The organism is Helicobacter sp. MIT 03-1616 (assembly GCF_000765685.2).
GTDB classification, from domain to species: Bacteria; Campylobacterota; Campylobacteria; order Campylobacterales; family Helicobacteraceae; genus Helicobacter_C; species Helicobacter_C typhlonius.
Genome location: NZ_JROY02000001.1, coordinates 1 through 115343 on the forward strand (window position 1 = coordinate 1; position 115343 = coordinate 115343).

Sequence of the window (115343 nt, forward strand, 5' to 3'; positions counted from 1 at the left end):
TTCAGTAGATTCACTTGATTTATCATCTTCTGCTGTGGCTTCATCTGTAATAGAATCCTCTGCCACATCTGCGCCTAATTCCTCATCGCCTAATATATCATCGTTTGTTTTGTCCTCTATGCTTATATCTGTCTTTGTCGGCTCATCAAGTGAATCTTCCTCGGCAAGGAGCGAATCAATCTTGTCTAGGCTATCATCAAGATTATCAAGGCTTATATCCTCTCCAGCAAGCAGATCACTCTCCTCGTCTGCGATATGCGCATTTTTCTTTAATTGCTCGGTAAAAATATCTAAAATACTCGTTGGTAAAAATGGCTTTTGTATATAGTCGTCAAAGCCCTCAATGCGCTTAGTTCCCTTATTGTAGATAAGACATTTATGCTTGTCTTTAAGGCTATCAATGTAAGTTTGCTCATCTAACAACAAACAATCATCATCAATAATCACATAATCATATTGTGTCAAATCCCCCATTTTGCTTGATTCGGTAATGCTTGTAATCTTTGCTCCCGCCTTTTTGGCTGTGATTTCAACGAGCTTTTGGACAATTTGATTAGTATTAATCAGCAAAAATTTCATTAGGAACTCCCGCGCTTTATTGCTTTTTTATAATAGAATCCTAAAATTATAGCCAAATCGATACTATAAAAGGAATAAAATGAGGCAAAAATTAACAAAATTGCTTACCTCTTGCGTTTTTGTGTGGATTTGTGGGCTTAGTGCCTTTGGAGCAGATAGTTTTTATATGCTACCCTACGAGCAGGACAAGGCACTTAACACGCTCAAAAATGCTTTGCAAAACGCGCAAAGTGAGATAAAAATCAGCATTTATAGCTTCACGCATAATGACATTGCTAAAATTTTGCGGGATAGTGCCAAAAGGGGTGTGCAAGTCCATATCATCTACGATAAGGAAAGTAATGCCAACAACAAATCTTCTACAATCGGCTACCTTGCCAAATACAACAACATCTCGGTGTGCCTCCTTAGCGGTGTGCGCGCAAAGGGTAAAAAGCATTTTGGCATTATGCACCAAAAAATGGCAATTATCGATAGAGATACGCTTATCATCGGCTCGGCAAATTGGAGCAAAAATGCTTTCGAAAATAATTTTGAAACGCTACTCATAAGTCACGACAAGGCATTTATCACAAAAGCCTTGCAGGGTTATGACAAAATGATGAATGCTTGTGTGGGATTCTAAAATATTAGTTGTAGAATCGTGCCAAATATAAGCAGGGGCTACTTTCTAATCCTGCACACCAAACCCACATAAATGAGATATTTTCACTTGAGTAAAAGCTTATCGCTAAAGCTTTTTATGCCCTTTTCAAACACATTTATGCCACTATCAAAGGGCGAGGAAGAAAGCTGCAAATGGCATTGCATACACGCATTAAGCATAGTATGGTCTTTGGCTATTTTGGGAGCTTGGATTTTTTTCATATCGTGGCAGGCAAAGCAGTCCGCGCCACACGCACCCATATCAATTTGCGCCATTTTCTCATCAGTGTGGCAAGTCTTGCAAACCGCCATAGGGCTATGTCGGCTGTCTTTTGTATAATCAAGCTTTTGATGACAAGCTTTGCAATCCCCTGTGCAGGCAAAAACCCCTATACATAAAACGCACACAACCGCCAAAAAACGCATCAACCGCCACCTACAAAATCTAAAATCTCAACCTCATCACCATTTTGCAATACATAGCTTTCCCACAATGGCTTTTTTATCACCTGCGTATTAATTGCTATCGCCATTGCCTTATGCGCTATACCCAAATGCTCAATGAGTGCTAAAAGTGTGCAATTTGCGACTAACTCATAATCCTTGCCATTCAGCAAAATCTTACTCATTTAAGAATCCTTTTTACCAAAAAATTTAAAAAATCCATTGGGTATGTGCTTTTGTGGGACGCGTGAAAGCACCAAATCGCCCTCATTGACATCTTTTGTAATCGTGCTTCCCGCACCAATAAGCACATTGGAGGCGATTTTCACAGGCGCGACAAGCTGCACATCGCTACCTACAAAGACATTTTTACCAATAATACTCTTATGTTTGCCCTTGCCATCATAGTTGCAAGTAATAAATCCTGCGCCAATATTGCTTCCAGATTCTACTTCACAATCCCCCAAATAGCTCAAATGCCCGGCTTTCACACCATTAAGCACGCTTGCCTTTGTTTCAACAAAATTACCAATATGCGTATCCTTAATACGACTTTTTGGGCGGATATGCGCCAAAGGTCCTACATCACTTGATTCTATAATGCTTGATTCTATAATGCTATGGGCTTTAATATGTGAATCTTTAATCTCGCATTCCCCACTTATTTGCACACCTTGTTCGATAATACACTCGCCCAAAAAACGCACAGCAGATTCTATATAAATCGTATGTGGCAGGTGCATAATCACACCCTGCTCCATTGCCGCCTCTCTCAAGCGATGAAGCATTACCTCTTGCGCGGCGGCGAGTTGAGACTTGGAATTTACCCCCATAAATTCCTCTTCATTCACTTGCAAAGCCTTTATCTCCACATTATCCTGCGTGGCAAAAGAAATCACATCGGTGAGGTAAAACTCCTTTTGCGCGTTTGTGTTCTCTAGTCGTTGAAGGTAATCCTGCAAAATGTTCTTTTTGATTTTATACACACCAGCATTGACATCTTGTATAAGTAATTCCTGCGCACTTGCGTCCTTTTGCTCGATAATTTTTTGCATTTTGCCCTCTTTTATAAGCACCCGCCCATAGCCATTTGGGCAAGATAAATGCAATATACTCATTACAATAGGTGCATTTGGCTCACATAGATTCTTAAGCGTTTGAGCGCGCACAAGGGGCATATCGCCATTAAGGATAAGAATCTCATCGTATTTACAGGTAAAAAGCTGCTTTGGGCTAGATTTGCGCGAAGATTCTAAATCTCTGCCCTTTACAAGATTTGCACCCTGCATAAGCGCACCACCCGTGCCGGGAAAATTTTCACAATCTTGGATATGAAAATGCAATACACCATTTTTGTGCGAATCTCCATAATGTTTAAGCACCCTATCCTTGATTAAATCCTTTTGGTGAAAAAGCACGATATGTACATCATCACTTAACTCCAACGCCTCATCAATGCTATAAAAAAGCATCTCCTTACCACAGATTCTATGAAGCACTTTTGGTGTTTGCGACTTCATACGCGTTCCAGCTCCGGCTGCGAGAATCACCACTGATACACTCATTATCTTTCCTTAGAAATAAATTTGCCTTATTTTATGTAATTTTAACACACAAAAATTTATAATCCCTCTCTTTAAATACTCATAATGAATGTGGAGCGAATGTGAAGAGACTTTTATGGATTTTTGTATGCCTTGCGTGTGTGTGCGCTCAAGCCGATACACCAGCTTCCCCGGTGCTTCCCGAGCTATCACAAATCGCACCCGCGCAGCTCCCACCAAGTAACCCTGTTTTGCCCTCTGTGGATTTATCTCTCACCGCACCTCAAGAGCCTACCGAGCTTGTAGCTACTCTCAACATTGTCCTTATCATCACATTGCTTGTGATTGCGCCCTCGCTCATACTCGTGATGACAAGCTTCACGCGCATTATCATTGTCTTTGCTTTCTTACGCACCGCGCTTGGCACACAGCAGTCCCCACCCACGCAGATTCTCGTAAGCCTTGCACTCATTCTTACATTTTTTATTATGGAACCGGTGGTAAGTAAAAGCTATGAGGTTGGCATTAAACCTTATAGTGAGAAGCAAATCTCCTATGATGAAGCATTTGAACGAGCTATCGTGCCCTTTAAGGACTTTATGATTAAAAACACGCGTGAGAAAGATTTAGCCCTATTCTTTAGAATCCGCCACCTTGAAAATCCTAAAAGCGTAGATGATGTGCCACTGAGTGTGCTTATACCCGCTTTTATGATTAGTGAGCTTAAAACCGCGTTTTGGATTGGATTCTTGCTATATCTGCCATTTTTAGTAATTGATATGGTGATTAGCTCCGTGCTTATGGCAATGGGTATGATGATGCTCCCACCGGTAATGATTTCACTCCCATTTAAAGTGCTTGTCTTTGTGCTTATAGACGGGTGGAATCTCCTCGTTGGCAATCTCGTGCAGGGCTTTAAGTAGCTTAGATTCTAAAGTTTGTGTATGGAGTGTCGCTATTTTGGAATCTGCGGGGGTTGTGATAATTTTACTCAAAGCTACACAGAGCATCTTCAAGGCAAATATAAGCGCACCTTAGAAGAATTTGAACCATTTTTAGAATCTGCCAACACCAATGGCAATATTGAAGTATTTTTATCACCAGAGAGTGGCTTTAGGGCGCGGAGCGAAATGCGCTTTTTTTATGAGGGCAGCAACCTAAGCTTTGCTATGATGAACGCCTCGCAAGCCCCACATAAAGTGCCAATCAATACCTGCACAATTTTACGCCCCATCTTACAGAATCTTATGCCACTTTTATGTGAATTTATCAATACAAAAGAAATGCTCAAGTCAAAAATTTATGCGTGTAATTTGCTGTGTGGTTTTTCAAATGCAACCCAGATAGGGCAGATTATCAATGCACACAACATAAATGGCACAAGCGAGGAAGTCATTATCACATTGATTTATCACAAACATTTAGATGCAGTGTGGGAAAAAAATGCACGCGAGCTACAAAGCGCGCTTACAAACGCGCTCAATACGCCCATACACATTATTGGACGCAGTAAAAATCAAGCCTTGATTCTAGGGGAAAGCGCAATTTGTGAATCTATAAGCCTCTGCAACAATACACATAATCTTTTGTATTTAAAGCAGGAGGGGGCTTTTAGCCAACCAAATCCCTTTATAAATATTAAAATGCTCGAATTTGTCGCAACCTCTTTGCAAAGCCTCTATCCTCACACGCGTTACGATGCTTTGGAGCTGTATTGCGGGAGCGGAAATTTCACGCTTATCCTTGCTGCATACTTTCACAAAGTCCTTGCCACCGAAGTGGTAAAGTCGGCTATTAAGCAGCTTCAAGTCAATATGGCACAAAATCATATTTCAAACATTTATCCCTCTAGGCTTAATGCGCACGAGACTTTACAGGCTCTGCGCAGGGAGAGGGCATTTTTTCGTTTAAAAGATATTGATTTGGATAGTTTTTGCTTTGATTGTGTGCTTATCGACCCACCTCGTAGCGGTGTGAATGATGTGGAGATTTTGACATTTTTGCGAGACTTTAGCACGATTATTTATATTTCGTGCAATCCCACCACACTTTTAAGTGATATGCAGATTCTATGCAAGACACATAGAATCTTCCGCTTTGGGCTTTTCGACCAATTCCCTTACACATCTCATAGGGAGTGCATAGTAATTTTGAGAAAAAATTAGAATATTTCTATTTTGATACGCAATGTGTGAATCTAAGCTTTTGTAGCGAGATTTTAAATCTCATTCAAAACCTCACGCAACAACATCTTGCCTTGAAAATCCTAAGCATTATCGGCTAAAAACTGCCCGCACTCCGCCTTTTTGCAAAATAAGTTCATTATGACTTGCGCTCATTTGACTTGTGCCATCGTTCAATACCTTGATGAGGCTATCCTCCACTGCCATACTCTCATTAGCGCACATCATACGCGTCATTCCAGCTTTAGAGAATTGTATCGCATTCCCACTTGATGTATAACTCGCAAAAAATTGATTACACCCAGCATTACCACTTACTTTACCATTTTCAAAACTCACAAACGCACCGCTTTCACTCGCACTCACATTGATTTGTCTGCCATTATTACTAAGCGTTTGCAAATACCAAGTGCCTGAAATATCCACATTCTGCGCATTTCCACAGCCTATCATAAATAAACCTAAAAGCCAAAAATATTTTTTCATTACAACTCCTTTTTTCTATTCGCACCATTCAAGCTCATTCAATGTATGTTTAATACTCGAATGCACCTTAAGATTGCTCACAAAAGTATAACCAAAATTATCGCTCTTAATTCTTAAATGCAGCTCACGCTCACCCCTAACATTTTGCGAATGTTCCTTGATTCTATCCAAAATGCCACTTGCCACACAGCTTGAATCCAGCACAAGGCATAAAGGCGTGCAGGTATCAATTTCAGTAGGCTTCATATCAATGGGGACAATCTCTTCCTCTTCTATATTCGAAGCTTTAAATTCTACGCGCATCTTTTCTTTTGCTGCTTCTTCGAGTGTAAAAATTTTTAAGATTCTAAAACTTGAGCTTTCTTCCCTTTCCTCTATTTTACATTTTAATGCTAAAGGTTCTTGCAAATCAAGATTTTCAAGTGTTTCAAGGTGTTTTTCAAATACCGTTATTTCAACTTTCCCACCATAATCTAAGAAGTCGATTGTGCCAAAAGGTTTGCCACTTTTTTTGCTAATCCTACGCTTAATATTCAATATTTTTCCCACAAGCATACAAGTAGAATCTACCTTTAATTCTTCCAAATCCATACTCTTAGCCATACCCTTAATCTTTTGTATCTGTTCCTTAAAGTCATCAAGAGGATGTCCCGATATATAGATTCCCATACATTCATACTCATAATCAAGCAAAGTGCGTATATCATATTCACCTTTATGAGTGATAGGCAAATATATATTAATCTCTACTTCACCCTCACCAAAGAGTGAGTTATGCACCATCTCTTGCGCTTTAGTTTTTTCTCGCCCTTTATCACAGAGTATATCTATATATTCAAGCATACTTTTACGCGAGTAGCCTAGATTATCCAATCCTCCGGATTTAATAAGTGGCTCTAAAGAACGTTTTGTGAGCTTAGAAAAATCTACTCTCGCGATGAAATCTTCCAAACTCTTGTATGCACCATTTTTTTCACGCTCTTGTATGATATTTTCAATAGGTGCATCGCCTAGCCCTTTAATGGCGCTTAGTCCAAAAATGATTTTTTTCACTCCATCAAATTCACCCACACCAAAATTGTTTTCAGAGATATTTACATGTGGAGGCACAATCTCAATACCAAGTGATTTTACTTCATCAATATACTTTGCCACAGATTCTATTTTGTTTGTTTCACTTGTGAGCATAGCTGCCATAAATTCGTGCTCATAATATGTTTTTAAAAATGCGGTTTGATAGGTGATCATTCCATAGGCTGCAGCGTGAGATTTATTGAATCCATAGCCGGCAAACTTCACAATAAGTTCCCATAAATCCTCTGCTTTAGCGCGATTATAGCCTTGTTTTTGCGCGCCATCAGCAAATTCCTTTTTTAATCTCAACATTTCATCAAGCTTCTTTTTTCCCATAGCACGGCGCACTAAATCTGCTCCTCCAAGAGAAAATCCACCAATAGTTTGCACAATCTGCATTACTTGCTCTTGATAGACAATCACGCCATAAGTGGGCTTTAAAATCGGCTCTAGCGCGTCTATGAGATATTCAATTTTTACTAATCCGTGCTTACGAGCGATAAAATCATCAATAAGATCCATAGGTCCGGGACGATAGAGGGAAATCATTGCCACCACATCTTCAAAATTGCTTGGTTTGAGCCTTTTTGCTATTGCCTGCATACCTTCAGATTCTATTTGGAATAATCCGAGCGTATTGCCACTTTGGATTGTTTCATAGACTTTGTAATCGTCCATTTCCATTGTGCTAAAGTCAATTTCTTTTTCGTATCGCTTTTTAATAAGATTAATTGCATCATCAATTACAGTGAGCGTTTTAAGTCCTAAAAAGTCAAATTTAATTAAATCCACAGGCTCAAGCCAATTCATAGAATACTGCGTAGCGACACCATTCATTTTATCATTTGTATAAAGAGGGACTTTATGCCATAGTTCTTCTTTTGAATCTATCACAATAGCAGCAGCGTGTGTGCCGGCATTGCGTTTTAATCCCTCAAGCAACAAAGCATAATCCCATACTTGTTTTGCTAAAGGACTTTTCTCTACAAGTTCTTTAATCCTCGACTCTTTTTCCCACGCACCATCTTTTTCTTTACCATCTTTACCTATGTGTTTTGTAAGGGTGATACCAAGCTCTGCTGGGATAAGTTTTGCAAAAGCATCAGCATCATTATAGGGCATATTAAGCACACGTGCGACATCTCGTATCACACCTTTTGCAAGGAGCGAACCAAAGGTAATAACTTGTGCGACATTAAACTTGCCATAAGTATTTGCTACATATTCTATCATCTCGCCGCGTCTGCGTTGGCAAAAATCCATATCAATATCGGGCATACTTACCCGCTCGGGATTCAAAAATCGCTCAAAAAGTAAATCATATTTAAGCGGGTCAATATTTGTAATCTTAAGTGAATACGCTACAAGGCTTCCTGCTGCTGAACCACGTCCGGGTCCAACAGGGATATGATTTTGTTTTGCAAAATTGACAAAATCCCACACGATGAGCATATAGCCGGGAAATTTCATTGAACTAATCACTTCTATCTCGTGTTCTAGACGTTTTTTATACATAGGGTGAGATTCTGTGGGGATATGTTTAAGTCGCTCCTCTAGCCCTTGACGACATTTAAAGGCGAAATACACTGCATCATCAATAGATTCTAAAGAGCAATTAAGAATCTGTGGCAAATTTTCTTTGAGTGCATAATTTGTGGTATGTTTAAAAGTAGGAGGGGTTGCTGGAGTATTTTTTAATAGTATCTCACCTGTATGTTTGTTTTTAATCTCAATATTTTTCAAATCTAAATGAAGTCGGCATTTTTGCGCAATTTCTTGCGTATTTTCTAGCACTTCAGGCACATCACAAAAGAGCTTTTGCATCTCCTGCGGGGATTTAACATAAAATTCTTTAACTGAATGTTTTAGTCTATCTTTGTCGTTAAATGTTTTACCCATTGCCACACACATTGCTACTTCTTGCGCACTTGCATCTTCTTGTAAAGAATAATGCGTATCATTTGTCGCAATCACTTTAATATCAAGCTCTCTGCCAAGCTTTAGAATCTGCTCATCAATGAAAAGTTGGTCGTTAATGCCGTGTCGCATAAGCTCAAGGTAAAAATCTTCACCAAAAATATCTTTGTATTCTAATGCTACTTCTTTGGCTACTTCATAACCTTTTGCTCCAAATCGCACATTGCGTTGATTGCTGATATTAAGCTGCCAATTTATCTCGCCTTGTAGGCAGGCTGAAGAGCAAACAAGCCCTTCGCTCCTCTCTCTTAGTAAAGCTTTGTTAATACGAGGATAGTAATAAAATCCCTCAATAAAAGATTGTGAGGAGAGATACATTAGATTCTTATAACCTATTTCATTTTTGGCAAAGAGGCAGAGATGGAATCGCTGTTTGATTGTTTTATCACCGAGTGTATCGCCATTATGCAGATAGGCTTCCATACCGATAATGGGATTAAGCCCCTCTTCTTTCATACTTACATAAAAATCAAGCGCACCAAACATATTGCCGTGGTCAGTAATCGCAACAGATTCCATACCTAATTCACGAATGCGTTTAGCTAGGAATTTAATTTTATTTGCGCCATCAAGTAAGGAGTATTCGGTATGAAGATGAAGATGTGTAAAGCTCATAAGTATGCCCTTTGAATGTAATATTCATTTTATTAAAAGTAAGTGAAATTATAAAATAAACTCCATTAGAAACACTTAAAATGGGAAAGATTCTTTATTTTAACATTAAATTTCATAGTTTATAATCTTGCTATATTTTATGGAGGAGATAGATTAATGAGGGTTTGGTATATTTTTGTCTTTGTGTGGATTTTGCCTTTGGGGGTAAATGCAAAAGATGAGCTTAGAAAGCACCCGTTGGCAGTTTTTGCAAATTGTGATGAAGTGTGCTTTGATAATGCACTCAATGATGACTTAACGCTTAAAGATGATATAGAGCCGATAAAAGCACCAAGTTTTGATTGCACAAAAGCTCACAATGCCATAGAACAAATGATTTGCAAAGACAAAGAGATTGCTATGCTTGATGCGCTTATGGCACAACGTTATAAATATGTCAAAGATTATATCCCCACACTTGTTGAAAGTAACCCACAACTTCAAGCAATAGGGCAAAAAGAGCTTAAAAATATGCTTTTATCAATGCAACGCGATTGGCTTAAAACTTTACAAAGTTGTCAGAATCTCCCTTCTAATAAGGCTCGCCTTTGTGTGAGAGAACTCCTTGCTCTCAGAGTGCTTTCTCTCGCTATATTTCCTTATGATAGATTTTACCCAGACACTCTAGGAGAACTTGATGATTTTAATAATATGGGTATATCATATTTTAATAATGCGTGGGATTTTATGACATATCTAAGCTTAAACTATGGTTGTCATAATGCTTTGTCAGTGCTCATTACAAATCAAACAGAGGCAAATAAGCCACTTGTTTATTATACATGGGAAAGATTTGAGCCAATGGATGATGAGGGCATGAAAAGTTATTTTTATGAGGATGTTTCCCAAGAGCAAAGTTCTTTAAGAATGACATTTTCTAATGAATTGAGTTTGCAATATCTCCTTGATAAAGGGGCAAAGGTAGCATTTGAAGATGTGCAAGAATTTTTGAGTTACTTTTTAAAGGCTTTTCCAAATAAGGCACAAAATCAAAGAATCTTTATGCGTTTATACAAACCAATCCGAGAGGATATTACTTCAGAGCAGTTTTATACACTTGTGCGAAAAATTGCACTAGATAATACTGCTGATAAAGGATTTGAAAGAGTATCCTATGAATTATTGCCTATCATCTTAAAGGATAAGGGGGAAGATATTGATTTAAATGCTAAAGATGAAAATGGTAATACACTAATGCACCATATTGCATATAATGCAACCTACGGAAGCAATATGAGTGTATTTCATATTCTTAAAGATTTTGGTGTAGATGTGAATGCGAAAAATAAAAATGGTGATACGCCCTTGCATATATTGACACAAAAAGGCAACCCTTATCTCATCGCTCAACTTTTGGCACTCGGAGGGGATTCTTCAGTGCGCAATAATGAAGGATTAATACCATTGCAGGTAGAAATATTTTCTAGAAATTATTATCGTGAAGTGCTTAAGCTTTTATGTGAGCAACAGGCAAAAGAGGAGACAAAAATACAAGAGTGTATCGCGCAACATCTAAATTAAGACTTAAAGAGGGAGCTAAGCGCGTCTATACCTGTTTTTTCAGCTGGGGTATTTTCATTTTCAAGTGGCTTAGATTCTGTAATTTCTTGGAGTTCAATATCGCATTCACATAACATACTTGCAAGACGTATATTTACACCATTTTTACCAATATCTTATTGTAAAAGAGTTTCTAAGATTGCATATTATACAATCGCGCTTTTACATAATAAAAGAATTGAATACAATTTGGGGAGCAAGATATGGCAAAAGATTTACTACAAAAAGCCTTAGAGCGCGATGAGCCAAGCGCAGAGGAGCTAAGCAGGCTTTATGATTATGATATTTTTACTCTAGCAGAGGCGGCACAAAGCATACGCACAAATCTCTATGGAAAAAAGGTATTTTTTAACAACAATCGTCATATTAATCCAAGCAATATTTGCGCCGATGTCTGCAAGTTCTGCGCCTTTTCAGCCTCACGCAAAAATCCAAATCCCTATTCTATGAGCATTGATGAGATTCTCACCCACGCGCAAACTGCCTACAACAATGGCGCAAAGGAGATTCATATCGTCTCCAGTCATAATCCAGATTATACTTATGATTGGTATTTTACGCTTTTTAGAGAGATTAAAAAGGCTCTTCCGCAAGTGCATTTAAAGGCACTTACTGCCGCGGAGGTAGATTATATTGATAGAATCTCACATAAGGGCTACCAAAAAGTACTTGAAGATATGGTGCAAGTGGGCGTAGATTCTATGCCCGGAGGCGGTGCTGAAATTTTTGATGAAGAGGTGCGCGCTTTTATCTGCAAGGGCAAGGTAAGTTCCAAAAGATGGCTTGAGATTCACACATATTGGCACAGCCTCGGCAAAATGAGTAATGCCACAATGCTTTTTGGGCATACCGAGCAAAGAAAACATAGAATCGACCATATGCTGCGTTTGCGCGAAGCTCAAAGCCCAGATGATAAGGTAGCAAACAAGCAGGGGGGATTCAATGCCTTTATTCCGCTTTTGTATCAAAAGGAGAATAACTTTTTAAACATTACAGATTTTCCTACCGGGCAGGAGATTCTAAAAACTATAAGCATAGCGAGAATCTTGCTCCATAATATCCCACATATCAAAGCATATTGGGCGACTTTGGGACTTAATCTCGCCATTGTAGCGCAGGATTTTGGCGCAGATGATATGGACGGGACAATCCAAATAGAATCAATCCAATCTGCTGCTGGAGCAAAAAGCAAAGGCGGTTTAAGCAAAGAAGAGCTTGTGAGCCAGATTAAAGACGCGGGATTTATTGCCATAGAGCGAGATTCTTTATACAATGAACTAGCAGAGTGCTAAATGCGTTGCTCCCATTGTCAGCTTGAATACGATGCGGGTGCACTTTATACGCGCTGTGATAAAAATGGCAAGGAATTGCATTTTTGTTGTAATGGCTGCGAAAGCGTGTATTTTTTACTCCAAGATTCTCAACTTGATAGCTTTTATGACAAACTCACTAAGCCCCTCTCTCCGCCCACACAAAAGGTGCAAAAAAACGATTTAATGCGCTTTGATAGTGAGGCTTTTACGCAAAAATATGTTAAGAGCGTGAAAAAAGATGATATGGAGCTTAGCGAAGTGCATTTCATTATCAGCGGGATTCACTGCGCAGCGTGTATTTGGCTCAATGAAAAAATGCTTCTTAATGCAGAGGGTGTAGAAAGTGTAGCAATTAATTACACCAACAACAAAGCTACAATTATATGGGATAAAAGCAAACTTGCCCTAAGCGAGATTATCGCGCTCATTCGCTCAATTGGCTATGACGCATATGTGTATGATAGCAGGATTCAAGAAAGTGCGGATAAAGCACAGATGAAAGAATATTATATCCGCGTCATTGTCGCGCTTTTTTGCACGATGAATATTATGTGGGTGGCAATCGCACAATATAGCGGATATTTTCTAGGCATACAAGAAGACGCAAAAGATATACTCAATCTTGCCTCCTTTGTCCTCTGCACTCCTGCACTCTTTTATTCTGGCTGGGTATTTTATCGCTCAAGCTATTATGGACTTAAAAATGGCTTTATTGGTATGGATTTGCTCGTAGCAGTTGGCTCTACGCTTACTTATGGCTATTCTATTTATGCTGCACTTACGCGCAGTGGCGAGACTTATTTTGAATCTGTGAGTATGATTATTACCTTCGTGCTTATTGGCAAATTCCTTGAAGTGCGTGCGCGAAAAAATGCTGGAGACAGCCTTGATAAGCTTAATCATCTTTTGCCTACAAGCGTAATGATAGTTGAAGATTCTGGAGCAACGCGTGAGGTTACACCCGAAGAAGTGCAAGTAGGAGATAAAATCTTAGTTCGCGCTGGAGAAAAAATCGCTGTTGATGGTGTGCTTTACTCTCAAAATGCACTTTTTGATACCAAAGCCATAAGTGGAGAATCTTTGCCTTTAGAAATAAGCAAAGGTGGTGAAGTGCTTTCTGGCTATGTGAATCTTAATCATCAAATTTTTTATACTGCAAGCAAAGCGTTTTCACAAAGCCTAATGAGCCATATTATCACCCTTGTAAGCTCCTCGCTCAATCATCGCCCACAGATTCAAAATCTTGCCAATAGTCTTTCGCAATATTTTTCACGTGTTATTTTAAGCATTGCCCTACTCTGCTTTTTAGGGTGGTATTTTATAGGTGATGTAGGAAGCGAAAAGGCATTGATGATAGCCATATCTGTGATTATTATCGCTTGTCCTTGTGCATTAGCTCTTGCTACTCCAATCGCCTCTGTGGTGGGGATTGGAGAATCTTATAAGCATAATGTGCTTTTTAGAGAGGCGAGATTCCTAGAAAGTCTTGCAAAGGCAAAACTTGTGGTATTTGATAAAACAGGCACTTTAACGCTTGGAGAACCAAAAGTGCAAAAATGCCATTTGAATGGGGTGTATGACAAAATGCTGCTTTTGGAATTTGTGCGCTTAAGTAAGCACCCTGTGGCAGAAGGTATCGCGCAGTTTTTAGAATCAAATAAAGATTTGGCATCTCAAACACAGCACTTTACTTTAGAGCATTTTACGCAATATGATGCCAAAGGCATTAGCGCGGTAGATTCCCAATCTCGACTTTTTGGTGGGAATCTCGCCTTTCTCGCGCAAAATGGATTTGATATTCCCATTTTGAATCTTGGCGGAGGTATGATTTTTGGCTATGGGATTCAAAAAGGGGATAAATGCGTGTTATGCGAGGTTTTTGAACTCTATGATGAGCCAAAACCATTTGCGAGGGAACTCATAGAATCTCTGCGCAAAAAGGGTGTGGAGAGCGTCTTGCTTAGTGGCGATAGGGAACAAAGTGTGAAAGAAATAAGCGCAAAGTGTGGCATTACACAGGCTTTTTACACTCTATCTCCCTTACAAAAGGCAGAGTGGATAGAATCCTATAAACAAAATCACCCAAAAGATGTGCTCGTAATGGTGGGTGATGGGATTAATGACGCCCCGGCATTAAGTAAAAGTGATGTGGCTATTTCTATGGGCGCAGGGAGTGATATTGCGATTTTGAGTAGCGATGTAGTGATTCTTGATGATAAATTAAGCACATTGTGTAATGCCTTTGGCATAGCACATAGCACTTTTGGCACGATTAAACAAAATATTATGCTTAGCATTGGCTATAACGCCCTTAGTGTGCCATTGGCTGTGGCAGGACTTGTAATACCGCTTTTTGCGGCATTGTCGATGAGTCTTAGCTCGCTCATTGTGGTGCTCAACTCTATGCGACTAAAGAGATTTAAGGGTGTAGATTCACATTAAAATCCTATCGCATAAAAATGGGTAGATTCTAACTAAGCAATGTAAAAATTATATAAGAATTAAAAAATTGAGCGAATCTTATGAAAGTTTAAAGTAATATGTTGTGTTTTTAAATTTTCACAAGGAGGACTTATGAAAAAACATGTTGTGTTTTTTGAGGCAGTAGGCGGTAGCGACAAAGGCAGAGATGGACACAGAAAAGACACTGTGCCAATGATGGATTATCTCAAAAAGCTTGGCTGGAATGCAGAAGTCGTGTTTTTCACAGATGAGATTCTAAAAGATGAGGCAAAAAAGAATGAAATCTATGAATATGTGAAAAAGTCCGCTGATGCGTATGTTTCACGCGTAAATCCGGGGAATCTCAAAGAGGAGAAACTCTATTTTGATGTGTTGCGCGAACTTTGTGCTAATGGCGTGATTGGTATGCCTCACCCTGATGCGATGATTGGCTATGGTGCGAAAGATGCTTTGACAAAACTCCGCAATACAGAGCTTGTGCCAACAGACACTTTGGCGTATTATGACCCAAGTGAAGCGGCAAGAATTGGCGTGAAATGGGAAGCAGGTGGCGAGCACGACTTCAAAAAGAATTTCCCTAAAACACTTGCAAAAGGTGAGCGCGTTTTGAAACAAAATCGTGGTTCAACAGGTGAGGGGATTTGGCGTGTGCAGATTAAAGATGGTAGCTATGGTAAAGTGAGCGAATTGCCACTTGATACGATTATCCGCTGCACAGAAGCGGTGGATAATCACGTAGAAGAGCATAAGCTTGGCGAGTTTATGGATTTTTGTGAGAAATACCTCAAGGGCGATAATGGTATGCTCGTAGATATGACATTCTTGCCTCGTATTAAAGAAGGTGAGATTAGAATCCTTATGCTTTACAAAGACCCTATTTATGTCGTGCATAAAAAACCAGCTGAAGGCGCGGACGCGTTCTCTGCGACACTCTTTAGCGGTGCGAAATATCGCTATGACAAACCAGAGCAATGGAGCACCTTAGTGGATTACTTCCTTTCAAATCTCCCAGAGATTAAAACTAAACTTGGCAACTATGACTTGCCTTTGATTTGGACAGCAGACTTTATCCTTGATACTGATGCAAATGGTAAGGATAAGTATGTTTTGGGTGAGATTAACTGCTCTTGCGTGGGCTTTACTTCTCCTGCAGAATTTTTGGATAAAACCGCGCGCCGCGTGGCAAATACGATTATCAACATCGTAGAAGATGCGAAGTCATAATCGCCTCTTTTTTCTACTTTCTCATTTCTTGGGCGAGATTCTATAAATGGAATCTCACTTGGGAAGCACTTTTAAGGTAGCAGATTCTATTAAGAATCTGCTCCAATTACTCCACATAAATATACAAAAAACAAGCAATTTTGTGCCATTTTTCCTACACTCTATCATTTCAAAATCTATCCCACAAATAAATATGCTATCATTGCGCCGTTCATATGAGCGCGTATCTCACTCTAAAGGTATCCTATGCTACTCTCCACCGCCATTTCTCACGCTTTTAAAGACTATATCGCCCTGCAAAATGCCATTACACACGACTTCGAGCTAAGCGGTATCGCCCCTTTAGAATCCGCCACCCCCACGCAAGTAAGCTATATAGACCAAGACAAATACATTGTGTCTCTTGCAGATTCTAAAGCCGGAGCAGTGCTTATCCGCGCAAGTCTAGCCGACAAAGTCCCTTCTCACATACAACCCCTTATTGTTGAGAATCCTCATCTTGCTTTTGCCCTACTCTCACAGCTTTTTAGCCAAGATGGCTTCTCGCTCACTCACCGCGAGCCACGCGCTACAAACGCACAAATAGGCGAGAATGTCGTTATAGGCGAGAATGTCAGCATTGGGGAGAATTGCATCATCTATCCAAATGTTGTTATAGGCGAGAATGTCAGCATTGGGGAGAATTGTATCATCTATCCAAATGTCGTTATCTATCGCGATACACTCATTGGCAATCGTGTGCGAATCCACGCCGGAAGTGTGATAGGCTGCGATGGCTTTGGCTACGCACATACAAATGATGGCAAACATATCAAAATCGAACATAACGGGCGCGTTGTGATAGAAGATGATGTGGAAATTGGGGCAAACAACACGATTGATAGGGCGGTTTTTGGCGAGACACTTATCAAAAAAGGTGCAAAAATCGATAATCTCGTGCAAATCGGGCATAACTGCATAGTTGGCGAACATAGCATTCTTGTATCGCAAGTAGGATTGGCTGGTTCTACAACCACAGGTAGAAATGTCGTTATGGGTGGGCAGGCAGGCACAGGAGGGCATATACATATCGGCGACTTCGTGCAGGTGGCTGGTAGAGGCGCAGTAGGTAAGAATCTTCCTCCCAAAACCAAATGGGGCGGACATCCGCTTATGGAGCTTGATGAGTGGATGAAGTTTTTTGTCTCTCTGCGCAGAATGGTAAAAAACAAAAATCAAAAGACAGATTCAAAACAAAAAGAATAACGCACCCTTATCTTTTGAATCTTGTATTTTGTAGTAAGAATTTTTACGCTTTATAACATCACAAATATATAAATCTTTGTTACAAGGTTTAGATATGACTTACACAAAATATTATAACATTCCACTAGGCACAATGATAGGGGCGAGTGATAGAAAATCTCTCTTTGGCTTGTGGTTTGAAGGACAAAAATACATTGCCCCCATTCAAGAAGCACAACAAAAAGAATTGCCTGTTTTCAAGCAACAAAGCAATGGCTAGAAATGTATTTTGCTGCGAAGAATCCGCCCTTTACCCCGCCTTTATTACTGCAAGGCAGCGATTTCCGCAAAAATGTGTGGAAAATTTTGCTTAAGATTCCCTTTGGAGAGACAAAGACTTACAAAGAGATTACAGAGCAAATCGCACGCCAAAGGGGCATTTCTAAGATGTCGGCACAAGCTGTTGGCAATGCAGGGCATAATCCTATCTCCCTCATTATTCCTTGCCACCCAAGTGATAGGAAGCGATAAAAGTCTCACAGGCTATGCTGGGAGGGGCTAAATCGCAAGATGTGGTTATTAGAGCTAGAAAAAGCAATGTGTTGAAACTACAAAATGAAGAATATTTCACAGATAAGCCTAAGCGATTTGCAGGGGTGAGATAGTTTATATCCCACTTATATTTCACTAGCACTAGGGCTTGAATCTTGTGCGAAGATTCTGTAATACCTTATGCGAAATACTCCCAACAAATCAAGCCACAAAGCCCCAAAAGCAAAAGGGGCAAAGTGATGAGAAATGCCGCCACCATATAGCGCAAGAAACCTAGTTGGATTCCATACGCTTTTAATCGAGAGAGCCATAAAAGTGTGGCAAGTGAGCCAATGGGCGTGAGCTTTGCGCCGATATTGCAACCGAGCAAATGTGCAAAAATAAGGGCGTTAAAAGTTTCTAATTGCATCCTCAAATCAGCAAGGGCAAGATTGCCGAGCATTACCATAGGCAAATTATTCATCACACTACTACCTATGCTACTTGCAAACCCCAAACATAGAATCTGCACCTGCTTAGAAAAAGAGGCAAAAAGAGGGAGGGCTTCTGTGAGAAAGCTTAAGATTCCGCCATTTTTGAGCCCATACACAACGATAAAAAGCCCAAGCGAGAAAAACACGATGCCAAATGGAGCGTCTTTGAGACTTGCAAAAAACTGCATTTTTCTTAAGATTTTTCCATAAACAATAGCTAAAAAAGCACAAATAAATGTAAAGAAATAAAGGGGCAAATGAAGTTTATGTGCGTAAAAAATACCAAACAAAAGCACCAATAAGAGACTAAAACAAAAAAGTATGCTGCCGCACGAAAATGTGCTTTTGGTGGGCGCAAAATGAAGCATTTTAGGCAAGAATCTTTTAAGCACAAACCAAAACGACAAAGCCCCCATTATCACAAATATTTGGGGTAAAAGCATAAGCCAAGTAAAGTGCGTAGATTCTAAGCCAAAAAATTGCGCTGTGATGATGTTTGTGAGATTGGAGATAACAAAAATATTAGAGGCAAAATCGCTCACAAAACTCACAAGGAGCAAAAAGAAAATAAGCGGTGTAAAAAATGAGGCACAATTCAAAGAATGCTCGCCTTGATACAAATGCGAGGCAGAAAAAAGCGCGAGAACTAAGGGTGTTAAAATAAGAATTGCGCCATCGTTGGCAAAAAATGCACTTAAAAATGTGCTAAAAAGAATGAGAAAAATATAGAATTTTGCAGTAGAGACTTTGAGAATCTTTGGTGTATTTGTGGTGTGTGAATGAATGTGCGGATTTAGATTCTGCAAAATTTGTGCTTTGTTTTGCGAGGTGAGATTTTGCGTGTTTATATGTGAGGCATTAAGAATCTGCGCACTTTCATTTTGTATTTGTGTATTGAGATGATTGAGCGCATTTTGCATTTGCTCTTTTTTAGGTTCTTTTTGTGCCAAGATTCCTATAATGAGCGAGGAAAGATAGGTGAAAAAGCCAATTTTTTCAAGCGCAAGAGTGAGTAAAATAAGCCCCACGAGTGTGAGTGTGCTCTCCTCTACCATTGCCCACACACGCAACATATCTTCTACACTCACAAGCCCTAGCACAAAAGCAGCCAATGCCCCAAGTGTGCTAAAGACCCACAAGGGCAAATTAAAAGGACGCCAATAGATAAAAAACATAGTGAGGGCAAAGAGGAAAAATATCATCATTTAACCACCTTGAGATTCTATAAATTTTTGAGAATCTAGCCGAGTGTGCGAGTTGCATAAAATGCTAAATCTTGTCTCCATTACAGCAAAAATGTAAGAAAATGCGATACAAATTGTGTTGATAGAATCTTGATACATTCCTTGATAAATCATCTCCGCTCCTCACGCTAAAATAAAATGTATTATTCAATATTTCTGTAAAAACACGCTTAAAAGTTGCTTATTTAGGATTTTAAAAGCCAACTTCCTACCACAACTTTTCATAATTTTTTTAATTTTTCTATCCACAATACAGCCTTAAAGATTCCCCATTAATTTACTTCATATATTTGACACATTTTTTATTTTTATATATATTTGATGTGAAAGTTCAACCCTTAAGTTACAAGGAATCTTAATGCTCTTTAGCTCCTTTATCTTTATATTTGCTTTCTTGCCTCTTGCTCTTTTGGGATTTTATACACTCCAAGCAATGAAGCAATACACTCTGGCTAAAGTCTTTCTCATCGGCGCAAGTTTGTTTTTCTATGGATATTTTAAGGTTGAATATGTATTTATTCTTATTGCTTCTGTGCTTGTGAATTTCTACCTCGCTCGTTTGATTCTTGCTAACGGGGGGGGGGGATATACAAAGGAAAGATGTATATAAGAGCGAAAGTGAATGTAAAAGGAGAGAAAATCAATATAATGAAATAAATCAAGCAAATGTTTATAACAATATCAATCCTCATATTGCATACGATAAATGCAAATCTCATATGCAATATAGGCAATATCATGAATCTCCTCTAAACATTCAATCTCATAGCCAAAATTTGCCTTACACATATAAATGCACTCAATCTCAATCCAACAATGCTAAACCTTTCCTCCTCCTTGGCATTATCTTTAATCTCTCTGTATTAGGATTTTTTAAATACACTGACTTTTTCTTAGAAAATTTTAATCTCCTTTCCAATCTCTTAAATTTTGATTTAAATATTCCCTTACCTCATATTCTTTTACCTCTTGCACTCTCTTTTGTAACCTTTCAACAAATTGCTTTTTTGATAGATTGTTATAAGAGAATAGATATAAGTGATATGCAAAAGCAAGGAGAACAAGACTCTAACATCAAACAAGATTCATATACTCAAGCACATAAGAATAACTCACATACTATTCACTTTATTGATTATGCTCTCTTTATCTCTTTCTTTCCTCAACTCATTGCTGGTCCTATTGTGCATCATAAAGAGATGATGCCTCAATTTGCTGCTTTAAAAAATACGCGCGCTCTTATTCATTGGGAGCATATGGCTAAGGGAATCTTTATATTCTCCATTGGATTATTTAAAAAAGTCTTTATTGCAGATTCTTTTGCTAAATGGGCAAATTGCTGGATTTAGTGTTGTAGAGAGTGGAGGAGGACTAAATATCTTTGAATCTTGGGCTACTTCACTCTCTTATACCTTTCAACTCTACTTTGATTTTAGTGGATATTGTGATATGGCAATAGGATTAGGATTACTCTTTGGGATAATGCTACCTATAAATTTTAACTCTCCTTATAAGTCTTTAAACATTAGTGCATTTTGGAGAAGATGGCATATGACTTTAGGGAGATTCCTAAAAGAATATGTCTATATTCCTTTAGGAGGGAATAAAAATACAAAGTATCACTCCTCTAAACATTATGATTTTATAAACAAGCTTCTTACGCTTAGAAATCTTTTTATTGTAGCCTTTTTAAGTGGTATATGGCACGGAGCAGGGTGGGGATTTGTCATATGGGGAGTATTACACGGAAGTGCAATGTGTGTGCATAGAATCTATGGGCTTATACTAGAGAGATTCCAACTTCAAAAGAAAAGCTTTTGCGGAGTAAAATCTATAAAATCCTTTGTTGGATTCTTACCTTTAATTTCTTAAATATCACTTGGATATTTTTTAGAAGTGAGAATGTAAGTGGAGCAATCAATCTACTTAAAGGAATGTTTGGGATTACTTGGGTCGAATTGCCTCTAAAGGCACATCGTATGCCTGCACTCTTAGAGCATATAGGAGGGAGGAATGATACTTTAATTTATATCATATTAGCGTTTGTGGTGTGTTTGGGGGTGGGGAATGCCATAAAATATATGCAAAATTATGACAAAAATGCAAATTTAAAATGCCTGTTTGCTATATTTTTATTTACTATGAGCCTTCTTACGATGACCTTTGCTGAACGCGCAAATGAATTTTTGTATTTTAATTTTTAGGATTAAAACAATGAAGCATTATAAAATTCAATCTTTCTTAATGATAATTTTACCTTTAATCATCTGCCCAATACTTTATATCTTTCTACATTTTGGCAAAATGACTTATATGAATATCAAGTATCCAACCTACAAAGATGTGCAAAATAAGACTTTGTCATCACATAATGCCGATATTCTCATAATTGGGGATTCTCGTGCAAAAGCTGGTTTTATACCACAAGATAATACTCAAATTAATCTCGCTATTGGTGGGACAACACCTATTGTGGGATACTATACCCTCAAACGCTATCTATCACACAACAAAGCCCCAAAGATTATTATCTTATCATATGTATCGCTACATTATAGCCATATAGGCACTTTTTGGGAAAGGGCTATTAAGTTTGATTTTTTAGATATTGATGATTTTAAAGAAGTTGCTAGAAATGCTAAAACATTAAATGAATGCAAAACTTTAGAAAAATGTGAAATACTTGATTTTTTCGCATATAAAATAAATATTAATAATTTTAATGCTGAAATATTTAATGCTTTTAATGAACTCATTAAAGGGCGCAGTCGCTATAAAGTCAATCTAAAAACTATGCAAAATTTAGAGCAAAATGGAGGACATTTTTTCTATGGGAAAAATTTAGGCACAAGTAGCCATAATTGGGAAGTAAGCCATAAAGACTTTATGCCAAATCCTCTTATAAGCTTGTATCTATATAAAATTGCCGAATTAGCCAAAGCTAACAATATACAAATTTTTCACTACCAAATGCCCTTTAACCAAAGCTCTTTTAATCATCTTAACGAAAAATTTATGAATGATTACAATGCCTTTTTAAACACTATGCAAGATACATATCATATCATATCATATCACTCAATAAAATATGGGCTTTACCCGATAGCGATTTTGGCGATGCTGATCATTTATATCAAGGCTCACCAAAGACAACAAAAGATATTTTAGATAAAATTAAAATCTATAATGAAACACTTTGAAGCAAGTTTTACTCGTAGTTTTTATTTAATATGACTTCTCAACACAGCAAATATAAACACACTTATCTACCCATCAAAAACTCATATCGCATACCCTCTAGCTCGTGTTTGAGACGTTTATTTTCATCGAGCAATATATCATATTGGGTTTGCAAATTGATAATATCCTTACTTAAGTAATAAATATTGTTTGTCAGGTAGATTTTTGGCACACAAAAAAACAGCACAAAAAGCACGATTAAAAGCCCGTTTCTAAGCTCTTTAAACCCTAAACTTGGCTTTTTTACCTCTTGTTCTTCTAAAGATTCTAAAAGTGCGTCCTTTTCCCACTCATTCACACGCTCGTGTTCTTTTGCAAGGCTCATTCTCTCATTTGCCTTTGTGTGCCACTCACCCCATTGATTAGTGCGCAATTTAGGTAAAATAATGTCTTGCAAAGGGTATTCTTCACTCATTTTCTCTCCTAAAATTCTTGCCCTATTTTATCGCAAAAATGCGTAATTTCGCGCTACGCGAACGCCTATTTTGCGCGATTTCTTGCTGTGAGGGGATTATTGGCTTTTTGGTAAGAATCTCCCCTAACGCGTGATTATTCCCACATTCGCATTTATAATTTTCGCTCGGGCAGATACAGGATTTGCCCCATTGCTTAAAATATTGTTTAATGATTCTATCTTCTAGCGAATGAAAGGAGATAATGCCTACCTTGCAGTTTTGAATCTCCCCTGCTCGCGCAGCAGATTCTATACTTGAAAGCAAGGAATGTAGCTCATTTAGCTCATCATTAACTTCAATACGCAATGCCTGAAAGGCTAAGGTCGCCGGGTGCAGCCCACCTATGCGTGGAAAATACCCCTCAATGAGCGCACTTAGCTCCGCACAAGAGCTAAAGGGCTTTTTACCCCTCGCTTCTACGATAAGATGTGTAAGCTTTTTGCTCTGGCGCACTTCACCATAGATTCTAAAAATCTCCTCTAAATGCGTTGGGGAGTAGGAATTTAGAACCTTTTGCGCGCTAAGCTCACTCTCCATATCCATACGCATATCTAAAGACTGCGCGTTGAAGCTAAAGCCTCGATGCTCATCATCAAGCTGCATAGAACTTACGCCAATATCCGCAATAATCCCCCTACACAGAGGCAAAACTGCCCTATTTACAGAATCTAGCGCGGAAGAAAAAGTGCAGTGATGGAAATGTATGCTTGAAGCATATATCTGCAATCTCTCTTGTGCTAGGGCAATAGCAGAGCTATCTCTATCAAAAGCATATACTTCTGTTTGCTGGGAAGATTCTAAAAAAGCAAGACTATGTCCGCCATAGCCCAAAGTGCAGTCAAATAGCACACCGCCTTGCCACTGCAGCCCACTTACTAATTCATCTTTTAAGACTGAAAAATGCTTAAACATATAAAATCTTAGGGCTTAAAGTCATCAAAGCGCAATTTATTATCAGTGATAATTGGGTGCTCCGCGTAATCAGAATATTTGAGACTCAAAACCATCACAAAATAAAGATGTTTGCTTTTCTCGTCAAATTCCATCTTAATAGGAAGCTCCACTTTTACAAAATATGGCATAGAATTTGCCCATTCTATAAAATCCTCTATACTTTGTGAATCTACTGCGTATCCAACAATCTGATAGCGTGTATCGATAATTTCCTGTTCTTTGGTGCTACTTAGCTTTTTTAACTCGACTGCGCTAAATTGTGTTTGAAGAAGTTCAAGTAGCTTTGCCTCATCATTTTTGTTCTTAAGACTTGCCAAAAGCTTATGATTTTGGATAGAAAATGTCCTTAACTGCGCCTCTATGGCAAGATAATCCTTGTTGATTTGATTAAAGGTTATACGCGCTCTCCTGCTCTCTAGGGCTTGTTTTTTGTATTCTGTGATTTGCGGCATAAGAAAACTCATAATACAAAATGTGCAGATCGCACTAAATACCAAAAACCATACGAAATTCTTAAGGGCGTAGTCTATACGAAAATCACTACCCATCGTTAGACTCCTTTTGTTCTAGCTTCAATGGCTTGAGTGTAGGATTTGTCTTGCTTACAGATACAAAGTTAAACCACCCACTCATTAATGGGAAAAATTCTACTTTTGTTTGTGTGAAAACCGCGCGCAAAGGTGCTTCTAAAAGGAATTTATATACCTCTTTTGAAGGCGTCAAGCCACGCATAGCAAGTGTATTATAATCAAGCTCTATGCTTTTTACGACTATTTGGTCTGGTATGAGCCCGAGCAGATTTGACAAGCCATCTTTAAGGAGTTGATTTTGCATTTGGATCTCCTTACCAAGATTCACTTCATAATCAAGTCGCTCAATATAATCTTTTACCACAATCGCCTTAAGCTTCGTGTGCTGTATATCCTCTTGTATTTTTGTTTGTTCGTTGATTTTAGCCACACCTTGCAACTCTAGCACTTTTGCAAAAGCAAGAATGCTCAAAACTGCTAATATGGTATAAAAACACCAAATCTTTGTGTAACGTTTGAAAATACTCTTTGGTTTTGGTCGTATAAAACTATAACTCATCGCTAATCCCTTTTTAATTCTGCTTTTGCAAGTTCAATGAGTGCATCTGGGATATTTATCTCACGCACTTCTAAGTCAATCATCAATGCGTTGCGTATATGCGTTTGGGCTTGTTCTGTCATACCATAACTATCAAGTATCACTATAGATTCGATAAACTGCGCATTGTAAATTGGATTGCTATAAAATTCATTAATAGAATTTTTAAGAATCTCCACTGCATTTGAGGCACGAGCCAAGTCTTTCAAACCCTCTAAGCGCGATATTTCAGCCTGTTGTTGCTCTTGCGAATCTACCTCATCAGGTGCAAATTCCTTGCGGATAAGATCCTCGTCCAAATCCTCTAATTCGCCAATTTCATTGAGTTCATCAAGTGAGCCGAGTATAGAATCTAAATCGCTCAACTCCTGCAATGAATGCACTTCTTTCATTGAGCTTTTGTCATCATCACTCTGCTCTAGCTCTCCTCCCACCATAAAAAAACCACCAAAATACACGTTCTTTTGATTCGCCACAAGAAGCGTCATACTACCACGCTCCTGTAATACATAAAGCTTTATTTGAGAATCTAGCTTTTTTTTGATATTTTCATACACAATCACAAATGGAGAAAAGAGATAATCTAAGCCCAAAGCACGGATAAACTTCACACGATTTTCATCTATGGCGAGATTTTGGATATAAAAAAGCCACTGATTTGGCATTTCTATGATATGTGAAGTTTTTGTATTAATACCAAATTTAATCAAATCGCCCTTTTTCGAGCAATTTGCCAAACCCTGATTATAGGTCTTACTCATCGCACTTAAATAGGTAAAGGGGTATTTGCGCTTATAGTCTTTAATGAGTTTTGCTGCCTCCATTGGTAGCTCTTTATCCACAATTTTAAATTCTTTTGTAATGCTATTTTTTACGTGATTACTTTTTATCACCACGATTTTTAGTGAGCACACTTTGGCGTCAAGATTCACACCAATTAGAATCGTAGAAAAAAATGGACGAAGCAAAAATTTTAGCAACTCCTAGCCCTCACTTTATGTTAAATCATTATGAGCAAAAACATATTTGTGAATCTATAAGCACTTAGAGTTCCTTTTCTAAAGCTTTGCGCACTAGCTCTTTTGCTTCATCAAGATTCATATCTTTGTTAATGACAAATTCATCAAGCATATAATAATCTATGCGCGAAAATGGCTTAGGAATGCGGAATTTATCCCAGCTTTTAAATTCCCAATATCGGCTATATACGACGCGCAGAGGTATGATGGGCTTCCCTGTTTTTTGACTCATCGCCACCACGCCATTACTTATAGAGTGATAAGGTCCTTTTGGACCATCGGGGGAAAGCGAGACATCATAGCCCTCCCTTAAAAGCTTAAAAGATTCTATTAATGCCTTCAAACCGTCCTTAGAGGTGGAGCCACGCAGATTCTTTAGCCCAAACATCGTACATACATCAACCATTAATTGAGCGTCAAAATGATCGGATTGGAGTATATAAAAACCCTTATCGCGCTCCTTGCTTACTTGTGTTTGAAAATGATTATACAAAAAGGGCAGCATTAGGAGTTCGCCGTGCCAAAATGCACCGATGAAATTATGCGTTTTGCTGTATTCGTTGAGGTGAAATCTATGGCGAGTAAAGAAATACAAAAAACGCAAAAAGCCGTAAATAAGCGGAGGAGCTACCACCCCCATAATGCGCCGTTTTTGCTCTCTAGTTAGCATTGCTACCCTCTTCTTTTGCGCTTTTTTGCGTAAGATTTGAATCCTCATATAATGTATGAGATTGTGTGCTTGTTATGGGGGCTTTTATGTATGCTTTAAAATTGTGCGCGTTAAGCATTGTTGCGCTATTTAGATGCAATGCTTCTTGCAAGGATAGCTCTTTTATAAATTCTCCCATAAGCGCACCACCCTCACTTTGTGTAACTTTCACTTGCACAATAGAGCCAATCTCACATTTCCTGCCTAGAATCTTAATGAGTTTATTATTGCTACTTCGCCCTTCGCTCCATATTTGTCCCTCATTATCGCGGTGATTTTCAACAAGCACCTCGTGGAGTGCGCCAATCTCTTTTATCGCCTTTTTGCCTAGAATCTCCTTATGCAGATTCTGCAATCTCGCTAAACGCTCTTTAGCGACTTCTTGCGGCACAAGCAAACTTTTATCATATTCATATGCGCTCGTGTGCGGACGCGGCGAATACACAAAGCTATACAACGTGTCAAACTCCACAATACGAAGCACATCAAGCGTATCTTCAAAATCCTGCTCGGATTCAGTAGGAAATCCCACGATAATATCCGTGCCAATGCCTACATTAGGCAGCAGGGATTTAAGCTTAGCAATCCTATTAAGATACCACTGCTTATCATAGCCGCGTTTCATCATTTTGAGAATCTCGCTCGAGCCACTTTGTAGCGGGATATGTATGCCTTTGGCGATTTTTGGATTAGAGGCAAATTCCTCTAAAAATTCATCGTCCATATGCAGCGGGTGCGGGGAAGTAAAGCGGATTCTATATAATCCTTCAATCTCGCCCAAATTACGCAAAAGCTGCGTGAAGTTTGTCTTAGGGTGCGGGGTAGAAAATCTCACGCCATAGTGATTGACATTCTGCCCCAAAAGGAGCAATTCTTTCGTGCCATTTTGCACGAGCTTTTGCGCCTCCTGCATAAGCAAATGCGTGGGTATAGAAACCTCCTTGCCACGCGTGAAAGGCACGATACAATAGCTACACTTTTTATCACAGCCAATAGAGATGTTAAGCTGGGCTTTGATACCCATATTTTGCGGCGAGGCAAAGACATAGGCTGAATCATCGTAATCAATATCCACCTCAACAGCTTTTGGCGTATCAAGCACCTGCGTAATTTTAGACACATTACGCGCCCCAAGCACAAAATCCACACTCGGTGCTTTTTTAATAATCTCCTCTCCCAAATGACTCGCCGTGCAGCCACATATACCGATTTTTGCACCTTTCTTTTTTGTCTTTGCAAACGCGCCAATCTCCGAAAATAGCTTTTTTTCCGGCTTTTCGCGCACCGAGCAGGTATTGATGAGGATTAAATCCGCTTCTTTAGAATCTTGTGTGAGTGTGTAATCCAGCTTTTGTTCTAGCTCCGCAATCATATGTGCACTATCGCGCTCATTCATCGCACAGCCTAGAGTTTGGATAAAAAGCTTCATAAAATATTCTTGGATTGTGCTTTAGATAAATTTAGATAATATGAAGCTCATAAATATAGCTCTCCTCATCAATCCCATAGCGCACTTCGTGTAGATGTGTGCTATGCCCAGCTTTTTGGAAGAATGCGCAGGCTTTCTGCATATCTTTGTGTGAATTTTCTTTATCAAAGTAAAAAATATTGATCCCTTGAGTGCATTTTTTTAACACATCTTCGCAAGTAGTTTTTGTGGTTACCTTGCTTTTGTGCGCGTTTTTTGCGAGTTTAAGCTCCATTTACTATCCTTTTTAATTGTGATAAAGTTGCCCATTATAGCTAAAAATAGGCATATTTGTAAAACTTTAAGCAAAATTTTATTATAATCCCTGCTCCTCTAAAATAAAGCCCTGCAGATACAAAAGGGCTTAATCTACCTCAAATAAGAGAATCCTTAAAAGTTTAGGAGTGTTGTTTTGGAAAAGATTTTGGATATTATTGATTTAATTGCCTACGAAAAGGGCTTAGAACATAAGGTCGTGCTCGATATCGTAAAGGACGGACTAATAAAAATCGCACAAGATGAGATTAACCCCCTGTATGATTATTTTGTCGAGGAGGATAGCAAAGAGCGCACTTTAAAGCTTTTCTATCGTATGAAAGTATGTGCCGATAATGAAGTACTCAATGAGGAACAAAAGGCGCGTATGATGCCGCTCTCGGTGGCGAAAAAAGAATTAGGCGATGTGAGCGTGAATGATGAAATAGACTGCGAACTACAGCTTGATTCTATGAGTCGTGGGGCGATTAATAAGCTTTTTTTGAATCTTGAATACAATTTGCAACGTTCCATTGAAGACCAAATCTTACAAAATTTTCGCGCCCAGCTTGGCAAAATCGTGAGCGGACAAGTCGTAGGCGTAGATAGCCTAGGCAATACCTTTGTAGAGATTGATTCTATTCGCGCAGTTTTGCCGCAAAAAAACCGCATAAAAGGCGAGAGTTTCAAGGTGGGCGATACGATTCGCGCGATTTTGAAATTTGTAGGTATTAATCGTAATGGACTGCAAGTGGAGCTTTCCCGCACTACGCCTAAATTTTTGGAAGAGCTTTTAGCATTAGAAGTGCCAGAGGTGAAGGATAATGAGGTAATGATACACAAGAGTGCTAGAATCCCGGGTGAGCGCGCAAAGGTAGCAGTGTATTCGCATAATCCTAGGATTGATCCTATTGGCTGTTGCGTGGGCGTGAAAGGCGTACGCATTAATGCAGTGAGCAAAGAACTTGCAAACGAAAATATTGACTGCGTGGAATATCACAACAGCTTAGAAATATTTGTCGCCAAAGCCCTCACTCCAGCACAGATTCTAAGCGTAAAGATACAGGAACCACAAAAAGATGATAAAAATATAGAATCCACGCAAGATTCTAAAGAAAATCAAAACAACGAAAAAGCACCCGAAACAAAGCGCAAAAAAGCGATTGCACAGATTAAAACCGACCAAAAGAGCAAGGCTATTGGCAAAAATGGCGTGAATATTCGCCTAGCGAGTATGCTGTGCGAATGCGATATTGAGCTGCAAGAAATTACAGAATCTAAACCGACAGAGAGTGAAAAAGTAGGTATTGACGCGCTAAGCTCATTGTTTAAATCTTAGAATCTCAACTCAAAGTATATTGAATCTGTCAAGATTCAATATTTTGTTAATTCCAAGAAGTCAAATCACAACCAAAGCAAAAGGAGTGGGAATGAAAAAATGGCTTATATTGCTATGTATGATAAGTATATTTGTAGGGTGTGGTAATGAAGAAAATGAGATAAAGCAAAACCTGCAAGAGAAAAATCAAGAAGTGCAACAAGAAAATGTGAGCCAAACCAAAGAATCACAAAATCAATCCAAAGAAACTTTTATCAATGAAGAAAGAAGTTTGCGCTCACAAAGTCCTCAAAAGTGGTTAGAAAAATATGATGTTAATGCTAAAGATTCTAATGGAGAGACTTTGCTTATGTTTTTTGCAGCCTATGGGAGTGATGATGAGGTGAAATATCTTCTTGCACAAGGTGCAGATGTGAATGCTACAGATAAGCAAGGACAGAGTGCATTATTTTACGCGCTTTTTTGTGGAGCAGAGGGTTGTATATTTGATAAGGTTAAAACTCTTGTAGAAGCTGGGGCTAATGTAAATGCGAAAAATGTAAAAGGCGATAGTGTGTTGCGCGTGGCACTTGGTTCAAGTGAGGAGATAGAGGAATACTTAAAAAGCAAGGGCGCACTAGATTCTAAAAGCTTTGATGAGAGTATAAATAATTTGAGTGAGCAGGAGATAAGCCGTATTGCTAATCCTCGTTTGGTAGAGGTAGTGCGCACATATAATGGCAAAGTGGGTATAAAGTGTATAGCAGAGCTTTTGCAGAGTGATAACATTGATGAAGTTTTAAAAGAGGAACAAGAAGTTTCTAAAGATATATATGCGTATGAAGGACAGAGTGCATTGCTTCTTGCTGCAAAATTTGGCTATGATGAGTTAGTAGCTATACTATTAGAGCTTGGAGCAAATTCAAATGTTATAGGATATTATACAACGCCACTCCTTGAGGCGGCTACAAACAATTATTATCATATCTCAAAATTGTTGCTTGAACACGGAGCAGATGTAAATTTACGCGCACAAGATAATGGAACTACACCGATTATTGCACTTGTAGAGGGTGAAAGCAAAGGACTTTTATCTATTAAAGATGAAAAAGAGCGCACAAAAGAGGAAGATAAAGCCCGCATACCGCTTTTAGAATTGCTTATAAAATCTGGGGGTGATGTCAATGCACAAGATTTTGTACGTGAGGGGGATAACATAAATGCACTCTCTTCAGCATTAGAGTTAGAGAGGGAGAATCTCGCAGTGCTTTTAATACAATCAGGCGCAGATATCAAAGATGAAAGGTATCCACCTCTAAATGACGCGGTCAAATATGGGCTAGTCAATGCAGTAGAGGCATTACTCAAAGCAGGTGCAAATCCTATGCAAAAAGATTTATTTTATCAAACAAGTGCATTAGATATTATTGGTGAGAATAAGCTTGAACGAATGAGTAGTGAATATGCAAGAACACTTTTTCATTCTTTGGAGCCAGAGAAGCAATCGCGTATCAAAGAGCTTATCAATCAAGCGATAGAGACTATAAATCCCTAAAATACGAGAAGGAAGAGATATTGTGCGAACATAAGGCACGTAAAGCAAAGGTAAAGCCACGAACCCACACTTGCATATTTTTGTCTCCCCTTTTGTGTGAAGCAAGATTTTTATGCAACAAAAAAACCTAAAGCTTAAACCAAAGCCTATATCTATTTCTTTAGCGCTAAAATAAATGCAGGAAGTGCAAAAAGCGAAGCAAAAAGAGGATTAAACCCCACGCCTAAAAATGGTGCAACAACGACTAAGCCACCAATTTGATTTGCCAATGCGATACCTACATTAAAGGCTGCTTCATTCACACTCACCGAGCTATCCATAGAATCAGGTGTGTATTTGCGCGCCATATTCATCGCATTGACTTTGAGCGCTGGGATTGAGGCAAAAGATAAAAAACCCATAATCGCTAAATTAATCACAACAAACACTTGTGAATGGGCGCTCACACTCACAAGAGCGTAAAAAATAATTTGTAAAAAGAGCACGATTTGTAAAGCGCGTCTTGAGCCTTTATTGTCTGCAAGCCTACCGCCAAAAAGATTCCCTAAAATTGCAAATATGCCATAGAGCAACAAAATATAAACAATGCTACTCTCTTCAAAATGGCTTTTTTGTGTGAGTAAATCTGTTACATAAGTATAAAGTACAAATGCCCCACCACAAGTGCATATCGTAATTGCATAGGCTTTAAGTAATGGAATATGTAAAAAAGCCTTAAAAAGTGCGTTTATATGCGTTTTGCAGCCTTGCAAATGGCTTGGCATAAAAGCAATTGCGCTGATAAAAGCAATAAGTGTGCAAAGGCAAATAAGCAAGAAAATAGATTTAAAGCCAAAAATCTGCCCAATAAATGTCCCCAAAGGAACGCCACTTACAAGTGCAATCGTCAAGCCTGATACCATTAATGCAAGATTACGAGATTCTTTTTCCTTAGAAGAAACTTGAATAGCCGTAAGTGTAGCAATAACAAAAAACACTCCGTGTTGTGTGCCTGCAACAAATCGTGCAATCACACTGAGTATAAAATTATCGCTCACATAAATCACAAAATTTGCCAAAGCAAACACGCCAAGATTGAGTAAAAGTTGCAATTTACGATTAAATCCGCTTAAAGGAATACTTAAAAGCGGCGCACCAACAACTACGCCTACCGCATACAAAGTCGTCAGCAATCCCGCCTGATTAGAATCTACGCCAAAATATGCCTTTACATCTTGTAAAACACCTGCGATAATAAACTCTGTAACGCCCATACAAAAAGAGCTAAGAGCTAAAACTAAAATTGTTTTACTTGCTGTATTAGTTGTTTTCATATTTTATACCTTTTGTCTCATAGAATCTTTTATATGCTCCTGTTATAGTTTTGTGTGAATGATACCTACCATTTCTACAATTTCAAAGCCAAAGAGTTTTTCATCATAATGACGCATTTGTTTTATAAAATGTTCTCCAAAAATTGTAATTGTAGTCTTTTTACCCTTACTTTCAAAATCAAATATGCCCACCATACCAAAGGCAGCTTGCTTACTCCTTGTATCATATTTGAAAAAAGCATAGTGGTCGCCATCTGGATAGAATGTAGGAAAGTAATAATTCACATCTTCATTTGCCTCATAGTATGGGTTACCTACATAATACTCTTCTGCCTCATCATAATATGGAAAACACTCTCCGCTAGGCTTTTTAGGATAATAAGCATAGCAAGAGTGTTGCCAATCAAGCACAATAACCTCATCTGCTGCTTTTTGCTCCTCTTTTTGAGCATAGGATTTTAAATTTGTAAGAGCATATTTATCTAAAACTTTCGCAAAAATTTGTGGCATTTTTTCTTGAAAGGCTTTATGATTGACTTTATCAAAATCCGCAATATAAATAATATGGGGCAATTTACGCACAATCTTTAAAATGTTCCAATGTGGCATCACACAAAATCCAATTCTTCCATACATAAAATCTGTTTCCTCTTCCCCTAACACTTCATAATTCTCATTTGGCACAATAAGCCTATTTTTATAAAATCTCTCTTGCTGAAGTTGCGCCCTTTTGCTCAATATACTCTTAATCAATATCGCCTCCAAATATTACTTTATCATTTCCACAATAATTGCAAAAGCGATATTATATTATAATTGAATGAGAGATTACAGATTTATAGAATCCTCTTTGTTGCTTATTGCTTTACATATGATAAAATATGCTTTTGCAAAGGATACAAATGAAAGCTATCGTTTATGTATTATTAATATGCGCGGGGGTTGGCTTGTATGCAGAGGTGGTAGCTGGGGTTGCACTGCGCGTTAATGGATATGCTATCACACTCTATGAGATAGAAAAAACGCAAAAAGAACTTAGAATCTCAAAACAAGAGGCAATTGATATACTTATCAACGAGCGACTACGAGATGATGAAATTGAACGATTTAAGATTAGTGTCGATGATTTTAAGGTTGATGAGGAGATTGCGCATATTGCTGCAAATATGAATCTTAGCAAAGAGCAGCTTCTGGCAAAAGTAACAAAAGATATGAGTTTGCAAGAATACCGCGCACAAATAAAAAAGCAGATTCAGACAAGGGATCTTATGCAAAGAATTCTAGCCTCAAACGTTAATATTTCAAGCGAAGAGGAACTGCTCAGCTACTACACACGCAATAAAAAGGAGTTTATGGTTCCATCTTCTGTGCGTGTGGTGCGCTATCTCGCACAAAGTGATGATGAGCTGCAAAAAGCCATAGCTGCACCTAATAAAAATATCAAAGGTGTGCAAAAATTTAATGAAACAATCACGCTTTCCTCGCTTAGCCCGCAAATTGCACAGGTTTTTCTTAGCACGCCAAATAATGAATTCACACCTGTGCTTGCCACCGGTGGAAATGGATTTGTGTGCTTTTTAATTAAGGAGCGTTTAGGCGAAAGTCTGCTTGATTTTGAGGAGGCTAAACCAATTATCAATCAAAAAATTATGGCACACAAAGAGCAGAGTATCATTGCCGAGCATTTTAACAAAATCCGCTCAAGTGCAAATATCGTTACCTTAAGAGAATAGCAATGTTTTCTTACAAAGACCCACTTGTTGGCATTATTATCATTGTAGGAATCATTGCACTTGTAGCATTAATTGACTATTTTCGTAATCGCTACAAAGAGAGGCAAAAAGACATTTCCCTACGCAACCTTACAAAATCATATGATTTTATGGGGCTTAAAGATGGCGTAGAGGAATTTCTCGCCCTCTCGCAAAATCCCATTCCCACTCTGCAATTTATTGCAAATGCCTATATGCAAAGCGGCAATACACAAGAGGCAATTAAGATATATCTGGGTATTTTAGAGAATCTAGGGCATTCCGCCGATAACACGAAAGCAAGGATAAAGATTGAGATTTTACAAAATCTTGGTAGCGCATATTATCGTGCGGGATTTTTACAAAGGGCAAAAGATGTATTTTTGGAGATTCTCAAAAATTATCCCCGAAATCCACAAGTACTCATTTTTTTACTCAAAATCTACGAACATCTGCACGAATACACAAATGCCATTGACACACTGATGTGTATCGAGGAAATTTATGAAAATATGCCACCAAATCAAAACGAACGATTTATATATGGTTTGGAGCTTAACAAGGCGTATTTACAGACGCTACTCATCATCAATAGTATTGAGCTACCAATTGCGGATAAAATCGCCAAACTTAACGAAATAAAGAACAAAGAGCCAAGGCTTGAAAAAATCATTTTTGCATTTTTTAAAGATACAAATCCCAAGCTGTTTTGGGAAGAGATAACAAAGTGTGCACATAAAGAACATATGATTGATATGTTATGGCTTTTTGATGATAAAAATGTGCCACTGCAACAAATAAAAGATAAAGCTATCCTTGATATATATCGTGCAAAGGGATTGGTAATGGACGATCAAAGCTGTGATATTTTTGAGCTAGAAAATATGAGAATCTTAAAGCAACACTCACATATACAAGTAGATTTGGACTTTGAATATCGTTGCCATAGTTGTAAGCAGATTTTCCCTTTTGAAAACGCTCGATGCTCTCACTGTGGGGAATTACTCAATAATGATGTGCTACTGAAAATACGGAAGGTTGATAATGAAGCAAGTTACCCTTTATTGTGATGGTAGCTCGCTTGGGAATCCCGGTGCTGGCGGCTGGTGTGGCATCTTGCGCTTTAGGGAGAAGCAGAAGATTCTAAGAGGTGGCGAACCTCACACGACAAACAATCGTATGGAACTTTTAGCCGTGGTAGAATCCTTAAAAGCACTCAAAGAACCTTGCATAGTAAATCTTTACAGCGACTCCTCCTATGTATGCAATGGTATCAATGAATGGCTCAAAAAATGGCAAGCAAATGCGTTTAAAGATGTCAAAAATCCCGACTTGTGGCAGAGCTATTTGCAAGTATCCGCCCCGCACAAGGTCATAGCCCACTGGGTAAAAGGACACGCAGGAATAGCTGACAATGAGCTATGTGATAGCTTGGCAAGAGAATCTGCAAGAGAGTTTTTATCCAAAGGAGAGAATAATGCTTAATATTTTGCCAAAATCTCCACATTTACTGGAGGAAAAAATTGGCTATTCCTTTCGCAATCCTAAGCTTTTACTTGAAGCCCTTACACACAAGAGTTGTAAAAAACCCTATAACAACGAGCGTTTAGAGTTTTTGGGCGATGCGGTGCTTGACTTACTTGTGGGGGAATATTTGTTTAAAAAATTTCCAAATGCTAAAGAAGGGGAATTAAGCAAACTTCGTGCGTGTATCGTCAATGAAAAAGGCTTTATGAAACTCGCTAATTCACTCAATCTTGGGGATTTTCTGCATATTTCAGGGAGTGAGGAGAGCAACAAAGGGCGCGAGAAAGCCTCTATCCTCTCAAATGCCTTTGAAGCCCTTATTGGCGCAATTTATATGGAGACGCGCCTCACATACTTAAGTGAGATTGTGAATGATTTGCTCGAACGCAATTATGCAAAAATCGATTTGGCATCTTTATTTATGGACTATAAAACTGCCTTGCAGGAGCTTACACAGGCAATTTATGAGGAGATTCCAACCTATGAGTTAGTGAGTGAGAGCGGACCTAGCCATAATAAAATATTTGAAATCGCCCTCATCGTGCAGGGCGTGGAATATGCACGAGCCAAGGCACATTCTAAAAAAGAAGCACAACAACAAAGTGCGCAGATAGCATACGAGAAACTAAAGCACAAAGACAAAGATTCTAAATCTATAAAAGGCGCAGAAACACAAAACAAGTCGGCGCAAAAGGTGGCTTCCAAAAATCCTAAAAAAGCGCAAAACCTCACAAATCTACCCCAAAACCAACATTTTAAAGCAAGGAGTAGAGAATGAATACCTTTGGCGTGGCATTTCGTGTAAGCACTTTTGGAGAATCTCACGGCAAAGGCATAGGCTGTGTGATTGATGGAGTTCCTGCTGGGTTAGCCATTGATGAAGCATTTTTAGAATCTGCTATGCGTGAGCGTGCACCCGGAAAAAATATCTATGCCACAGCGCGTAAGGAACCTGACAAAGTAGAGATTCTAAGTGGTGTATTTGAGGGAGCAAGCACTGGCACACCTATTGGACTATGGGTGGCAAACACAGCGACAAAAAGTAGTGATTATGAGAATATCAAAGATATTTTTCGTCCCGGACACGCAGACTTTACCTATTTTAAAAAATATGGTGTGAGGGATTATCGCGGTGGAGGGCGCAGCTCGGCGCGAGAGAGTGTAGCAAGAGTAGCAGCAGGTGCAATCGCGCAAATGCTTTTAAGAGAATGTGGGATAAGCGTTGAAAGTGGTATCTGCGCCATTGGCGATATTGTGGCAAAAGAGTATGATTTTTCACACGCGAGACAGAGTGAGATTTTCGCGCTTGACAAAGAATGCGAGGAAGCGCAAAAGACACTTATTGCAAGTGCAAAAAACGCTCACAATAGTATAGGTGGTGTGACACTTATCCGCGCGTGCAGACTTCCTGCTGGATTAGGAGAGCCACTCTATCATCGCCTTGATGGTGCATTAGCAGATGCGCTTATGGGATTGAATGCAGTCAAGGCTGTTGAAATTGGTGATGGTGTGCGTTCAAGCACACAATATGGCAATGAACATAATGATGAGATGAGCGCACAAGGATTCACAACCAATCATAGCGGGGGCATTTTGGGTGGTATAAGCAATGGCAATACACTCGTGATAAAAGTCCATTTCAAGCCAACGCCAAGCATTTTTATCCCACAACACACGCTTAACACACAAAATGAGGAGCAAATATGTCATATCAAAGGACGGCACGACCCTTGCGTGGCGGTGCGTGGAAGTGTGGTCGCTAAGGCTATGGTCTCGCTCGTGTTAGCAGATATGCTCCTTTTGCATACAACTTCACAACTCACATTTATCAAAAAAGTATATGAATGTTTATAGCTATTTTAAAGCAAGAAGATTCTATAATGCAAGGCTTTAAGGAGATAAAATGATAACACTCAAAAATGCGCTTACTAAAAGCGAGGGCGAACTCAAAGAAATCAAACAAGACCTTATCAAAAAAATAAAGGATAATATCGAGCTAAATGCCTATATCGGTAATGTGCAAGAGAGCGGAAGTGGTGTGCCAATCCTTATCAAAGATAATATCAATGTCAAGGGCTGGGAAATTACTTGCGCAAGTAGGATTCTAAAGGGCTATATCTCTCCTTATGATGCGCAAGTAATTACAAAGATTCATCAAAATAAGATGTGTGCCTTTGGACGCGCAAATATGGACGAATTTGCAATGGGTAGCACAAGCGAATCAAGCTGTTATGGTAGAGTGAAAAATCCCTTTGATACTTCGCGTGTGCCCGGTGGGAGCAGCGGAGGTAGTGCGGCGGCGGTGGCTGCTGGAATAGCTATTGCCTCGCTAGGGAGTGATACAGGTGGCTCAATACGGCAACCTGCAGGATTTTGTGGCTGTGTGGGACTAAAACCTAGCTATGGTAGGGTAAGTCGCTATGGTTTGGTGGCATATAGCTCAAGCCTTGACCAAATAGGACCGATTACGCAAAATGTCGAGGACGCCGCACTTTTGATAGACGCGATAAGCGGATATGATGAACGAGATTCTACAAGTGTGAAACTCCCTACCCTTAGCACTTTTATGAATCTTGATAGTAACAAACGATACAAAATCGCTGTGCTAAAAGACTTTTTAAAAGACGCAACACAAGAGGTGCAAGAAGCCTATGAGAAAACAATTAAGATTTTAGAATCTATGGGGCATACAATCATTGAAAAATCTATGCTTGATACGCGCTATCACATCTCTACTTATTACATCATCTGCACTGCGGAGGCAAGCTCAAATCTTGCGCGTTTTGATGGTGTGCGCTATGGCACAAGGGCGCAAAGTGAAAATCTCAAGGATATGTATTACAACACGCGCAGTGCGTATTTTGGTGAGGAAGTCAAAAGGCGTATTTTACTTGGAAGCTTTGTTTTGAGTAGTGGATATTATGATGCCTACTATCTCAAGGCGCAACAAGTGCGGAAAAAAATCTGCGCGGAGTATGAGGAGATTTTCAATGAATGCGATGTGATTTTGCTCCCTATTGCGCCCTCTGTTGCTCCTAAATTTGGCGCGACCCATTCCCCACTTGAAATGTATTTAAGTGATATTTATACCATTGGTGTGAATCTTGCCGGACTCCCTGCTATATGTATGCCCGTGGATAAAGATAGCAATGGCTTAAGTATTGGTATGCAGCTTATAGGAGCGAAATTTGCCGAACAGACAATCCTTAATGCCGCCTATGGATTAGAAAAAGAACTCGCATAAGGAGAAAAAAATGAAAATCATACAAAAAGCTCTCACTTTTGAAGATGTCCTGCTTATCCCTGCGTATTCTCAAATCCTCCCCCAAGAGGTCAATACACAAACGATGCTAAGCAAAAATATCGCGCTTAATATCCCCCTTATAAGCGCGGCAATGGATACGGTTACAGAATATCGCACAGCTATTGCTATGGCGCGATTAGGAGGGATTGGGATTATTCATAAAAATATGGATATTGCCACGCAGGTAGAGCAAATTAAACGCGTGAAAAAAAGTGAAAGCGGTGTGATTGTTGATCCTATTTATATCCGTGCGGATAGCACTTTAGCTGATGCGAAAGCAATTACTGATAATTATAAGATTTCAGGTGTGCCGGTAGTTGATGAGTATGGCAAACTCATTGGAATCCTCACAAACCGAGATGTGCGCTTTGAACACAACCTCAATAAGCTCGTGGGTGAGCTAATGACAAAAGATTCACTTGTTACTGCTAAGGTTGGCACAACACTAGAAGAAGCAAAAGAAATTATGCATCAAAATAGAATCGAAAAACTCCCCATTGTCGATGAAAACTACACGCTAAAGGGACTTATCACTATTAAAGATATACAAAAACGTATAGAATATCCTAACTCCTGCAAGGATAACTTCGGGCGATTGAAAGTGGGGGCAGCTATTGGCGTGAAGCAGTTTGAGAGAGCAGAGGCACTAACAGAAGCTGGGGCTGATGTGCTCGTGCTTGATTGTGCGCACGGACATTCTGTCAATGCCATTAAAACTTTAGAAAAGATTAAATCCAAACTCGCCATTGACATCATCGTAGGCAATGTCGTAACAGCACAAGCCACACAGGATTTGATTAATGCAGGGGCTGATGCGATAAAAGTCGGTATAGGTCCGGGCAGTATCTGCACCACGCGCATTGTCGCGGGAGTGGGTATGCCTCAAATCTCTGCTATTGATTCGTGCGCACAAGTGGCAAAAAAGCATAATGTGCCAATCATTGCTGATGGAGGTATAAAATATTCGGGTGATATTGCTAAAGCACTTGCAGTTGGGGCTTCAAGCGTAATGATAGGCTCACTTCTAGCAGGGACTGAAGAATCACCGGGTGATTTGATTATCTATCAAGGCAGACAATACAAGAGCTATCGCGGTATGGGGAGTCTTGGCGCGATGACAAGGGGCAGTGCGGATAGATATTTCCAAGAAGGCACAGCACAGGATAAGCTCGTGCCAGAGGGTGTAGAAGGGCGTGTGCCATATCGTGGTAAAGTGGGCGATGTCGTTCATCAACTCATCGGTGGGCTCAAATCATCAATGGGCTATTTGGGTAGCAAGGATATGGGTGAATTGTGGGAAAAGGCGCAGTTTGTGGAGATTACCTCTGCGGGACTTAGAGAATCTCACGTGCATGATGTGGATATTACAAAAGAAGCACCAAACTACCACGGCTAAGGATTGTAAATGTCAAGCAAAAAGCAAAGTAAAGCAAAACCTACACTTTTAAGTGCAGAGCCTAACTCTCAAGCAGATTTACAATATACAGATGATATAAGCACAGATTCAGAATCTACACAAAATAAAGAGCCCGAGGACATTGAGGAGTTACTCGAAAAAGCAAGGCTTATTCTCACTAAGCTCAATTCGCAAGAAATTACACTTAAAGAATCTCTCGCTCTATATGAAAAAGGTATGCAAAGTCTAAAAAGTGCGCAAGAAGTTTTAGAGCAAGCAAAATTACGCTATCAAGAGTTTAAAGACTAGCGAATGGAGCTTGTCGCTTACATTACTCAACCATATAATGTCGCGGTTTTTTTGCTTTTACTTGCGCGTTTTGGCGGAGTGTTTGCGTTTTTTCCCTTTTTTGATAATCAACTCATTAGCATTAATGTCCGTGCGGCAATGGTGTTTTTTATGAGCGTGGCGTTTTTTCCTTTAGCAAGTGCGAGTTTGCCAGATATGACTATGGTTGAGTTTCTTATTGCGGCTCTGTTTGAGGTAATGCTAGGCTTCATCGCCTCTATTTGTTTGCAAATCGTATTTGCTATGCTTAGTTTTGGTGGGGAGCTTATTAGCTTCACTATGGGGCTTACAATGGCAAGTGCTTATGATCCTGTGAGTGGGACACAGAAGCCTATTATTGCGCAACTCATTGCAATTTTGGGCTTGTTGATTGCTTTGAGTCTTGATTTTCATCATACGATTTTTCTTATTATATCGCATAGCCTTAATGCCACGCCACTTGGAAGCTTTGTCTTTGAACCAAAAAGCGTGGCGTATTTTGTAAAGGCTTTTGGCAATGTCTTTGCGGTGGGATTCTCTATGGCTTTTCCTGTTTTAGCCATTATTTTATTTTCTGATGTTATTTTTGGTATGATTATGAAAACTCATCCGCAGTTCAATCTCCTAGCTATCGGCTTTCCTGTGAAAATCGCTATTGCATTTGTCGTGCTAATTCTTACGATTTCTACGATTATTTATACCTTTAAAAACGAGTTAAGAGAGGCATTTATAGCTGTAGGTAAATTATTTTTCGGGCAGTAGGATTAAAATTTGACAAACCTTACCTTGTAAATCCACCAAGCAACCAAACAAGATTCTAAAAATGCAATTTTTAGAATCTAAACCACCCTACTCGCCTTTATCTTTAATATTTGTATGCACCAAAACAGATTCTATAAGCGCGTCTATATCCCCATCTAGCACGCCATTTGTATCGCTCGTGGCAAAGTTGGAGCGCAAATCTTTAACCTGCTGATAGGGAGCGAGGACATAGCTTCTAATTTGATGTCCCCAGCCAATCTCACTTTTCTCGCTATTATTGCTCCCCTCACTCATTTTTTGCCTCTCTAACTCATAGAGCTTAGATTTAAGCATTTTCATTGCGGTGGCTTTATTTTTGTGCTGACTTCTATCATTTTGGCATTGCACGACTATGCCTGTGGGGAAGTGCGTGATTCTAATCGCAGATTCTGTTTTATTGACGTGCTGTCCGCCCGCACCACTCGCGCGGTAGGTATCAATGCGTATATCCTTATCCTCAATTTCAATCTGTATATCATCATCAAGCTCTGGGCTTACCTGCACACTCACAAAGCTTGTGTGTCGCTTGGCATTAGCATCAAAGGGTGAAATTCTCACGAGCCTATGCACACCATTTTCGCATTTTGCATAGCCATAGGCATTTTCACCCTTGATGATAAACGCTACACCCTTAATTCCCGCTTCCTCACCATCTTGCAAGTCTAGCAACTCTACTTTAAATCCCCTGCGCTCACTCCAACGTAAATACATACGATACAACATACTCGCCCAATCCTGCGACTCTGTCCCACCCGCTCCGGGTTGAATCGTGATAATGGCATTCGCGCTATCACTCTCGTCACTAAGCATAACATCAATTTCACTCTTTTGGATATGCTCCTGCAGGGAGGGAGCAGATTCAAAAAGGAGCTCCAAAGTGCTAGAATCCACCTCGCTTGTGGCTATTTCATAGAGTTCTTGTGCATCATCAAGCTCTTGTTTCACTGCATTAAAACTACCCAAGATTCTTTCAATCTTGCGCTTTTGCTTCGCCACCTCTGTGGCTTTTTGCGCATCATTCCAAAATGCCTCATCACTTTGAATGGCTTCAATCCTCTCAAGCTCTTTTTGCAAATCCGCAGGATTCAGAATCTTTGCGATATTCTCGCATTTTATATGCAAACTCTTGAGTAATTCGCCATATTCATAAGAATCCATATCTTTCCTTTGTGATTTTAGTGTATATGAGCCTAAGACACGAATTTAAAAGCCTTAGTGTTGTTTCTAACGAGATGATGCGAAATGAAGCAAAGATTCTTAAAACTCTAGAATCTTATAATCCCTGACATTTAGAGCATTTCACAAAAAGGCGCATATCGTGACTGACAAGATGCGCGCCAAACTGCTTTGCTATCTCTACCTGCAATCGCTCAATATCACTATCGACAAACTCCACAATATCGCCACAAGTGAGGCAAATGATATGGTCGTGATGTTCTTTTGCTGCGATTTCATAACGTCTGCCACTCTTATCGGCTTCAAGCGCGGTAATGAAATGCTCTTTCTCAAGGAAACTCAGGATTCTATACACCGATGAGATGCTCGCATTTTTATCCTTTGTTTTGATGACATTTGTAATCTCCTCTGGGCTTAAGTGTGTGCCACTCTTATAAAGTACAGAAATAATCTCCTCACGCTGTTTGGAGTTTTTAAGTCCATTTTTCTTTATGGAAGTGCGCAAACGTTCAAGTATAGAATCCAAAGTTTCTATGCGGTGATTAGCATTCATATTCATTTGTGTCTCCTTACAAAATGATAGCTACGATTCTTATTTTGTAAGGAATTATAGCAATAATGTATGCAAAAATGCAAATAATAAATCTTATCATAATAAAGATGTGCAAAATCTTATGTAAAATATACCGTAAATATAGAATTTATATATGTGGAAGTTAGGGCATATTTTTTGATACGATTACATATCCTTATGGATTTGCATTGAATATTTAGCCACATTTGAATTTTTTGTTTCAAAAAAATGGTATAATGTTTGCTGTGGCTTTAATTTGTAGTCAAAAAAAGGAGTCTAAAGATGTTTGGTTCTAGCAAGGCAACGCAACAACAAATAATGGAAAGAGATGCGCAAATAGCGTCTCTTACAAAAGAGCTTGAAGCTTATAAAATGCTCGTAGGTTTCTCTCAAGCAGAAGCTATCGTGGGGCTTAAGGGTGGTGAGATAGTGTATAAAAATAATATTGCACAAGACTTTAAGGGGCTTGATTGTGTCGTCAAGCAACTCAATGAAGAAGCCAAAACCGTGCATTGCAATCGTGATGAATATAGTGTGGTAAGCTCACGTTTCGAAGATGTTGTGTATTACTCTATTCTGCCACTTAAGATTCTCACCGATACAAGCACGGGCACAAATCTCTTTGAAGTCTATACAAAAAGCCTTAAAGAAGGGATTACAGGCACTCAAGAATCGTTGCAAAATGTTCTTAAAGAATCTGGCGAAGTAGCAGAATATTCTACAAATGCGGCACAATCAGCTGATGATGGCTTAGATATGAGTAAAAAGGCATTAGAAGAAATTGAAGTTTTGTATGAAAAAATGCAAATCGCTTCTGATTTGGTGGATTCACTCACACAAAGAAGCAATGAAATTACAAGCGTAATCTCGCTTATTGATGATATTGCGGAACAAACAAACCTCCTTGCGCTCAATGCAGCTATTGAAGCAGCGAGAGCTGGGGAGCACGGACGAGGCTTTGCCGTGGTCGCTGATGAGGTGCGAAAACTCGCCGAAAAAACACAAAAGGCTACAAAAGAAATAGCAGTTGTTGTAAAATCAATGCAACAAGAGGCAAATGATATTCAAACAAGCACAGAAGAGACAAATGAGGCTACTGGTAATGTGCGTGATGGCGTGGTAAAACTCCACTCTATTGTGAATAACCTCAAAATAGGTAGTCTCATCACCAAAAATAGCACATTCAACCTCAGCAATAGAATCTTCTGTGTGTTGGCAAAGCTTGACCACGTGGTATATAAGAACAATCTTTACTCTTACATATTTGGCTTAAGCAATAGCTTTAACTGCGTAGATCATCGCAACTGCCGCTTAGGTAAGTGGTATTTTGAAGGCGATGGTAAGACTACATTCTCTAATACTCAAGGCTACAAAATTCTTGATGCTTTCCACGCTGGTGTGCATACTGAAGCAATCTCCTTAGCACAAACATTTGCCGACCAATCACAGCCTTGCCCCAAAACGCTTATAGATTCTAAAATCGTTGCAATGGAAAAAAGCTCTGATGGCGTAATGCAGGCGATCTTTGATATGTATATAGAAAAGCACGATGAAATAGCGCACGAGATTAAAAAGCTAGAGACACAACTCCTGCAGAATATATCTGCGCCAATCTCACAAGAGAACCAAGAACAGGCATAATAAAGACGTAGGATATAAAATTTTATGTGGCAGAGGATAAGATATAGTTTTTTTGTGATTTTTGTCATAGTAAGCGCGGGTGCCTGTGGCTACCTCGTCAATCTTTTTTACGAAGTGGAGACAGAGATAAGCAAAATCAAAAATTATCAATTCGCCCTTGCCTCACAGATTGTAGATAGAAAAGACAGGCTCATCGCTAATGTCTTTACCGATGAAAATTTTAGATTCTATGCGACTTTTGATGAAATCCCACCACGCGTTATAGAATCTCTTTTGGCAGTAGAGGATACGCTCTTTTTTGAGCATATCGGTATCAATCCCGATGCTATCTCACGTGCTATGCTTAAAAATATTAAGAATATGCGCTATGTCGAAGGTGGCAGCACACTCACACAACAGCTTATCAAAAATATTGCATTAAGCCCAGAAAAAACCCTCAAACGCAAACTCACAGAGGCAATGCTTGCTATCCATATCGAGCGGCATTTGAGCAAAGAGAAGATTCTGGAGCTTTATCTTAATCGTATTTCGTTTGGGCACGGTTATCACGGCATTAAGACTGCGGCATTTGGGTATTTTCACAAATCCCTAAATGAGCTTACTCTCAAAGAGATTTGTATGCTCGTAGGACTACCTAAAGCCCCTAGCTTCTATGACCCCACAAAAAATAAAAACTTCTCAATGGCAAGAGCAAACGATATTATTGATAGACTTTATGACATTGGATGGATTTCAAAAGAGGAACAGCAAACTGCGCTGAAAGAAACTCCGGATGTATTTAACGAGACATTGACGCAAAATATCGCTCCCTATGTAGTTGATGAAGTTCTGCGTGAGTTATCTCACATCAAGGATCTCAAAACCGGCGGGTACCATATCAAGCTCAACATTGATCTCGACTATCAATTAGCCGCACAGGAAGCCCTCATTTATGGTTATACAGAAATTAACAAACGACTCGTGGAACGTTACCCGAAAACTTTTGATGGCGATTTGAGCAATGATACCTTAAATGGTGCCATAGTTGTTACCGATACACATAATAGCAAGATTCTAGCACTAGTTGGCGGAGTGGATTATGTGAAAAATAAATTTAATCGTGCCACTCAAGCCAAAAGACAACTTGGCAGCTCTATAAAGCCATTTATCTATCAAACCGCATTTGATAGGGGCGATTCTCCGGCGACTTTTGTCCCCGATGTGCCACGTAAATTCAACACAAAAGGCGCGAATGAAGCAGCAGCCGATACCACAGAAGAGCGTGAAGGCAAAGTATGGCGTCCCTCAAACTACACGACAAAATTTAATGGATTTATGACACTTAAAGACGCTCTTCGCACTTCGAGCAATCTTGCCACAATCAATCTCGTGGATCAAAATATTGGCTTTAATAGCCTCTATCAATCCCTTCAGCACGATGGCTTTGAGAATATCCCAGACAATATGTCTATCGTATTGGGTAGCTTTGAGCTCTCTCCCCTCGAAGTCGCAAAGCAGTATTCTATGTTTTCAAACTATGGCACAATTTTAAAGCCAACACTCATACAAGCCACGATTAATAGAAGTGGTGAGAATGTGTATAGCTCCCCTACAGAATCTAGTCATATTACCACCGCTGCGCAGGCGTTTTTGACGATTGATATTTTACGCGATGTGGTCAATCGTGGCACAGGCTCAAGGGCGCGTATAGTTGGTTTAGAGGTGGCTGGCAAAACAGGGACATCAAATCGCAATGTGGATGCGTGGTTTTGTGGATTCACACCCGATATACAAGCAATTGTATGGTATGGACGTGATGATAATACACCCATAGGACCAAATGAATCTGGCGGTATAGTCGCTCCCCCTGCATTTGCCTACTTTTTCTCTAAAGTCCTCACATTTGACCCTGGTATTACGCGTAGATTCAAAGTGCCCGAAGGTGTGAGGCAAAAAACGCTCGACTATGGCGATTTTTATTACACCGACAATTCACCAATTCCTACCAAAACACCCATTGTGAATCTTGACGAAGATATTTTGTTTTAAAGGCATTTTTACTTAAAACACGTTACAATATGCGTCATTTTAAGCAAGGATAAATTTATGAGGTTAAAAATACACCACGCACCATATATCGCAAATAAAATCAGCCTTGATTTAGGCAACTCCCCGCATATAGAGTTACACTCCACCATTGATAATATCGCAAAAATCGCCCTTGAATGTTTGGAAGAAAATATCCAAAGAGAAATGAGTATTAATGAAAAAGTGCGTGAGATTCTCGAGGCTCGTAGTGATGAGATAGAAGATTTTAATATGGACGAGCGAGAGCTTTTTAGAATGTGTAAGCGTCAAATTGCGAATGAGCAGAATTTTTATCTTGCGTGGGAAGAGCGATGTAGCGACCTCTCTCATCAAATTTTAGATAAATTACGTTCTGCCTTGCGGTTTGAAGTATCCGAAACGATTGTGAAAAATATCATTTTTAAAGCCATTAATGAGTATTCAAAAATCTATGACAAGGCAGAAGAAGCCGTGAGTGAAAAACTCAAAAAATACAAACGCAAACTCATCTATGGCACAGAAGAGTATGAAACCCTCTTTTCTAAGCTTTATGAGGAAGAATTACGCAAGAGAGGGATTTTATGAGCGATACTCTCTGTGATGTATATTTATACTTTGCAAATGGCACATATATACAGGCAAAGAGTTTTGGTGCAAGCGGGAGCTTTGTAGGGGAGGCAGTATTTAATACCTCGATGACAGGCTACCAAGAAATCATCACTGACCCAAGCTATGCAGGACAATTTGTCGTATTCAGTATGCCTGAAATAGGTATAGTAGGCACAAATAGCAAAGATTCTGAATCTACTCGCGCCTCTTGCACTGGCGTAATATGCTCCTCTTATAATGACTTCGTCTCAAACTTCCGCTCACAGCAAAAGCTGTCCGCTTTCCTAAAAGAACACAATATTATGGGAATCTGTAATGTCGATACACGCGCCCTTATCAAAATGCTTACCACACAGGGTGCGATGATGATGATTGCCTCCACAGAGATGGCTGATATAGGAAAGCTCAAACACACTTTAGAATCCACACCATCCATAGGCGAAATTGACTTCATCAAAGAAGTCTCTACCAAAACCCCTTACACGCACCCAGATTCTATTTTTGACTTCACGCATTTTTCTTTTGCCACTCCGCCCACGCCTCGTGCTAAGGTGGTGGCAATCGATTTTGGAGCAAAAAGTAATATTCTCAATGAATTGTGCGCAGTAGGCTTAGAAGTAGAGGTAATGCCTCATCATTTTAATGCCGATGAGATTATCTCGCGTTTTGAAAGCGACGAGATTAGCGGTGTATTTTTATCAAATGGACCGGGTGACCCAATGGTACTCCATAATGAAATCGCCCAAATCAAAAAGCTTATATCCGCAAAAATCCCTATTTTTGGCATTTGTTTAGGGCACCAGCTCCTTTCTATCGCACACGGCTACCCCACCTATAAGCTCAAGTTTGGACATCACGGGGGCAATCACCCTATTAAAAACCTTGAAAGTGGCTTAGTGGAAATTACCGCACAAAATCACAACTATTGTGTGCCGGAATCTATCGAGGAAATTGCTACTATCACTCATCGCAATTTATTTGATGGCACGATTGAGGGTGTGAAATATAATAATGAGCCTATTTTCTCTGTTCAACATCACCCGGAAGCAAGTCCGGGACCAAAAGAGGCGCGTATTTTATTTGAACAATTCGCCACACTTTGCACCGCAAAATAGAGCCATAATCACCATAATTGTGATATTATAAGGATTAAATCCTTATAGAATCTCGCACAGATTCTATAAAAATATACGCGCTTTAGAATCTACACAAAATTTCAGCCTAACCATTCAAAAAGAGCTATGAAAATCGCCCATTGTGTGCTAATATCCGCACAAACTTTCATCTTTTATGCTTATTTAGCACATAGACTATCGCACTTTACTCTATTGAGTGAGTGAAATAAAGTGAAGCGCAAGAATAGGCGTGATATTTTAAAACCAAAGTGCTACTTGTTTTTTGATATTTTTTACACTCTTTTATTATTAAACTCTACTCAATTTTGCGAATATATATTTTACTCTTTAAACTACTTTAAAGGCTATCAGGATTCTAGCTTGATTTTACCTCATAGCTCCGCTGATTTTTACCCATATTTTACTCTACCTCTGCTCTCTATTCATCACCTTACCATCTTGCAAATGCAATACCTCATTCGCAAGTTCTATCGTGCTTGGGCGGTGGGCTACGATGATGACAATCTTATCCCTGCTTAAATATCTTATACTTTCTTTTATTGCCTCCTCAGTCTGCGTATCAAGGGCAGAAGTAGCTTCATCAAAGATAAGCACTTCGGGATTCTTATAAATCGCACGAGCAATAGCTATTCTTTGCCTTTGTCCGCCACTTAGATTTGTGCCAAACTCATCTAAAAGCGTATGTATGCCCTGTGGCATTGCCTCTACAAACTCCCACGCATAAGCAAGCTTAAGTGCCTCAATCCCCCTTTCTTCATCTACCCCCCCGCCATAGGCAACATTATTTGCGATACTATCATTAAAAATAAAGATTCTTTGCGTTACCACAGCCATATTGTCGCGCACGCTCTTTTGTATGTAGTCCTTGATATTGCGCCCATTAATGCTAACCTCACCACTATTTGCATCATAAAGCCGCAAAATAAGATTGATAATCGAGCTCTTACCGCTACCACTCTTACCCACAAGCGCGGTAATTTTATTTTTATGAAAACTTACGCTGACACCCTTAAGTGCGTGAGTATCGCTATTATAATGGAAACACACATCTTCTAACTTAATCTCATTAATTGCCGAATCTAGCGGCAATGTGCCATCGTGAATCTGTGGCTTTTGATTGAGTATTTCAAAGATTCTATCACTTGCAACAATAGCAGACTGCATTTGTGCGTAGAGATTGATAAGACGCTTGAGTGGCGTATAGATAAAAAAAAGCGCACCGACAAAAGAGGAGAATTGTGCCGCACTCAATACCCCGCTATTAATATCTGATATCGCCATATAAATGACAACTGCCAACATAATCGCACCCAAAAGCTCCATAAGGGGTGTCGTGAGCTCCCCTACACGCACCGCTTTCATACTGATTTTAAAAAACTGCAAATTCTGTGCGAAAAAGCTTTTATGCTCGAGCTCCTCGCCATTACTTGCCTTAATCACCTCGATATTATTAAAAATTTCATTGAGCTTTGAAGTGATGTCAGCATTTTTTTCTTGTATGCTACGCGAGTATTTTTTGAGTTTTTTAATGATAAGATTGAGAGGAATAAGTGCGAGAGGAATGACAATAAGCCCTATGAAAGCATATTTTGGGCTTTGATAAATAGTAATTGCCACAAGAGCTAGAATGGTAACACTCTCCCTAATAAATTCTGTAATGTAATTTGACACAGCCGAGCGGATAACACCAATATCATTTGTAATACGCGCTATTAGTTCGCCACCGCGCATTTGATTAAAAAAGCTCATCTCAAGGCTTAACATATGCCTTAACATTCTATCGCGGATTTGTCGCACGATGTCCTGCCCAATAAGATTCATAAAATAAGTTTGGATATATGTCCCCACAGATTTGCCAAAATACACACCTACAAGCAAACAAGCCATAACCAAAGCCATATTGCTATTTGCCGCTAATTCCTCAAAGCTAAATAGCGGATTAGCGCGAGGTATCTTGCCAGAGAGTGTATCAAGCAATGGCTCAATAAGATATGTAATCCCAGCACTACACAGCGCAACAACAAGCACGGAAGCGATAGCTATGGCAAAAGAAGCATAATGCCCTCTAATGTATGGAAAAAACTTCCTAAAAAAATCAAGAATTGTTCGCATTAACTTCAAATCCTGCATCAAGGATTGCTTCGATGATAGCCTCCTGTGTCGCAGGGGTGTCAAACTCTACTTTTACTTTTGCTTCCTGCAAATTCACATCTATAAGACTTACCCCCTCTATTTCTCCTACAAACTTCTCTATTTTATCCACGCATTTACCGCAATGCATTCCACCTACCAATAATTCAATCTTCATCTTTGCTCCTTTATATAGATATTTATAGAATCTTAAATTTCTTTAGCCTTGCGGCATTAAACACCACGCTAATGCTTGATAAACTCATCGCCAATGCACAAAACATCGGGTGCAAAAATATATCAAACGCGCCCAAAGCACCCATTGCCAAAGGAATAAATGCGACATTATAGCAAAAAGCAAAGCCAAGATTCTGCTTTATGTTTAAAATAGTCGCCTTTGAAAGCGCGTATGCGTTATAAATACTCATCGCCTTGTGATTATAGATGATAATATCTGCACTCTGTGTAGCAATATCGTGCGGAGATGTGAAAGCCGCCGAAGCAAAGGCACTAGCAAGGGCTGGAGCGTCATTTATACCATCGCCCACCATAAACACCTTATACTTAAGTGCTTTTTCTTGCAAAATACGCATTTTATCAGCTGGTAGCACCTGTGCGTAAAAATCACTTATACCAAGCTTAGCGGCTATTTTTTGTGTGTTATTTGCATTATCTCCGCTTATGAGCGAAGATTCTATATTGCAATCTTTGAACCTAGAAATAGTAGCAATCGCATCTTCTTTGATATAATCTTGCAAGGCAAATCGCGCCAAAAGATTCTCATTTGTGAAGAGATACAACACGATTTTATCATTTGTAGTATCATCGTGGATAGAATCTTGCAAATGTGTAGGTAAAAGTGTGGCATTTCCTAAAAAATATAGAGTATTGTCTATCTCCGCGCTAATGCCTCTCCCTATGATATTTTGCACATTTTTTAAGGGTAAAAGTGTGGCATTTTGACTTAAATGATGTGTCTTAAAAGCCTCCGCAATGATATGGTGGCTACTCGATTCTAAACTTAAGGCAATATTAAAAATATCCTGCTTCGTTTTATTCTCATCAAATATATCTATTTGTTCTATGCTTAAACCTTGCGTAAGTGTGCCTGTCTTATCAAAGGCGATATGCGTAATCTCACCCAGCTTTTGCAAACTCTTTGCATCTTTGAAAAATACACCCATTTTGTTTGAGATGCTTTGAGCGTGTAAAATTGCCATAGGTGTGGCAAGCCCCAATGCACAAGGGCAAGAAATAACGAGCGTGGCGATGAAAATGCTTAAACCAAATTCAAAATCACGCATTCCCCACCAAAATGCCCCAGCACATAGGGCTAGACTTATTACCAGCGGCACAAAAATCGCAGCAATTTTATCAGCAAGTGAAGCGATAGGAGCTTTGCTTTCTTGTGCGTTTTGCACAAGAAATAGAATCTGTGCGAGAGTAGATTGCTTTGCATTTTTTTGTGCGCGGACATACAACACAGAATCCACATTGATGCTACCAGAAAATACTTCATCGCCGCTTTTGGCTAAGGTTGGCAAAGACTCGCCATTAATCGCGCTTGTATCAAGATGTGAGCTACCCTCCAGCACAACACAATCTATCACAACCATATCGCCGGGTAAAATCTTTAATATATCGCCCTCTTGCACATCTTGGGCGAGAATGCTCTCGCTTTGCGCATTAGGCAGACTTTTGTCAATGCCAGATTCAGAATCTAAGCGCAGTCGTAATACATTTTTTTGATTGAGCTTTAAAAGTAAAGAAGCGCTATCAAGTGCCTCTTTTTTGGAATTATTTTCTATACTTTTTCCCACAAGCACAAGCGTGATAATCACACATACGCTATCAAAATATGCGTGAGTATGCAAACCAAAAAGCCCCTGCAAACTATATAGGAATGCGCTTGTTGTGCCAATAGCGATAAGCGAATCCATATTTGGATTTTTCATCAACAATGTTTTGAATCCTCGTATATAAAACACCCTCCCCATATGCATTACTACTAAACTCAAAAAAAGCATAGCAAAATAGCTTATCTCATAAGATAAATGCAGCACACCAAACATCTCGCCCCACGACAAAATAAGTGTAAAAATACTCGCAAAAACACTAATAATAAGCTTTCTTTTGGGTGGCAAAAAGCGATTATCCAAAGATTCTATAAGTGCATTTAATGCACTTAATGGATTTTTTTTAGGTGGATTCCGTGCAGAATCCTGTTCTTTATGCTGTAAATCCAAATATGGCTCATAGCCCATTTTCCTTATGAGCGCAAAAATATCCTCTAGGTTTGCTTGGTTCTCATCATAAGATATACGCGCCTTTTTACTCAACAAATGCACCTCTATGCTCTCGCAAAAGCTCTTACGCCCCAAAGCGCGTTCAATCCCACTAGAACAAGCTTGACAAGTCATATCATCTATAAAAAACAAGGCTTCCTTCATCGCCGCTCCTTGCGAATCTCTGTATCTTATTTTATATTCTGCAATTCTAGCACAAAATAGTAAATATACATATAGGGGGTATATGTATTAGATATGATGAGATTCCAAAATAGTCAATAGTTCCTAGATTCACATCTTTTGATTTGTGCCTAATAGAGACTTCGCACAGGAAAGGATTATAAAAAAATGAAACCTTAAAATCTTTGAAACGAGCAAAAAAGATTCTGTATTATCCTATATTTGACTTTCTGGCAGAATCTTTGAGAGCATTTTAAGCAGTCTTGTCCAAATGCCCGTGTCAGGTGGATAAGTAAAGGTTTGCATACTACCCTCGTGCTCACCTTCCCAATATGTTTTGTGTCCCTTTTCATAAACACGCCACGCACTTTTTAAGTCCTCATTTAAATCATCTCTTAAGGCTCGTGCAAATTGTGGATTATTAAAAACTACCACAGATTCTGTATTGAGATTAAGCGAACGCGGGTCAAGATTAAAGCTACCAATCCAAGTAATCTTATCATCAAATACAATACTTTTGCTGTGCAATGAGGCTTTAGACTTTGATATTTTATCGCGTAGCTTTGACTTACCCTTACCAAAGTATTGATACTCATATACTTTTGCCCCTTTTCTCACAAGTTGATTGCGGTAACGTTCCCACGCGCCATACACAACAAGAGAATCTGTGGAGGCAAGAGAATTTGTAAGAATCTGCACCTCTACTCCGGAGGATATGAGCGTATCAAATATCTTCATACCCTCTTTGCTAGGGACGAGATAGGCAGCAGATATATAAAGATTATCTTGTGTGTGATTTAAAATCTCAACAAGTGCATTGGCAATGGGCTTTGGCATTTGCGAATCTTGCACTTTTTGTGGCTTATCACCTATATAGAACGCATCGCCCCAATAAAGTCGATTGTGTTTGTGTTTAGCGATGAGAGACTGCATGGCCTCCTCGTATTTTTCCCACTCTGGATTAGCTTTAATCTTTTCTATTGAGGCTTTAAATTTTTTTATGGGAGCCTTGAGAGGCAACAGCGAAACGGGTATAGAGCGGTGAAAGTCCCAATATTCATAGAAATTTGCCATAGCATCTAAAGAAGCTTTACCGATAAAAAGCACATCGGTATCTACAAAATTTACATCAAGATTTTGGTCGAAATAATTATCCGCAATATTGCGCCCACCGATGATAAGAGCAATATCATCGACAATAAAAAGCTTATTGTGCATACGATGATTAATGCGATTAAAATCAAATACCATTTCGGGATAGCGCAGAATCTTAGAGCGATTTTTATAGGGATTAAAGATTTTGACTTCGATATTAGGGTGAGAATCAAGCGCAATGATATCAGAAAAATCAGAATCTAGCCCATTATCATCAATCAGTATTTTCACAATAACACCTCTTTGAGCCGCAAGCCAAATCTCGTGCATAAGAATGCGGGACGCCATATCGTTTTTATAGATATAAGTCTGCACAATAATGCTTTTTTCCGCCATACGAGCCAAATGCGCACGATGCAAAAATGCATCGAGTCCATCGGTTACAAGCATACCACCTGTGATATGAGGATTGTCTTTTAACTTTTGTGCATAAGGCAAACCAATTTTAGTTTGCAAAGGGTCAAAAATGGGTGCGGGATTTGAATGCAGGATTTGAGGATTCTTAATATCTTTGGTCGATGCCACAATAGAGGAACAACCAGCAAAAATAAACAAGCATAAAAGTGATAATATTGCAAAATTTGATGATGAAAAAAAAATGGATTGGATAAATTGCATACTTTACCTAGAGAATCTGCCCTCGCAGATTTACACAAGGGCAGAAAAAGGGGATTATTTCTTCATACCAACGCTTACCATTTTGCGGCGCAAATAAGCAATTTTGCTTTGCAAAGGAAGCTCTTTTGGACAAGTATCGTGGCACGCAATAAGGCTCATACAGCCAAACACACCATCATCATTGCCCACAAGCTCATAATAATCCTCATCGGTGCGCTCATCGTGTTTATCAATCATAAACCGCACTACACGATTCATACCCGCAGCACCTACAAAATCCTCACGCATAATCTTTGTCGCACAGCTTGCAATACAGCAACCACACTCAATACATCTATCAAGCTCAAATACCTCATCTGCCTCTTTGGGCTCAATAGGCATTTCGATTTTAGAAATATCTGGTTGATGTTGCGTATGAATCCAGCTCTCAACGCGTTTAGTCATACCTGCAAACCACTCGCCTGTATTAACGCTCAAATCTTTGATAAGCTTAAACGCAGGGAGCGGCATAAGTGTGATAACGCCATCTGGGAAATCTTGAGTGAGTGTTTTACACGCAAGTCGTGGGCGTCCATTAATCATCATAGCACAGCTTCCGCATATACCAGCACGGCACACGAAGTCAAAGCTCAAATCCGGGTCTTGCTGCTCTCTAATCATGCCAAGCGCAATGAAAACCGTCATAGAGTGAGCCTCTTGGACTTGATACTCACGGAAGTGTGGTTTTGAAACCGCACTTTGAGGGTCAAACTTTAATGCTCGAATGGTGATTGTCCTTCCTTGTTGTTGTGTTGCACTCATTTTTTATCTCCTAGTCGTTGATTTTTTGCTTTGTAATGTGGCTGGAGATTAAAAGGCATAAGAGCTTCTTGTAATGCGTATCTATCGCCACCTTTTGCTTGAATCTCTTGTGTGATTTTTTCAATCTCTGCTTGGCGAATGGCACTATTTGGGTGCTCAATAATCATACCCTTAGCCCCATATCCACGGAATCCCGGAGCAATCTCCATTTTCATAATATCCAAATCTTCATAGGTAACTGTTGGCAATGTTTGACTTGGATCTTCCCAGCTTGTAAGTGTGCGTTTTAACCAATTTGCATCATCGCGTTTTGGATAGTCTTCGCGTGTATGCGCACCGCGAGATTCTGTTCTATCAAGCGCACCTTTTGCTACACACAGCGCGATTTTAAGCATTTTTGGTGTGCGGTAAGCATCTTCAAGCTCTGGATTGTTATGAAGCTTTTTGTTTTGCACACGCACATTTTTACTGCGCTTATAAAGCTCTTCAAGCTTATCAACCGCTTCTTTCAAGCTATCGCCGTGGCGGAAAATACCCACATCATTATCCATAATATCTTTCATTGCATTCTTTAGCACATACACATCTTCGTTGCCTGTGCTATTGAGTAATGAAGCAATATAATCTTGCTCTTTTTGCACGAATTTTTCTAATGTAGCCGTTTGCACATCAATTTGCGCACCTTTGCAGTATTCTGTGAAATATTCACCGATAATCATACCAGATACCACAGCTTCGCTTACAGAGTTACCACCCAAACGATTGAATCCGTGTAAATCCCAGCACGCTACTTCGCCTGCCGCAAATAAGCCTTTGAGATAAGTCTCGCCTCTGTAATCTGTACGGACTCCACCCATAGAGTAGTGTTGCATTGGTCGCACAGGCGCCCAAACTCCCGGAGTAGCAGGGTCAATACCCGCAAAAGTCTTACAAATATCTTGCACATCGCGCAAGTTTCTCTCCACGTGAGCACGCCCTAGAATTGAAATATCAAGCCACAAGTGGTCGCCATAAGGAGATTTTACACCCTTACCCTTGCGGATATGTTCAAGCATTCTTCTTGAAACAACATCACGACTTGCAAGTTCTTTTTTTTCTGGCTCATAATCAGGCATAAAGCGATAGCCATCAACATCACGCAACACACCGCCATCACCACGACAACCTTCAGTAAGCAAGATTCCGCTAGGCACAATTGGAGTTGGGTGGAATTGCACCGCTTCCATATTGCCAAGTTTTGCAACGCCTGTTTCCATAGCGATTGCCGCACCTGTTCCCTCGCAAATTACGGCATTTGTAGTATTGCGATACACTCTACCATATCCACCAGTAGCAAGGAGAGTGCCTTTTGAGACATACGCGCTTAGCTCACCTGTTACTAAATCACGCACTACGGCACCATAGCATCTACCATCTTGGTGGATAAGAGAAATTGCCTCTTTTCTGTCTTGAATATCTACACCGAGCTTATAAGATTCATTTGCCACCGCGTAAAGCATTGTATGCCCTGTCGCGTCAGCAGTGTAGCAAGTTCTCCATTTCTTTGTGCCACCAAAGTCGCGAGAGTGAATGTAGCCGTGCCTAAAGTCATCTTCTGTGATTGTTACTTTTTCACCATTAATGACAGCAGGTCTATCACCTTTTTGAATCCTCGTCCAAGGCACACCATACCCAGCTAATTGACGAATCGCCTTAGGTGCGGTTGTAACAAACATTCTTGCCACATCTTGATCACAACCCCAGTCGCTCCCTTTTACCGTGTCTGCAAAGTGTAAATCTTCATTATCACCATCACTCTTTACCGAATTACCAAGACTCGCTTGCATTCCACCTTGAGCCGCTGCGGAGTGGCTGCGCTTGACAGGCACGAGAGATAGCACAATAGTATTCAATCCCGCTTGTTTTGCTGCAATAGAAGCACGAAGTCCTGCTAGTCCTCCGCCAATAATTAATGCGTCACTATAAATCACTTTCATTATTTACCCCCAAATTCAATTGCATCGTAATGCTTGTAGTTGATATCAGGATTTGTTTGACTGATACCATACATCATATAAGCAGCAAATGTCGCTAATCCTAAGATAATGAAAAATGCGCTCATAAGCCATTTGATTGTGCGGAGTGCCTTTAATCCTAATCCATCGAGCCAACCCCATTTAATGCAAAGACGATAAAGTCCAATAGAAGCGTGAAGCTCTACTGCAAAGAGAAGCACGATATATAGAATCCAAAAATGCTCACTCCAAAAACGATACGCAGAGCCATTTGGTCCAATTGTATCAGGCTGTGTAAGCATAATAAAGAGATGCACGGTCGCTGTAAAGAAAAGCACAAAACCAGTGAATGCCTGAATCGCCCAAAGCGATGTATCGCTATGTTTCATAAGACTCTTATGCACTTTCAAAGCCAAAAACTGCCTATAATTTATAGGGAATTTCCTCACAGCCAAAAATGCGTGTGCCACAAGCGCGATAATAATCACTACTGCGACTACACTTACGATGTAAGGATTCCCACCTTCTATGAGGAAGCTACCCTCAAAGAATTTCGCAACAGCATACATCGCATCACGACTAATAAGAATAGAAGCGACAAAAAACATATGCAGAATCATAAACAAAGCTAGGAATAATCCCGTTGCACTTTGCCAAAAATCAAGCTTGGCTGGATTTTTACTTTTCTTTCTTTGAGGTGTTACTCCTGCGTAACTCTCAATTACCTTATCCTCTCGCATGTATCCTCCTGTTTGTAGTTTGACCCATCAAGCTCACACAAGCACTCCAAAGAAAGCTAATAAAAGACTTTATAGGCTTACCTTAAACCCTTGTGAGACTCTCAAAAAAGGTTATGTTTTTATTATAGGCAAATAATTATTAAAGTTTTTTTATACTTCATATGCTTAATATTTCTCACATTACTTTATGTGATATATTTTGCTAAACAATAAAAATATGTATAAAAACGCATTGTGCTAGTTTGCAACATAAGAATGTGGGAGATAAAATCCCGTAAAATGAAGTTGTGCCTATTTAAAATCCTAAAAATATGTGTATTACAAAAAGAAGCACAAGGCAAGATTCTCATTTCCGCATAAAGCATTGCACCACAGAATCTTGCCCCTAATTTTATAGAATCTGTAAAACAGAATCTAGAGTTTGTTATTTCAATGGCGCTTCAAGGGCAATTTCTACCTGCGACCAAGTCAAGCCCTCGTGCAAATCCGCTACCGCCGCTTGCAAACTCGCTCTTGCGTTCTCCGCACCAAATGCACCTATATCAATCACGCCTTTTACGATAAGTTTCTTATTCTTATCGCTTGTTACCTCAAACTGCATAGGTACTTTGTTTGTTTTGCCATTCATACGCACATTTGCTAGAAGTGTGCCCTTGTTTTTACCCTCAATCACTTCTTTGAAAGTTACCTTAATGGGCTCTTTCTTTTGAAAATGCCCGAAAAAATGCGTGCGTATCGTATCGTCTCTGTCTTTGTCGGCGGTGTTGATTTTATTCACATCAATGGTCGCCGTGGCATTGTTGAGCTGGGATTCTAAACTTTGTGTCTTGTTTGGTGTGCCGAATTTAAACTGCACATCATCAAATTTGCCATTAACTCCTATTTTCGCTGGCGTTTTGAAAGCCGTCCATTTTACCTCTGCCTTTGAAGTATCAATGCTTGCACCATATACCAAACCACCTGCAAGAATCATACCCACAATAATCTTTTTCATTCCGTCTCCTTTAAGAAATATTAAAAACACATTCAAGTATAGGATAAAAAAACAAATAGTTTGCACAAATTCTAAACTTAACAGAATCTACATAAGGTTATAAAAACGATTTAAAAGGGGTTGCTATAATGCACCCATATCTTAGGGCTAAAAGGATAGCAAAATGAATATGTTGCAAAGCATTAATGACTTCAACGAGGCAAAGCAGGTGATTCCCGGTGGGGTAAATTCTCCTGTAAGGGCATTTGGCTCTGTGGGTGGCACACCGCCATTTATCGCTAGGGGCGAGGGAGCATACATATATGATGAGGATAATAATGCCTACATAGACTTCGTGCAGAGCTGGGGACCACTCATATTTGGACACGCTGATAAAGATGTAGAATCTGCACTCGCAATGGCAATAAAGGACGGACTAAGCTTTGGCGCGCCCACGCAAAAGGAAACTACGCTTGTTAAGCAAATTATCTCCCTTACGCAAAGTGTGGAAAAAATGCGCCTTGTCAATTCCGGCACAGAGGCGACAATGAGCGCGTTGCGTTTAGCTCGAGCCTACACAAAAAAAGATGATATTATCAAGTTTGAAGGCTGCTATCACGGACATAGCGATTCGTTGCTTGTGAGTGCGGGAAGCGGCTGTGCTACATTTGGGACACCAAGCTCACCGGGTGTGCCAAGCGATATATCAAAGCACACGCTTGTAGCGCGATACAACGATATAGAATCTGCGCGCGCTTGCTTTGAGAGTAGTAAAAATGTAGCCTGTGTGATTATCGAGGCATTAGCTGGAAATATGGGCTTTGTCCCCGCCGATAAAGATTTTATGCAAGATTTAAGGGCAATATGCGACAAACACAACGCTCTTTTAATTATCGATGAAGTGATGAGTGGTTTTAGGGCTGGGTTTGATGGCGCGATTGGTATCTATGGTGTAGAGGCGGATTTAGTTACTTATGGTAAGGTGATTGGTGGGGGTATGCCTTTGGCTGCCTTTGGCGGTAGAGCGGATATTATGGATATGCTCTCCCCTGTGGGTGGCGTGTATCAAGCCGGAACACTAAGCGGAAACCCTATCGCAGTAAGCGCGGGAATTGCCACACTTGCTAAAATCAAGGCAAATCCGCATTTATATAAGAATCTCAACGCTCTTGCACAAAGACTCATCAATGGTTTGAAAGACGCTGCATTAAAGCATAAGATTCCATTACAGGTGGATTGTAGGGGCAGTATGTTTGGATTTTTCTTTAATGAAAATGTGGTGAAAAACTTTGATGACGCGAAAAAAAGCGATACTAAAATGTTTGCAAAATTTCATCAAAAAATGCTTGAAAAGGGTGTGTATTTCGCCTGCTCGCAGTTTGAAACAGGATTTATTTGTAGCGCAATGAATGAAGCAATGATTGATGAAGTCATAGCAAAAGCAAATGAAGCCTTTAATGAAATCGTATATGAGGGCTAAAAGAGGCAACAATGAGTGAAAAAAGCACATCTCCCAAGCAAGATTCGAATCTCTCCATAGAATCTCAAGCACAAGATTCTACAAACGCGCAGGAGCGCGGACATAGCACAAATGAGGACAAAGCTTTAGAATCTAAGCACAATGATGTTTTAGATTCAAAGCCGACTTTAGGTATTGTCGCAAGTGGAGCAAATGAATTAAGTGTAGGGATTTCTATCGTTGTGGCGGTGCTTTTGGGTATAGGTATTGGCATACTCTTAGAGCGAGTAAGCGGACAAAAATGGCTCTTTTGGCTTGGTGTTGTTTGGGGCATTGCCGCAGCGATTTTAAATCTTTACCGCGCGTATAAAAGAGCGCAAAAAGAGGCAGAAGAGTTAGCCGCACACCCTCGTTATAGCTACAAAGGCGCACAAAAAGATGATGAAGAAGATTTACAAAATGGCGTATATTACTAAAACATCGTGCAAATTTTTAGGCATACTCATTATTATCGCGTGTGTGGGTGGAGCAATCGCCTTGATGCAGAGCGTGGCATCTTTAGCGAGTTTTGAAGTAGGCTTTGTGGGCTTTTCACTTATCGTAGGGGGTTCATTTATCACTTTATTGAAGCGTCTAAAAAATCAAGATTCCACAAAAGACAATGACAGAAAAGAATCTAAAAAACAAGAGAGCAAGGAGCAAGAAACACAAGAAGCGCAGGAGAAAATGCCAAGCTTTTCAACGCGTTTTGTGATTGGTGCACAGATAAGCTTATCATTTTTACGACTTGTAAGCTATGTGCTTTTTGCCCTTATGCTGATAGCATTGTTTGAATATCAGCTTTTTGCCCTTAGTGCGTTTTTTGTTGGGTTGTGTATAGCGGTGGTTGTGTTTGTGGGGCTAGGGCTTTGGAGCATTAGACAAGCTAAGGTGCAATAGCTTTGGGATTATGTCATTTTTAGAAGCATATTTTTTGCTCCTATTAATGATGTAAATACACCACTTTCGCCTACATTTAATCCTATACCTAGCATAACAGAGCGCAAATACAAAGCCTCTTGCAAATGCGCTTGTTTTTGATGCACACTTGTGTTGCGGATTTTTTGGAGGATTCTAATATGTTGTGGCAAAGTAACACTAAGGTAGAATTTCAATGGATTTTTGCTAAAAAGATTCTCAATATGTGCTTTTATAGAATCATTTTTGAGTAATGTATTATAAGTGGCTAAATTTGGTTTAGACTTAAACATATCCTTTATGCGAAAGCTAACGCCCTGCACTTCATAGGGAATATCTAAAACACTCTCATCTTTTGTGCCAAGAAATGCAAAAAGCCTTTTAGCAAACTCCCACATTTCTTGCTCAAAACTTCGCGCATAAAAAATGATAATAGATGAGCAATCTGCACCATTTTGCTTCTCTAGCTTATATTGTTGCAATTCTAGCTCGGCTTTTGTGAGGTTTTCTAATGTGCTTACAAGACAATGCTTCATAAAACTCTCGCCTAGATTCAAATCCACAAGTGCTTTTTTCATCTCTATAAATTCCTTGCTTTGCAAGGCGTCAATATAATATTTTTTTGATTCTATAAAGTAATTTTCAGGCTTTTTAAGCTCTATATGCAATGGATATTCATAAGGATTGCCATAAATGGTAAAAGTGCGGTTATTGTATGTGGGCGTGGTGAAGTTTGCCAAATATATATCACGCACTTTAGCAAAATCCCCGCGCACCAATTCACGCAAATCCTCTATGATAAACCACACTTCAACATCAAGCTTTTGATAATAATCTGGCGTAATGTGTGGATTCTCTAAGCTTTCACAAACGCGGGAAACCTTTGCGACAAAGAGATGCTCATAATCTGTGAGGAAAAGCTGCAAAGGACATATATAGTCATTAAGATGTGAGATTTGCTTAGAATCTGCATTGTCTGTGCGCAGTTTTGAACGCACTTTGCCAAAAGCTACCTGCCCTTGAGATTTGAGAATCTCCAAATGCTTACCAATCACATTTGATTCATAATATGGATTGTAAAGAATGAGGTAGTTTTGCATAGGGATTCCTTTACAAAATGAGAATCCAATCGCAGAATGCGGAGATTCTGCAGTATTGTATCAATATTATGGCTAATGCTTTAGAAAGATTTTCCCAGCAAGATTGCCTATGAAGCCAACTACGCTGCTAGCTACTTTTGATGCAATCATTGGCACTACCTCAATTGCCACATCTTTTATCACCTCTGCAATCGAACCCAAAAAAGATGATTCATTTTTACTACCATATTCTCCTTTATAGACTCCTTCAGCAGCACTTTGGTTAAGTACAGCTACTTTACGTGGGGGCAAACCCTTTTGGATATAATAAAATAGCTTATCTATATTGTATGATGGATAGTGTTTGTTTTGGTCCTCATCATAATATCCTGCACTATAATAAATAGGCTCTGTTTTTAATTCAGTAGTCTCTAAGATTCTATATTGAATCTGCGCTACTTTTTTATCCAGCTCCACTTTTAAAAAATCAGTAGGCTTTACCTTTTCACGATCAAATCTGGCGTCTGGGTGAGAGCCTGGTTTATCACATTTATTAAGAGCTATAAGGATTCTCTCTTGTCTATCTTCTGTTTTAAGAACCTGACTTACGACTTTGATAGTTTCATAAACACTTCCCAAATCGCGCTCTACTGAAGCATCAATAAGAACGAGCACTAAGTCAATGAGTGCATCGCCGTTGTCATCTTCGGCGGTAAGAATATTTTGAATCTTGCGTTTATGTTCTTCGTCTTTTTGTCCATCACCTAGCCCCGGACTATCGTATATGGTGATATTATCACTTATTTTATATTCTTTTACCTCCATAGTTACGGGACTTCCACCACTTTTTATGGATATATCCATTTCTTTTTCTGGATTGCAGTGTTTAAATAATGCCTTGATAGTCGTGCTTTTGCCAACACCAGTGCCACCTACGATGAGTATATTAAGCCGAGTTTGCTTTATCCGTGTTTCAAATCCTTCTTTGATTTTGCTAGCATTCTCCTCACCAATCTTGCTTTCCAAGCTAGTCCAAAAACCTTTGATTACATTTTCCGTGCTGGGCAAATTTTTTATTTCATTTCCCATTTTCTCTCCTTTAAGATAAATTTTGTATTACCCACAATAAAATGTGAGCACTATCAAATCTGTCTCCTATGGCATTTTAAAGCCACTCATTTATCCACCATCGCCCCATTCACCATTTTTACAACTCTCTAGGCTTTCTTTATCCTCTGTGATAATCTCGCAGCGCCCCATATCTCCAATAGTGATGTTGTTTTTATCTATGCCAATAGCATTTAAATCCAATGTATCAAAGTTGCTTTTAAGCCCACAAGCCTTACTTGCCCATATATCAAGCAGCATTTGTTGTTTTAGCATATAAACATCAACCCCTTGTTCGTTAGCCATTTGGGTAAAAAAGGTTTGTGCCACTTTTTTGCAATACCAATTATCTAAGCCCGTATTTGCTAGAGAGTGAAGTGTATGGACATATTCTTTAATAGCGTTACTTAATGCCTTTTCATCTTTATAGTTGCCTGATACATAGAGGTCTAAATCACTTGAAAGCCTAGAATTAAGCTCTGATTCGTCCTCAAGGGCATTTGTTCTTAACAATAAATCAGCATACACCAAATCACAAATTTTAGCTCCCCTTGTCTCTAGACATTTATTTGAGATTCTTTCTATATCCTTTTGCTTTAACTCCTCATATGCACCACAGATTGAGATAAACACAAAAGCTATTACCAACACTTTGCATATATTTTTCATAAGCATTTTGACTCCTTTTTAAGAAAATAAATCTTTTATGTTTTTGCGTAGCATATCAAGCCCATTAAGAGTTTGTTTCTCACTCATTATTTGCCCACATTTTGGGCAAATGGGCATATCTTGTGCAGTGAGTGCATCGCTTTTTGGCGAGACAATCTTGCTTGTGCCACATTTTGTGCATATTACTTTGTAGGGTTGGGGCTGCATCATAGAGAATCCTTATGCTTATTTGATTTGCTCATCTTTTTAGTCAAACTTGCGGTGAATCTATCCTCCATTTTCTGACTCCTTTATGCTTGTGATGAAAAAATACACTATCCCCACGCACACAAGGAATACGCCAAGTGGAGGAATAGCTATGGCAAGTATCAACGCGAGTGCAACAAAAAGTGTTTTTGCATTTGGCAAACTTGAGTGATAAAGCAAAAAGAGCAAAATCGCTGCTATAACACCGAGTATGAAGACACTCATACAAGACTCCTTATGATTTGAGATATATCTGCTTTTTTGTTTTTTGCCACGAAAAAGATAGAATCTAATACCTCTTCAAAATCTGCTCTATGGGTATCTCTATATGAGCCTATGAGGTTGATGATTGCTAAGATATGCTCGTGTTGCTCATCTTGTGCGCCCAATCCTTGCAAATGAGGCTTTATTTTGAGCCATAAACAAACCAAAGGAAATATTTTGGTTACCTCCCAGATTTTAAAGCTTGAAGCTAAGCTAAAAATTGCCTTTAGTAACTCCATAAGTTCTCCCTCGCTCATATCTTTAAGATTCATCAACTCTCCTTAATCTAGTGCTTACTCTTTGATAATATGTCAAGAATCTCATCTATGTTTGATTCGTATTTATCAAATGCACGACCAAGATTTTCCAAATCATCTATTTCTCTGCCATCAATTGCTTGAGTGCAACTTGCAATATCTCCTTTAAACTGCTCCCATTTTTGAAACCATTCATTTGCTTTGCTTAGGGCTTCTTTGTCATCATAATTCCCTTCAGCAATCCCTCCCGCTACACTAAGGGCATAAGCTGACTTGTCTGAAGGGTCTAAAAATGAGCTTTTGGCTACAAACTTATCAACAGCATTAGAACCCGCATCTACAATCTCGCCCACACCTTCTAACATCTTAGTGATTTTCCCGCCAAGGATAGAATCTATCTTATCCAATGTGCTAAAGTCCGCATTTTCAAGATAGCCATCTACCTTTTTTGATATATTTTGGCATTTGCGTTCAACAGATTCAAGTAAATCCAAACCTTTTTCGCACACATAACTCGTGGTGTCTATACAACCTGCCTTTTCTGCCTTAGTATCTAAAAACTTCTTTGCTACCAAAGTAACTGCACCAATTGCGATACTGCCTAATATTACCTTTTTCATCGTTGCTCCTTAAGAGTGAAGTATTCGCTTTAAAAGCTTGTGGAATAATAAACAAGCCTTGCGACACATAATGTCGTTTCGATACAAACAAGTGCAATTTGTAAAATATATTGATATTTTGGGCATTTGTAGATTCATAGAATCTGCCTTTTAGCTTTTTGTAAGTAAGTTTTTAAAAGATTTTCAAGGTGTGTTTGCAATTCTTGTGGTTCTAAGATTCTTATTGCGGGTAGCCACATTTTTGCGAGATTAATCACCTCATCTTTAAAGGCATAGCTCACTTCAAATATCGCTCCACTCGAATTTGTACGTAATTGTTTGAGATTTTTTGGCATACCTTTGCGCGTGAAAAACTCTAGCGCACTGCTGGATATATGGATAGTTGCTTTGTATGAGCATTCATTGCGAAACTCTGTATTTTGAGAATCTATGAGGGCGAGGATTTCTTTCTTTGGTTTAAATTGTGTGCTGTTTTGACGCAAAGAGTGTATTTTGCTTAATGTAAAATGCTTTAATTTGTCTTTTTCCGCAGCTAAAAGATACCAAATACCTTTAATATGGATAATTTTGTAGGGTTCGACAAGTCGTGTTTTGTCTTTATAGGCAAAGCTTATTTTATGCGCAGTAAGAATGGCTACACTTAGCTTTTCAAATGTATCATATTCTGGCATTTGGCGATTTGGCGGAGTGATAATAAAAGATTGAGTGATGTTGGGATTGAGCAAATCCACAATAAAATCAGCATCTAGCTTTGGATAGAGATTTGCAAGTCCGCTTTGCTTGGCAAAATGCTTTAGGTCTTTATAGCTAAGTCTTCCTAAAGCGTAAGGTTCTAATGTATAGATTCCATTAGATTTTTGGATTGGTAGATGTTTGCACAGCTTTTCCATATCGCGTTGTAGTGTGCGTAAGGAGACATTAAATTCTTGAGATAATGCCTTAAGGACTATACTTTGCCCAAGTAAAAAGAGCTTTAGAATCTCAACAATGCGCGTTGATGTATTGTCCTTGTGTGCCATTTACCAACTCTTAATTTTACCTTATGCATAAAAAATCATACTACAAAAAAAAAAAAACGAGTCAAGCTTAAAACAATGAATGTTTTTGTTTTATTCTATTAAGGATAAATGATGTAAAATGTTAACTTTTTATCAAAAAAGTGCAAAATCAAAAAGAATGAAAAAAGGAGAAAGTTATTATGGGTATTGAGAAATTTAAGTTATTTGTTGATGAATACCAAAAGTCAGCAACATATAAAGAACCATTAGGTTTTGGTATTGCGCGTGTGGAGATTGGTAAAAAGTCTAAGGCAGTGTTGTGCGCAACTTATCCTACGATGAATTGGCAGGGTGAAAATCTCGGCACTTATGCCGTGCTATGTGAGAGTGCAAAAGCTGGTGAACTCATAGCTCAAAGTGATAACGAAGCGGTGTATGGTATTAATCAGGAATTTGTGCATAAGGCACTTGAGCTTTACACTCCTTTCTTAAATGAGGCATTAAGCGATTCTCAAACGCACAAAAATATTCAAGTCATTTTAGAGCTTAAAAAACAAGCAAATAAAGGCAAGCTAAAAACAAAGGGTGGTAGAGCTCGGTATAGATTCTGTGTTATCTATAAAGATGAAAAATGCGAAAGCGTAGAATCTGCATATCTTAAACTTTTGGCTTTATCTTTAGGCAAAGCACCTTTGCGTTCTTTGCAACTTGATGGTATTTTTGGATTACTGCAAAATGTCGCTTGGAGCGGCAATAAACCCTACGAGTTAGAATGGCTAAGAGAAAATGAGGTGCGATTAAAAATAGAGGGCGAGTTCCCCGCAATCGATTTTGTCGATAAATTCCCGCGCTACCTTATGCAAGTCATTCCACAATATGACAATATCCGTCTTTTAGATTCTGCTAAAACGCGCTTTGGTGCGTATCTTGGCACAGGTGGCTATACGCAAATGCCCGGCGCGAGTTATGTGAATTTTAATGCCGGAGCAATGGGAGCTTGTATGAATGAGGGGCGCATTAGCTCAAGCGTAGTAATAGGCGAAGGCACAGATATTGGTGGTGGTGCAAGTATTTTAGGTGTGCTAAGCGGTGGTAATAGCGATCCTATCAGCATTGGCAAAAACTGCCTACTTGGCGTCAATAGTGCCACCGGTATTAGCTTGGGCGATGGGTGCATTGTCGATGGTGGCATTGCTGTTTTAGCCGGAGGAGTATTCTATATCAAGCCCGAAGAGGCAGAGAAAATCGCCGAAATCAATGATACTTTTGTCGTCAAAGAAAGCAATCTCTACAAAGGTAGGGAGTTATCGGGCAAACACGGCATTCATTTTCGTTGTGATAGTCAAAGTGGCAAGATGATAGCTTTTAGGAGTAATAGAAAAATTGAGCTTAATACAGCTTTGCATTAAGAATCTAAAAGAGTGGTATTATTTTTGCTTCTAAAGCCTTGTCTTTAGTGCAAATTATAGATGAAGAGGGTATATGATGAGAACGATTTTTGTGCTTGTGTGGGCGGTGTGTGTCGCCGTGATAGGTTTTGGTGAGCCATTAGAAAGTGAGGGCGCACGCGCAAGTATTTCTAATGACTTTGATAATACCGCATCAAATCTCACAGATTCTAATACAATCCCACCTACGCAAAATGCCTCTCCCTCTGGGCTTTTAGGCTCTGCCCCCCTCACTCCCGCAAATCAAATTGGTAGCGAACCAATTGAAAATATGCTTGATAATGTAAATCAATCAAATACCTTACTTAAAGCCGCTATGGGCTTTGCAAAAGATGGTGATTATGAGAGTGCATTGGGGCTATTTGCACAATCTTGTGAGCAAGGTAATGCCGCAGGTTGCTTTGGCACAGGACTCATCTATATGTATGGCGCAAATACCGGTATGCCTAATCCCCAAAAGGCAGTAACTTATTATTACAAAGCTTGTGTGGGCGGAGATGCGGTAGCTTGTGCAAATCTTGCAATGGCATATGATAATGGAAATGGTATCAAAGAGGATAAAGAACAAGCCGCACAACTCTACGAAGTAGCGTGTCAGGGCGGAGATTCTCTAGGTTGCACAAATGCTGGTTGGATGTATGCTAATGGTGTGGGAGTAAAAAAGGATTATCAAAAATCACTCGCTTATTATAGTAGTGCGTGTCAGCTCGGCAGCGATTTGGGCTGTTATAATTTAGGGCTTATGAGTAATACTTATAATGTGTATGGTATGACAAAGGATAAAATGAGTTATGTAGAGATGAACTATGTTGCTTGTCAGCAGGGAGATATTGTTGGTTGCGGGAATCTCGGCTGGATGTATGCCACAGGCTCAAATGGAGCGGAAAAAAGCTACTACAATGCTGCTAAATACTTTACTCTAGCGTGTGATAGCGGATATATCCAAAGCTGCAACAATCTCGGTGTGCTGTATGATGGCGGACTTGGTGTGAGACAAGATAAACGCAAGGCAATCGAACTTTTTGGGTTGGCGTGTGATTATGGATTAGAATCTGGTTGCAATAACTACTCACTAATGAAAACAAGAGGAAGTGTAAGCGCGGGTAACAATATATTCTCCGGCTTAAAATAATGCGCCTTAATCAATACATCGCTCATCACAGCACCTATTCGCGCAGAGAAGCGGACAAACTCATACAAGAAGGGCGCGTAAGAGTTGGGCGCGTAAGGGCAGATTCACACTATGTGCTAAAAGAGGGTGAAAATGTATTTATAGATAGTAAAAAGCTCGTGCCAAAGGAGCATTTTACCTGTATCGTGTATCATAAGCCAAAGGGCGAACTCGTCAGTAAAAGCGATACGCGTGGCAGACGCGTGATATACGAGAGCTTAGGGGAAAAATTTAAGCACTTTACTTATGTGGGGCGATTAGACTTTGCAAGTGAGGGTTTGCTTATTCTCACAGATAGTGTGCCTGTGGCAAAAGCCCTTATGGAATCTCCCCTAGAGCGAAGCTATATTGTTAAGATTAATGCCCCAATCACCCAAGAAATAATAAAGGCTATGGAAGAAGGTTTTTCGTGTGAGAATGCGCGCACTGGTGGGCATAGCAAAAGCAATATTACGAGTATGGACTTCGCACCCTTTTCATCTTATAAGATTCTAAAAAATAATCCCAAACATAGTCGCATTAAAGTGAGTATCACGGAGGGAAAAAACCGCGAGTTGCGACGATTTTTTGGTGCATTTGGCGTGGAGGTGCTAGACCTACGTCGCATAAGCTATGGCTTCGTGAATCTCAATGCACTCCCTTGTGGCAAGAAGCGATTTTTTACCAAAGATGAATATAAGCATCTACATACATTTTTGCACGAGAATAATGTAAGCACTGCGGGTAAAAACTACAATAAAACTAAAACAAATCAAAGCTAAATTCTAATAAATGCAATTTTTTGGATATTTTTACATTTTTATAGAATCCCTTACGCATTTTTGTGCCTTTGTTTGCAAAAATATAAATTTACATATTGTATTTTAAAAATTTTGTGATATAATCTCGGCTCTTTGTGCTTAAATTTATATCAAACACATATAATTTAGCAAGAAGTGCAAATCTTTAAGGAACGCGAGTGATAAGCTTAAAAGGCATTCATAAAACTTACCCCAATGGATTTGTTGCCCTTAAAAATATTGATTTGGAAGTATCAAAGGGCGATATAATGGGGATTATCGGCTATTCTGGTGCGGGGAAAAGCACACTTATACGCATTATTAATCGCCTTGAAGAGCCTACAAGTGGAACATTATCTATTGATAGCGTAGATATGCTTACACTCAAAGAAAAAGAACTACAAAAACAAAGACAAAAGATAGGTATGATTTTTCAACATTTCAATCTTTTGAGTGCAAAAAATGTCTTTGATAATGTCGCTTTTGCTTTGCATATTGCCAAATGGGACAAAAAGGCTATAAAGCCGCGTGTTGATGAGCTTTTGGAGCTTGTGGGTTTAAGTGAGCGAGCCAACTTTTATCCGAGCCAATTAAGTGGTGGACAAAAACAGAGGGTAGCGATAGCAAGGGCATTAGCCAATCACCCTAAAGTGCTACTTTGTGATGAAGCTACAAGTGCACTTGATACAAAAACGACACAATCCATTCTCGCATTATTGCGTGAGATACAACAAAAACTAGGTTTGAGCGTGGTGCTTATTACGCATCAAATTGAAGTTGTGCGCGAAATTTGTAACAAAATGTGCGTAATGAGTGATGGTGAGATTGTAGAGAGGGGCAATGTGAGCGAGGTATTTGCTGCACCCAAACATCACATTACACGCGAACTCATTTCTTTTCTCCCTCAAGATGAAGAGCATATTATCTCGCATTTGGAGGATTTGCATAATGTGTATAGGGTAATTTTCACAGGTCCTTACGCGCAATCTCCGCTTGTGAGCCAAATGATACGCAAATTCGATATTGATGTGAATATCTTAAGCGGACATATTGATGAGTTTGCTACGAGTAAAATCGGGCATTTGGTGCTTAAAATCGTTGCTTCAGATTCTAAAAAAGATGAGGCACTAGCGTGGCTTAAAGGGCAAGGAGTGAGTATTATAGATATAGAATCTAGCAAAGATTCTAAGCACACTTTAGAATCCATTCTCATAAATACACAAGATTCTGTATCTGTGGCGCAACAAGGAGGGGGCAATGCTTGAGTTTTTGGATTTATTCGAACGGCATTTTCTACTTTTTTTACGCGATATTTTTACCAACCCAATCGCCTTTAGCCTCGCAAAAAGTGTGTGTGAAACTCTCTATATGGTGAGTTTTTCTGTATTTTTTGCTTGTGTGTTTGGGCTGCCTTTAGGCGTGTTTTTAAGCGCAATTAAACCTTCAGGCATTATGGCAAATCCTATGCTGTATAGAATCTTAGGCTCACTTGTGAATATCGTGCGTTCATTCCCTTTTATTGTGCTTATTTTCTTGCTTTTGCCTTTATCAAAAGCTCTCATTGGCACGAGTATTGGAAGCACAGCAGCGATTATCCCACTTGTAATTGCGGCTACGCCTTTTATTGCACGGCTTTTTGAGGGTGCATTTGATGAAGTAGATAAAGGACTCATCGAAGCTACAATAAGTATGGGTGCTAGTAAAATGCGCGTAGTTATGATGATGATTAGCGAGAGTTTGCCCTCACTCACAAATGCTATTACCATTACGGCAGTAAGCCTAGTAGGATTTTCAGCTATGGCAGGGGTTGTAGGTGCTGGAGGTTTGGGGGATTTAGCCTACCGCATAGGTTTTCAGTCTTTTAAACCTGATATTCTTACCTATGCGGTGATATGTATTATCATTTTGGTGCAGTGTATTCAGTCATCAGGCGATTTCATCGTCAAACGTTTGCGCGCACATCGTTAAATCTAATATAAAGGAGAAGTATGAAAAAATTTGTTAAGTTAGCTCTTTTAGGGGGCTTGATTGTGGGCTTTGTAGCCTGTGGTGAAAGTGGTGATAGTGCCAAAAATACTACACAAACAGAAAGTAAAGCAGAGGTAAAAACACTCAAAGTTGGTGCTACACCTGTGCCTGCTGCGGAGATTTTGGAATTTATTAAACCACAAATGTTAGCAAAAGGCGTGGATATGCAGATTCAAGCTTTTACAGACTATGTTGTGCCTAATGTGTCTTTAGCAGAGGGAAGCAGTGATACAAATATGTATCAGCATAAGCCATTTATGGATAAGACAAACGAGGAGAAGGGCTATAAGCTCGTGGCATTAGCACCTATTTATGTTGTGCCACTTGGATTTTACTCTCATAAAGTAAAACATATTGATGAGTTGCCAGAGGGTGCAAATATCGCAATTCCGGGTGATGCGTCAAATATGGCGAGGGCTTTTATATTGCTACACGATAATGGTGTGATTACACTTAAAGATTCACAAAATCTTAGTGCAACAGAAATGGATATTATAGAAAATCCTAAAAAACTTATCTTTAAGCCTATTGAAGCAGCTTCTTTGCCTATGGTGCTTGATAGTGTTGATGGTGCAGTGATTAATGCAAACTACGCACTTCAGGCAAATATGAGCATTAAAGAAGCACTTTTTCACGAAAATGATAAAAGTGCTTATGTAAATGTGCTTGTCGCGCGCGAAGACAATAAAGACGATGAGCGTATAGCCGTGCTTAAAGATGCGCTTTTGAGCGATGAAACAAGGGATTTTATCCTTGAAAAATATAAGGGTGAAATTATCCCTGCAAATACAAAGGAGTAAATAATGAAAAAACTAGCTGCATTATTATTAGTAGGATTGGCATTTGTTGGCTGCGGTGATGGAAAAAAAGATGGAGAATCCACCGCACAAGAACAAAATGTAGGGCAAGATTCAAAAGTTATTCTCAAGGTTGGTGCTACGCCTGTGCCTCACGCAGAGATTTTGGAAGTTATTAAGTCTGATTTGGAAAAAGAGGGCATTGACTTGCAAATCGTGCAATTCACGGATTATGTAACGCCAAATAGCGCACTTAATGATGGCTCACTTGATGCAAATTTTCATCAACATAAGCCTTTTTTGGATTCACTCAAAAGCGACAGAGGATACACACTAGAGCCGATTGCAAATATCCACATTGAGCCTATCGGGCTGTATGCAAGTAAGTTTAAAAATATTGATGAGTTGCCAAATGGCGCAGTTGTCGCTATTCCTAATGACCCAAGTAATGGTGGGAGGGCGCTTCTTTTGCTTGAAGCAGAGAATCTTATCAAATTAGCAGATTCTGCAAATCTTCAGGCTACCGAGCTTGATATTGTTGAGAATCCTAAGGAATTAAAGATTAAGCCTGTGGAAGCTGCACTTTTGCCACGTACATTAGATGATGTTGATGCAGCTGTAATAAATGGTAATTATGCCTTACAAGCAGGTTTAAGCAGTGCTAATGCGCTTATTTTGGAAGGTGCGCAATCCCCTTATGCAAATATTCTCGTTGTGCAAAGTGCAAGAGTGAATGATGAGAATCTCCAAAAGCTTAAAAAAGCTTTGCAAAGCCAAAAGGTAAAAGATTTTATTCAGCAGCACTATCAGGGCGAGATTGTGCCTGTATTTTAATATGCTTAAGAGATATAGAATCCTTAAAGCTAGATTCTGTATCTCAAGGCTAACTACACCTATTTTTTCTCTCGTATTTATGCACTTTATAAAGTCTTTAAAAATGCTTCTAAAGCTTCAATTTCATCACTTGTAAGGTTAAGTTTTTGTAAGAGTGGGTCAGTGTGAGGAAATGGCAAACTTTTAAGTGCCTTTGTGTTTTCTTGATTGTCTATATCTTTGGGTGGCTTAGGGTGAAACATACCTGCATTGTAGGCATTAAGCACTCCTATTAAATGTGGGAATAATCCGTTGTGCATATAAGGAGCTGTCCTTGATACACCTCGCAAACTTGGAGTTTTAAATTTGCCAATATCATCATTATTATGTGTTACTTCATATCTCCCTAAATCCTCATATTTACGCCCGATAAAATGTAATCCTAGATTATGATATGTCCCATCGCTAAAGCTTATTCCATTGTGGCAATTCATACATCTACCTTTTGTGCGAAAAAGATGTAATCCCCAAATTTCCTTGTCTTTAAGAGCATCTTTTTTACCATTTAAGAATTTATCAAATCGCGTGGGATTTAGCATAGTGGAGCGTTCATAGGTAGCTATGGCTTGTGCCATAAGCTCGGGAGTGATTTTCTCACTCCCAAAGGCTTCTTTAAATTTTTGCTTGTAAGCTTTAATCTTGGCAATTTTTTTAGCAGCAGATTGTGGATTGTAAGCCATTTCTTTAGGGTCAGATATGGGAAAAAGGGCTTGAGATTCTAAAGTGTCTGCTCTGCCGTCCCAAAATAGCTCCTTGCTAAAGGCACTCATCGTTATACTTGGAGCATTGCGCTTACCGCTCTGACGATTATGTCCATAGCTTACTTTTCTGCCATCACCAAAGCCCAATTCTTTCTCGTGGCAAGAAGCACAGGCAATTTGATTAGAAGCAGAAAGCTTAGGGTCATTAAAGAGCATTTCGCCAAGATCTACTTTAGCTTTTGAATAGGGATTAGAATCTGGATAGGGTGGGGTTTTAGGCAATGGAGCAAGTTCTTGCCATTTTACTCCCTTATCAACAAAAGGCTTTTGCCATTGTGATGAGGGTTTGAGATACATTTGTCGCAAAGATTCTATATTTTTTGGCAGGGCATAGACATATGTTACCCACAGCATTAAAAGATAAATGCAGTATTTCATATTTGCTCCTTTATTAATACTTGTATCCTACTTGCATCCAAAATTGTCGTCCTATTTCATATACGGGCACAGCGGTGCTAGTTGAATATATGAGAGTATTTAAGGAACTTGTTGTGGTCATATTTTGTGTATTAAGCATATTATACACATCAAGATTCATAAAGAATATATTGCCTTTATAAACATTGACTTCAAAGCCTATACGCATGTCCCAAGTAAAAGCACCCTTAAAGTGCATTTTTCCATATTGATTACCGCTAAAGCTAGGGTCTCTATCGGGGCTATTGTTAGGAATAAGCACCATTCTGTCATATCCTGCCCTGTATCTAAAAAAGTTATTCAATAGCCACTTAGTGCGTCCAATGCTAAAACTATGCGTAGTATTAAGACGCAGGGTGTATGGACGCGTGTAATTATCTGTGGGTCTATCGCGGTATTTTATAATCTGCCCATTATACATAATATCCGTATCATCATAATAAGCTTCATCAGCAGCAAAAAGATTGTAAGTGCGTTTGGTATTTGTCAAATCAAATGCTAAAAAATAATAATGTTTAATATTGAATATATCAATAGGGGCAATATTGTTGAATGTAAGAGTGATAATATCGCTTTTTGAACTGCCGTCATTGGTATAAAAATTATAGCTGTTGCTATATCCGGGAAGTGCAGGGGCATTGCCACTTGATGCGCTTCTTTGTCTGCGCATTATCTCATCTTTACCATTACGATGAATATACTTAAGTGTGGTGGTAAAATGATGTATATTTTGGGAGATTCCTACCATTAGCTCATCATCATAAGGCACATTGAGTTGGCTAAATTTTGTGCCTTGAGTGCTTGTGTAAGCTGTGTTGAGTTGCCAATCACTAAGGACATTGTTGTTTAAGCTTCTTGTATATCTGTTTTGTTGTGAAAGTGTAGAATCATAAAGACGATAAGAGAAAAGATTGCGTCCATAGTAGCGATTTACCCCAAATATAAAGGTGCTTTTATAGGCATTATCCCAAGGCGCAGTATAATTCAGCGAGAATCGAGGCGCTAGGGTATGCTTATCCATATAATTATCACCATCAAGCCTAAGCCCAAAGCGCGTATTCACCTCCCCATATCCTTGCAAATCAAGCTTTACATCATCTTCAGCATAAATGCCATAGGAGAGGTTATGGAGATTTACTTTACCACCATTGTATATTATGATGCCATTTATATATTGCCCTAGATATAAAACACCATTTCTTGAAAAAGGAGCGTTAGAGCAGGTATCCAAGCCAAAATTATCTATTCCACAATTTGAAATGTTTTGAGTAAAGCCTTGCGGTGCACCATTGCTTGAGTATGTATTGCCTAATCTATGCTGACTCACATCTTGATAGTTTAGTTCTCCACCTATGCGAAAAGTGTGTGTGGTTTTCCATAACTCTAGTGGTTCAAAAACCATATCGCTTTTATAATTTAGAGTATTTTGTAATTGATCTATATTTCCATATCCACCCTCATATACATATCCTGTATTCGTATTTGTAGGGACTGTCCAATTCTTATCTTCCGCACTATAATACCACCAACGATAAAAATTTGAATCGCTGCGCCTTGAATTTTGCAGTCGTGAATAGCTTAAGCTATTTGTCCATAGCCCTCCTTTTGTATCTAACAAAGTTTTAACTCCAGCTTGATAGCCTCCCATTTGTATAGTATTATAACTATCTCGAGCAAGATTATTGTAGTAGGTATTAAATTGTGGCATATAGCCAAAATTTGTTTCTAAAGTAAAATTTTCTGTGGGATTGTAATGTGCCTTGATATAGTAATTATCGCTAATGCGCTTTTGTTCGCGCGAACTATTAAGCTCTGTGCCACCTACAAAACGACTCACATTATAGCTATTAAGCGGAATATAACTCCGAGTGGTAGAAAATGAGCCAATAAGCCCTAGATTCTTTGTTGCATATCCCTCTGCATTTGTCCTTATCAAATGCTTTGTAAAATGGGGTTGATAGTTTTCATCGCTTGAAGTGGCAAAGGCAGATTCTGCATTTTCGTGGATAAAGTATCGTGTGAATTTATCACTCGTGTATTGATAGCTAATGCCTGCGTGCCAACCATCAGAGCGAGGTTTTCGGATATTTGCTTCGATTACCCCTCCTGTAAATCGCCCATAGGCGGCGGATACATTCGAATCTTGCACGACAATAGATTCTAAAAGTTGGGTATCTACATTTAATCCTTGTGAGCGTGAGCTAGGCAGCCCGACTAAATTATTTGAATTTGCCCCACCAATAGTATTCAAATCATTATTCATATTAAATCCATCAAGCTGGAAGTTATTTTGATAGAAAAGCCCTCCGCTTATGCTAATATTTGCGGGGTCTATTTCTCCCGGAGTTGTGCTTTTTAACTGTGCATTATCATATTGCACATTGGGGAGGATTCTAAGGATTGAAGTTATATCGCCATTGCCACTAGGATTAGATTCTAAAATATTTTTTGAGAGAGAATTACTGCTTTGATAAGACTTTGTTTCATCTGTGGTAGTTATAATTGATGTGGGGAGTTCAACTTGTTTTGTCTGTTTATTTGTTTGTAAAAAGGTTGGAATCGTAAGACCATTGTCTGCATACATACTCACTTGAGCTATAAAAAGTATATTTATAGTATTTATTTTCATTACTTTTACCTTTATTAATAAAATATCGCATACTAATATATTATTCTTAAATATAAATAAAAATCATTCTTATTTTATATAATAGAATCTTATTTTTTACTTTATTATTATCTTTCATAGTGTAAAGTCAAAAAATATATTTATAAAAGGAGTTCATATTGAAAAAAATTGGTTTATTTTATGGAAGCGATGGTGGCACTACGCAAGAAATTGCTCAAAAAATTGCTGATAAATTAGGCGATTGTCAAATATTTGATGTTGCTTCAAGTAAAGCTGATGATTTAAGTGCATTTGAGAATCTTATTTTTGCTACACCTACTTATGGTTCAGGTGATTTACAAGATGATTGGGATAGTTTTCTTTCTAGTATTGATGAAGCTGCTTTTTCAGGTAAAACTATCGCTCTTGTAGGACTTGGCGACTAAGAAATTTATAGCGAAACTTTTTGTAATGGTATTGCACATATTTATGAGAAAGTATCAAAACAAGGAAAAATTATTGGACAAACAAGCACAGATGGCTTCACTTTTGATGAGAGTTTGGCAGTTGTAAATGGAAAGTTTGTAGGCTTAGTCATTGATGAGGTTAATCAAGAAGATATGACAGATAGCAGAATTCAAGCGTGGGTAAAGACACTTAAAGGTGCTTTTGCTTAATATTTATTTATACCCTAGAGATTTTTGATTCTAGGGTATAAAATCTAAAATTGCATTTTGTATTAATATCATATAAGTGATAGTTCCACATACAATGCTTAAAACGGGAATCTTAAACACTATATGTATGTAGCTTACTACTAAGACAGCAATAATTTCATTAAGTCCATATGGAGAGTGCTCTAAATCCATATCTTTAAGGCAATATACAATAAGCATTGCAATAATTGCACTTGGCAGCACTTTACCTAAAGAGACAATGAATGTGGGTGTAGATTTAGCAAAGATAATAAAAGGCAAAAAGCGACTTAAGAGAGTATTAAGCGCAATAAGCGCAATAAGAAGGACTGAGTGCAAAATTTCAGGCGACAATGGGTTTTCTCCATAGACTTAATATAACACAAATGCCCACAAGTGAGGGGATTAAAAATTGTTGTGCCCCAAAAATATATAAACATATTAAACTTATTATAATGCCAATGAGTGCAGGAATACGCATTGTTTTATTACGCCATTGTTCAATAAAAATCACAACAAAAATAGCACTCATCACAAAATCAAGTCCATTAGAATCAAACTCAAGCTTTCCACCAAGTGCTGCTCCAAGAGTGCAGCCTATAACCCAATAGCTTTGATTGAGTGCAGCGATAAAAAAATCAAACCATTGTTTATCCACTCCTGTTTCGGGAGACTTAAGATTAAGAAGAGCAAGGGTCTCATCAGTGAGGGAATAAATCATATAATAACGCTTTTTGCCCATACGTTTAAACCTCTCTAACATACTTATAGAGTAAAAAATTTGTCGTGCATTAATCATAGAAACAAGCACAAAGCTCTCCCATAAGCCAGCTCCACTTGCTATGAGCCCGACAGCAATAAATTGTGTCGTTCCCCCATAAATAGCCACTGCCATTATAGCTGCCCATATCGCACCATAACCTGTTTTTTGCAATAAGATACCAAATACTGCACCCATAAAAATATAACCAAGCATAATAGGAATTGTATGTGGAAAAGCATCTTTAAGTGCAATAAATGCTTTTGAGCTCTGGCACATATTACATTCTTGTTTTTGCTTTAATTCCAAGCAGAGATAATCCAAGTGTGAGGCTTTGGCTGACAATCATTAGCACATAAAGAATACTTGATTCATTTGGACTTTGCAAGATTTTGTGTGTATTATAAAAGCTGTGAAATGAAGCAGAGAGGCTTTTAAGATAATCACATATTTTTTGAATCTCTCTATCGCGAAAGCTAGATTCTATTTTTTAAATTTCTTAAATTATGAGGATTTTAAGGGCTTGAAAGATTTTTAAAAAAGATATAAAAGCCCCATTAATGCTATTTTATAAATCCTTTTAGAAACTCACATATTTCTTTATTCAAAAACTCAACATATTTTATCATCATCTCGTATGCGGTAGTGGAGACTTTGATACTTCGCATAAACTACCTGTGCGCCCGGTGCTGCCTTGACAAATTTCCTCCTCGTATAATCTACCACAAAATCCCCTACGCCCTTTCGTGCCGCATACAACCCTACTAAAACACTTCCGGCTTTGCGTAAAATAGCCTCACTCGGGGCTTTCTTGCCACAATGGATAATCATATGCGCACTTGGCACATCGCGTATATGCAGCCACATATCATCAGCCCGTGCAGATTCTAAAAGTCGCTGATTATCTTTGACATTGCGCCCCACACTCACTTTGAATCCCTCTATAAAAAAACTCTCTCCCTCTTTTGAATGCAAATCTTTTTGCTTTTTAGGCGGAGGCGCAAAGACTTCAGCCATCTCGTCAAAACGTTCTATACAGGCGATTTGATGTGCGATAAATTGTATCCGCTCTTCTAAATTTTCAACCTGTTTATGCAAATGTGCCGCCTTTTTTTGATATTTTTTGCTTTGATTAAAATACCAATTCCCCGCCTCTTGCAAATCTCGTAGCTCGGGGAGTGGCACACATACATTGTTTCCATTCACATCTTGCAAAGTAATAGAATCCGCAGTGATTTTATGTGTAGGCAAAAGATGAAGTGAGCTAAAAATAAGCCCACCATACTCGGCATATGTTTTTGCAGATTCTAAAAGCCCTTCCTGCTTAGGCAGCGTCTCTAAGCTCCGCATAAGCGCATTTTGCTTTGATTTGAGGGATTTTAGAATCTGCCCTCTTTTGCGCTCCTTTGCCTTAATATATGTCGCCTTGTAAGCTTCATAAAGCAGAGTCTCCACAGATTCTATTGCGATAGGCTCATAAGGCTTAGGATTTGTAGGCTGTGACAGAGGTTTTAGAATCTTACCCACGCGCACTTCACGACTTGACTTATGCTCGGGGATATGGCGCAGAGCCTCACACACGACAAAATTCTTATCGCACAAAACCACATTAGTATGCTTACCTGTAAATTCACATACAAGCCAAAAATACTGCTTTTTATACTGCTCCTTTTGCTCCAACAAAAAGCGCAGGATTCTATTCTCCCCATCAACACTGATAGATTCTATACGCGCCTTTGTCGTGCATTGCGCGAGTTTAGTATCAAATGGCGCACAAAAAACCTTTGGGCTTATAACTTCCTCATCACTCATAAATATGCCACTCTGTGAGCGCGTCATATCAAAACAAATTCTGCTTCGCGCGCCCTGCGCGTTTTCGCATACAAGCACAAAGAGATTATCACCCTTGCGCTTAAAGCTAATGATAGTTTTCATTTGCTGCATATAGTTGCAAAAGCCTTTGAGTAAGGCAATATTCACGATTTTGCACCCTTATTTAAATGCGCTCGTGCAAACTCGAGGGCTTCATCTGTGATATTTGAGCCACTAATAATACGAGCTACTTCGCGCACACGTCCTTCAAAATCAAGCTTGGTAATCACGCTATTGCCCTCTTTTTTCTCCACTAGATAATGCGTATCCGCAAGGGAGGGCATATGCGTTTGATGAGAGATAGCAAAGATTTGATAAGTGCGTGAAAGTGTTTTGAGAATCTGCGCCACCCCCTCGCTCTCCTCACCACTTAAATTCGCGTCAATCTCATCAAGCACCAAAATACCGCTTCGAGGTTCAATCTCCATTTGGATACACATCATCGCAAGGCGCAAACGATTGTATTCCCCAGAGGAGAGGACATTCGCATCGCTTTTTCCTAGCATAATCGCGCATTCACTTATGCCATTTTGGCTTAAAGGCACTTGCGTGAGATATAGCACACTCTCTTTAAGGCGCAACTTCGCGCAAAGCTCGTTAATACGCGTGTTAAGCTCTGCGAGGTGCTTTTGGCGATTTGTGTGTAATGTGAGTGCATTTACCTCACAAGATTTAGCAAGTGTTTCAATCTGCTTTTGCAAAGCTTGTTTATCAAAGCTTAGATTCTCATACTCTTGCAGTTTCTGCTTCTGTTCCGCGAGATACTCCAAAGTCTGCGTAATGCTCCCAAAACGGCGAATAAACTCGGCTAAGGCAGCAATTCTATCAAGCACTTCTTCGGCATTAAGCTCATCTAAACTCTCTAGCTGCTCCTCGTGCATTTGCACGATAGATTCAAACTCATTCAAGCCTTCAACGAGGCTAGGGCAGGATTTATCCACGAGATTTAAAAAACCCTCAAAACTCTGTGTTAGCTCAAGTGCTCGGCGCACCTGATAGAGTTGCTCTTTAATCTTTTCCTGCTTGGAGAGCATTTTTTTGAGTGATAAAAGCTCCTCATACTCACCCTCTTTAGGCTTTAAAGATTCTATTTTTGAAATTTCAAATGTCGCAAACTCCTTTAATGAGGCAATATGCGCCTCTTTAGATTCTAGATCCTTAAGCTTATTTTGAGCCTCATTAAGATGTTTAAAATCCGCTTCATATTGTGTTAAAAGCACACTATGCTTAGAATCTTTGCTTCCCACAAACACATCAAGGATTCTTAAAATATTGCTATTTTTAAGCTCATCTGCGCCCTTGGTGCTGATATGCTTGGCAAATCCACTCACAATCTCATTTAATCTTTTTTTCGAGCTTGAGATATGATTTAAAAAATAGCGCGTTTTATCCTTTTTAAGAATACTAAGCACGATTTCATCATCATCGTTTGGAATCCCATTTGTCTCCCAATCAAAGTCAATGCTATCTAGCGCAATATTTGCCTCAATGAGGTCTGCATTACTCTCTTTGATACCAAAAATCGCAAGAAGAGATTCCATAAATACCGACTTACCGCTACCACTCGCGCCGCTGAAGACATTAAAGCCCCCCTGCATATACAATTCTACATCTTTGAACGCGGGAGAATTGTGGATAAGAATCCGCTTAATCATTAATGCTCCTTCATATCACCTTAAAATATGCCAGATTCTGCCATTATAAAATCCTTTGGCAAAGTCTTTATTTTAGATTAAAATTCATCGCCCCATTTAAATTTTTCTTTCAACACACTAAAATAATCCCTCGTGCGCGGATAGATGAGCTTTGCCCCCTGTGAGAGAGCCTGAATCTGCACGCGATGAGAGGGTGTTATATCTATCATTTCTTGCCCATCGATAATAAGCTTTGCTCTTTGCTGTGCGTGAAATTCTAACACAAATTCATCATTTAGCACCAATGGACGCTGTGTAAGCGAGTGTGGCGCAATGGGTGTAAGCAAAATATTGCGACAATAGGGATAAATCACCGAGCCACCCGCGCTAATATTATACGCAGTCGAGCCTGTGGGTGTGCCGATGATAAGTCCATCACAACCATAGGTATTAAAATGCTTGCCATCAATGCTCGCGCCAATTCGCACCATACCGCTTAATTCGTGCTTTGAGATGAGGAATTCATTAATGGCAATAAATGTATGCAAAAGATTTTGCACTTCATCATACACATTTGCTTGAAGCAGTAGATGCTCTTGCAAAATGTAGTCGCCACTTTTTAAGCAGGGGATAAAGGCACTAAGGTGTTGAGGCATAAATGCTGTGAGGAATCCTAATCGCCCGGTATTTATCCCCATACAAGGCAGCTTATACTCAAAGGTGCGGCGAAGCATAGAAATTAAAGTCCCATCGCCACCTAAGCTAAAAAATGCATCACATTGCGCAGCAATCGAGGCAAAATCCTGCCCCAAAAGTTCTATCATACCCCCACTAATGCTTTCTAGCACTACCTCAATACCCGCGTTATCAAGCTCTTCACGCACCTGCAAAAATGTGCTTTTAAGCTCTGGTGTGGAGGGACGCAAGACAATGCCGACTTTTTGAATACTTGGATTTATCTTATCCATATCTCCCCCTATTTAGTTCTCATAGCAGATTCACAGCGCATAGCGACTTTACAGAATTTTGCACTTAAGACTTTGGGGATTCTATCAAAACTCCTCTAATGTGCGCTACCCTTACTCCACATAAAACGCCCGAACAACAAAGCCCCGCTCTCTTGCTTTTTGCTGACTTAAGCCCTCAAAGACCGCGACATTAGGTAGCTTTTTGCCAACAACATAAATTGCCTCTCGTGCGCGAAAACTCGCTAAGCCCTCTTGCTTGAGCTCTGGGCTTGAACCCGCATAGGGGAGATTATCCACGATGCCAGAAACTTCAAAGGCGACAATTTTATTATCCTTTTGAATCATATCTATAATACCGCTACTTAGCTCACTAAAACATTCTTGTGGCATACCCCAACGTCCTATTTTCATATTTTTACAATACGCAACAATTTTATCCTTTGGCTTGATTGAATACTTAAGTTTCACAGAAATATTATCACGTTCTTTTTTGAGGGCATTACTCTGTGCTTTCAAAAGCTCAATTTGATTATCTTTGGCATCAAGCTGTGATTGCTTGATAGAATCTTGCTCAAGGAGGCGAGATTCTATATTTTGTGTAATCTCTTCAAGTGTTGAGTTTGAAAACGCTGCCATATAGTAATATCCGCCACCAAGCACACATAAAAGTATGATAATAGCAACTAAAAAATACCATTTCGCTCTACTTGCGTTATTTGCACTCCTTGCCATCAATAACTCCTTTACAAATCCTGTCCTGCCGTGAGGCTTGTTTAGAGTGAAAGTAGCAAAAGTCATTCCTTTTGGGATAATGCCTTGTTATTTATAACGAGGTAGATTTCTAAGAATTATAGAATCTTATAAGAATCCAAAAATTGCGAAATTATGCACAGCTTGTTTCTAAATGTAAAAAGATTAAAAAAAATTTATCTAAAGTGTAGATTTTCTACACATCAAAAGCAGCGAGCCTCTTTTTACACCATAGCATTAAACACACTTGTTTATGATTAAAACATCTCAATATTGAATCGGAGGAAATACTATGAGTTTTATCAATAGGCTCAAAACACAGGCAAAGCAACGAAAAAAGACAATTGTCCTGCCAGAAACCACTGATGTGCGCACGCTTGAGGCGGCAATAAAGATTCTAAATGAGGATTTTGCCCATCTCATCTTGCTCGGCGATAAGGAGGAGATTTGCGCCAAAGCAAAAACAGAGCTTGGCAATCTCCCCACCGATTTACTGCAAAAGGCAACTTTTCTTAGCCTCAAAGATACCACGCTATTAGACGAACTTATAACACTCGTGATCAAACTACGCGAACATAAGGGCGTGGATAGCACGAAAGCAAAGGAGCTTTTACTCAATGATTCTTTGTATTTTGGTGCGGCTCTTGTGAGGGCAGGAAAGGCTGATGGAATGGTGGCTGGAGCTACTCGTGCGACTTCTGATGTGCTACGCGCCGGACTACAAATCGTAGGCACTGCACCAGATTCCAAACTCGTCTCAAGCTTTTTTGTAATGGTCGTGCCAAATTGCGACTATGGGCTTAATGGCACACTTGTGTTTGCCGACTGCGGATTATGCCAAAATCCAAATGCGGAGGAACTCGCACAAATCGCACTCTCAAGCGCAAAGAGTTTTGAATCCATTATCCACAGCGAACCATTTGTAGCTATGTTGAGCCATTCTACCTATGGCAGTGCGAAGCACCCCGATGTCGATAAGGTAGTAGAGGCGACAAAAATCGCAAAATCCCTAGCCCCCAACATTAAGATTGATGGCGAATTGCAACTTGACGCGGCAATCGTGCCAAGTGTAGGCTCATCAAAGGCAAAAGGTTCAAATGTCGCAGGAAAGGCGAATGTGTTGGTATTCCCGGATTTAGATTCTGGAAACATCGGCTACAAGCTCGTGCAAAGATTTGCTAAGGCTGAAGCTTATGGACCAATCACGCAGGGTATGGCTGCACCAATCAATGATCTCTCAAGAGGGTGCAGTGCAGATGATATTGTAGGTGTGGTAGCTATTAGCGCACTCCAAGCAAAATAAATACAAATTAAGGAAAAAAAAATGAATGTTTTAGTTATAAATTGTGGCAGTTCGTCTTTGAAGTTTCAACTCATCAATACAAATACTGAAAAGGTCCTTGCCTCAGGTATTTGCGACAGAATCGGTATTGAGGGCAGTGTGCTTAATTACAAAACAGGTGAAGGCAAGAAATATGAGAAAAAAGAATCTATGCCAAATCACACAAAAGCCATAGAAATGGTGCTAGAAGCCTTGACAAACAAGGAATATGGCGCGATAAAATCGCTTGATGATATACGCGCTATCGGGCATCGCGTGGTGCATGGAGGAGAGTTTTTTAAAGAATCTGTGCTAGTAAATGACTATGTGATTGAACGCATTAGAGAATGCTCCGACCTAGCACCCTTGCATAATCCCGCGCATTTAATGGGGATTGAAGCGTGTAAGGCAAAAATGCCCCATACACCTATGGTGGTAGTTTTTGATACCGCATTTCATCAAACTATGCCACCAAAAGCATATATTTATGGTGTGCCTTATGAATGGTATGAAAAACACAAAGTGCGCAGGTATGGATTCCACGGGACAAGCCACAAGTATGTATCGCAAAAAACAGCGGAATTTTTGGGGCTTGACTACAATGAGTCAAAAATCATCGTGTGCCACCTAGGGAATGGCTCATCAATCTCGGCAATCAAAAATGGCGAGTGTGTAGATACAAGTATGGGACTTACCCCACTTGAAGGCTTGATTATGGGAACGCGCAGTGGGGATTTAGACCCGGCGATTATAGAGTATATCTCTAAGCGCGAAGATTTAGATATACAAAGCATTCTTAATATTCTCAACAAAAAATCAGGTGCGCTTGGTATTTCTGGCATATCGAGCGACTTTAGGGATTTGCTTGATGCGGATTTGGGAGGAAATGAGCGCGCTAAACTTGCTCGCCACGCCTTTGCTTATCGCGTAATGAAATATGTCGGTGCGTATTGTGCGGCAATGAATGGTGTCGATGCGGTAAGTTTCTGTGCAGGCGTGGGAGAAAATGCAAAATTTATACGCGGTATGATTGTTAATAATCTTGCATTTTTAGGTGTAAAGCTTGATGAGGAAGCAAACAATGTTTGTGGCAAAGAGGCAATTATCTCTACACCAGATTCTAAAGTAAAAGTATGTGTAATACCCACAAATGAGGAACTTGTAATTGCACGAGATACGAAAACAATCGTTTCCCAACTCAAAGATGAAAAATAACTCTACAAAAGGAAAATAATGCGAAGCATACTAAAAACCAAACGCACACTTTTTGTGTGCGTAGATGTGCAAGAAAAGATCATAGAGCATATGGCATATAAAGACAAGGTGATAAAAAATACCAATATACTTTTAGAATCTGCCACACAACTAGGTATCCCTACGCTCGTTACCGAGCAGTATCCAAAGGGACTAGGTAAGACACATAGCACAATTACAATCCCCAAAAATGCACGAGTCTTAGAAAAAACAAGCTTTGGCATATTTGGCGATGAGAAAATCGCCTCATTTATCGCACAAAGTAAGGCAAAAACGCTTATATTCTTTGGCATAGAAACGCATATCTGTGTGCTGCAAAGCATTATAGAAGCGCGCAATCTAGGCTATGAGTGCCTCCTTGCTGCTGACGCGTGTAGCTCAAGAGATGAGCAAAGCCACCAACTTGCCCTTAATTTTTTCAACACACAAGGCGTAGTAATGCTCCCCACCGAATCTATTTTATTTAGAATCTTGGGCGATTGCAAACATTCTTCATTCAAAGCAATCTCCGCACTTATCAAGTAGCAAAATTCTTATTATGTGATTTTTATTTTGCAAAGTGCATATTTTAGAATCTATGCTTATTCAATCAGGATAGAGGGAAAATGATAAGTTTGCGCACATATCAAGTAATATGGATTCTATGCTGTATTCTTGCACTTTTTGGCTGTGCGCAGACTAGCCCTCAAGCCCTCACTACCACTACACCCAAAACTTTCTCTCAAAGCAAGGCAGAGCTAAAAAAAGCCTATATTGCACAGAATTTTCACACAGAATTTTATTGCGGGATTGATTTTAATCCACACACTCTTACTCTCTTGCCTACGCAAGATTATACGCCGCGTAGAGCCACCACGAGTAAGGACAAGAAAAATGTGCGTGCCAAGCACATTGAATTTGAACATATAATGCCCGCGCACCGCTTTGGCAAAGATTTGCAATGTTGGAAAAATGGCGGACGCAAAATGTGTGTAAAAGACAAACAATTTACACAAATGGAATCCGATAAACGCAATCTCGTCCCAGCCATTGGCGAGATTAATGCTGACAGAAGTAATTTTGAATATGCAGATTTAGATTCCAAAACTTCGCAAAAATTAGGGCAGTATGGCAAATGCGCTGTTTATACGGATTTTAAAAATAAAAAATTCTATCCGCGTGAAAGCGAAAAGGGTATTATTGCGCGCATTTATTTGTATATGAGTGAGCATTATGGTATCACGCTTACAGAGCAAGAAGAAGCACTAATGCGTAAATGGGATAAAGCCCATCCACCCACAGCATACGAAAAATATCTCCTTGCGACACAAAATCCATAGAATCAACAAAAGCACAGAATTGTGCTCTAAGGATTCTCACACAACAGATACAAAATACAAAATCTGTGGAGCTTAAACAAATCTTTGGGAGATAAACCCCACAGCCCCAAAATCCCATAAGAGATTGGATTCTGTAGGTAGGAGTGGAAAAATAGAATCTACGCCAAAAAGGCGCAATTAGAGCAGAGGATTAAGCTTTATGCTCTTTGCGATATTCTATAATCATCGCATAGGCTTCGTCTTTTAAACGCAATTTTTGCTTCTTAAGCACCTCAAGCTCCATATCACCCATCACTTCTTCACCTTCTTCAATTTTTTTGATTCTATCATCAAGCTCATTATGCTCATCAAAAATCTTTGCAAAATGTGCGTTGTGCGTCTTTAGTGCGGTAACCTCATCTCTATATTCGTGAAACATAACTACTCCTTTTATGTAAAATGATTTTTATATTGTAGGATATTTTCGATAATAGCCCACTTAAGATTTACTTACCGCAAAATTATTGAATCCATAAGCCTAATTAGCTACGATAATCTGCATTAATCTTCACATAATCATAGCCCAAATCACAGCCATAGGCGACAAAACTCCCGATTCCTACACCTAAATCACAGCTTATCCTAAAGCTTTCTTTTTGCATAACCGCCGCGGCTTTAGATTCTGTGCTTTCATCAAAAAGAATCTGTCCCTTATCAAAAACCACTACATTTTCAAAGCTGATACAAAGGCTCTCCTGCGCACATTCTACACCACTCGCACCGATTGTAGAGGCTATCCTCCCCCAATTTGGATCTCCACCAAAAATAGCAGTTTTTACCAAAAGCGAATTTGTAAGAGCCTTAGCTGCCCTCATTGCCTCATCTTCATTTTTTGCACCCTTTACTTCAAAGGCTACAAGCTTTTTTGCTCCCTCGCCATCGCGCACCATATCGGTGGCAAGTTTATGCATTACTATTTTGAGTGCCTCTTTGAATGCTGCCTCATCATACGCCCCACTGCGCCCATTTGCAAATAAAAATACTGAATCATTCGTACTCATATCACCATCTACGCTAATGGCATTAAAGCTTGTCTTTACGCATTCTTGTAGGATTCTATCCCCGTGCACTTTGGGTAGTGCCGCGTCTGTGGTGATGAAACACAACATAGTCGCTAATGCCGGCTGTATCATACCCGCGCCCTTTGCCATTGCGCCAATGCAAAATCTTTGACCAGAGGGAAGTTTCACTTGTAGAGCAATTTCTTTGCTAAAGGCATCAGTCGTGCGTATCGCATCGGCGGCACGAGTGTGGGCGTTTTCATCTTTTGCGTGAGGATTAAACGCACCAAAAGAAGCAATAATTTTCTCCTTTGGCAAATACTGCCCTATCACACCTGTGCTTGACATAATGGGATTTTGCACAAAAGGGAATTTTTGTTGTAAGACATTTAGAATCTCACTCACATCATCTATGCCCCTTTGCCCCGTCATTGCATTTGCATTTTTGGTATTAATTAACACAAAATTACTCTCCTTGCCCTCCACAAACCGCTTATAATGCGTGATTGGCGCAGCTTCAAAGGTATTGCTCGTAAAAAGTGTAAAGGGCTTGAGCTTATCCTCGCTATACAAAAAGGCTACATCAAGTGCGGGCGTGCCATCAGTCTGCTTTGGCTTTAGTCCCGCACTTACACCATCGGCATAGAATCCTTGCGGTGCGTTAATGCCACCCTTGATAGGAATAATATCAAACATAATCAACCTCCCTTGGTTTTTGCTTTTTCATAATCAATCGCTTCGTATCACGAATATTATCACCCGAGCCAATCACAAGGAGTTTGCACTCGCTCGAAACAATCGTATTGCCATTTGGCATAGTGATGTAAGTGCCGTCCTTTTGTGTAAGTCCCACGACAGACACATTTGTAATATCTCGGAAATGTGCCTCCTTGAGCTTTCTTAACACAAGCCACGAATATTTAGGGACAATAATCTCCTCCAAATCAAGCGGTGTATCGTGGCGATACAAAAATCGCTCAAGCAGATTCTCCATATCAGGACGCACTGCCATAGCGGAGATTCTCTGTGCCATAAGTTTAGGAGCAGAGATTACAGAATCACAACTTAACTTTTTGAGCTTTTGGCTCTCTTCCTCGGAATTTGCAGTAGCGATGATATAGTAGGGTTTTCTCTTTAGCTCCTCCTCAAAAAGTCGCACACTCACTACCATTGTAATATTATCTGCTGCATTCTTAGAAAAGCTCACAATACCCTTTGCGCTTGAGAGATGAGATTTCAGCATAGCAATGTGTGTGTGCGGGTCATCAACGATATAATGAGGATATTTATGTTTTTTAGCCTGAATCTCAAAATCCGGCGCATTATCCACCACCACAAATGGAATATGAGACTTCAAAAACTGCTGGGCTAACTGCATAGTAAATTCATTGTGATAGCAAATCACATAATGATTCTGCAAACGCGCAATTTTATATACCATTTTCTGCTCCTTAATCAATGCTATGAGTACGCCATTATTTACCACACCCATAATAAATGCCACACTAAATGTTACAACACCCGCGCCACCTATCATAAGTAGCACCGTGAAAATAATGGTGATTGTGTTAAAAGTATCCTCGTTGAGTGAGCCAAACCCGGTGTTTGTAAATGTGTAAGAAGCCTGAAAAAATGCGTGCATTAAATCATAATCTTCTAATATCAAATACCCCAAAGTTCCAAAAAGAATAAAAAGCTGGACGAGAATAAACGGGAGACGAAAGGGTTTGAGCTGTTCATACAGCTCCCCTGAAAGTGAAATATCCGGCTTGGGTCTATTACCCCAATTAAGAAATTTCTTAACCTTTAAAAACAAGGTAAATTATAGCCCTATGAGTATTTTTTCATTGTGCGTAGTGTAGAGGCTGCTACTCTTACACGCACACTTGTGCCATCTTCAAGCTTGAGTGCAATACTGCGGAGATTAGGAAGTGAGCGTCTTTTTGTCTTGTTATTAGCATGGCTCACATTATTGCCTACCATTGGTCCTTTACCCGTGAGAAAACATTTCTTCGCCATAGAAATCCTTTATATGAAATAAGGCTGGATTGTAATAAAACTAAGCACAAAACTACCTTAATCCTAATCAATAAGCACACTCATACCAACTCTTAACCCATCAACAGGCATAAGCGGATACGCCTCTACTTCAAAAGTCCTCACATCATAGCCTTTATGCGCACTTGTCGCTCTCCAAGTCGCAAAATCTCCCATAACAGACACAAAAGTTACTTTAAACTCCACTTCTTTGTTGAGTGCGGGAATGTATGCCTTAAATGTGCGGTCTTTTGGGAAGTCTTGGAGCCGATACTCTGGCACATAAAAGCTAATCCACGCGTCATTCATATCAATCATCAGCACCACTGGGAATCCACTAGGGGATAACTCACCCTCGTGTAGTAAAACATTGCTAATCTCACCATTTGCAGGAGCTATGGCTTGGGTATCTTTTGCATAGCTTTCTACCTCGCTCACCTGCCCTGCTGCAGCGTCCTCTTTAGCTTGAGCGGCAATTTTTGTCTCACTACTTGCGCCATCAAGGGCTAGTTTATACTGCTGATAGGCTACACTTTCGTTATGTTTGGCTGTCGTATAATTTGCATATGTTTCATCACGTCTTTGTTGGCTCACTACGCCGTCTTTATATAAAGATTCTATGCGCTCATAGGTGCTTTTAGCGAGATTTGCCATAGTTCTTGCACCCTGCCATACATCTTTTGCAGACTGAATCGTCTCCACCCTCGCACCCCGATTTGTCTCTGTGCTTAGAGCCTTTGCCGCTTCGTATCCTGCCCTTGCCTGTTCAAGTTTCGCCTCAAGCTCTGGAGAATTAATGCTATATACCAAATCACCCTTTTTTAGCATATCTCCCTTTTTAACAAAGATATTCTCCACACGCCCCGCGACTTTCGAGCTAATAGCATACTCGCGCGCCTGCACTTGGGCGTAAATTCTATTCTCTTTTGGTTCATATGCTCGTGTAAAGCTAATAATAAGCCACAGCACAAAACATAGCGCAATAACAGCCAATGCAACATACTTTAACGATATTTTCATTCCATTTCTCCTACTTTGTTAAAAAAGCCATAGAATCTTTCTATTTCATCACTAAGTGCGAATAAACGTGATAAAGCGATAACATAGTTATACGCCACGCTTTGACGCTCAATGATTGCAAGAGATAGGGCATTTTGTGCATCACTTACCTCTGTGCTCGTGCTTAAGCCTTGCACAAACGCGCTTTTTCGTAGCTTCAAATTCTCGCTTGCAAGCTCAATAGAGGAGCTAAGGCTAAAATATTGTGTCTTATAAGAAAGCACCTCATTATAGGTTTTTTCACAAAGCGTTTTTAAATCTTTTTGCGCCTGTGTAAGCGCGTATTGCGCTTCAAGGGAGGCAATTTTACTCGCTTGATATTTTTGAATCCGCCCATTTGGGCTAAGGAGTGACCACCGAGCCCCTACACCCACATACCAATTAGGCAAAGCCTTCTCAAACAAAGAAGTGTTATCAGTAACCATATAACTACCAAAAAGCCCTACATCTGGTAAAAATGAAGAAAATTCAATGCGTGAAAGTTCGTCTGCACCTTTCTTTTTATTATCTATCATACGCAAGGCGGGATAGACTTCAAATGTCTTATTCACAAAATAATCCACCTTTTCTAGCCAAGCCTCCTGCTTAATATCAATATTTTTGACGAGATTTAAAGCCCCTGTGCCATTGCGTCCAAGCATTGCATTAAGTGCTATATAGGCAATATCAAGATTATCTCTTGCTTTCTGCACTTCAATATTTGATTTATCATAATTCACTTGTGCTTGAAGTGTCTCTAACCGCGCAATCTGTCCTTTTTCTTGCAATTTCTGCGCGTTTTGATAATGCGCTAAATGCCCCGCATTTGCCTCCTCGAGCGTGTTTAGAATCTGCTGGGCTAAGACCGCACCATAGTAGAGCTTCGTGCAGTCCTCAAAAAGGCTTAATTCTTTGAGTTTTAATGCCAAAGTGGCGTCCTCTAGTGCGATTTGGGATAATTTATTTGCAAAATACCTCTTCCCACCCGTGAAAAGTGGATACATAATATTAAGCACACCAAAGACAATATTTTGGTCTTGCAAGGCAACAGGTTTAAGTCCAGCCAAAAGTGGCGGCAAAGCAGAGGTATCAAAAAACGGCAGGTGCATTTGTTCGTTTAAATGTATATACGAGGCATTCAATGAAATCTGCGGGAGATAAATCATTTTCGTGGCACTTCTTAGCTTTTCTTGTTTTTGGAGCGCACTCTGGGAGCTTTTTAATCCATCATTTTGGGCTAAAACCTGATTATAGGCAGATTCTAAACTCAAATACTCTGCGTGTGCATATGCGAATATCATAAGAAATATCCACTTTTTCATCGTGTGCCTTTTGTGTTAAAATGCCGAGATTCTAGCGCAAAAACATCAACAAAGGTTCGCTGTGCAAAAGCTTAAAAACACACTTGATGAATGCTATACGCGCCATAATACAGAATGCGAACTCAATGAGGATAAGCCTGACCCGCTGCTTGTAGTAAAATCTTTTGAATCTAGCTCCATTGTCGCAGAAATCGCCCTTATATGCGCCCTACTCTCCTATGGCAACGCAAGTCTTATTGTCAAAATGCTTCAAAGCCTTGATTTTTCGCTTTTAGAATCTAAGGATAAGATTAGGCAGAGTGATAAGGAAAGCTTCCCCTATTACAGATTCCAAACGCGCACAGATATAAAACATCTCTTTCTCATCATCGCTACTATGCTCGAAAAACAATCTTTAAAGGCACATTTTATCAATGCCTTTAAGAATCCTCCCACAAATCTCACACATTGGCGACAAAGCAAAAATTTCTATCACGCGCGTATGCTTTATAGCATCTCCTCTTGCATAAATTTATTTCACCATTATGCAAATAAGCTTAATATTCCCATAAGTAGCGGACTAAGCTTCGCGCTCGGCACATCTTGTAGTGAGATTCTAAAAATTAAAGGCAATCCGCCTAGTGGCACAGGCGCATTCAAAAGGTGGAATATGCTGCTTCGATGGCTCGTGCGTAAGGATAAAGTCGATATGGGGCTATGGCAAGATTCTTTATCCCCTCGTTATCTTATCTTTCCCCTTGATACACATACTTTCAAGCTTTGCAAGAGGCTTAACATCATAGATTCAAAGCAATACAATCTCAAAAGCGCATTACAAGCTACCGACAACCTCGCACTTTTAGACGAGAATGACCCTGTGAAATACGATTTCGCGCTTTATCGCTTGGGGCAAAGTGGCGAGTATAAACATATCCTTTCTTAAAAAATTATACTTAGAATCTTTAAAATCCCGCACAGATTCTAAAGATTCTACAAATCGCTACTTATCTAAGATTCTATCACCAAGCTCCTTACACAAAGGTGCAGAGAGGACACAGGATATTTTTGGATTTATTGCGAGATTTGGCGGGTCTATGCGGAAAACAACATTCTGTGCGCCAATATGCGCAATAAGTGTAGAATCTTGTAACACAAAGGCGCATTGATGTTTTGGATTAAGAGTAAGCTGATGAAACACATTTCGCGCGTGAGCCATAGATATAGAATCTCCGCGAATGAAGCTATCCGCGTAATAGGCACTCAAAATATACTGCGTATGTGAAAGTTTAGATTTGAGGTGCAAAATGCACTGCCTCTGCGTGATGTGTCCCATATAGCGCACTCCCACACCTGCGACAATCGCTACGATGATAATCACACATAGCAACTCAAACGCACTAAATCCCGCCCTACTGCAATATCGCACCTTAAAACTAGAATATTGCATTTGATGTGCTTAGTGGCACTTCTCGGCGCGTTTTGTGTCGCTCAAGGAGTTTGGCACAAAGCGTAGAATCTGCCTTTGGTTGCACAAAAAACACAATCTTACCTTGTTCTTGGCTAAGGTGAATACAATCATTTTGTGAATCTACCGCGCCATTTTTGGCAAGCTTTATACCATTGCCCTGTGCTATCCAACGCGAATGGCTAAGCCCAGCTAAATCAATCATCTGCGCCCCGTCAATACTATTTGGCTCAAGGTTTTGACTAAAAACCTCTCGTTGAATAGCATTAATTGCACTGACAATATCATTCTCTACTGCGATAAGCTGTGCATCAGCGCGAGTAAATGAGAGACGCGGAATGGCGATAGCCGCAAGGATTCCGAGTATGATGATGACAAACACGAGTTCAAGCATACTAAACGCGCCACGCGTGATGCTTCGCCATTTATTTCTGCGCTTAGACAATGCTTTCATTTACGAATCTATTTCCCAAAGCCTTCAAGCATAAATGGAGGCACGATAAAATCAAGGCTTCCCATACCCTCGAGCGTGTCGCCCTCCGCCTGTATAATAAATCTCATTAGCACACCTTTAGGCACAAGAGCGCGAAAAGAGGGGCAAAGATAAGTAGCAAAGCTTTTTAAATCAGGTTGGTGTCCTACAATAAGCACATTTGAAGCCTTTTGAAATGCTTTTGTTTGTGTTAGCTTCATATATCCATCAAGCCCACAATCTGGCGCAATATCATCACTTATCACAATATAGCTTGATTTAATGTATTTTCTTAGCGGTTTTAAAGTCTGCGTTGTGCGCTTGGCAGGGGAGCAAAATACCATATCAAAACCCAAATTTTTCTTAGCAAAACGCGCAATGTCCCTACTTTGTGCCTTGCCCAATTTGCTAAGAGGACGAAAAATATCGCTCTTATCTTTTGTGCTATTTAAGCGATATTCTTCCCTACTTATCGTATCAGCGTGTCGCAAAAGTGTAATTGTTTTCATAGCCTACTCCTTTAGTTAAAATCTATCTTGCAAATCTTATCTAGCGTAAAATCCGCTCACACATACTCGCCACAAAATCTGCACTTCTCTTTGCAGAACTCTCCAAAAACTCATCAAAACTCACATCAGCACTTCCATCAGCACTATCGCTAATAGAGCGTAAAATACAAAATGGTATCCCGCACGAATCACACACGACAGCCACCGCTGCGCCCTCCATTTCTACCGCTACCGCATTAAAATGCTCCACAATCCACTGCTTTTTCTTACTATCTGCAATAAAACTATCGCCCGAAGCGATAATGCCCTCTTTGAGTGCAATACCCCGCGCTTTGGCGACTTCTTTTGCAATATCATTTAGCTCTGTGGCAGATTCCATATAGAGCTTACTCTCTGGTATGAATCCTAATGCGTGTCCAAAGGCGGTAATATCCACATCATATTGACATAGTTTGCTGCCAAGCACCAGATTACCCACCTTTAAATCTGCGCTTAAACCTCCCGCCACACCGCTAAAAATAATTTTCTCGCAGTTAAATTTAAGAATCATTACACTTGCGCTTAATGCCGCGTGAACCTTGCCTATCTTGCTATATGCGATAAATATCGTGTGATTTTCCCGCGAGATTTCATAATATGTATTACCCCCGATAGAATGCGTTTTGTGTTCGCCAAATCGTTCAAGTAGTGGTGTGATTTCCTCTACCATAGCACCTATGATACCTATTGTCATACGAACTCCTTTTGTGTTATTGTCCTTCAAGGCTACTTAAGCTTAAATTTGAGAGAAAATTCTATAAAAACAAGAGTATTTTTAGAATCTGCACCTTAAGCTAAATTAATTTAGCCCTACGCGTTTTCTATGCCCTCGATACATTCTTTCAAAGTCGCGAGATTGCTTACATTCCAAGTCGGTGCTTGGCTTAGACGCTTATTAAGCCCTTTTAACACACTGCCATTGCCAAATTCTATAAATGTATCTATATTATCTAGCTTTAAAATTGATTGCTTATACAGCACGGGCTTTGTGAGCTGACTGCTAAGCAGCTCTTTTGCCTTTTGCTTTGTGTCATAAAGCTCAAGGGTAGCGTTTGAAAGGATAGGGGTATTGAGGCTTTCATTCAGGCTAGATTCTAAAAGCGCGCTAAAAGGTGCGCTCGCAGATTCTAAAAGCGGACAATGACTTGCAACAGACATTGGCAAAAGCAAGGCGCGTTTAGCTCCTAGTGCCTTTATATCTGCCTCTAATGCGCTTAAATCATCTTTCTTGCCGGCTAAAACGATTTGTCCATCGCCATTATAGTTCGCACACCAAATGCTTTTACCCTCCTTTTGCTTATTTTCACAAAAAGATTCTAATTTCTTGTCATCAAGACCTACAACAACCATCATTCCGGCGTTTTTACCCTCACACGCCTCCGCCATAAGCTCACCCCGCCTGTATATCAGCTCTATGCCCTTTGAAAAACTCGCTCCACCACTTAGCACGACCGCGCTTACCTCACCAAGTGAATGCCCCATCGCTACACTCGCCTTAAGTGGCATTTCATTTTGCAAAACATTATAGGCAATCGCACTCACAAGAAAAATCGCACTTTGTGTGTATTGCGTGAGATTAAGCTTGTCATTTTCCTCAAATAAAAGTTGCTTCATATCTAAATGTAATGTGTCTCCTGCCTCCTCAAAAAGTGTCTTTGCGATGGCAAAATTATCGTAAAACTCTTTACCCATACCTACACTTTGTGAGCCTTGTCCGGGGAATATAAAAGCACATCTCATCATTTAATCCTTTAGATTCTATTTTATCCTCACAGAGAGATTCTAAAAAATGTGATTGTAGCAAACTTCATATAAACCAAGCATTAAACATTTTTTTACCATTGCTTTAATGCCTTTTTATGCCCTTAGTAATTTAAAGATATAAAATCTCAAGCAAAGGCTTTGGTTAAGTGTAGTTTTATGAATTTTTCCATACAATAACGCTCCTTTTTGTTTCTGCAATTTTGGTTTCTATAAAAATTTTAGATTCTGTAAAAGCGCAAAAAGTCTATGGACAGGTGGGTGAGTTGGCTGAAACCACATCCCTGCTAAGGATGCATAGCCGCAAGGTTATCGAGGGTTCGAATCCCTCCCTGTCCGCCACCCTCTTACCTCATCACTTTTTCACATATATTTTTAGTGCGCAATCAAGTCGCGTGAGTTAGATTCTGTGCATTTCATAAAACTACACAAATTCATTGATAATTTGTGTATAATCACAGCTATGAATAAACAAGTTAGTATGAATTTTGCCAAAGTGAATTTATGGCATTTAGGTGTCACAATAGGCATTTTTTGCCTTATTGTTGGTATGTTAAGAATCTTTGGTTGGAGTGAGCCGGAGGTATATCCGCAGATTCAAAAGGATATTTTCTTAACCATCAATTCGCTTTGGTCCAATGTCCCATCTCTTGCACATAATCTTACCCAACTCGGTGATGCGAGTGTAGCATTCGCACTCTTGCTAGTGTTATTCATCGCACCTAAGCTTTGGGAAGCACTTATCGCAAGCTCCTTGCTTTCCCTTGTGCTTTCTGCATTATTCAAAACAATCTACGCAATGCCGCGTCCAGCACGTGCTTTTGAGAATACTTTTAATATCATCGGTGAGCGACTAGCAGGCACAAATAGCCTACCATCAGGGCATTCGATCACTATATTCACGATACTTTCTGTGCTGCTTTTTGCTTTTATGCCAAGCACTCGCAAATGGCGTTTGCCTTTTATCATAAGTATCACTCTTTTGGGTGTATTTGTGGGGCTTTCACGCGTGGGCGTGGGAGCACACTATCCGCTAGATGTCCTTGTGGGCGCGTCCCTTGGGTGTGTGTGCGGAGTCTTTGGTGTGCTTGTGGCGAGTAAGACGCGTATTTTTGCTTGGCTAGATTCACATTTTGGTTTGCTTATTTTTGCTACTTTGGGCGCAGTTGCCGTGGTGATGGCGATTCAAAATATCAGCAAATATAATCTTGCGGTATTTTATCTTGCACTTATTTGTGCGTTAGGCTGCTTATTTATGATACTCCATAAGTATTTTACTAGCGCTCAAAGATTGGATTTACAATGCACCATTCAACCCCCCCCAAGCCAATCTATTGTATTTATTTTCGTCATCTCCGCACTTCAAGTAGCGTTTTTCCATTTTCCTTTTTTAGGATTCGTGTGGGTAAATCTCACTTTAGATTCAATCAATGCAATTGTGCTATTTGTCTCACTCGTGCTATTTTTGTTCGCACTTACTACACTTATGCCACTCTTATTAGCACTCATCTCTTTCAATCTCACCAAAATATGGTTCGCAATTACCTCAATCACAAACGCCATAGCGGTGTATTTTGTCTCTGTATATGGAGTGTTTTTAGATAAAACGATGATGGGCAATCTCTTTAATACAAACCCAGCAGAAGCAGGAGAATTTCTATCTTTGAAAATGGCACTATTTATAATTATACTCGGTATTCTCCCAGCGTGTTTTCTACTCTTTGAAAAGGTGGCAAGACCTACACGCAAATCACTTGCTAAGAGCTTAGGCTTGATATTTTTCGCGCTTATTGTGCTTGCTGGAGTTAATTTTCAAAATCTATTGTGGTTTGATAAATACTCTAAACAACTTGGCGCACTTATTATGCCTTGGTCATATATAGGTAACTCGGTGCGGTATTTTCAAGGGGAGTTAGCAAAAAATAAAAAAGAGATTCCACTCCCTGATGCACGCATTACAAATGACAAAAAATCCGTAGTCTTGCTGGTGATTGGTGAATCTGCGCGTGCCAAAAACTTCTCATTTTATGGTTACTCACGTAATACCAATCCCCTCCTTTTAGAAGTGTCAGGACTTCGACATTTTTATGCAAAATCAAGCACGACATATACGAGTGCATCTGTGAAAAATATGCTTTCATACAAGGATAACACGAATCTGTATGAGATATTGCCAAACTATCTTGCACGCACTGGGGTAGATGTGATGTGGCGTTCGACAAATTGGGGTGAGCCCCCGCTTCACCTACCTAGTGAAAATATTATGCGATATTCGCAACTTGCAGAGAAATATACTCATCTTGATGATAGCTATGAATCTGTGCTTGTGGCGGGACTAATTGAAGACATTGAGTTAGCAAAATCGCCTAAAGTGCTTATCGTCATTCATACAAGCACGAGCCACGGACCAACATATTATAAGAAATACCCTCCTCAGTTTGAAGTGTTTAAGCCTGTGTGCAAAAGTGTCGAACCAAAGGGCTGCTTACAGAGTGAAATTATCAATGCGTATGATAATACAATCCTCTATACTGATTTTTTATTGCACTCAGTCATTAGTCAGTTAAGCAAACTTGATAAATACGACAGCACAATGATTTATGTAAGTGATCACGGCGAGAGCTTGGGTGAAAATGGTGTATATATGCACGGGATACCATTAGCATTTGCACCAAAGGAGCAATATGAAATACCATTTTTTGTGTGGAGTTCTAATGCTAGTAGGATTAAAGATTTGAATGAAGCAACACACTTTCATATCTTTCATAGTGTTTTGACATTTTTAGATGTGGAGAGCGAAGTGCTTGATGAAAAGATGAGCATATTTACTAAGCAAAAATAGCAAATTACTAGCATTTGTATAATTTTTGCATTTTTGGTAAAAATTCCCACACAAATAAGGTAAATATAAAATCAACAATGCGCAATAATACTTTGTTGATATTTTTCATTATTATGTGTATTTCCCCTTGACAAACACTAGGTATCAGGATTTATAATTACATTTTCAATTTTAGTCATTTAAGGAGTATTTATGCTATTAAAAGAGAATTTGACACAAGCACAAAGTGGGCAGAGAATCACTGCCAAAGGCTATGCAGTCGCACATAAAAGTGATACTTTTAAACCCTTTAGTTTTTCGCGCCACGCTTTGGGAGAAACTGACATTTTGATTGAGATTCTATATGCTGGAATCTGCCATAGCGATATTCATAGCGCGCGTGAGGAATGGCATAAGGGAATTTTTCCAATGGTGCCCGGACACGAGATTGCGGGTAAAGTCGTGGCAGTAGGAAGCAAGGTAAGCAAATTTAAAGTTGGCGATTACGCAGGGGTAGGCTGTATGGTCAATTCTTGCGGTGAGTGTGAGGCGTGCAAAAGAAGCCAAGAGCAGTTTTGTGAAAATGGCAAATGCGTCTTTACTTATGATTGCCACGATTGCTTCCACGATAACGAGCCAACTTATGGCGGGTATTCAAATAATATTGTAGTGAGTGAAAAATTTGCGGTCAATGTCCCACAAGATGCGCCGTTAGAAAAAGTTGCTCCCTTGCTTTGCGCGGGAATCACCACCTATTCGCCGATTAAATTTAGCAATGTCAAGGCGGGCGATAAAGTCGCTGTGGCTGGATTTGGTGGGCTTGGTGTAATGGCACTCAAATACGCAATCAAAATGGGTGCGGAAGTGAGCGTGTTTGCGCGTAATAAAAATAAAGAAAAAGAGGCATTAGAGCTTGGTGCAAAGGCACTTTATACTGATACAAAGGGTGTGAGCGAACGATTTGATTTTATCATTTCTACGATTCCAACCGCGTATGATGTGAATGCCTATGCGGAGTTGTTGAAATTTGGCGGAGAAATGGCGATTGTAGGCTTACCACCTGCAGATGAGAAGCTTAGCATTGATTTAACGAGACTTGTATTTGCTGCGGGTAAAAAAGTCTATGGCTCACTCATTGGCGGAATGAAAGAGACACAAGAAATGCTTGATTTTTCGCTCAAACACAAAATCTATCCCGAGACAGAGGTTATTTCTGTGGAGCAAATCAATGAGGCGTATGAGAATCTTACAAGCGGCAAGGCAAAATTCCGCTATGTGATTGATATGAGTAGTATGAAGGGGCAGGAATAGACATTAGGTCAAATTTAATCGCCCTTAAAGCATATCGTGTTATACTTTTGTGCCTAAGTATAAAGCCTAAGAATTGGGGGCACACTCTATTTGTAAGGTTACACAATGAGTAAAAATATCATTGATTGCATAACGCGACAAAACATAAAAACTATTTTTAATATATTTAATACTTTAAATAAAGATAACTCTCACAAATTAAGCAATGATGATATTTGTACTCCTATGGAGTGTGTCAAAACTATGCTTGATTATATTCCAAAGCACTTTTGGCAACAAGAAAACATAAGGGTGCTAGACCCCTGCTGTGGCAATGGCAATTTTGGCGCATATGCTATGTTCAAAACAGATATAAAAAACATATACTTTAATGAAATCAATAAAAAACGGCTACAAAACTGCAAAAATATACTCAATCCACCAAATATAAGTGATTATGATTTTTTAGGTATAGAATCTCACATTTTAGGTCATTTTGATTTAATAATGGCAAATCCTCCCTATTCTGGAGGAGGAAATAAAAATCGCTCAATGTCTAATAAGTTTATAGAATCCAGCATTGAAAAACTCAATGACAAAGGCTATCTCTGCTTTGTAACACCAAATAATTATATGACTTATAATAACAATAACACTACTTTAAAAAAGCTACTTAGTCTTGGTTCTTTTTTAGTGATTGATAATGATGTGAAAAAATATTTTAAGGGCGTGGGAAGTTCGTTTAGCATTATGCTATGGCAAAAGGGTGTTCTCAATCATAAAACAACAATTATCAATAATTATCTGCTAAAAGATATTCAACACAACATTACAATCCCAAAAGATTTACCATTTTTGCCACTTTACATTTCACAAAATATATTGAATCTCATTCAAAAATTAATATCAAAAACACCAAATAATTTTACTTATCGCTGCGATTTACATAACTTTACGCAAAAGGCTTTTTTAAGTGATACACAAGATAACACCTATAAATACCGCACAATTCATACTCCTAGAAAAACCCGCTATGCAAGTAAAAAGCAAGATATTTATGACAAGCATATCATCATTGTGCCATTATCAACCTACTTTATCCCCTATATTGAATCTAAAACAAATACAACACAATCCGTGGGGTATTTTGCTTTTGAATCTAAAAAAGAGGCAAGTGATTATTTAAAAGTATTAAATAAACCACATTTTAAAGTCCTTATCCACCTTACTCGCTATGGTAATTTCAACAACATAATGGTTTTAAAACATTTGGCATTTGATAAACAAATAACGCTCGATTCACATCAAACAAAAGACATAGAAAAGCTGCATAAGAAAATGGCATATTGAGAGGAAAAAATGGCAAAAGATTCGTTAAGCTTAGAGCAATTTATTTCTCTTTGTGATGATATAAATGGCGTATATATTCAAAAAAGTGGCAAGGATTATTTAAACGCATTATCACATATTTTTCCACTCAATAACAAAAATGACAAACCCTTTAACCTAACAGATATTAAAATGCAACCTACACTTAATGATTTTAGCTTTAGCGGAAAAGAGGATTTTATTTTCATTTGCAATCTCAGAGCAAGTCCGCTTGAAATCAAAGAAGGTGTGCGTAAAAATGAGAAAATACAGGCTTTCAATTTTGTGGATAAAAATGCAAAAAATATTTTTGATAAAGCATTGGGTGTAGCTTATATACTCACTTGTTATATAGAAAATAAAGAACATATTATAAAATTTGGACAATCCCGCACTACTTTTAAAAAGCGTCTTGGCTCTTATAATTGCGGTGTAGTCAATAATTGGCGGACTGCTTCTACAACAAATATTAAAATGCTTCAATCACTAGTTGCTACTCGTGCGACTTTAAATCTTTATCTTTATGATTGTAGCGATGAAGTGATGATAATAGAATGGCGAGGCGAAAAATCTGTCCCTTTTGCCTCGCCAAAATCATTAGCCGTTGAAGATATTATGATTAAAAAATTTATGTCCCAATTTGGCACTAAACCATTAGCAAATATACAAAGTGATGCAACTCAAGTAAAGCAGGATTTACAAGATACTTTTAAAGCAGCACAAAAAAATAAGAGTATAACACTTTCTAGTGATGAATAAGCCAAAAAAGCAAAGGGACAAAAGCTTTTACACTAAATGCTTAAATACACTGCAAGTGTGGTGATAATAAATCCTGCACCTAAAACGCCAAAGGATACCTTGCGTTTGCCTTTACAAAATGAAGTCATAATTAAGCCAGAGAGATAAAAAAGTATCATAGATAGCCCAAAACACACAGCGATAAAATCAAAAAATGTGAATTTAAAGCCGCCAAGCTCAAACTTGCTCCCGCCGCTTTTGTGCATCATCATTAATACCCCATAGAGATTCCTATCGACAGAGCGCAAAATTGGTCTATTGCGTTTATCTTTTGTGAGAGCCACGCTATATTTGATATTTCCCATAGTTGCTTGTCCTTTCATTTCACGCACTTGGGTATTTGAAGGGACTTTGAGATTATGCTCTTTGAGGATTTTGAGAATAAAGTCTTGTTCTTCACCCTTTTGAGGCAAATTTTCAAGAGGTATTTCTATAATGTTTGCCCCTGAATTTTGACGGATTTCAAAGATATAAAGTGCTCCTGTAATCGCATAAATTAATGCCGCAGGTAAAAAAAACAAACTTAAATATAAGTGAATTTGCATCCATAATTTGCGATGAAGTTTCATTGAAAGTCCTTTCGTGCAAGATTTGATATAGATAGTTTGGAATCGTATCTAAAGAATGTGAGATAAATGTGAAACATCAAAAATCCGCCCTAAAACTTATCCAATAATTACGAGAGGGTAAGATTCTCTGATACGCATTTTGCGCACTTTGATTGTTTCCACTTGCATAGGGTATATAATCCATAAAATACACATCAAAGAGATTATTTACTGCCAAAGTAAGAGCGTATTGTTTATTAAATTTATAAGTTGCAGCAATATCCACAAGTTGATAATCTTTATAATATTGCCCTACGATTTGGCGCACATCTGTTCGTGCATTACTTCCAGCATAAGGCGTGGGAGTTTTGTATTTGCCGCTCCAGCGGATATACATATCAAAGTTGCCGTATTGATATTTTGGCGTGATTGTGAAATTATGGCGAGGGATAGAATTAATCGGTTCTCCTTTGCCCGAGCCGCTTAGAGCTTCTGTGTAGATGTAGCCATACCCTGCATCAAGTGAGAATCCAAACATAGGTTTTATTTTTGCGCTTAGCTCTGCGCCGCTTACAAGAGATTTATCTACATTGCGATAAGTGGTGCAAGTAGCATTACTACAGATTTGATTGCCTGGAAGTGGAATGTTTGTCCCACTTAGAGTTTCAATTTGATTATTAAAATCTGTGTAATAGCCTGTGAGGATAAACATAGCATTTTGCGTATCTACAATCGCACTTAGCTCATAATTCCAACTTTGCTCGGGTCTAAGGTTTGGATTCCCATAAGTTTCTGTTGTACTGCCTTGAGAAGTGGCTGTGGTAACTATGCCATCAATAGTTTGCATAAGTGTGGGGATAAGCATACCATTTGCCACTCCAGCTTTGAATGTAAGCCAATCTGTGGGATTAAAATTTACATAAAAGCGTGGATTAAGCGCACTCGTAGAGGCATATCTATCACTATAATTATAGCGCAAACCCAAAGTTGTGCTAATTGCTTCGTTTATAAAATATTCTCCTTCAGCAAAGAGTGCGGCTTGATTTTGGTGCATATTTCTATATTTGCTAGAGATTGTTCCTTGTAAATTTTCAAACTGATAATAAACGCCACCATTAAAAATCAAACTCCCAGCATCGCCAAAATAAAAATCATTGGTATAGGTGCTTTGAAACACTGCTGTTTGGGCGGTGCGTTTGTTTGCCCAATTAATATAATCTCCCTTGTTTGCACCTATGGGAAGCCTTCCATTAGGAGTATAGCTTGCGTGTGGTGCGATAAGATTATAAGAATGCTGTGCGTAAGTGGAGAGTTTGCCCCAATCATAATTGCCATCGTGACTCAACACAGAATTTACCTTATAGAGCTCCTGCACAGAGGTAATGCTATTGGAGGAAGTATTCAAACTCCCTAATCGTCCATTATACACTTCAGAATCTAAATAGATATAATCTTTTGTGGTGGGTGTGTAGTTAAGCCGAAATCCTGCATTCCAATTTTGTGAGCCTGTGAAAGAGTGTGCTGCATAGGGATTGCCATTACGAATCGCATAAGTTGGCTGCAAAAACGCATTTGCCTCATTAAATCTGTATGAGCCACGGAGATTAAGAGAGAGTTTGTCTTTCACAAGCGGGGTGGTAAGATAAGCATTTAGCCCATAAGCATTACCCCATTCATTGTGTGGTTCAAAAAGTTTAGTTTCTAGTTGGATTCCGCTTTGGATTTTATTCGTATGTTTTTTAGTGATAATATTAATAATCCCTCCCATTGCATCAGAGCCATAAATAGTTGAAGCCGGTCCTCGTATGACTTCAATGCGTTCAATCATACTTGCTGGAGGCATAAATGAGGTTTGATTCCCTAATCCATTTTGGATAAAGCCACGTGTGGTATTTTGCCTTTTGCCATCAATGAGGATAAGTGTATAAGCAGAGCCAAGTCCGCGCATAGCAATGGTATTTTGCCCCGTTTTATCCTGCTCCGTATATACACCGGGCACATCTTGCACTGCATCACCAATATCCCTAATAGGACGGGTCATAATTTCTTCTTTTGGAATGATGGATATAGATGCTGGAGCTTCTTTAATATCTTGTTCATAACCACTTGCAGTTACGACAGAGCGCCCAAGATTAACTTTTTTTATACTATCCCCCCCCCCCCGCTAGAATCTCTAGATTCTGTGCCAGATTCTTTAAGCTCAAGTGAATCTGCAATTAATCCACTAAAGCTTATCAGTGCTACGAAAGGTATGTGTGTCAATGTTTTCATAGAAAATCCTTTTAAAGAAAGAAAATATACAAATAATAATAAGAATGATTTGTATAAATATAATATTAATGGTAATTAACTTAAATATTTATAAAAATATTGATGATGATTCTAAAAGTTTAATAAGAAACGAATCTGCACTCAAGCAGAGCATTAAGGATGTATTTGATTATAGTCTTACAATGCGCGAAAGTGCCGAATCACTGACCAAAATTCTTAAGGATGACAAAAAAATAAGAGGTAATTTTGGGGAAATGCAGCTTAAAAGTATTTTAGAATCTAGCGGACTTATTGAAGGAGAACATTATAAGATTCAATCTTCATTTAAGGTTGAAAATCAAACATATATACCTGATGTTGTGGTATATTTGGATGGAGGCATAGAAGGCAAATAAAGAAATATTAGTCTTGATTCAAAATTCTCCTTGCCTAGTTCTTTTACTCCAAATTTATATGTAGATTCTAGTGAATATGTTGAAGAAATACATCTCTCTAAAGAGATAGCTCAAAATCTTAAAAAACGCATAGATGAGCTTTCTAAAAAGCCATATGAGCAATTTTCATTATATGCTTATGATTTTGTTTTGCTTTTTATTCCATATAATAACATTTTAGATTTAGCACTTCGGGCAGATTCTAAATATTTATAAATATGCGTATGACAAACAAACTTTTTATGGCACTAAAAACTATCAATATAAGTTGGGTACATATTCAACGAGACAAGAATGTCCAAGAAGCATTTAAAGAGATTGGAAAATGTTATGATGATGACAGCGAGATAACTCTTGCAGATATTTGTTATATACTTGAAGATATATATTATGCATCAAGTTCAACATTATTCGCAGATGACCTTGACACTTAAATAATTGGCTAATTTATAGTGAAAATGAAAAATAGAAAATAAATCAAAATGGTGAAAAAGCTTTTTATTATGAAGCAATTTATTAACTTTATACGAGAGGGCTTAAGCCTACTCTACCGCTTCCCTCTTGCGATAAATCAAAATCCCAAAGATTAAAAAGAGCGTGAAAGGCAAAATTTCAAGCATTGTTTTGAATGCGCCAAGAAAATCTATCCCATAGTTTGCTACTTGCACATAGAGTTTCAAATAATGGCTAATAGGCAAGATTGTATGCCAAAATGTTGCAAATGCTCCCATAGAATTAACCGGAAAGGTAAGCCCTGCAAAGGCAAAGCTTGGCGCACAATAAATTGCTGCGATACTTAAGGCACGTGTATGATCTTTAAAAAGTGCATAGACAAAAACCCCTACCCCTGCATACGCTAAAAATGTAATCAATGCCCCAAGATAAAGTGTGAGATAGTTTCCACGAAACTCAAAGCCAAGAGAATGAAAAAATATCATCATCATTATCCACCAAAATGAGAAAATTCCCGCATATGCTAAAATTTTTGTAAGGATATAGACATACGCATTAATTCCATCGGGCATTTGACTTTTTTTTCCCACCACAAAGCCCACATCACTTTCATCGCGTGCCAAAGAATTAATCACACAAACGATAATAAGCATAATCCACGAGCAAGGTAAAATCCCTGTAAGCAAGAATTGCGCGTAGCTATTATTGATATTATAAAGTGGCGTAATTTGCATTAGAATCGGTGAACTTTTTGCCAATGCGGCATCAAAATTTTGCGTTTGGATAAGATTCTTACCAAGTTTTGCCTTGACATTACTCGTGGCGACAAGCTGCTTAAAAGAGCTTTCAATAGATTTTGCTATAAGCACAAGTTGTGCGTTGTAATAGATTGGAATCTCACTTAATACAGCTTTTTTGCTTCGTGCTTCAAGCCCATAAGGAAACACAACCACCGCATAAATTTTGACATTGCTTATATCGCGCTTTGCCTCACTTAGGCTCGTGTAATAGCGCGTAACGCTTAGTGCTGGGATAGCATCTAAATTGCGCGCTAACTCTTTGCTTAAAGGGCTATTATCTAAATCCACAATGCCAATGGGTGCGCCTCGCACGAAACTTTGTGAAAACACACCCCATACAAAAAGCGCGATAAGAATAGGAGCAAGTGTGCAGAGAAAAAGTGAGAATCTATCTTGTATAAAGCCATTAAATTCGCGTTTGAAAAATGGAATGAGTGTGTGAAAATATTTACGATAAGAGGAAGCTTTCACTTATATATCCTTAAACAATATCGCAATTAGCATTATAGAATCTCAAGCCATATCCTTGCTAAGCTGAGCTTGTTTTTCGCATTTTAAAAGCCATACAAAAACTTCTACCACAGCATTATACATCTCTGGCGGAATATGAGAATCTAAGGGAATTTGCAAAAGTGAATCTACAAGCAAGGGATTTGCAAAAAGTGGCACATCAAAGGCTTTTGCCTTAGCGATAATGCGCAAGGCGAGTTCGTTTTGCCCCTTTGCCACCACACGCGGTGCGCTGTCTGTTTGCTTATCATAGCTTAGCGCAACTGCTTTTTGTGCTTTCACTGCTTTTTCTCCTTGAAATATTAGAATCTAATAACTCAAACTCTGCGCGTCAATATCGCCCCAAGATACATTACCTAAGCGATTATTGCGATGAGATGAGTTTGCACCATTGCCATTTTGCGCGAGAATGCCTAGATTCTGTAAATGTTGTGAATCTAAAAATTGTAATGTGCTAACAACACTACGCGTGATAACATCTGTTTCGATATTTACCCTCCTGCCTACTTCAAAGCGCCCAAAAAGTGTATTTTGCAAGGTATGGGGAATGATTGTGAGCTTAAAGCTGTCATTTATGCGCTCTACTATGGTTAAACTTATGCCCTCCACACACACAGAGCCTTTGGGGATAATACAAAGGAGGCTTTGCGCGGGGGCTTGTATCCAAAAATCACTTGAATCTGCATTGTGTTCTATGCGCGTGATACGCCCGATACTATCGATATGCCCCTGCACGATATGCCCATCAAATCTATCGCCCACCTGCAAGGCTGGTTCTAAATGCACGAATGCACCCTGTGCGTAATTTTCAAGTGCGATATGCTCCTGCGTGTGTTTGCTTAGCTCCATAGCCATACCACCGCTAAAAAACGACACTGCAGTGAGGCACGCACCATTTATGGCAATAGAATCTCCAAGCTTCGCCTTATATGGAGTAAATACCTCAAGCGTATTATTTGCGAAGTTTTTTACCTGCGCTATCTCTCTCACTAATCCACTAAACACAACTCGCCTTTCTTTTTGTAAAGATAATTATGCTAGAATCCTTTTCTTTGAAATTCTAGCATAATTATACACAATCAAAGGATTTTGAGATATGAGCCAAGCGCGAGTGCAGTTTGATTATATGATAGACACACATTGCCACTTAGACTTAGAACATTTTGATGATGATATAGAACAAGTCATTAGCCGCGCATTAGCCCAAAATGTGCGAAAAATCATCATTCCGGGTGCGGATATACACACATTGCCCAAAGCCCAAGCCCTAGCGCATAAATATGAGGGTGTGTATTTTGCCGCTGGTGTGCATCCTAACGATATTGATTTGTTTGATGTAGAGATTCTCAAATCCTTTGCAAAAGATAGTAAATGCGTTGCTATTGGCGAGTGCGGATTGGATTATTACTATCTACCAACAATGCAAGATTTGCTTAAAGAGCAAGATTCAAAAGAAAATGCAAAAGAACAGAATCTGCCCACATTAGAGCAACACGCGTTGGGACAGGAGCTAGAGCGACAAAAGGCAGAGATAAAGGCAAGGCAAAAGGCAGTTTTTATCGCACAAATTGAACTCGCCCTTTCACTTGATAAGCCTCTTATTGTGCATATTCGTGAGGCAAGTAATGATAGCTTTGAAATATTAGATTCTTATAAGGAGGCGCGTGGTGTATTGCATTGCTATAATGCAGATAGAATCTTACTTGAATTAAGTGAGCGATTTTATTATGGAATCGGTGGCGTTTGCACCTTTAAAAATGCAAGGCGACTTATTGAGGCACTACCACTCATACCAAAGGAACGCATAGTGCTTGAAACAGACGCACCCTATCTTACACCTCATCCACACAGAGGTAGTCGCAATGAGCCTTCTTATATACCGCTTGTTATGCGACAAATCGCACAAGTTAAAGGCATAAGTGAAGAGGAAGTGATAGAATCTAGCACACACAATGCACAATCGCTCTTTGCGCTGGGTGGCACAAAGGCGTAAGATGACGCTAGGCTATGAGAAAAATACACAAAAGGAAGATATGATGTTAAAAAAATACACAAAATATATCATTTTCGTGCTGATGGTATGTGGCACACTGAATCTTTGGGGTAATGAGGGCGAATTTTACGCACTCAATCATAATAAGAAAGCAAACAATGTGCTTAATGCTTTCGGGGTGCATACGGCATTTATCGGCAATGTCGCAGATAGCGAGAGGGCACAGAGGATTCAAGACAAGTGGCAATATTTTCTCAAGCAGTTTGAACACAGCTATGAGTTTATCCCCACTCTCAAAAATATGATGGCAAAAGAGGAAATTCCACAAGAATTTCTATTTCTCGCTATGACTGAATCTGCATTTGCTCCCACTGCAAAAAGCTCCAAAAAAGCCATCGGTATTTGGCAAATTATGCCCGCTACTGGCAAAAGCTTGGGGCTAGAGATAAATTCTTACATTGATGAGCGCAAAGACCCTATAAGAAGCACGGAGGCAGCGATAAAGTATCTCAAATACCTCTATGATGCCACAGGCGAGTGGTATTTGGCTGCTATGGCGTATAATTGTGGGCTTGGGCGATTAAAAAGGGGGATTGAAGAAGCAGGAGGAGATATGCGTATAGAGACCTTGCTAAATGAGGAGGCACAATATATCCCAGCTGAAACGCGCAATTATATCCGCACGATTCTAGCGATGAGTTTGCTTTTTAACGATGTGGATTTTCTCAAAGCACAAAATGCTGATTATCTCCTTAATCGTGGCGCAACCGATAGTATAGCAAGTGTGAGCGTTAAGGGTGGTGTATCCCTTAACGCAATCGCACAAAGCGCAAAAATGCCATTAGATGAGCTAAAAAAATACAATCGTCATTTTGTTAAATCCACTCTACCAAATAACAACAGACGCTACAATGTCTATCTCCCATACGACAAACTTCGCAATTTTAAAAAGCATTTTGGTGGTAAAAGCTATGCCTCCACAGATTCTATATCTATCACACATATCGTGCAAAAGGGCGAGAATCTAAGCGTAATAGCACAGATGTATAATGTCTCTATTCAAGATATAAAAGCACTCAATGGTATTGAGGGGGCGCAAATTAACATTCATCAAAAGCTCTCCATTCCTAAATCTCAAGGCAAACCTACAACTATCGCTGATAGCAGATAGGATAGAGTGCATATAAAATTAAGGGAACATAATGAAAAAATATTTTTTTGTATTTTTATTTGGTAGCTTAGTATGTGGTGGCTTGAGTGCCTGTGTGGAGAAAAATGCCGATTGGAGCGAAAATACCAGCAGCACAAAGGGTTTTAACGCGAGTTTTGACGATTTAGATGCGTTTAATCAGGGCATTACGCCAAATATTGGCGGAAATTCTATGAGAGAATCTCCTGCGATTCAAGAAGCTACTATGCGCCCTTATCAAGTGGCAGGGAAGTGGTATTACCCCGAGAAAGTAAGTCTTGGCGATAAGTTTGATGGCTATGCGAGTTGGTATGGTCCAGATTTTCATTCTAAAAAAACATCAAATGGCGAAACCTACAATATGTATGCGCACACTGCCGCGCATAAAACTTTCCCTATGAATACAGTCGTAAAAGTGCTGAATGTCGAAAATGGCAAAAGCACAATCGTGCGCATTAACGACAGAGGACCATTTGTGGAGGGGCGCATTATCGATTTGAGTGCTGCTGCAGCAAATGATATTGATATGACAAAAGTCGGCACGGCAAAGGTGAGATTAGAGGTGATTGGCTTTGGCGGTGTGATTAACAAAGATTCAAAGCAAGAAGCACAGAATGTGCAAAGTGATGATGTGCTGAAAAAAGAATTTAAAGTCGCAAATACGCCAAAATCGGTAAGTGGCGGGGACTTTGCGATACAAGTGGGTGCATTTAGACGATATGAGGGAGCGCAAATTACCCAAGAGCAGTTCTCGCATTATCCACCATATCAAAGCGTGATAAAAGAATTTGTGCTTGATGGTGTGCCTATTTATCGCGTGTTTTTGCGAGGATTCCAAAGCGAGAGTGAAGCGCGAGATTTTTTAAAGAAAAATACGCGCATTAAGGGTGGATTCTTTATCCGCGATTAAAGACAAAGCAGTTGCCAAAATAAAATGTGAGGAGTTAGAAATGGCACAAGATTCAAAAATGACCCAAACAATACAAAAATCGCGCAAGACAAAAGAGACAGATATTACCTTAAGCCTACTCGTGTATGGTAGCGGACAGGCGAAGATTCACACCGATATAGGCTTTTTCAATCATATGTTAGAATCTCTGACCAAGCACTCGCTTATGGATTTGGACATTAATTGCAAGGGTGATATTTTTGTCGATGGACATCATAGTATTGAAGATTGCGGGATACTTTTGGGCGAGGCATTGCGCGAGAGCATTTATCCGGTGGCAGGCATTGAGCGGTTTGGCAATGCGAGTGTAGTAATGGACGAATCTTGCGTGGAGTGTGATATTGACATCAGCAATCGCGCGTTTTTGGTTTTTGAAACAAATGCGTATAGGCTTCCATTTAAGGGTAAAGTGGGGGAGCTTGATGTAGAGCTTGTAGAGGAATTCTTCCGCGCATTGTGCTTTAATGCAGGGCTAAGTGTGCATATTGTGTTAAAAAGAGGCAAAAATCTCCACCATATCATCGAGGCAATGTTTAAAGCCTTTGCAGTGGCATTGCGCCGCGCTCTAACACTCAATTCTAGAATCTATATTCCCTCCACAAAAGGCGTATTATGATAAAACTTCTCGTTTTTGATGTCGATGGCACATTGAGCGATGGCAAGGTATATTTTTCTCAAAGTGGCGAGGAGATAAAGAGCTTTGATATACGTGATGGCTTAGCGATAAATGTGTGGAATCATATCCTAAAACGCCCGAGTGCGATTATCACAGGAAGGGAATCTAGCATTGTCAAGAAACGCGCAAATGAGCTTGGCATAGAACATATTTTTATGGGTGTAAAAAATAAGGGGCAAGTGCTACAAGAGCTAATTCAAATGCTTGGCTTAGGGCAAGATGAAGTCGCTTGTATCGGTGATGATTTAAA

General features: G+C 39.2%; 114 protein-coding genes, 1 tRNA gene and 6 pseudogenes (1 of these 121 running past the window's edge). 58 read left to right on the top strand and 63 right to left on the bottom strand.

Annotated elements, in window-relative coordinates:
• Nucleotides 1–579: pseudogene (locus LS67_RS00005) on the bottom strand (hypothetical protein); the annotation flags it as partial.
• 79 nt (nt 580–658) lie between these two features.
• Here LS67_RS00005 and LS67_RS00010 point away from each other — a divergent pair.
• A complete protein-coding gene (locus LS67_RS00010) occupies nt 659–1204 on the top strand; it encodes a phospholipase D-like domain-containing protein (RefSeq protein ID WP_034327633.1) in 546 nt (181 codons plus the stop codon).
• 83 nt (nt 1205–1287) lie between these two features.
• On the opposite strand, the gene LS67_RS00015 is transcribed toward LS67_RS00010, so the two are convergent.
• From LS67_RS00015 to glmU, 3 genes are read right to left on the bottom strand one after another with little or no spacing between them, the layout of a single operon-like run.
• Complete coding sequence (locus LS67_RS00015) at nt 1288–1650, bottom strand: hypothetical protein (protein ID WP_034327631.1); 363 nt, start codon at nt 1648–1650, stop codon at nt 1288–1290.
• Nucleotides 1650–1853 carry a sulfur carrier protein ThiS gene (gene thiS, locus LS67_RS00020; RefSeq protein ID WP_034327629.1) on the bottom strand — a complete coding sequence of 68 codons (204 nt, stop codon included), beginning with the start codon at nt 1851–1853 and terminating at the stop codon, nt 1650–1652. Before thiS ends, LS67_RS00015 begins: the two co-directional genes overlap by 1 nt.
• Nucleotides 1854–3233 (bottom strand): bifunctional UDP-N-acetylglucosamine diphosphorylase/glucosamine-1-phosphate N-acetyltransferase GlmU, encoded by a 1380-nt coding sequence (gene glmU, locus LS67_RS00025; RefSeq protein ID WP_034327628.1) that lies wholly within the window; start codon nt 3231–3233, stop codon nt 1854–1856.
• A 194-nt stretch (nt 3234–3427) separates the two neighbouring features.
• On the opposite strand from glmU, the gene fliP reads away from it, so the two are divergent.
• A complete protein-coding gene (fliP, locus tag LS67_RS00030; protein WP_034327641.1) occupies nt 3428–4135 on the top strand; it encodes a flagellar type III secretion system pore protein FliP in 708 nt (235 codons plus the stop codon).
• Nucleotides 4136–4156: 21 nt separating this feature from the next.
• Nucleotides 4157–5377 carry a tRNA (uridine(54)-C5)-methyltransferase TrmA gene (locus LS67_RS00035; protein ID WP_034327627.1) on the top strand — a complete coding sequence of 407 codons (1221 nt, stop codon included), beginning with the start codon at nt 4157–4159 and terminating at the stop codon, nt 5375–5377.
• Between the two features lie 108 nt (nt 5378–5485).
• Here the strand turns inward: LS67_RS00035 and LS67_RS00040 are convergent, their stop codons facing one another.
• A complete protein-coding gene (locus tag LS67_RS00040) occupies nt 5486–5881 on the bottom strand; it encodes an META domain-containing protein (protein ID WP_034327625.1) in 396 nt (131 codons plus the stop codon).
• Between the two features lie 15 nt (nt 5882–5896).
• On the bottom strand, nt 5897–9547 hold the full coding sequence (dnaE, locus tag LS67_RS00045) for a DNA polymerase III subunit alpha (RefSeq protein WP_034327623.1): 3651 nt from the start codon (nt 9545–9547) through the stop codon (nt 5897–5899).
• Between the two features lie 156 nt (nt 9548–9703).
• Here dnaE and LS67_RS00050 point away from each other — a divergent pair, with 156 nt between their 5' ends.
• Nucleotides 9704–11107, top strand: coding sequence for an ankyrin repeat domain-containing protein (locus tag LS67_RS00050; protein ID WP_052099892.1), 1404 nt, complete (start codon nt 9704–9706; stop codon nt 11105–11107).
• Here LS67_RS00050 and LS67_RS10215 read toward each other — a convergent pair.
• Nucleotides 11104–11259, bottom strand: a complete 156-nt coding sequence (locus tag LS67_RS10215) for a hypothetical protein (RefSeq protein WP_422652288.1) — start codon at nt 11257–11259, stop codon at nt 11104–11106. The genes LS67_RS00050 and LS67_RS10215 overlap by 4 nt on opposite strands.
• A 90-nt stretch (nt 11260–11349) precedes the next feature.
• Between LS67_RS10215 and mqnE the strand changes: the two genes are divergently transcribed.
• The 7 genes from mqnE (at nt 11350) to LS67_RS09770 (ending at nt 17901) form a co-directional block, all read left to right on the top strand.
• Nucleotides 11350–12438, top strand: a complete 1089-nt coding sequence (gene mqnE / locus LS67_RS00060; RefSeq protein ID WP_034327621.1) for an aminofutalosine synthase MqnE — start codon at nt 11350–11352, stop codon at nt 12436–12438.
• Nucleotides 12439–14901, top strand: a complete 2463-nt coding sequence (locus LS67_RS00065; protein WP_034327619.1) for a heavy metal translocating P-type ATPase — start codon at nt 12439–12441, stop codon at nt 14899–14901. It begins immediately after the preceding gene.
• A 132-nt stretch (nt 14902–15033) separates the two neighbouring features.
• Entirely contained in the window at nt 15034–16146 is a 1113-nt protein-coding gene (locus LS67_RS00070) for a Cj0069 family protein (protein ID WP_034327617.1), read from the top strand.
• Between the two features lie 46 nt (nt 16147–16192).
• Nucleotides 16193–16474, top strand: coding sequence for a hypothetical protein (locus tag LS67_RS00075; RefSeq protein ID WP_138109499.1), 282 nt, complete (start codon nt 16193–16195; stop codon nt 16472–16474).
• Entirely contained in the window at nt 16393–17391 is a 999-nt protein-coding gene (lpxD, locus tag LS67_RS00080; protein WP_034327616.1) for a UDP-3-O-(3-hydroxymyristoyl)glucosamine N-acyltransferase, read from the top strand. Before LS67_RS00075 ends, lpxD begins: the two co-directional genes overlap by 82 nt.
• A gap of 94 nt (nt 17392–17485) precedes the next feature.
• The gene (locus tag LS67_RS09765) at nt 17486–17650 is read left to right on the top strand and encodes a hypothetical protein (protein WP_197631360.1); all 165 of its coding nucleotides are present in this window, start codon (nt 17486–17488) and stop codon (nt 17648–17650) included.
• Nucleotides 17651–17652: 2 nt separating this feature from the next.
• Nucleotides 17653–17901 (top strand): methylated-DNA--[protein]-cysteine S-methyltransferase, encoded by a 249-nt coding sequence (locus LS67_RS09770; RefSeq protein WP_197631361.1) that lies wholly within the window; start codon nt 17653–17655, stop codon nt 17899–17901.
• Nucleotides 17902–18100: 199 nt separating this feature from the next.
• On the opposite strand, the gene LS67_RS00090 is transcribed toward LS67_RS09770, so the two are convergent.
• Entirely contained in the window at nt 18101–19600 is a 1500-nt protein-coding gene (locus LS67_RS00090) for an ArsB/NhaD family transporter (protein ID WP_052082214.1), read from the bottom strand.
• Complete coding sequence (locus LS67_RS09525) at nt 19601–19753, bottom strand: hypothetical protein (RefSeq protein ID WP_156407291.1); 153 nt, start codon at nt 19751–19753, stop codon at nt 19601–19603.
• A 244-nt stretch (nt 19754–19997) separates the two neighbouring features.
• Here LS67_RS09525 and LS67_RS00095 point away from each other — a divergent pair, with 244 nt between their 5' ends.
• From LS67_RS00095 to LS67_RS00105, 4 genes and pseudogenes are all read left to right on the top strand, one after another.
• Nucleotides 19998–20249, top strand: coding sequence for a hypothetical protein (locus LS67_RS00095; RefSeq protein WP_236096309.1), 252 nt, complete (start codon nt 19998–20000; stop codon nt 20247–20249).
• Between the two features lie 283 nt (nt 20250–20532).
• Nucleotides 20533–21436: pseudogene (locus tag LS67_RS10220) on the top strand (MBOAT family O-acyltransferase); the annotation flags it as partial.
• Between the two features lie 182 nt (nt 21437–21618).
• The gene (locus tag LS67_RS09820) at nt 21619–21843 is read left to right on the top strand and encodes a hypothetical protein (protein WP_236096310.1); all 225 of its coding nucleotides are present in this window, start codon (nt 21619–21621) and stop codon (nt 21841–21843) included.
• Nucleotides 21844–21952: 109 nt separating this feature from the next.
• The gene (locus LS67_RS00105) at nt 21953–22807 is read left to right on the top strand and encodes a hypothetical protein (protein WP_138109501.1); all 855 of its coding nucleotides are present in this window, start codon (nt 21953–21955) and stop codon (nt 22805–22807) included.
• Between the two features lie 94 nt (nt 22808–22901).
• Here LS67_RS00105 and LS67_RS00110 read toward each other — a convergent pair whose 3' ends face one another.
• From LS67_RS00110 to LS67_RS00145, 8 genes are all read right to left on the bottom strand, one after another.
• Nucleotides 22902–23294 carry a hypothetical protein gene (locus LS67_RS00110; RefSeq protein ID WP_052082171.1) on the bottom strand — a complete coding sequence of 131 codons (393 nt, stop codon included), beginning with the start codon at nt 23292–23294 and terminating at the stop codon, nt 22902–22904.
• 22 nt (nt 23295–23316) lie between these two features.
• Nucleotides 23317–24246 carry a 16S rRNA (cytosine(1402)-N(4))-methyltransferase RsmH gene (gene rsmH / locus LS67_RS00115; RefSeq protein ID WP_034327505.1) on the bottom strand — a complete coding sequence of 310 codons (930 nt, stop codon included), beginning with the start codon at nt 24244–24246 and terminating at the stop codon, nt 23317–23319.
• Nucleotides 24247–24254: 8 nt separating this feature from the next.
• Entirely contained in the window at nt 24255–24836 is a 582-nt protein-coding gene (locus LS67_RS00120) for a hypothetical protein (protein WP_034327503.1), read from the bottom strand.
• Nucleotides 24829–25377: a hypothetical protein gene (locus LS67_RS00125; RefSeq protein WP_034327501.1), complete on the bottom strand. Its 549-nt coding sequence runs from the start codon at nt 25375–25377 to the stop codon at nt 24829–24831. The genes LS67_RS00120 and LS67_RS00125 overlap by 8 nt, the downstream gene beginning before the upstream one ends.
• Before the next feature lie 2 nt (nt 25378–25379).
• Nucleotides 25380–26396: a hypothetical protein gene (locus LS67_RS00130; RefSeq protein ID WP_034327499.1), complete on the bottom strand. Its 1017-nt coding sequence runs from the start codon at nt 26394–26396 to the stop codon at nt 25380–25382.
• A gap of 64 nt (nt 26397–26460) precedes the next feature.
• Nucleotides 26461–27105 carry a lysophospholipid acyltransferase family protein gene (locus tag LS67_RS00135; RefSeq protein ID WP_034327497.1) on the bottom strand — a complete coding sequence of 215 codons (645 nt, stop codon included), beginning with the start codon at nt 27103–27105 and terminating at the stop codon, nt 26461–26463.
• Nucleotides 27095–28573 carry a tRNA (N6-isopentenyl adenosine(37)-C2)-methylthiotransferase MiaB gene (gene miaB, locus LS67_RS00140; RefSeq protein WP_081953933.1) on the bottom strand — a complete coding sequence of 493 codons (1479 nt, stop codon included), beginning with the start codon at nt 28571–28573 and terminating at the stop codon, nt 27095–27097. The genes LS67_RS00135 and miaB overlap by 11 nt, the downstream gene beginning before the upstream one ends.
• Nucleotides 28574–28604: 31 nt before the next feature.
• Nucleotides 28605–28847: an HP0268 family nuclease gene (locus LS67_RS00145; RefSeq protein ID WP_034327495.1), complete on the bottom strand. Its 243-nt coding sequence runs from the start codon at nt 28845–28847 to the stop codon at nt 28605–28607.
• Between the two features lie 177 nt (nt 28848–29024).
• Here LS67_RS00145 and nusA point away from each other — a divergent pair, with 177 nt between their 5' ends.
• Together nusA and LS67_RS00155 are read left to right on the top strand one after the other, a co-directional pair.
• On the top strand, nt 29025–30206 hold the full coding sequence (gene nusA / locus LS67_RS00150) for a transcription termination factor NusA (RefSeq protein WP_034327493.1): 1182 nt from the start codon (nt 29025–29027) through the stop codon (nt 30204–30206).
• A gap of 91 nt (nt 30207–30297) precedes the next feature.
• Nucleotides 30298–31740 carry an ankyrin repeat domain-containing protein gene (locus LS67_RS00155; RefSeq protein ID WP_034327491.1) on the top strand — a complete coding sequence of 481 codons (1443 nt, stop codon included), beginning with the start codon at nt 30298–30300 and terminating at the stop codon, nt 31738–31740.
• Between the two features lie 152 nt (nt 31741–31892).
• Here LS67_RS00155 and LS67_RS00160 read toward each other — a convergent pair whose 3' ends face one another.
• Together LS67_RS00160 and LS67_RS00165 are read right to left on the bottom strand one after the other, a co-directional pair.
• Nucleotides 31893–33053 carry an MFS transporter gene (locus LS67_RS00160; protein WP_034327489.1) on the bottom strand — a complete coding sequence of 387 codons (1161 nt, stop codon included), beginning with the start codon at nt 33051–33053 and terminating at the stop codon, nt 31893–31895.
• 42 nt (nt 33054–33095) lie between these two features.
• Nucleotides 33096–33806 (bottom strand): DUF2716 domain-containing protein, encoded by a 711-nt coding sequence (locus LS67_RS00165; RefSeq protein WP_034327487.1) that lies wholly within the window; start codon nt 33804–33806, stop codon nt 33096–33098.
• A 149-nt stretch (nt 33807–33955) separates the two neighbouring features.
• Between LS67_RS00165 and LS67_RS00170 the strand changes: the two genes are divergently transcribed.
• From LS67_RS00170 to fliR, 9 genes and pseudogenes are all read left to right on the top strand, one after another.
• The gene (locus tag LS67_RS00170; protein ID WP_034327485.1) at nt 33956–34786 is read left to right on the top strand and encodes a peptidylprolyl isomerase; all 831 of its coding nucleotides are present in this window, start codon (nt 33956–33958) and stop codon (nt 34784–34786) included.
• A gap of 2 nt (nt 34787–34788) precedes the next feature.
• Entirely contained in the window at nt 34789–35874 is a 1086-nt protein-coding gene (locus tag LS67_RS00175) for a hypothetical protein (RefSeq protein WP_034327483.1), read from the top strand.
• Nucleotides 35849–36289, top strand: a complete 441-nt coding sequence (gene rnhA, locus LS67_RS00180) for a ribonuclease HI (protein WP_034327480.1) — start codon at nt 35849–35851, stop codon at nt 36287–36289. The genes LS67_RS00175 and rnhA overlap by 26 nt, the downstream gene beginning before the upstream one ends.
• A pseudogene (rnc, locus tag LS67_RS00185) lies at nt 36282–36968 on the top strand (ribonuclease III); the annotation flags it as partial. The gene rnhA and the pseudogene rnc, both read left to right, overlap by 8 nt.
• Before the next feature lie 137 nt (nt 36969–37105).
• Complete coding sequence (gene aroC, locus LS67_RS00190; RefSeq protein WP_034327478.1) at nt 37106–38185, top strand: chorismate synthase; 1080 nt, start codon at nt 37106–37108, stop codon at nt 38183–38185.
• A gap of 49 nt (nt 38186–38234) precedes the next feature.
• Nucleotides 38235–39575: an Asp-tRNA(Asn)/Glu-tRNA(Gln) amidotransferase subunit GatA gene (gene gatA / locus LS67_RS00195; protein WP_034327476.1), complete on the top strand. Its 1341-nt coding sequence runs from the start codon at nt 38235–38237 to the stop codon at nt 39573–39575.
• Nucleotides 39576–39585: 10 nt separating this feature from the next.
• Entirely contained in the window at nt 39586–41031 is a 1446-nt protein-coding gene (gene guaB, locus LS67_RS00200) for an IMP dehydrogenase (RefSeq protein WP_034327474.1), read from the top strand.
• 9 nt (nt 41032–41040) lie between these two features.
• Nucleotides 41041–41340, top strand: a complete 300-nt coding sequence (gene xseB / locus LS67_RS00205) for an exodeoxyribonuclease VII small subunit (protein WP_081951483.1) — start codon at nt 41041–41043, stop codon at nt 41338–41340.
• Nucleotides 41341–41343: 3 nt separating this feature from the next.
• Complete coding sequence (gene fliR, locus LS67_RS00210) at nt 41344–42120, top strand: flagellar biosynthetic protein FliR (protein WP_034343364.1); 777 nt, start codon at nt 41344–41346, stop codon at nt 42118–42120.
• A gap of 87 nt (nt 42121–42207) precedes the next feature.
• On the opposite strand, the gene prfB is transcribed toward fliR, so the two are convergent.
• Both prfB and fur read right to left on the bottom strand, forming a co-directional pair.
• On the bottom strand, nt 42208–43317 hold the full coding sequence (gene prfB / locus LS67_RS00215; RefSeq protein ID WP_034327144.1) for a peptide chain release factor 2: 1110 nt from the start codon (nt 43315–43317) through the stop codon (nt 42208–42210).
• Between the two features lie 115 nt (nt 43318–43432).
• Nucleotides 43433–43888, bottom strand: coding sequence for a ferric iron uptake transcriptional regulator (gene fur, locus LS67_RS00220; protein WP_034327154.1), 456 nt, complete (start codon nt 43886–43888; stop codon nt 43433–43435).
• Nucleotides 43889–44710: 822 nt separating this feature from the next.
• Between fur and LS67_RS10225 the strand changes: the two are divergent.
• The 5 genes and pseudogenes from LS67_RS10225 to carA form a co-directional block, all read left to right on the top strand.
• Nucleotides 44711–44998 (top strand): annotated as a pseudogene (locus LS67_RS10225) (methyl-accepting chemotaxis protein); the annotation flags it as partial.
• A 141-nt stretch (nt 44999–45139) separates the two neighbouring features.
• A complete protein-coding gene (locus tag LS67_RS10230) occupies nt 45140–45550 on the top strand; it encodes a CZB domain-containing protein (protein WP_236096318.1) in 411 nt (136 codons plus the stop codon).
• A gap of 24 nt (nt 45551–45574) precedes the next feature.
• On the top strand, nt 45575–47578 hold the full coding sequence (locus tag LS67_RS00230) for a transglycosylase domain-containing protein (RefSeq protein ID WP_034327143.1): 2004 nt from the start codon (nt 45575–45577) through the stop codon (nt 47576–47578).
• A gap of 57 nt (nt 47579–47635) precedes the next feature.
• Nucleotides 47636–48181: a DUF507 family protein gene (locus LS67_RS00235; RefSeq protein WP_034327142.1), complete on the top strand. Its 546-nt coding sequence runs from the start codon at nt 47636–47638 to the stop codon at nt 48179–48181.
• Nucleotides 48178–49320, top strand: coding sequence for a glutamine-hydrolyzing carbamoyl-phosphate synthase small subunit (gene carA / locus LS67_RS00240; RefSeq protein ID WP_034327141.1), 1143 nt, complete (start codon nt 48178–48180; stop codon nt 49318–49320). Before LS67_RS00235 ends, carA begins: the two co-directional genes overlap by 4 nt.
• Nucleotides 49321–49746: 426 nt before the next feature.
• On the opposite strand, the gene LS67_RS00245 is transcribed toward carA, so the two are convergent.
• From LS67_RS00245 to LS67_RS00280, 8 genes are all read right to left on the bottom strand, one after another.
• On the bottom strand, nt 49747–51453 hold the full coding sequence (locus LS67_RS00245) for an ABC transporter ATP-binding protein (RefSeq protein WP_138109503.1): 1707 nt from the start codon (nt 51451–51453) through the stop codon (nt 49747–49749).
• The gene (locus tag LS67_RS00250; protein WP_034327140.1) at nt 51437–51649 is read right to left on the bottom strand and encodes a copper ion binding protein; all 213 of its coding nucleotides are present in this window, start codon (nt 51647–51649) and stop codon (nt 51437–51439) included. The genes LS67_RS00245 and LS67_RS00250 overlap by 17 nt, the downstream gene beginning before the upstream one ends.
• Nucleotides 51650–51671: 22 nt before the next feature.
• Nucleotides 51672–53921 (bottom strand): heavy metal translocating P-type ATPase, encoded by a 2250-nt coding sequence (locus tag LS67_RS00255; protein ID WP_034327139.1) that lies wholly within the window; start codon nt 53919–53921, stop codon nt 51672–51674.
• A 234-nt stretch (nt 53922–54155) separates the two neighbouring features.
• Nucleotides 54156–55712 carry a phospholipase D family protein gene (locus LS67_RS00260; protein ID WP_034327138.1) on the bottom strand — a complete coding sequence of 519 codons (1557 nt, stop codon included), beginning with the start codon at nt 55710–55712 and terminating at the stop codon, nt 54156–54158.
• Between the two features lie 54 nt (nt 55713–55766).
• Nucleotides 55767–56513: a fumarate reductase iron-sulfur subunit gene (locus LS67_RS00265; protein WP_034327137.1), complete on the bottom strand. Its 747-nt coding sequence runs from the start codon at nt 56511–56513 to the stop codon at nt 55767–55769.
• Nucleotides 56510–58489 (bottom strand): fumarate reductase flavoprotein subunit, encoded by a 1980-nt coding sequence (locus LS67_RS00270; protein ID WP_034327136.1) that lies wholly within the window; start codon nt 58487–58489, stop codon nt 56510–56512. The genes LS67_RS00265 and LS67_RS00270 overlap by 4 nt, the downstream gene beginning before the upstream one ends.
• Nucleotides 58489–59247 carry a fumarate reductase cytochrome b subunit gene (locus LS67_RS00275; RefSeq protein WP_034327135.1) on the bottom strand — a complete coding sequence of 253 codons (759 nt, stop codon included), beginning with the start codon at nt 59245–59247 and terminating at the stop codon, nt 58489–58491. The genes LS67_RS00270 and LS67_RS00275 overlap by 1 nt, the downstream gene beginning before the upstream one ends.
• Before the next feature lie 424 nt (nt 59248–59671).
• Nucleotides 59672–60241, bottom strand: coding sequence for a YceI family protein (locus LS67_RS00280; RefSeq protein WP_034327133.1), 570 nt, complete (start codon nt 60239–60241; stop codon nt 59672–59674).
• Between the two features lie 163 nt (nt 60242–60404).
• Here LS67_RS00280 and hemL point away from each other — a divergent pair, with 163 nt between their 5' ends.
• From hemL to LS67_RS00295, 3 genes are read left to right on the top strand one after another with little or no spacing between them, the layout of a single operon-like run.
• A complete protein-coding gene (gene hemL, locus LS67_RS00285) occupies nt 60405–61700 on the top strand; it encodes a glutamate-1-semialdehyde 2,1-aminomutase (protein ID WP_034327132.1) in 1296 nt (431 codons plus the stop codon).
• A gap of 11 nt (nt 61701–61711) precedes the next feature.
• The gene (locus tag LS67_RS10160; protein WP_052099859.1) at nt 61712–62155 is read left to right on the top strand and encodes an AtpZ/AtpI family protein; all 444 of its coding nucleotides are present in this window, start codon (nt 61712–61714) and stop codon (nt 62153–62155) included.
• The gene (locus LS67_RS00295) at nt 62118–62618 is read left to right on the top strand and encodes a hypothetical protein (protein ID WP_138109505.1); all 501 of its coding nucleotides are present in this window, start codon (nt 62118–62120) and stop codon (nt 62616–62618) included. Before LS67_RS10160 ends, LS67_RS00295 begins: the two co-directional genes overlap by 38 nt.
• Before the next feature lie 8 nt (nt 62619–62626).
• Here the strand turns inward: LS67_RS00295 and LS67_RS00300 are convergent, their stop codons facing one another.
• The 8 genes from LS67_RS00300 to LS67_RS00335 all read right to left on the bottom strand — a co-directional run bounded on the left by LS67_RS00300 (nt 62627) and on the right by LS67_RS00335 (nt 67897).
• Complete coding sequence (locus LS67_RS00300; RefSeq protein ID WP_052099858.1) at nt 62627–63736, bottom strand: HP0729 family protein; 1110 nt, start codon at nt 63734–63736, stop codon at nt 62627–62629.
• Between the two features lie 72 nt (nt 63737–63808).
• On the bottom strand, nt 63809–64804 hold the full coding sequence (locus LS67_RS00305) for a GTPase family protein (protein ID WP_052099857.1): 996 nt from the start codon (nt 64802–64804) through the stop codon (nt 63809–63811).
• Nucleotides 64805–64894: 90 nt separating this feature from the next.
• Nucleotides 64895–65497: a hypothetical protein gene (locus LS67_RS00310; RefSeq protein WP_034327130.1), complete on the bottom strand. Its 603-nt coding sequence runs from the start codon at nt 65495–65497 to the stop codon at nt 64895–64897.
• Nucleotides 65498–65509: 12 nt separating this feature from the next.
• Nucleotides 65510–65701: a hypothetical protein gene (locus tag LS67_RS00315; RefSeq protein WP_034327128.1), complete on the bottom strand. Its 192-nt coding sequence runs from the start codon at nt 65699–65701 to the stop codon at nt 65510–65512.
• Nucleotides 65702–65758: 57 nt separating this feature from the next.
• Nucleotides 65759–65962 carry a hypothetical protein gene (locus tag LS67_RS00320; RefSeq protein ID WP_034327126.1) on the bottom strand — a complete coding sequence of 68 codons (204 nt, stop codon included), beginning with the start codon at nt 65960–65962 and terminating at the stop codon, nt 65759–65761.
• Complete coding sequence (locus LS67_RS00325) at nt 65959–66273, bottom strand: hypothetical protein (protein WP_034327124.1); 315 nt, start codon at nt 66271–66273, stop codon at nt 65959–65961. Before LS67_RS00325 ends, LS67_RS00320 begins: the two co-directional genes overlap by 4 nt.
• 14 nt (nt 66274–66287) lie before the next feature.
• Nucleotides 66288–66878 carry a hypothetical protein gene (locus LS67_RS00330; RefSeq protein WP_034327123.1) on the bottom strand — a complete coding sequence of 197 codons (591 nt, stop codon included), beginning with the start codon at nt 66876–66878 and terminating at the stop codon, nt 66288–66290.
• A 134-nt stretch (nt 66879–67012) separates the two neighbouring features.
• Nucleotides 67013–67897, bottom strand: a complete 885-nt coding sequence (locus LS67_RS00335) for a helix-turn-helix transcriptional regulator (protein ID WP_034327121.1) — start codon at nt 67895–67897, stop codon at nt 67013–67015.
• Between the two features lie 179 nt (nt 67898–68076).
• On the opposite strand from LS67_RS00335, the gene LS67_RS00340 reads away from it, so the two are divergent.
• From LS67_RS00340 to LS67_RS00370, 7 genes are all read left to right on the top strand, one after another.
• Nucleotides 68077–69285, top strand: a complete 1209-nt coding sequence (locus LS67_RS00340) for a 2,3,4,5-tetrahydropyridine-2,6-carboxylate N-succinyltransferase (RefSeq protein WP_034326888.1) — start codon at nt 68077–68079, stop codon at nt 69283–69285.
• 73 nt (nt 69286–69358) lie between these two features.
• Complete coding sequence (locus LS67_RS10165; RefSeq protein WP_034326891.1) at nt 69359–70456, top strand: tetratricopeptide repeat protein; 1098 nt, start codon at nt 69359–69361, stop codon at nt 70454–70456.
• On the top strand, nt 70456–71256 hold the full coding sequence (locus LS67_RS00350; protein ID WP_034326894.1) for a pseudouridine synthase: 801 nt from the start codon (nt 70456–70458) through the stop codon (nt 71254–71256). The genes LS67_RS10165 and LS67_RS00350 overlap by 1 nt, the downstream gene beginning before the upstream one ends.
• Nucleotides 71257–71453: 197 nt before the next feature.
• A complete protein-coding gene (locus LS67_RS00355) occupies nt 71454–72539 on the top strand; it encodes a methionine ABC transporter ATP-binding protein (protein WP_034326896.1) in 1086 nt (361 codons plus the stop codon).
• Complete coding sequence (locus tag LS67_RS00360; protein ID WP_034326898.1) at nt 72532–73242, top strand: methionine ABC transporter permease; 711 nt, start codon at nt 72532–72534, stop codon at nt 73240–73242. Before LS67_RS00355 ends, LS67_RS00360 begins: the two co-directional genes overlap by 8 nt.
• 20 nt (nt 73243–73262) lie before the next feature.
• Complete coding sequence (locus LS67_RS00365) at nt 73263–74102, top strand: MetQ/NlpA family ABC transporter substrate-binding protein (RefSeq protein WP_034326899.1); 840 nt, start codon at nt 73263–73265, stop codon at nt 74100–74102.
• 3 nt (nt 74103–74105) lie between these two features.
• Entirely contained in the window at nt 74106–74933 is an 828-nt protein-coding gene (locus LS67_RS00370; protein WP_034326902.1) for a MetQ/NlpA family ABC transporter substrate-binding protein, read from the top strand.
• 86 nt (nt 74934–75019) lie between these two features.
• Here the strand turns inward: LS67_RS00370 and LS67_RS00375 are convergent, their stop codons facing one another.
• Together LS67_RS00375 and LS67_RS00380 are read right to left on the bottom strand one after the other, a co-directional pair.
• Entirely contained in the window at nt 75020–76111 is a 1092-nt protein-coding gene (locus tag LS67_RS00375) for a cytochrome-c peroxidase (RefSeq protein ID WP_034326904.1), read from the bottom strand.
• 13 nt (nt 76112–76124) lie between these two features.
• The gene (locus LS67_RS00380) at nt 76125–78779 is read right to left on the bottom strand and encodes a TonB-dependent receptor plug domain-containing protein (RefSeq protein WP_034326906.1); all 2655 of its coding nucleotides are present in this window, start codon (nt 78777–78779) and stop codon (nt 76125–76127) included.
• Between the two features lie 158 nt (nt 78780–78937).
• Here LS67_RS00380 and LS67_RS00385 point away from each other — a divergent pair.
• Nucleotides 78938–79435 (top strand): annotated as a pseudogene (locus tag LS67_RS00385) (flavodoxin).
• 30 nt (nt 79436–79465) lie between these two features.
• Here LS67_RS00385 and LS67_RS00390 read toward each other — a convergent pair.
• The 7 genes from LS67_RS00390 to LS67_RS00420 all read right to left on the bottom strand — a co-directional run bounded on the left by LS67_RS00390 (nt 79466) and on the right by LS67_RS00420 (nt 85419).
• Nucleotides 79466–79807, bottom strand: a complete 342-nt coding sequence (locus tag LS67_RS00390) for a branched-chain amino acid transporter permease (protein WP_034326907.1) — start codon at nt 79805–79807, stop codon at nt 79466–79468.
• Complete coding sequence (locus LS67_RS00395; RefSeq protein ID WP_034326941.1) at nt 79797–80492, bottom strand: AzlC family ABC transporter permease; 696 nt, start codon at nt 80490–80492, stop codon at nt 79797–79799. The genes LS67_RS00390 and LS67_RS00395 overlap by 11 nt, the downstream gene beginning before the upstream one ends.
• A 1-nt stretch (nt 80493) precedes the next feature.
• Nucleotides 80494–80700, bottom strand: coding sequence for a DALR anticodon-binding domain-containing protein (locus LS67_RS00400; protein WP_082628722.1), 207 nt, complete (start codon nt 80698–80700; stop codon nt 80494–80496).
• A 125-nt stretch (nt 80701–80825) separates the two neighbouring features.
• Nucleotides 80826–82193 (bottom strand): NFACT family protein, encoded by a 1368-nt coding sequence (locus LS67_RS00405; protein WP_034326910.1) that lies wholly within the window; start codon nt 82191–82193, stop codon nt 80826–80828.
• Nucleotides 82190–83740, bottom strand: coding sequence for an AAA family ATPase (locus LS67_RS00410; RefSeq protein WP_034326912.1), 1551 nt, complete (start codon nt 83738–83740; stop codon nt 82190–82192). The genes LS67_RS00405 and LS67_RS00410 overlap by 4 nt, the downstream gene beginning before the upstream one ends.
• Before the next feature lie 77 nt (nt 83741–83817).
• The gene (locus LS67_RS00415) at nt 83818–84687 is read right to left on the bottom strand and encodes an NAD(+)/NADH kinase (protein ID WP_034326915.1); all 870 of its coding nucleotides are present in this window, start codon (nt 84685–84687) and stop codon (nt 83818–83820) included.
• 111 nt (nt 84688–84798) lie between these two features.
• A complete protein-coding gene (locus tag LS67_RS00420) occupies nt 84799–85419 on the bottom strand; it encodes a hypothetical protein (RefSeq protein ID WP_034326917.1) in 621 nt (206 codons plus the stop codon).
• 310 nt (nt 85420–85729) lie between these two features.
• Here LS67_RS00420 and pta point away from each other — a divergent pair, with 310 nt between their 5' ends.
• From pta to LS67_RS00440, 4 genes are all read left to right on the top strand, one after another.
• Nucleotides 85730–86740 (top strand): phosphate acetyltransferase, encoded by a 1011-nt coding sequence (gene pta / locus LS67_RS00425; RefSeq protein WP_034326920.1) that lies wholly within the window; start codon nt 85730–85732, stop codon nt 86738–86740.
• 21 nt (nt 86741–86761) lie between these two features.
• Nucleotides 86762–87973, top strand: coding sequence for an acetate/propionate family kinase (locus LS67_RS00430; RefSeq protein WP_034326921.1), 1212 nt, complete (start codon nt 86762–86764; stop codon nt 87971–87973).
• 18 nt (nt 87974–87991) lie between these two features.
• On the top strand, nt 87992–88537 hold the full coding sequence (locus LS67_RS00435; RefSeq protein ID WP_034326923.1) for an isochorismatase family protein: 546 nt from the start codon (nt 87992–87994) through the stop codon (nt 88535–88537).
• An 80-nt stretch (nt 88538–88617) separates the two neighbouring features.
• Complete coding sequence (locus LS67_RS00440) at nt 88618–89331, top strand: endonuclease (protein WP_081953915.1); 714 nt, start codon at nt 88618–88620, stop codon at nt 89329–89331.
• Nucleotides 89332–89521: 190 nt separating this feature from the next.
• Here the strand turns inward: LS67_RS00440 and LS67_RS00445 are convergent, their stop codons facing one another.
• From LS67_RS00445 to LS67_RS00470, 6 genes are all read right to left on the bottom strand, one after another.
• Nucleotides 89522–89749, bottom strand: a complete 228-nt coding sequence (locus tag LS67_RS00445) for a YdcH family protein (RefSeq protein ID WP_034326924.1) — start codon at nt 89747–89749, stop codon at nt 89522–89524.
• Between the two features lie 103 nt (nt 89750–89852).
• Complete coding sequence (gene argJ / locus LS67_RS00450; protein ID WP_034326925.1) at nt 89853–91067, bottom strand: bifunctional glutamate N-acetyltransferase/amino-acid acetyltransferase ArgJ; 1215 nt, start codon at nt 91065–91067, stop codon at nt 89853–89855.
• On the bottom strand, nt 91060–92187 hold the full coding sequence (locus LS67_RS00455) for a potassium channel family protein (RefSeq protein WP_034326927.1): 1128 nt from the start codon (nt 92185–92187) through the stop codon (nt 91060–91062). The genes argJ and LS67_RS00455 overlap by 8 nt, the downstream gene beginning before the upstream one ends.
• A gap of 14 nt (nt 92188–92201) precedes the next feature.
• A complete protein-coding gene (gene rpmB, locus LS67_RS00460; protein ID WP_034326929.1) occupies nt 92202–92390 on the bottom strand; it encodes a 50S ribosomal protein L28 in 189 nt (62 codons plus the stop codon).
• A gap of 63 nt (nt 92391–92453) precedes the next feature.
• Nucleotides 92454–93428 carry an HlyD family secretion protein gene (locus LS67_RS00465; RefSeq protein ID WP_034326930.1) on the bottom strand — a complete coding sequence of 325 codons (975 nt, stop codon included), beginning with the start codon at nt 93426–93428 and terminating at the stop codon, nt 92454–92456.
• Nucleotides 93425–94768 carry a TolC family protein gene (locus LS67_RS00470; protein WP_034326932.1) on the bottom strand — a complete coding sequence of 448 codons (1344 nt, stop codon included), beginning with the start codon at nt 94766–94768 and terminating at the stop codon, nt 93425–93427. Before LS67_RS00470 ends, LS67_RS00465 begins: the two co-directional genes overlap by 4 nt.
• Before the next feature lie 61 nt (nt 94769–94829).
• Between LS67_RS00470 and LS67_RS00475 the strand changes: the two genes are divergently transcribed.
• Nucleotides 94830–95690, top strand: coding sequence for a TIGR02757 family protein (locus LS67_RS00475; RefSeq protein ID WP_052099853.1), 861 nt, complete (start codon nt 94830–94832; stop codon nt 95688–95690).
• 57 nt (nt 95691–95747) lie between these two features.
• Here LS67_RS00475 and LS67_RS00480 read toward each other — a convergent pair whose 3' ends face one another.
• The 5 genes from LS67_RS00480 to fabD all read right to left on the bottom strand — a co-directional run bounded on the left by LS67_RS00480 (nt 95748) and on the right by fabD (nt 98972).
• Entirely contained in the window at nt 95748–96194 is a 447-nt protein-coding gene (locus tag LS67_RS00480; protein ID WP_231944779.1) for a type II secretion system protein, read from the bottom strand.
• Nucleotides 96181–96666: a prepilin-type N-terminal cleavage/methylation domain-containing protein gene (locus tag LS67_RS00485; RefSeq protein WP_052082245.1), complete on the bottom strand. Its 486-nt coding sequence runs from the start codon at nt 96664–96666 to the stop codon at nt 96181–96183. Before LS67_RS00485 ends, LS67_RS00480 begins: the two co-directional genes overlap by 14 nt.
• An 8-nt stretch (nt 96667–96674) precedes the next feature.
• Nucleotides 96675–97193, bottom strand: coding sequence for a SixA phosphatase family protein (locus LS67_RS00490; RefSeq protein ID WP_034326937.1), 519 nt, complete (start codon nt 97191–97193; stop codon nt 96675–96677).
• Nucleotides 97194–97233: 40 nt separating this feature from the next.
• On the bottom strand, nt 97234–97926 hold the full coding sequence (locus LS67_RS00495) for a 5'-methylthioadenosine/adenosylhomocysteine nucleosidase (protein WP_034326939.1): 693 nt from the start codon (nt 97924–97926) through the stop codon (nt 97234–97236).
• 116 nt (nt 97927–98042) lie between these two features.
• On the bottom strand, nt 98043–98972 hold the full coding sequence (fabD, locus tag LS67_RS00500; protein ID WP_138109529.1) for an ACP S-malonyltransferase: 930 nt from the start codon (nt 98970–98972) through the stop codon (nt 98043–98045).
• 272 nt (nt 98973–99244) lie between these two features.
• Here fabD and LS67_RS00505 point away from each other — a divergent pair.
• The 5 genes from LS67_RS00505 to LS67_RS00525 all read left to right on the top strand — a co-directional run bounded on the left by LS67_RS00505 (nt 99245) and on the right by LS67_RS00525 (nt 105231).
• Nucleotides 99245–99335, top strand: a tRNA-Ser gene (locus LS67_RS00505).
• A 121-nt stretch (nt 99336–99456) separates the two neighbouring features.
• On the top strand, nt 99457–101835 hold the full coding sequence (eptA, locus tag LS67_RS00510) for a phosphoethanolamine--lipid A transferase EptA (protein WP_081953948.1): 2379 nt from the start codon (nt 99457–99459) through the stop codon (nt 101833–101835).
• A 192-nt stretch (nt 101836–102027) separates the two neighbouring features.
• On the top strand, nt 102028–103125 hold the full coding sequence (locus LS67_RS00515) for an NAD(P)-dependent alcohol dehydrogenase (RefSeq protein WP_034328306.1): 1098 nt from the start codon (nt 102028–102030) through the stop codon (nt 103123–103125).
• A 105-nt stretch (nt 103126–103230) separates the two neighbouring features.
• Entirely contained in the window at nt 103231–104454 is a 1224-nt protein-coding gene (locus LS67_RS00520) for a methyltransferase (protein ID WP_034328305.1), read from the top strand.
• A gap of 9 nt (nt 104455–104463) precedes the next feature.
• On the top strand, nt 104464–105231 hold the full coding sequence (locus LS67_RS00525) for a hypothetical protein (RefSeq protein WP_034328304.1): 768 nt from the start codon (nt 104464–104466) through the stop codon (nt 105229–105231).
• A gap of 32 nt (nt 105232–105263) precedes the next feature.
• Here LS67_RS00525 and LS67_RS00530 read toward each other — a convergent pair whose 3' ends face one another.
• The 3 genes from LS67_RS00530 to LS67_RS10085 form a co-directional block, all read right to left on the bottom strand.
• On the bottom strand, nt 105264–105839 hold the full coding sequence (locus tag LS67_RS00530; protein WP_034328303.1) for a hypothetical protein: 576 nt from the start codon (nt 105837–105839) through the stop codon (nt 105264–105266).
• A gap of 76 nt (nt 105840–105915) precedes the next feature.
• The gene (locus LS67_RS00535; protein ID WP_236096312.1) at nt 105916–107859 is read right to left on the bottom strand and encodes a TonB-dependent receptor domain-containing protein; all 1944 of its coding nucleotides are present in this window, start codon (nt 107857–107859) and stop codon (nt 105916–105918) included.
• A 101-nt stretch (nt 107860–107960) separates the two neighbouring features.
• A complete protein-coding gene (locus LS67_RS10085; RefSeq protein WP_268902975.1) occupies nt 107961–108089 on the bottom strand; it encodes a hypothetical protein in 129 nt (42 codons plus the stop codon).
• A gap of 68 nt (nt 108090–108157) precedes the next feature.
• On the opposite strand from LS67_RS10085, the pseudogene LS67_RS09850 reads away from it, so the two are divergent.
• A pseudogene (locus LS67_RS09850) lies at nt 108158–108739 on the top strand (DNA recombination protein RmuC).
• A gap of 326 nt (nt 108740–109065) precedes the next feature.
• Here LS67_RS09850 and LS67_RS00550 read toward each other — a convergent pair.
• Genes LS67_RS00550 through ribE form a run of 3 tightly spaced genes read right to left on the bottom strand, consistent with a single transcriptional unit; the run spans nt 109066 to nt 111291 of the window.
• Nucleotides 109066–110247 (bottom strand): ABC transporter permease, encoded by a 1182-nt coding sequence (locus LS67_RS00550; RefSeq protein ID WP_034325346.1) that lies wholly within the window; start codon nt 110245–110247, stop codon nt 109066–109068.
• A 42-nt stretch (nt 110248–110289) separates the two neighbouring features.
• Entirely contained in the window at nt 110290–110568 is a 279-nt protein-coding gene (locus LS67_RS00555; protein ID WP_034325347.1) for an EscU/YscU/HrcU family type III secretion system export apparatus switch protein, read from the bottom strand.
• A 27-nt stretch (nt 110569–110595) separates the two neighbouring features.
• Nucleotides 110596–111291: a riboflavin synthase gene (ribE, locus tag LS67_RS00560; protein WP_034325348.1), complete on the bottom strand. Its 696-nt coding sequence runs from the start codon at nt 111289–111291 to the stop codon at nt 110596–110598.
• A 91-nt stretch (nt 111292–111382) separates the two neighbouring features.
• On the opposite strand from ribE, the gene LS67_RS00565 reads away from it, so the two are divergent.
• The 5 genes in view from LS67_RS00565 to LS67_RS00585 are tightly spaced (at most 58 nt apart) and all read left to right on the top strand, a layout consistent with a single transcriptional unit that may run on beyond the window.
• Complete coding sequence (locus LS67_RS00565; protein ID WP_407927760.1) at nt 111383–112279, top strand: TatD family hydrolase; 897 nt, start codon at nt 111383–111385, stop codon at nt 112277–112279.
• Between the two features lies 1 nt (nt 112280).
• A complete protein-coding gene (locus LS67_RS00570) occupies nt 112281–113450 on the top strand; it encodes a lytic transglycosylase domain-containing protein (protein ID WP_231944781.1) in 1170 nt (389 codons plus the stop codon).
• Between the two features lie 31 nt (nt 113451–113481).
• A complete protein-coding gene (locus tag LS67_RS00575; protein WP_034325349.1) occupies nt 113482–114378 on the top strand; it encodes a septal ring lytic transglycosylase RlpA family protein in 897 nt (298 codons plus the stop codon).
• Between the two features lie 58 nt (nt 114379–114436).
• Entirely contained in the window at nt 114437–115033 is a 597-nt protein-coding gene (gene hisB, locus LS67_RS00580; RefSeq protein ID WP_034325421.1) for an imidazoleglycerol-phosphate dehydratase HisB, read from the top strand.
• On the top strand, nt 115030–115343 hold the 5' portion of the coding sequence (locus LS67_RS00585; protein ID WP_034325350.1) for a KdsC family phosphatase. It continues 181 nt past the right edge of the window; only the first 314 of its 495 coding nucleotides appear in the window; it begins with the start codon at nt 115030–115032; the stop codon falls past the right edge of the window. Before hisB ends, LS67_RS00585 begins: the two co-directional genes overlap by 4 nt.

Excerpts from the sequence above, each read along its gene's own strand:
- LS67_RS00265 (WP_034327137.1), bottom strand. The coding sequence starts at position 56,513 with ATGAGTGCAACACAACAACAAGGAAGGACAATCACCATTCGAGCATTA.
- LS67_RS00120 (WP_034327503.1), bottom strand. The coding sequence starts at position 24,836 with ATGGGTAGTGATTTTCGTATAGACTACGCCCTTAAGAATTTCGTATGG.
- carA (WP_034327141.1), top strand. The coding sequence starts at position 48,178 with ATGAGCGATACTCTCTGTGATGTATATTTATACTTTGCAAATGGCACA.
- LS67_RS00315 (WP_034327128.1), bottom strand. The coding sequence starts at position 65,701 with ATGATGCAGCCCCAACCCTACAAAGTAATATGCACAAAATGTGGCACA.
- fliR (WP_034343364.1), top strand. The coding sequence starts at position 41,344 with ATGGAGCTTGTCGCTTACATTACTCAACCATATAATGTCGCGGTTTTT.
- LS67_RS00070 (WP_034327617.1), top strand. The coding sequence starts at position 15,034 with ATGAAAAAACATGTTGTGTTTTTTGAGGCAGTAGGCGGTAGCGACAAA.
- pta (WP_034326920.1), top strand. The coding sequence starts at position 85,730 with ATGAGTTTTATCAATAGGCTCAAAACACAGGCAAAGCAACGAAAAAAG.
- hisB (WP_034325421.1), top strand. The coding sequence starts at position 114,437 with ATGACCCAAACAATACAAAAATCGCGCAAGACAAAAGAGACAGATATT.
- LS67_RS00050 (WP_052099892.1), top strand. The coding sequence starts at position 9,704 with ATGAGGGTTTGGTATATTTTTGTCTTTGTGTGGATTTTGCCTTTGGGG.
- LS67_RS00395 (WP_034326941.1), bottom strand. The coding sequence starts at position 80,492 with ATGTGCCAGAGCTCAAAAGCATTTATTGCACTTAAAGATGCTTTTCCA.
- rsmH (WP_034327505.1), bottom strand. The coding sequence starts at position 24,246 with ATGTTTAAGCATTTTTCAGTCTTAAAAGATGAATTAGTAAGTGGGCTG.
- LS67_RS00110 (WP_052082171.1), bottom strand. The coding sequence starts at position 23,294 with ATGAGTGAAGAATACCCTTTGCAAGACATTATTTTACCTAAATTGCGC.
- LS67_RS09820 (WP_236096310.1), top strand. The coding sequence starts at position 21,619 with ATGCCTGCACTCTTAGAGCATATAGGAGGGAGGAATGATACTTTAATT.
- LS67_RS09525 (WP_156407291.1), bottom strand. The coding sequence starts at position 19,753 with ATGATTTATCAAGGAATGTATCAAGATTCTATCAACACAATTTGTATC.
- LS67_RS00065 (WP_034327619.1), top strand. The coding sequence starts at position 12,439 with ATGCGTTGCTCCCATTGTCAGCTTGAATACGATGCGGGTGCACTTTAT.
- LS67_RS00300 (WP_052099858.1), bottom strand. The coding sequence starts at position 63,736 with ATGCAAAACTACCTCATTCTTTACAATCCATATTATGAATCAAATGTG.
- lpxD (WP_034327616.1), top strand. The coding sequence starts at position 16,393 with ATGCTACTCTCCACCGCCATTTCTCACGCTTTTAAAGACTATATCGCC.
- LS67_RS00095 (WP_236096309.1), top strand. The coding sequence starts at position 19,998 with ATGCTCTTTAGCTCCTTTATCTTTATATTTGCTTTCTTGCCTCTTGCT.
- miaB (WP_081953933.1), bottom strand. The coding sequence starts at position 28,573 with ATGAAGCTTTTTATCCAAACTCTAGGCTGTGCGATGAATGAGCGCGAT.
- LS67_RS00470 (WP_034326932.1), bottom strand. The coding sequence starts at position 94,768 with ATGAAAAAGTGGATATTTCTTATGATATTCGCATATGCACACGCAGAG.
- LS67_RS00430 (WP_034326921.1), top strand. The coding sequence starts at position 86,762 with ATGAATGTTTTAGTTATAAATTGTGGCAGTTCGTCTTTGAAGTTTCAA.
- argJ (WP_034326925.1), bottom strand. The coding sequence starts at position 91,067 with ATGTTTGATATTATTCCTATCAAGGGTGGCATTAACGCACCGCAAGGA.
- prfB (WP_034327144.1), bottom strand. The coding sequence starts at position 43,317 with ATGGATTCTTATGAATATGGCGAATTACTCAAGAGTTTGCATATAAAA.
- fur (WP_034327154.1), bottom strand. The coding sequence starts at position 43,888 with ATGAATGCTAATCACCGCATAGAAACTTTGGATTCTATACTTGAACGT.
- LS67_RS10085 (WP_268902975.1), bottom strand. The coding sequence starts at position 108,089 with ATGAAAACATTGACACACATACCTTTCGTAGCACTGATAAGCTTTAGT.
- LS67_RS00575 (WP_034325349.1), top strand. The coding sequence starts at position 113,482 with ATGAAAAAATATTTTTTTGTATTTTTATTTGGTAGCTTAGTATGTGGT.
- LS67_RS00170 (WP_034327485.1), top strand. The coding sequence starts at position 33,956 with ATGAAAGCTATCGTTTATGTATTATTAATATGCGCGGGGGTTGGCTTG.
- LS67_RS00105 (WP_138109501.1), top strand. The coding sequence starts at position 21,953 with ATGAATATCAAGTATCCAACCTACAAAGATGTGCAAAATAAGACTTTG.
- LS67_RS00380 (WP_034326906.1), bottom strand. The coding sequence starts at position 78,779 with ATGAAAATAAATACTATAAATATACTTTTTATAGCTCAAGTGAGTATG.
- LS67_RS00310 (WP_034327130.1), bottom strand. The coding sequence starts at position 65,497 with ATGCTTATGAAAAATATATGCAAAGTGTTGGTAATAGCTTTTGTGTTT.
- gatA (WP_034327476.1), top strand. The coding sequence starts at position 38,235 with ATGATAACACTCAAAAATGCGCTTACTAAAAGCGAGGGCGAACTCAAA.
- LS67_RS00295 (WP_138109505.1), top strand. The coding sequence starts at position 62,118 with ATGATGAAGAAGATTTACAAAATGGCGTATATTACTAAAACATCGTGC.
- LS67_RS10165 (WP_034326891.1), top strand. The coding sequence starts at position 69,359 with ATGATGAGAACGATTTTTGTGCTTGTGTGGGCGGTGTGTGTCGCCGTG.
- LS67_RS00360 (WP_034326898.1), top strand. The coding sequence starts at position 72,532 with ATGCTTGAGTTTTTGGATTTATTCGAACGGCATTTTCTACTTTTTTTA.
- LS67_RS00570 (WP_231944781.1), top strand. The coding sequence starts at position 112,281 with ATGACGCTAGGCTATGAGAAAAATACACAAAAGGAAGATATGATGTTA.
- LS67_RS00270 (WP_034327136.1), bottom strand. The coding sequence starts at position 58,489 with ATGAAAGTGATTTATAGTGACGCATTAATTATTGGCGGAGGACTAGCA.
- xseB (WP_081951483.1), top strand. The coding sequence starts at position 41,041 with ATGTCAAGCAAAAAGCAAAGTAAAGCAAAACCTACACTTTTAAGTGCA.
- LS67_RS09770 (WP_197631361.1), top strand. The coding sequence starts at position 17,653 with ATGTATTTTGCTGCGAAGAATCCGCCCTTTACCCCGCCTTTATTACTG.
- LS67_RS00160 (WP_034327489.1), bottom strand. The coding sequence starts at position 33,053 with ATGAAAACAACTAATACAGCAAGTAAAACAATTTTAGTTTTAGCTCTT.
- LS67_RS00125 (WP_034327501.1), bottom strand. The coding sequence starts at position 25,377 with ATGAGTTATAGTTTTATACGACCAAAACCAAAGAGTATTTTCAAACGT.
- LS67_RS00440 (WP_081953915.1), top strand. The coding sequence starts at position 88,618 with ATGATAAGTTTGCGCACATATCAAGTAATATGGATTCTATGCTGTATT.
- LS67_RS00485 (WP_052082245.1), bottom strand. The coding sequence starts at position 96,666 with ATGAAAGCATTGTCTAAGCGCAGAAATAAATGGCGAAGCATCACGCGT.
- LS67_RS00250 (WP_034327140.1), bottom strand. The coding sequence starts at position 51,649 with ATGAAGATTGAATTATTGGTAGGTGGAATGCATTGCGGTAAATGCGTG.
- LS67_RS00340 (WP_034326888.1), top strand. The coding sequence starts at position 68,077 with ATGGGTATTGAGAAATTTAAGTTATTTGTTGATGAATACCAAAAGTCA.
- LS67_RS00235 (WP_034327142.1), top strand. The coding sequence starts at position 47,636 with ATGAGGTTAAAAATACACCACGCACCATATATCGCAAATAAAATCAGC.
- aroC (WP_034327478.1), top strand. The coding sequence starts at position 37,106 with ATGAATACCTTTGGCGTGGCATTTCGTGTAAGCACTTTTGGAGAATCT.
- LS67_RS00465 (WP_034326930.1), bottom strand. The coding sequence starts at position 93,428 with ATGAAAATATCGTTAAAGTATGTTGCATTGGCTGTTATTGCGCTATGT.
- LS67_RS00490 (WP_034326937.1), bottom strand. The coding sequence starts at position 97,193 with ATGAAAACAATTACACTTTTGCGACACGCTGATACGATAAGTAGGGAA.
- LS67_RS00330 (WP_034327123.1), bottom strand. The coding sequence starts at position 66,878 with ATGAAAAAGGTAATATTAGGCAGTATCGCAATTGGTGCAGTTACTTTG.
- LS67_RS00535 (WP_236096312.1), bottom strand. The coding sequence starts at position 107,859 with ATGACCCGTCCTATTAGGGATATTGGTGATGCAGTGCAAGATGTGCCC.
- LS67_RS00415 (WP_034326915.1), bottom strand. The coding sequence starts at position 84,687 with ATGGATAAGATAAATCCAAGTATTCAAAAAGTCGGCATTGTCTTGCGT.
- rpmB (WP_034326929.1), bottom strand. The coding sequence starts at position 92,390 with ATGGCGAAGAAATGTTTTCTCACGGGTAAAGGACCAATGGTAGGCAAT.
- LS67_RS00370 (WP_034326902.1), top strand. The coding sequence starts at position 74,106 with ATGAAAAAACTAGCTGCATTATTATTAGTAGGATTGGCATTTGTTGGC.
- LS67_RS00260 (WP_034327138.1), bottom strand. The coding sequence starts at position 55,712 with ATGCAATTTATCCAATCCATTTTTTTTTCATCATCAAATTTTGCAATA.
- LS67_RS00320 (WP_034327126.1), bottom strand. The coding sequence starts at position 65,962 with ATGAGTGTCTTCATACTCGGTGTTATAGCAGCGATTTTGCTCTTTTTG.
- LS67_RS00520 (WP_034328305.1), top strand. The coding sequence starts at position 103,231 with ATGAGTAAAAATATCATTGATTGCATAACGCGACAAAACATAAAAACT.
- LS67_RS00525 (WP_034328304.1), top strand. The coding sequence starts at position 104,464 with ATGGCAAAAGATTCGTTAAGCTTAGAGCAATTTATTTCTCTTTGTGAT.
- LS67_RS00350 (WP_034326894.1), top strand. The coding sequence starts at position 70,456 with ATGCGCCTTAATCAATACATCGCTCATCACAGCACCTATTCGCGCAGA.
- LS67_RS00275 (WP_034327135.1), bottom strand. The coding sequence starts at position 59,247 with ATGCGAGAGGATAAGGTAATTGAGAGTTACGCAGGAGTAACACCTCAA.
- LS67_RS00035 (WP_034327627.1), top strand. The coding sequence starts at position 4,157 with ATGGAGTGTCGCTATTTTGGAATCTGCGGGGGTTGTGATAATTTTACT.
- LS67_RS00175 (WP_034327483.1), top strand. The coding sequence starts at position 34,789 with ATGTTTTCTTACAAAGACCCACTTGTTGGCATTATTATCATTGTAGGA.
- LS67_RS00255 (WP_034327139.1), bottom strand. The coding sequence starts at position 53,921 with ATGAAGGAAGCCTTGTTTTTTATAGATGATATGACTTGTCAAGCTTGT.
- LS67_RS00410 (WP_034326912.1), bottom strand. The coding sequence starts at position 83,740 with ATGATTAAGCGGATTCTTATCCACAATTCTCCCGCGTTCAAAGATGTA.
- LS67_RS00075 (WP_138109499.1), top strand. The coding sequence starts at position 16,193 with ATGGAATCTCACTTGGGAAGCACTTTTAAGGTAGCAGATTCTATTAAG.
- LS67_RS00145 (WP_034327495.1), bottom strand. The coding sequence starts at position 28,847 with ATGGAGCTTAAACTCGCAAAAAACGCGCACAAAAGCAAGGTAACCACA.
- LS67_RS00445 (WP_034326924.1), bottom strand. The coding sequence starts at position 89,749 with ATGTTTCACGAATATAGAGATGAGGTTACCGCACTAAAGACGCACAAC.
- LS67_RS00155 (WP_034327491.1), top strand. The coding sequence starts at position 30,298 with ATGAAAAAATGGCTTATATTGCTATGTATGATAAGTATATTTGTAGGG.
- LS67_RS00245 (WP_138109503.1), bottom strand. The coding sequence starts at position 51,453 with ATGCGAACAATTCTTGATTTTTTTAGGAAGTTTTTTCCATACATTAGA.
- LS67_RS10160 (WP_052099859.1), top strand. The coding sequence starts at position 61,712 with ATGAGTGAAAAAAGCACATCTCCCAAGCAAGATTCGAATCTCTCCATA.
- LS67_RS00135 (WP_034327497.1), bottom strand. The coding sequence starts at position 27,105 with ATGCTAACTAGAGAGCAAAAACGGCGCATTATGGGGGTGGTAGCTCCT.
- LS67_RS00305 (WP_052099857.1), bottom strand. The coding sequence starts at position 64,804 with ATGGGAAATGAAATAAAAAATTTGCCCAGCACGGAAAATGTAATCAAA.
- LS67_RS00325 (WP_034327124.1), bottom strand. The coding sequence starts at position 66,273 with ATGAATCTTAAAGATATGAGCGAGGGAGAACTTATGGAGTTACTAAAG.
- fabD (WP_138109529.1), bottom strand. The coding sequence starts at position 98,972 with ATGAGATGTGCTTTTATATTCCCCGGACAAGGCTCACAAAGTGTAGGT.
- LS67_RS00530 (WP_034328303.1), bottom strand. The coding sequence starts at position 105,839 with ATGAAACTTCATCGCAAATTATGGATGCAAATTCACTTATATTTAAGT.
- LS67_RS00280 (WP_034327133.1), bottom strand. The coding sequence starts at position 60,241 with ATGAAAAAGATTATTGTGGGTATGATTCTTGCAGGTGGTTTGGTATAT.
- LS67_RS00435 (WP_034326923.1), top strand. The coding sequence starts at position 87,992 with ATGCGAAGCATACTAAAAACCAAACGCACACTTTTTGTGTGCGTAGAT.
- LS67_RS00420 (WP_034326917.1), bottom strand. The coding sequence starts at position 85,419 with ATGGCAAGGAGTGCAAATAACGCAAGTAGAGCGAAATGGTATTTTTTA.
- LS67_RS00040 (WP_034327625.1), bottom strand. The coding sequence starts at position 5,881 with ATGAAAAAATATTTTTGGCTTTTAGGTTTATTTATGATAGGCTGTGGA.
- LS67_RS00480 (WP_231944779.1), bottom strand. The coding sequence starts at position 96,194 with ATGCAATATTCTAGTTTTAAGGTGCGATATTGCAGTAGGGCGGGATTT.
- LS67_RS00495 (WP_034326939.1), bottom strand. The coding sequence starts at position 97,926 with ATGACAATAGGTATCATAGGTGCTATGGTAGAGGAAATCACACCACTA.
- LS67_RS00375 (WP_034326904.1), bottom strand. The coding sequence starts at position 76,111 with ATGAAATACTGCATTTATCTTTTAATGCTGTGGGTAACATATGTCTAT.
- LS67_RS00335 (WP_034327121.1), bottom strand. The coding sequence starts at position 67,897 with ATGGCACACAAGGACAATACATCAACGCGCATTGTTGAGATTCTAAAG.
- LS67_RS00515 (WP_034328306.1), top strand. The coding sequence starts at position 102,028 with ATGCTATTAAAAGAGAATTTGACACAAGCACAAAGTGGGCAGAGAATC.
- LS67_RS00090 (WP_052082214.1), bottom strand. The coding sequence starts at position 19,600 with ATGATGATATTTTTCCTCTTTGCCCTCACTATGTTTTTTATCTATTGG.
- mqnE (WP_034327621.1), top strand. The coding sequence starts at position 11,350 with ATGGCAAAAGATTTACTACAAAAAGCCTTAGAGCGCGATGAGCCAAGC.
- LS67_RS00565 (WP_407927760.1), top strand. The coding sequence starts at position 111,383 with ATGAGCCAAGCGCGAGTGCAGTTTGATTATATGATAGACACACATTGC.
- dnaE (WP_034327623.1), bottom strand. The coding sequence starts at position 9,547 with ATGAGCTTTACACATCTTCATCTTCATACCGAATACTCCTTACTTGAT.
- rnhA (WP_034327480.1), top strand. The coding sequence starts at position 35,849 with ATGAAGCAAGTTACCCTTTATTGTGATGGTAGCTCGCTTGGGAATCCC.
- LS67_RS00015 (WP_034327631.1), bottom strand. The coding sequence starts at position 1,650 with ATGCGTTTTTTGGCGGTTGTGTGCGTTTTATGTATAGGGGTTTTTGCC.
- glmU (WP_034327628.1), bottom strand. The coding sequence starts at position 3,233 with ATGAGTGTATCAGTGGTGATTCTCGCAGCCGGAGCTGGAACGCGTATG.
- hemL (WP_034327132.1), top strand. The coding sequence starts at position 60,405 with ATGAATATGTTGCAAAGCATTAATGACTTCAACGAGGCAAAGCAGGTG.
- LS67_RS00010 (WP_034327633.1), top strand. The coding sequence starts at position 659 with ATGAGGCAAAAATTAACAAAATTGCTTACCTCTTGCGTTTTTGTGTGG.
- LS67_RS00365 (WP_034326899.1), top strand. The coding sequence starts at position 73,263 with ATGAAAAAATTTGTTAAGTTAGCTCTTTTAGGGGGCTTGATTGTGGGC.
- LS67_RS09765 (WP_197631360.1), top strand. The coding sequence starts at position 17,486 with ATGACTTACACAAAATATTATAACATTCCACTAGGCACAATGATAGGG.
- eptA (WP_081953948.1), top strand. The coding sequence starts at position 99,457 with ATGAATAAACAAGTTAGTATGAATTTTGCCAAAGTGAATTTATGGCAT.
- LS67_RS00230 (WP_034327143.1), top strand. The coding sequence starts at position 45,575 with ATGTGGCAGAGGATAAGATATAGTTTTTTTGTGATTTTTGTCATAGTA.
- guaB (WP_034327474.1), top strand. The coding sequence starts at position 39,586 with ATGAAAATCATACAAAAAGCTCTCACTTTTGAAGATGTCCTGCTTATC.
- thiS (WP_034327629.1), bottom strand. The coding sequence starts at position 1,853 with ATGAGTAAGATTTTGCTGAATGGCAAGGATTATGAGTTAGTCGCAAAT.